Source organism: Selenihalanaerobacter shriftii (genome assembly GCF_900167185.1).
Lineage (GTDB): Bacteria > Bacillota > Halanaerobiia > Halobacteroidales > Acetohalobiaceae > Selenihalanaerobacter > Selenihalanaerobacter shriftii.
This window is the reverse complement of sequence record NZ_FUWM01000014.1, coordinates 1-84,671: the sequence shown is the minus strand read 5'-3', so window position 1 is coordinate 84,671 and position 84,671 is coordinate 1. Positions and strand designations below refer to the sequence as shown.

The following is an 84,671-nucleotide window of genomic DNA, read 5'->3' as shown; positions in this document are numbered from 1 at the left end:
ATATACTCCCAAATATTTAACTCCGTCCAGTCTAATAACGGATGAATTCTAACATGAGTACCTGGCGCAAAATCAGTCTTGTACTGATCCCAAAACTCCGGTGGCTGATCACCAATATCCCAATCATTATTCCTATCTCGTGGAGAGAAATACCTCTCTTTCGAACGAGTACCTTCTTCGTCAGCTCTTACTCCAACGATTACACCAGTATATGGCTCAGTATTCTTGTCTATCTCATACTCTCCTGTATTATGGTTCATTCTATATCTAGGCCAATTACCATTTAGAGTATTCTTCAATCCTGCTGTCTTCAACTTTTGACAACATTCTATTCTAGTCGTATTCCCATCAGGAAAAGTCTGCTTTTCTTTTAAAGCCGTAGTATTTTGACCATAAATCATATCTAACTTCCATTCCCTAGCCAATCTATCCCGATGCTCAATCATCTCCGGAATTTTATAATCAGTATCTATATGTACCAATGGAATCGGCACATGCCCAAAAAATGCTTTTCTTGCTAACCATAACATAACTGTACTATCTTTACCAATCGACCATAACATACTTAAATTTCCAAACTCACTATAAGCCTCTCTTAAAATATGAATTGCTCTATTCTCTAACTTATCTAAATGATCCATAACTCTAACTCTCCTCCTATAATAGATCAATACAAATCATAAATTCCAATTAAACCATAACTTATTTCTTATAGTAAACTCTTCCACACTACCATCTTGTGTCTTTAAAGTCCAGACTATTTCATTTCCTAAGTCTTTTGCTTTTAAAGTAGAGCCTCGTCCGCCAATTTCTACAGGTAAATAAACCTCTATTGCCTGCCTTGGGCATTCTTTCACACAGGCAGCACAATCCCAACAATCAGCTTTATCTCTAATCTCTGCTTTGTTATTTTTAGTCTTATATAATAAATTGCCAGGACAAATTCTCATACAACATGACTCATCTTTATTTCCACATCCATTACATAACTTTTTATCAATTCTGACTGTCATCTAAAACACCTAACCCGACATGTTCCCGTTCAATAATTTTTATTTTCTCTACCTGCTCATCATAACAAGAATTTACAAATTTAAACCAATTTTCATCATCCTTTTTTGGATAATCAATTCGTTGCTGATAAGATTTCCACCTAGTCTCTTTCCTATATAGTAAATGCTCTACTAAAACTTGAGCTACCAATGTTCTATCGATTACTTCATGCAATTTCATTAACTGATGTTTATTTCTTACTCTTCCATGTTTTAAATCCTCTTTTAATTTTTTAAGCAATTCTCTTGCTACTAATAACTTCTCTTCATAAATTTGATAATTAGTACTTAAACCACCAGCATACTCATCCATTATTTTTTGCAATCGTTCTTCCAATTTTTGAGGAGTAATTTCCCCTTTATTTTCTAAGAAATTAAAAGTTCGGTTAAACTCTTTCTCTATTAAAGCTTGATTTATCTCCTCAAATTTAATATCCTTAATGTCCTCCAAAGCATTAAGACCAGCTATCTTTCCTTCTACCATACAACCAGTAACATATTTCTTAGGAGCACCACCAGCCACATCCCCTGATGCATATAAACCCTCAATTGTTGTCTGACGGGTTACATCTACCCAATAACCCGACTGAGAATGCCCCCCCACTATATAAGGTTCAGTACCATATATTTCTACAGGCTCTGCATTGGGCTTTATTTCTTCCTCAGCCCATTTCAAGATAATATCTGGTGACATATTCAAAAAGGCTTCTTGCAAATGATGACTCTCTTCATCACTGAGATGAGTAATATCTAAATAACAAGGACCTCTCCCTTCCTGGTTCTCTTTCATAGTTGCATATAGTCTAAAAGGAGTAGTATTCTTTTCATAATTTTTTTGATATTCTACTCCCTGACTATTAATCTGCTTAGCATTAAAACTCAAAGCTAAAGTACCGGTAGGAGAAATTATATCTTTAGTACGCAAGGCAATAAATCTCATTTCAAAAGTAGTCATTTCTGCTCCAGCTCTAATCCCCATGGCATAACCAGCACCTGTATTAAAAGGAGAATACCACATCTTATGTCTAGCCCCTCCGGGGTTGTTGGGCTTATAGATCCCGGAAGCACCACCAGTAGCACAAATAACTGCCTTGGCTTGAATAAAATAAAATTTATTTTCTCTAACAGAGAATCCAAAAGCTCCTTTAATTCTATTATCCTCTACTAAGTAATTAGTGATATTAACTCTATTTAAAATATCTACACCACTCTTTTTCACTGCCTGAGCCATAATTGGTTTAATATGCTCTCCGTTAATCTTGACACTACGCCTTCCTTTAGGAACATAATTACCTACTTCGTCTTTCAAAAAGGGAACTCCCCATTCCTCAAGTTTTTTAGTTGCTTTATTTACTCCTTGTGCTATGGTATAAATCAAATCTTCTCTGACTAATCCCTCAGAGTCTTTCTTTATATACTCTACAAAACTCTCCGGCGTCACACCGGGATTCAGATATGCATTAATGGCACTAATTCCAGCCCCTAAACAACCGCTCCGTTCTATATGAGCCTTTTCGACAATTAATACATTTACATCTGGATTCTCTTCCTTTATTCTAACCCCAGCATAAGATCCAGCGGTACCACCGCCAATAATCAGAATATCAGTCTTTAATTTTATAATTTCAATATCATTTTTAATAACATTCATATTGACCACCTTATTAATTTTAACCATTTCATTAACTTTATTTCCTATGCAAAGCCTGAGCAAAGTCTTTCTTGAGATCACCTATATCTTCTATGCCTACACTAACTCTGATCAAATCATTATAAACACCTAATGCTTCTTTCTCTTCTTTAGTATTATTAGAATATATAGTTGAAGCAGGATGAATTACAAGTGATTTCACATCACCAAGATTAGATAGATTATAAAAATAATTTAAATTATTTATTATCTCAAATGCTCGCTTCTTGCTCCCAACTCGCAGCGTTAAAATTCCACCAAACCCGCCAAAGAATAAGTCTTTAGCTCTGTTATAATAATTATTATCCTTTAACCCAGGATAATTTACACTTTCAACTTCTGAATGCCCCAACAAAAACTTTGCTAATTCTAAAGCATTATGACAGTGTCGTTTCATTCGCAATGATAAAGTGGGAAGTCCTAGTTCATTTAAGAAAGAATTTAAAGGTGAAGCACAACCCCCTAAATTTCTGAATGTCTCTCCCCTAGCTTTAGCCACAAAAGCTAATTTTCCTTGTCGTCTGTAATCCGCAAAGCTATCAAATTTAGTCCAGTTAAAGTTTGCTCCATCAATTATTACTCCACCAATAGAATTAGCCATTCCATTAATATATTTAGAAAGAGAATGAATTACTATATTTGCTCCTAGTTCTAATGGTTTTATCAATACCGGTGTAGCTAAGGTATTATCAACTATTAAAGGAACCCCCCATTGTTTACATATTTTAGAGATACCCTCAATATCAGGTACATCTAGGCGAGGATTGCCGATTGTTTCTACAAATACAAATTTAGTCTTTTTATTAATTAGTCTAGCTATATCCTTCTTTTCAACCCCATCACTAAAACGCGGTTTAATCCCATATTTTTTATAACTCTTGAATAAATTATAACTTCCACCGAATAATGAACTACTAGTAACAAATTCATCACCAGCCTGTAAAATATTTAAAGTGGCTGTAGCAATAGCAGCCATACCCGATGAAGATAGTATGGCCGACTGACCTCCTTCTAAACTAGATATTTTTTCTTCTACACTCCGAATAGAAGGGTTATTAACCCGACTATATACGTAGCCAGGTGCTCTACCTTTAAATATTTTTTCTAGTTTTTCAGCTGTCTTATGTTCAAAAGAATTAGTCATATAAATTGGAGTATTAGTTGCTCCATACTCATCTTTAGTTTCTAAATTAATCAATTTAGTTTCGAATTCCATAAACTCTCTCTCCTCTACTCTGTTCACAATAGTACCACAGGCTCATTTAACTCTAATCTTAACCTTGATCTATATCTAATTTTTCTTAACTCTTAATAAATAATAGCCTTCTTCTACCTTCTCTTGTAATAAAATTTTATGCCCTTCAGAAGCTAAACTTTCAGGTACATTAGCTATCGGCTCCCCTTCATCGAGATAAATCTCTAAAATATCACCTTCATCTAAAGGGGAAATAGCCACCTTAGCCTTAACAAAATTCATTGGACATTTAACTCCCCTTAGATCAGCAACCTCTATCTTTGTATTCTTTTCTTTATCAATTTCTAATTTTGTTTCCTTTCTATCATCAAGTCCTTTAATCTCTTCTAAATCAAATTCTAATTTAGCGTTTAGTGAGTTGAATAATTTTTCTACTCTATTAATTAGCTTCTCAATTCCTTGTCTATAATCTAGCAAGCCTGTAATATCCCCTAGCTTATAATCCAATGCTGCATCAAGTAAGTCTGTTTTTTCTTTACTAACTAAACCTTTATCGATAAATTCAGACCTAAATAATGATAAAACTTCTCGATCTCTATCCGTATCTATTCCTCGTATAATTAATAAGGCTCTAGCTGCACTAACAATTGCCTTATATAAGCCTTCATCATCTTTATTTTCAACTGCTTCTTGATAATTATCTTTAGCAGTTTCAAGATCAAGCTCAATAATATCCATTACTCCAGCACCACATTCTCCAGGACCTCTACCGGCTAAAGTAAAATCTTCTTCTCTTCCCCAGTCTTTATAAATACCTGGATTTTCTTTATAAGCTGGAACTTCTGTATATTTCCTAGCTAATTCAACTATTTTATCTTTTCCTTCCTGACTTAAATATTCATTAAATCTATTTGGATTATAATCTTTATCTGCTGCTAAGCTATTTGCTAAGTTTACTAAAAAATCCGGAATTCTTTTAGCTGGAATATCTATTACTGATTTACCGTATCTACTTTGATCTTCTGCTATATTTCCTCCTAATAAAAGAGAATAATGAGGAACTAACTTATTACTAAATCTTTTAGCTCTACCTTCAAATCCTATCTTACCAATTAAGTGTTGTCCACATGAATTAGGACAACCACTAATATAGATTTGTGGAATTAAGCTTTGCAAGTCATTACTAAGTGAAAGTAAAGCATTACGAATTTCTGTTGCTAAATTAGGAGATAGACATAACCCCAATCTACAAGTTGAAGCTCCTTTACAAGCAATAGGCATTACTCCCATATTATCTATTAGAAATTCTGAATTAACATTACTTATATCTTTAATTAACTTCTCTACACTCTCCTCTTGAATACCTCTAATTAGGAGCCCTTGTCTATTAGTAGTCCTAATCGACAAGTCTTCATCTATTAATAATTCTAACAAAATCTCTAATTCTTCATAAGCAATATCACCTTCTGGTGGCCTTAATTCTAAAGAATAATACCCAGCTACCTTTTCCGGATAAAGATAATCTAGAGCTAATTCTTTATTGAAATTACTATCACAATTATTTCTCTGATTTCTTGCTTCCTGATAACAATTTATCTCTTCTATATCTAAACCTTCTTCTAATACTTCTCTAAAATAATCTTTATACTTAAGAATAAATTCTTCATCACCTAATCGCTTTCTTACAAAGCGCAATCTAGCTTTATGTTTATTACTTCGATCTCCATAATCATCAAAGAATCGTTTAATTGCTTCAGCTACATAAAAGATCTTATTTTCCTCTATAAATTCCTCTAACAAAAGTGCCACTTCAGCTTGATTTCCCATACCACCTGCAGCATATACTTTAAAGCCTTTCTTACCATTCTGCTTTTTAGCTATAAAACCTAAATCATTAACAGTAGCCAGTGCTTCATCTTCTTCAGTCACAGAAAAAGCAATCTTATATTTCCTAGGTAAATTAAATGAAGAACGAAATTTAATTAAGTACTCAGTTAAGGCTAAACTATGTGGAGTCGTATCAAAAGGTTCATCTGGATTTACCCCTGCTCGGGAAGAATTCATGATATTTCTAACCGTATTTCCTCCACCACCTCGAGGACTTAAGCCTACTTTTAAGAGTTCAAATAGCATTTCGGGAGTCTCTTCTATGTTTACTTGATGGATTTGAATGTCCTGTCTAGTGGTAAAATGCAAATAACTACTACCATACTTTTTACTTAATTCATTTAAAACTTCCAATTGCTCTTTTGTAATCACTCCTCCAGGAGCCCTAACTCGAACCATATATTTCTCTTTTCTTTTTTCTTGCCCCCGTTGGCCATAAACTCCCATGGGGACTCTATATCCTTTAAACCTTACTGGATCAATAGTTCCATTTAAAAAACGTTTTACTTTCTTTTGATATTCCTCAGTATCCTCCTTTATTGTTTGCGGAATTGTAAATACAGGTTGATTATTCATAAATAAAGTTCACTCCTCTCCATTCTTTATAAATCTAATCTTTATTTCACTCACATCTTGCTGCTTCTTAATCCTAAAAGCCTTTAACACAGGTACTGACTTCTGTAACGATAAGATAAAATAGATAGCTTCTTCATCATAAGCCAACTCCTTATCTTCATTAGATGGTCGAGATGGAGTAAAGGGATGAGAATGATAATTTCCTATCATTTCATAACCTAACTCTCTTACTTCTTTAACAACTTCAAATTGTTCTTTAGGATCCATAGAAAAATGCTCAGCCGAATCATCTAAATTAGTCATTGGAAATATTTCCTTAACTTCTAACTTGTCGTCATTAATTAAACCAACTACTAAACCACAACATTCCTTAGGAAACTCCTTTTGAGCATGGTTCACTAAGTTTTGATAAAGTTTAACTGGTAATTCGATTATCATAATTCACAAACTCCTTGCTCATAATCTATTAATTCTTTTATTTCTGGATTACTGCCACATATCTCACAATCGTCTCTCTTTTCCAAATCAATCTTTCTAAAATTCATTGCCAATGCATCATAAGTTAATAGCTGACTTGTTAACAATTCCCCTTCATCCAAAATATATTTAATCGCTTCCGTTGCCTGAAGAGTCCCCAATATTCCACCTAACACTCCAATAACTCCAGCTTCTTTACAGGAAGGTACAGAATTAGAACTAGGTGGTTCAGGAAAAAGACAACGATAACATGCTCCTTGACCAGGTACTACTGTCGTTGTCTGACCAGTAAATCTAATTATTCCCGCATGAGAGAATGCTTTATTCTCCATAACACAAACATCATTAATTAAGAATTTAGCTGGAAAGTTATCTGTTCCATCAATTATGAAATCATAATCTTTAATAACTTCTCGTATATTTGTAGAATTTAAATAATAAGGATAAGTTTTTACCTCAACATCAGGATTCATTTCATTTATCTTATCTCTAACCGACTCTACTTTTAAATTTCCCACATCACTAGTATAATGTAAAACCTGTCGTTGTAAATTTGATAATTCTACTTTATCAGCATCAACTATACCTATCTTTCCTATCCCAGCTGCTGCTAGAAATTGAGCCGCCGGTGTTCCTAAACCACCAGCACCAATAATCAACACTGAAGAATTCAGTAACTTATATTGTCCCTCTACTCCTACATCTTCTAAAATAATATGTCTAGAATATCTTTCAAGTTCTTCTTCACTAAAATTCACTTGTACCACCACCCATAAAGTATAAAAATTCTACTTTATCTCCACCTTTAACAATCTGATCTTTAAATTCTTCCCTGACTAAAATTTCACCATTTAATTCGACCGAAACCATCTCAGGCATATCAACATCTTCTTTCTTCAATAACTCTTCTATTGTTAATTCTTTATCTAACTCTAATTCTTCACCATTTAATACAATCTTCACTTTAACCCCTCCAAGAATTATTATTCAATGTATACCAAGTGGTTTACTAGGTTTTAAGTAAAAAAATATTTATTCATCTTTAAATAAAATCGTACTTAGATATCTCTCTCCTGTATCAGGGGCAATTGTAACAACTTTCTTCCCTGGACCTAACTCTTTAGCTACCTTAATAGCTGCAGCTGCAGCTGCCCCAGAAGAAATCCCCGCTAGAATTCCTTCTTTAATTGCCAATTCCCGTGCCACCTTCATAGCCTCTTCATTTTCTATCTGAATTACTTGGTCTAAGATATCAATATTCAATACTTCTGGAATAAACCCAGCTCCAATTCCCTGAATCATATGTGGTCCTGGTTCTCCACCACTGATTACAGAAGAATCAGTAGGTTCTACTGCAATAATTTTAATATCTTCAACTTTATCTTTTAAAACTTCACCAACTCCAGTAATCGTACCACCTGTTCCAACTCCTGCTACAAATGCATCTAATTCTCCATCCATAACTTCTAAAAATTCTTGAGCAGTAGTTTGTCTATGAATATCAGGATTATTTGGATTCTTAAATTGCTGAGGCATAAAGTAATCATTATTTTCCTGTGCCAATTCTTTAGCCTTGTCTATTGCTCCCGGCATCCCTTCATCTCCAGGAGTCAAAATTAATTCTGCTCCATACGCCTTAAGTAATTTTCTTCTTTCTAAACTCATTGAATCAGGCATAGTTAGTGTCACATCATATCCCTTAGCAGCTCCTATTAAAGCCAGACCTATTCCTGTATTTCCACTGGTTGGCTCTACAATAGTTCCACCTTCTTTTAATTCACCACTCTCTTCAGCTGTTTCTATCATGCTTAAAGCTATTCTATCTTTGACACTTCCTCCAGGATTAAATAATTCCAACTTCATATAAACATCTGCCATGTCATCATTAACTACTCGATTTAATTTCACAACCGGTGTTTTTCCTACTAACTTCGTTAGATTATTAACTCTTTTCATCACTTCTACCTCCTATAAATTTTAATACCTAGTAAACCAATAGGTTTATATAACTATATGTTGTTATGATTTTATCAAAGGCTATATCTACTGTCAAGAAATATTTCAGTTTTTAATATATTCACTTAAAATAAGGAAGTGCTCAAATATCTTTCACCATTATCAAAAGCCATTGTTACTACCTTTTGTTCTCTATCTAACTCCTCTGCTACTTTAATAGCGGCTGCAACTGCTGCTCCAGAAGAAATCCCAACTAGTATTCCTTCTTCAACCGCTAAACGCTGAACTGTTTCTATTATTTCCTCTTTTTCTACTGTAATTATTCTATCTAAAATATTCATATTCAAGACTTTCGGAACAAAATCTACTCCAATACCTTGAACTATATGAGGCTTAGATATCCCATCACTAAGTATTGGAGCTTCAGCAGGCTCTACTGCAATAATTTCAATATTATCAATGCTTTCTTTTAAAGCCTCGCCTATTCCAGTTATAGTTCCACCAGTTCCTACTCCTGCTACAAAAGCATCTATATTTTGATTCATAGCCTTTAAAATCTCAGTAGCCGTTATATCTTTATGTGCTTCAGAATTAACAGGGTCTTCAAATTGATTAGGCATAAAATAATTTGGGTTCTTTGCTATTAATTCTTTTGCTTTCTTGACAGCACCTGACATACCTCCACTTCCTGACGTAAGAATTAATTTAACACCATAAGCCTCTAATAATCTCTTACGTTCTATACTAACCGTATCAGGCATAGTTAAAATCACTTCATATCCTTTCGATATTCCCACTAAAGCCAGACTAATCCCGGTATTGCCACTTGTCGGCTCCACAATTGTTCCTCCAGGCTTCAACTCACCTCTTAATTCTGCAGATTCAATCATATATAAAGTAATCCTATCTTTAATACTTCCACTTGGATTAAATAGTTCTAATTTTATATAAACATCTGCAGCATTCGAGTCGACAATTTTATTTAATTTCATTATAGGTGTATCACCAATTAATTGTAATATATTATCAACTACTTTCATATTAATCACCCTTTTTAATAAGTTTACTTCTTTTTTTATTCTAATATCTAATTACCTTTAACTCTTATGTTATCTTAGCCTCATCAACAATAAACTATTCTTATACATGTAAATCAACATTTCATCAAATTTTTTCTTCCTTTTTTCAATTTGACTTACAAAATAATCTTAATCTCTATTTTGCTTTAAGAATTGAATATAATTTAAAGTATTCTTCATCTCTTCTTTATCAAAGTCACTCACTGCCTTTAAGATACTTTGAACTCTAAAGTCTCCTAACATTTCTCTCACTTCTGGGGCTAAAAATGACATCAATTCTTGTATACCCTTATGTTCTAATAAAAAATAATGAATAGACTTCCCTAATGCCTTAGATATACTTTCTAAAGAAGATACTGATGGTAAAGTATATTGATTTTCTATTTGACTAATTAAACCAGAAGATAAACCAGATTTTTCAGCTAGCTTAGTAACAGTCATTCCTCGATATTGTCTTACTTCTTTAATCCTTTGTCCTACTTTTAATTCCTCAACATTCTTAGTTAAAAAATAGTCAATATTAACCTTAAGAACATCAGTAAGCTTTTTAATCATTTTTAAATCTGATTGAATTTCATTATTCTCTAATTTAATAAGTTCCTCTTCATCAATATCAGTTAATTTAGCGAGTTTAGAAATTGAGAGATTACGTTTTTTCCTAAGTAACTTAAGTTTATTTCCAACCTTTAATTTTTCAGATTGATTATTAAATAAATGAATAATAGATATATTTAAGGCTTTAGAAATTTGTTTAATAGTAATTAAAGAAGGACTTTTAATATTACGCTCAATAGCACTTAAAAATGAATACGAAATTCCTATTTTTCTTGACGACTCCTTTAACGTTAATCCTCTTTTTTTACGAGTTTCTCTAATTTTTTCACCTAAAGTCATATATATCACCTCTCTTTTCATAAGCTAAACTGCACATTTTGATGATCATATATCAATAAATTGAAGATAGGGTATATAAACTTCTCAATACTTAATTCTATCTTGCATTTTAAAGTTCTTTTGTATTCTTATAGAATACATTTCAAAATTATATTATCCTAGATAACGAATAAATAATTAATAAGTATATTCATCACAAAGTAAATATTTGATTAATTTCTCTTAAATTATTAACTTATTCACGTAACTTTTTCTTAACATTAATATATTCCTGTTCAATCTCCTTCTTAGTAAATGAATACCTGTCATCATTATCCCATTTTTTAATTGCTTTTTCATAATAACTTACTGCTCGTTTATAGTTATTATTTTTAACATCATGTCGAGCTTTAAGTATCATATTATTCATTGTCGATTCTTGTGCTAATATACCTGATATAGTAATAAAAAATAATAATGCCAAACCATATATCTGTAAAACTTTTATTCTATCCTTTGTCTTTCCCCACATAACTAATTTAGGTTTAATTAAACCTAAAACTAAAAGTGTAAAGAAAGTAATTTTAAAAATATTAACCCATTTATACATAATATTCATCTCCTTTTAACATGAATTTTAATATCAAATCCTTACCAAAAATATCACTTGCAAAAACGGCACCAATAGTAATTGAAATTTATAATTTGCTATAACCTGTAATGATAAGAACTTAAAACTTTTATTTGAGATTATCTAAAATTTCATTTAGTTCTTCTTTATTAATTTCACCTTTAGCATATCTTCTTCTAGCTATATTAATCGCACTATCTTCCTGTCTGTGATTGTAATTATTATCATTGCTGTTGTTATTACTATTTTTTATTAAATAAGCAACACCTATAATAATAAGAACCCAAAATATAATCATCATAATACCACCTCCAAAACTATGCATACCATATCCACCCATTCCCCATCCTCGTCGAAACCAGCCCATCATACATCATTCCTCCTTTTCCTCATCATGATACCAAACTGCACATATTATTCCATTTACATTTAGTATGTTATCTGGTTCATTATCTTTAATAGTATAATTAATCATTCCATATTAACTGATATTTTATTCAACATCACTTGATCACTTGCTTCAAAAACTGATATTAAATTTACTCTTTATTATATTACAATCCAATACTCTTCAATTATATATATTTGTTATAATAATTTTAATATGTGTTGTAAATCATTATCCTATTATACTTATTAAAATTAAAGCATATTAGACCTATTTATTTCTCTTCTATTCCACTCAAATGGAAAGAAAGCAGGAGTTTCTTTGATATATTCTACATACTCTTCTCCAAACTCATTTAAAACCTCTTTTTCTTCTCTCTTGGCAAGTTTATAATATGAACGCATTAAGATTGGCCACATTACTAATGTAGAAATAGTAGGCCACTGAATCATCATCCCGATTGTTAATAAAAAGATTCCTAAATATTGTGGGTGCCGAATATATTTATAAATTCCGCTAGTTACTAATCCTCCCTTACTTCGATGTATTTGCCACCAACCAATACCAATAATAATCATTCCTATTCCAAAAAGAAGACTACCAATTTGACAAATGACTAATGCTTTATCTACTCCTAATCCAAAACTAGCAAGTAAGTGTCCATTTTCATGAGAATAAGGATTTAATACTGGTAGTTTATACCCTAACACTGAAGTCAAAAAATATATAGTTAAAGGGAATCCATACATTTCAGTAAAAAGTGCTACAAAAAATGCACTCACAACTCCCATTGACCGCCATTCTCGTTTCTTCTTGGGTTTAATAAAGCTAACAACAAATAATAATATCCAAACTATATTAACTATAACCATAATCCAAAGCCCATAACCATAATTCATCATATTACCTCCAATTAATATCATTGACGAATCAACTATAAAAATCAAGTTAAAATTAACATTGCATAAATCTCCTTTTCACAGACCATCTCCCTTTACATAAGCCACGCAAGTATATCTATTGCTTTTATTAACCCAATATATTCTAGATAAATCTGTTTAGTTTAATGGGAATTTTGTTTTTCTTCATCTTCACCTTTGTTTTCATTGTGATTATGGTGGCCTCTCATCATAAAGATGTGCATTAAAGGACATATCAAAAACAATAACCAAATATTATCAATATTTGAATCTTTAAAGAAAATCCATACAGCAGCAAACATTGCTAGACAACAAATTAACATCATTAATATATGACTATTATGGTTGCTATTTTTCTTTTTTGACATAATATATTCACCTTCTCAAATTATATTTTCTCTAATAGAGCCTTCTAATAAATCTTATAATATATTATAAGAGATAAAATTATCAGCACTAAAGCTGCCACATTACCTATTAACTTATTTCTACTATTAATTTTACTCTCATCGATAAAATGTATAGAAAAGTTTCCTATTTTAAAAATTAACTTTGACATTTAAATCCTCCTATTTTATATTATCATTTACTTTGACCTCCTCTTTATTAGAAGAAGATTCATCTTCACTACAACAGCTACTTTGAGATGAATCTTGCTCTTGATGACCTCCATGTCCACCACAACAACCACCTTTTTTCATCATTAAATAAAAAATACCAATAAAAATTATATATGAAGCTATATTACCTAAATCCACTTTCTTCACCCTTTCTTTATTAAATTTATTTATTCTGTCTGGGCATATTTCTTATTATTCTAAATATCAATTAATTATAGAAAAATATAAATTCTATAGTAAAAGAGTTAGCACCTTCATAAATTAGATACTAACTCTATATAATGAGGGAGTTATTTACTTAAACTGTTTATTCTTTAGTCTTTTTCATCATTTTTTCAGGATCAATCTTGTGCATATCTTCTCCTTGTTGCCCATTCATTTGTTGCATCATCTTCATACACTGCTTCATCATTTGATGCATATTCATCACATTGTTATCTCCTTCACTACCTTGGCCCATCATTCCCATACCATTTCCATTATGCATGCTCTGTTGTTGATCAGCTTCATGAGCAAAGACAGCACTACTACCTAATATCATTAACCCTAAGATCAATGTAACAATTAATACTTTAGATTTCATAAATTGATCACCTCCTTTCTCCAAAATTAAGTTAACTTAATCTACAATTAAACTTTGAAGAGCTACCTTATCATCCCAAGTAAACTTTCTAGTTGGTACATTCCTAACATTTTTAATTATTAATTGTATAGACTCGGTGGCATCTGTTATTAAACTATGACCTTTATCATCCATTTTTTTAAGCATTATGTATGCTTTTGGATGATGACTAGATTTACGGTCCCATCTCCATTCAATATTGTCCCTAATTACTTTTTGTTCTTCTTTACCATTATTAATCTTAATTACTAATTTACCTGAATTAATCTCATCTAATAAATTACCACTGTGAGTAGTTAACCATGCCTTAAATATTATTTTATCAGTAGACTTTTCTAAAAGTGGATTCGCTAATGCTACATCAAACATAACACCATTTGCTGCATTCTTCCTAATCATATCCTCAACTTCCAACTTCTTTGCATTTGCTACTTTAGGATATATGAAAATTGACATTACTAATCCTAAAACTAAAATGAATATTACATTTTTCTTTTTCATTTTACCATACCTCCGTTATTATATAATGTATTTAACGAAAAATAGATCATAGGAATGATTATGAATCCTTGATAAATTTAACTCATTATGTAACCTCCTTCCAAGCCTCATTGGGGGTAATAGGATGTGCTTTAATTACCATTTATTGGTTTGTAACTATATACTAAGTTAACCCCACTAATGAAATAGGGTAGAATACTGGTTAATTTTTATTTAAAAATTAACCAGTATTCTATATGAGGGGGCAAAGCTTTAAATTCAGCTATTACTTAAAGTTGCAAAGGAAATTTCATGGGGTTCATTTCCAACCTTAAAATCAGTTATTTTCTCAAAAGATTTAGCATCAAAAACTATTACTTCATTATCCATAACATCGGTTACATAAACAAAACTACCAGTTGAGTCTATAGCAATATGGTTTGCCCTTCCTTTAATAGTTAAAGTTTTAACTTCTTGATAATCTTTAGTGTTAACAATCGAAATAGTGTTGCCCCTATTAGCAGTCCAAATATATTTTCCGCCAGAAGAAGTAATAATTCCATGAGTTCCTCTCTCAATAAATTTAGTCAGTCTCGTTTTCCAATTCTTTGTATTAACTACTGAAATACTACCATCAATAACATTAGCAGTATAGAAGTAATTACCATTAGGCGAAGAAATAGCTTCGTTAGGACCACCTCCAACATCTACTTTAGTCAATAACTTCTGTTTATTTGTATCAATAACACTAATTAAATCCTTATCTACATTACTTACGTATGCATATTTACCATCAGAACTGAAATTAATATGTCCTGCTCCATTAGTTATAATCTTATTTACTATCTCATTAGTCTTCGTATCAATTACTAATACATTACCACTGCTTCCCTTACTTCCACCAGCTAAATAAAGATATTTATTATCTGGACTGATGTCTACTCCATGAACTGGGCTATCAACCACTAATTTCTTAATTAATTTTTCTTCTGGTAGTGAAAAAACATAAAGGTTCCCATCTTTATAATCACCTATATAAAGTTGCTGATGAAGAGAATCAACTGCAATACCATGAGAAACTTGCTTAGCCACTTTAATAGTATTTATAACCTTATGTCGATCAGTATCAATTACTGATACAGTTCCACTATATGCATTAGCAATATAAGCATAGGTTTTAGCCTGATTATTAGTTGCAACTAAATCTTTAGGTTTCAATTCTTTGGCCTCTACTATTTCAGGATATAAAACAACTGATAAAACTAAGCCTAAAGCTAAAATGATCAATGAACTTTTAATAATTCTATTCATTTACTGTACCTCCCTATGGTATATGTAATTTAATAAAAAAATATCGCATAAGTATGAAAAATATAGCGGATGAAGTTTAGATAATAATAATTTCTTGCCATCTACATACCAGGGTAGGGTATATTGATGGTAAAATTTTTGAATGCAACTCTTATAATATTTATCAATTAAAAATAAACATCTTAATTCTTATATGTTTACTTGGTTTTATTATAAATAAAAAATAGGAGTTTGTCAATAGTTAATTCAGTAATCAAATGAAAGACTAGAAAAAATCAATTCCTCTAAACCTAGTTATTAATATTCACTATTTCATCTCTTTAACTATATCAAAGGAGACCTTATGCGGTGATATTCCCAATAGCTCACGAGCTCATGCAAGGCAATATCACCAATTCTGTCATAAGGCTATATATATGATTTAACCATGTTATAATATTTTTTTCTATAGTTACTTGAATTATAAAATCTTTAATTTTTCCTGCATCTTTCACTAGGTGTAGCCTGTGAAAGATTCTTTTGTAATCCTAATAACTCTTCTGTTGTTATTTCTAGCAATTCAAATAGATTTTGATTTAATGAATAATAAATCCACTTGCCATCACGATCAGTATTTACTAACTCATTCTTTTTTAATATTCTCAAATGATGTGAAATTCTAGGCTGTGACATATCTAATTCTTCTTGTAGTTCACAAACACATAACTCACCATGAGATAAAAGTTTAATTATTTGTAATCTAATCTCATCAGCTAATACTTTTAAAAATTTTGCTAAACCTTGTTCATTCTTCATCTACCTTTTCATTCCTTCCTAATTTCAGCCATTATGATATTATAAAAAATAATAAACCGCTAGTAAATTCCATTTTTTTAATTTTTTAACTACTTGTCCTTATAATTTATCAACATATTGCTAAAGATATTATAGAAAGAGCTAAAATATTTTATATCTTATTATCTGCCATAATGATACAATTGAATTGCATAGAAAATTGAATGACTATAATTTAAATATAAGGTGGTTAAAATTTATGAAAAAGATAAGTAAATCATTATTATTTGAATGTATGATTACTTCAATCATCGTTGCGATAGGTATATTTATAGTCATGTCTTTAGTTGCTAAAGATTTGGGATTCGGCTTAACTTCTGGTATTCTCACATTTATAGTGTTTTCAATTATATTAGTAATGAAAGTTAATAACAACTTCCATTAGAACTACCTAAAAAGATAGTCTCATCTTTTATTACTAGTCCTGAAGCGATTAGTTTATCCCCATATATACACTCCTGCATCTTTCAAATTAGCTTGAAAAGTTGCTTAATTTGATTGGCTATTATCAATTTGATTGTTAGCTTGAGTAATATTTTTGGTAAATGAAGCTAATTTAGAAACAACTTCATATTCCTCACTCTTACTCTTACGCATAATTAATCCTATATTTTTAGAATAATACTCATAATTTTTAAATGATTTACCATTCTTATTAGTAGTAACTTTAACTTGAATTACATCATAAAATTTCCCCGCTGGCACTGTTAAGGTTTGATTAACTTCTACGATTTCTCGTTTGCGCCCTGCTGTATCCCAAGAAGTCCCTGCCTTAAGTGGTTTCTTTAAGATCACTTCTTCACCTTCAGGCTTATCCTTAATTTCAGAAATAAGATTACGATCATCATGAAATCCGCCCTTCTTTATTAACCGAACAACCTTATCTTTGTTCACTTCATAGACCGATGCTACAGTTGTCCCTCCATTATCATCATGAACCTGTACTAAATTATCATCTGTAAATTTCACTTCCCTAATAAAAGATGCAAATTCATTACCTTCACCATTAAATTTAAATGTCATTCCTTTATTTACTGGGAAATAACTACGTAAATCTTCTTCTGGTAAATTAGTCTGCTTAGGAGCTACATTTCTTCCACAACTAGTTAAAACTATTATAATTAATAAAGATATAATCACTAATGAATAACTCTTAACCTTATTTATCATTTTATCCTCCTTATAAGTCATTCTTTTAATTTCAACCAATTTTAGTATATGTTAAATTGTATTTAAAATTCTATAATAAAAAGAGAGGCAACATGTCCCCTCCTTAAAAATTAATTCATTTCAAATATAATCTTTTGCCCTCTATCTTTTATTTCTACAAAATCTACTGATAAATCATTAAACTCTTTCTTAAAATCAGTAGTAACATAATAATTATCTCTAAAGTGAATAGGAACTATTAATTCTGGATTAATTGTTTCTGCAAAATATTTAGCTGCTAAATAGTAATGTTCTTCTAATCTATGATCAACTGGAACAAAAGCTACATCAATATTTTTTCCTTTCAGTCTATCCAATTCCGCTTTGTAGTCTGCTTCCTCTTGTTTTTGTTCTTCTGGAGTGAATTTATTCCAGTGCCACCAATTAAGGTCTCCAGAGTGAAAAATATTAAGACCATCTACTTCTATATAAAAAGAAACACCTTGGTCTGTGGTACCATAAGTTTCAATATAAACATCTTCTAATTTTAGTTCCTGATATTTAGATAATTTATGATAATTATCTTCTTTTGCTACTTCTATATCATCACTTAAAATATAATTTATCTCTTGGTTATAATTCTCCCAATCAAAGACAATTGGATTATAATGATCAGAATGTTCATGGCTTACAAATACTAAAGTATTATCTTCTGTCTTTAAAATTTCAATTGGAATTACTCCATTATCTAAACTTCTCTCTTGATTATCTAATGTTTCATCATTATAATAATCAAAGATTAAAAAATGATTGGAAGTCTGTACTGCAACTCCACTATGATAAAGATGATAGATATTTACTTCTTTAACTTGAGTCATAATTATACCTCCTAGGCAAGTAACTATATAATTTGATTTCTATGAATTTAAATTAATATGACTAATCATAGCCTTTATATGAAAATAAGTAACGTCATCAGATAAAGCATTCTTTATTGGGCTTAATTTCTCCATTCCAACCTCTTCTATCTTATCTAAGATCAATTGCTGATGTTGCTTAGGTACGAGAGATTTTAAATCTACTTCTAAATCATCTTTAGCTGCTTTTATCATATGATTCTTTACAGTACTTAAAGCTAAACCTCTCAATTCAGCTATATCTTCTAATGCTTTTCCTTCCTTATACAAATTATAACTTATAACATGGCTTTTTAAATTACTATTATTCTTAACTTTAATACTTGAATTTTTTACTCTTCTTTTCGAATTAGTCTCTCCTATATGTTCTTTAATCTTATTTATAAATTTATAACCATACTTTTTTAATTTAGCAACTCCAACACCTTTAATCTTTGTCATTCCTTTTGCACTAGTAGGTAATTTATCGACCATATCTCTTAATGTACTATCATTAAAGATAACAAATGGTGGTACATTTTCTTCCTCTGCTATTACTTTTCTTAAATTACGTAATTCATCAAAAAGATCACTACTCTTAGAAATTTTCTTAGTCTCTTTTCTAATCTTACGTTGTACTTTTCCCTTCCCTTGTAATAAAATTGCTGCTTCCTCTGTAAGCTTAGTCACTGGGTATTTTCCTTCAGTTAAACTGATATACTTTTCAGCTACTAAGAATTTAATAAGATTTTTAATCTCTTTAATAGTATAATTATTCATTATTCCATAAGTAGATAATTCATCAAGCCCGGATTTTAAAATTCTTTTACTTTTAGAACCTCTTAATACTTTAGCTACAACTGAAATTCCATATCGTTCATCCATCTTATAGACACATGAAAAAACTTTTTGAGCATCAGTGGTTATATCTACAAATTCAATATTCTCATCACAATTACTACAATTACTACATTCATCAGATACATCTTTTTCACCAAAATACTCTAAGATATATTGCCGCAAGCATTTAGAAGTATGACAATAATCAATCATCTGTCGTAACTTCTTATATTCATGATTCTTTTTCTTAGGTGAAAGATTAGATTTTTCAATAAAAAACCTTGGTAATCTAGTATCACTAGGGGAGAATAATAAAACACATTCACTCGGTTCTCCATCTCTACCTGCTCTACCAGCCTCTTGATAATATGCTTCCAAATTCTTAGGCATATTATGATGGATAACATATCTAACATTTGATTTATCAATTCCCATCCCGAAGGCATTAGTAGCAACAACAATTTCAATTTTATCATATAAGAAATCATCTTGAGTCTTCTGTCTTACTTTATCACCTAATCCAGCATGATATTTACCAACTGCAAATCCTTTTTTCTGTAAAAAAGAATGAAGATTATCTACTTCTTTTCTGGTAGCCGCATAAATAATCCCTGCATCATCACTATTAGTAGTTAAAAATTCTTCTATAAAGTCACGTTTATCCTCACCTTTTACTAATTTAAAGGTTAAATTTGGTCGATCAAAGCTAGTTATAAATATACTATCTTTATCTATCCCTAAAATTTCACTAATATCCTCTCTAACCACTTCAGTAGCAGTCGCAGTAAAAGCTGTTACAGTTGGTTCATTTACTAAAACATCTATTAAATTAGGGATTTTACGATAAGCCGGCCTAAAATCATGCCCCCATTGAGAAATACAATGAGCCTCATCTACTACGACTAAAGAAACTTCAAGTGACTTCAACATATTAAGGAATTGCTTTGAGTTTAACCTTTCAGGAGCTATATAAAGTAAGTCATACTGACCAACTTTAGCCTTTTCTAACCTCTCCTCTATTTCTACTCGATCTAAAGAACTATTAATAAAAGTAGCACCAACTCCTAAGGCCTGCAAAGAATCAATCTGATCCTTCATTAGTGAAATCAAAGGTGAAATAACAATTGTCGTTCCTGATAAACAAATAGAAGGGATTTGAAAACAAATTGATTTTCCGCCGCCGGTGGGCATAATTCCCATAGTATGATTACCAGCTAATATATTCTCAATAATATCTGCCTGACCTTCTCTAAATGATTCATAACCGAAACATTCACTTAATATTTTCTTAGCATCTTTTAACATATAAAATACAACTCCTCAGTCCATTACATAGGAACTATTCTATTACCACTATTCTCTCTGTTAGTAATTTCCTACTATTTACTTATTATATTGTCACACCGAATAATCCTGCTTTAAATAGCATTATTCTTCTTTAAAATTAAATGATTACGCTTTAGCTAATAACTTTTTCCTTTATGATAATACTTTTCCAATTACCTTATTCTTTCTATGATAGAAAATTCATCTTCTTTTCTCCTATTTCACTTCTAAGTTTATTTTAAAAAATACCTAAAGGCTTAACTCCTAAATAAATAAAGTATAAAGATAATCCTACCAAAAATACTCCACATATTAATAATATTATCCGGTAAATATTATCTGATAACATTTCTTTACCTGATGCAATTCCGAATGAAACACCTGTATACCAAATAAAATCGGCACTAATATGTCCTAAATAAAATACTATTAAACCAATAATACCTTGCTCCCAAGCCATTGTTACATATCCTAAACCTATGGTTGCCCACCAAATAGTCCAATAAGGGTTTGAGATACTAGTTAATACCCCAATTGCCTCAGGTTGTAAAGATTTATTTGAACCAACAGCAGCGAGTTCTAATTTAACCTTGCTAAAACCAGCGTCCTTTATAATACCAATTCCCATCCATAATAAAAATAATCCGCCTACAATAGAAATAGTAATTTTTACACTAGAAAGAACTAAAAAACTGCCTAGCCCCATAATTAAACCTATGATTAATAATAATTCTAAAATACTATGTCCTAATATAATTCTTGGTCCTGCACTAGCTCCTTTATGATAACTTTCATTTACTGTAGCTGTTAATAAAGGTCCTGGCATCATAGCTCCTGAAAAACCGATAATTAATGCTGTGATAAAAAGTGTATCTAATTCCACTGTCTCTTCTCCCTTCTCTAAGATTACTCTTATTTAAAATATCTTATTAATCTAATACTATATGAAAGTCATAATCTCCTGTGTAAAATAAAAACTACACCTTAATTATCAAACTAAAGACTCATGTATAAAGCATATTCAAAAGGATATTATAATAACTGTAATAGGTCAGCAATGGTCGAGATAAAATTGATTTTAAATTAATACAAAGAGAGGAATTATATAGATGACTGAAAATCAAGGTGAACTCTCAGTTTGGCATTTAACATTGTTAGCCTTAGGAACAATAGTAGGTGGCTCTTTCTTTCTTGGTTCTGCTATTGCTATTAAGAGTGCTGGCCCAGGAATACTAATTTCATACTTAATAGGAGGCATACTAGTCTACATTATTTCTGTAGCTCTTTCTGAAATGACTGTTGCCTATCAAGTTCCTGGGTCCTTTAGAACATATGCTGAGCAAATGTATGGCCCTGGAGTTGGATTTGTTGTAGGCTGGGTCTACTGGACAGGAATAATTCTAGCTATGTCAAGCGAAGCAACAGCAGCTTCTGTATTTCTTCGTACCTGGATTCCGGGAGTTTCATTGTCAGTTATGGCGACTATAATAATTATTATAGTAACCTTACTTAATTTACTTGGCGCCAAACTATTAACTACCTTAGAAAGTGGTCTGGCTTTAATAAAAATTTCAGCAATAATAGGATTTATATTACTAGCATTAGGATTAATAATCGGCGTGTTTCCTGGTAAAGGACCTATTGGCATAGGAGTTTTAGAAACAGAACCATTATTCCCAGGTGGATTAACAGCTATTGCCGGCAGTATGTTAATCGTCATGTTTACTTATGCCGGATTTGAAATTATCGGCTTAGCAGCTTCCGAAGCTAATAATCCACATCAGACTATACCACGAGCAATTATCTTCACAGTATTAGGCTTGACGACATTATATATTATTGGTATAACAGTCTTACTACCTTTAGTACCAACAGTAAACCTTACAAATGAAGTCAGTCCTCTAGTAATCAGTTTAACTAGATCTGGACTTGATTGGGCAGCCGGTGTTATGAATATAGTTTTAGTTATAGCTATCCTTTCAACTATGTTGGCTGCTATGTTTGGATTAGGTCGTATGATGCATTCCCTAGCTAATGAAGGATATGCCCCAACCTGGTTAAAAGAAGAAAGAGAAGTTCCACAACGCGGTATACTTTTCTCTGGTTTTGGAATGCTAGCAGGAGTAGCCTTAGCTAATCTATTACCGAGTCAAATCTATATCTTTTTAGTAAGTTCGGGTGGGTTTGCACTTCTCTTTACTTATATTATTATTATGGCTACACATTATAAATTTCGAAAAGAAAAAGGGTGTCCTCCCAAAGGAAACTGTCAACTTCTTGGATTTCCCTATACATCATTATTTGGTTTAATTTCTCTTATAGCTATTTTAATTAGTATGCCTCTAATCCCCGGACAAGGTGCTGGACTTTTTGCTGGGCTATCACTAGTAGTATTTTACACACTAATTTACGGCATAATGTTTATCTAACCATTGGTCTTTTAAACTTAAATTCAAATGTATTTTCGCTTGCTATTACATCTTTTAATTCATCATACATAGAATAAGAACCTATTCCACTAATATTAACCCAACCTTTAGCTCTAGTTAAAGCAACAAATAATTGATTTCTTAAACCTACGTCTGCTTCATCCTTAGCAATTTGATCTAACCCAATTACATATACCATATATGCCTCGTTACCTTTAGCTCTAAAAATATTAGCAATAGTAACTGCTTCTGTATGCCAAAATTTATTAGAATCTTTTTGGGGCCATTTAGGATAAAATACATTTTCTCTTAAAGAAGTAGGAATATAAATATCAATTCCTTCTCTCTTTAAGAACTTAGCTGCTTTAACCTTAAGTCTGAAAGCTTCCTTAGCATCACCTAAAGCAACTACTAAAATATCACGACTAGGATTAAGACCATCTTGATTAATATTCTTTTTTATCTTATCTGCTAATGACTTCAACTCAACTTGACGAGAAGTATGTGTATTAAACTCTATGGTATTACCTGACCAGAGCTTAGGAACTCGATTAGGCGTACTCTCTAGAGGACGATGTAGTACTACCTTATGTCCAGACCTAAACTGCCCTTCTTTAATCTTATAGCCGATATCTTCCCAATCTTCTTTAGTTGTAAATCCACTTAACATACCTTCCTTTCTTAATAAGCCCATTCCAATTGCATGAGCAGTAACTAAGATTGGTCCCGGGGTTCGATAGCACTTATTCATAATTTCACTCTTTCTAATTCCACCTTTATGAAGACCACTCACCATTCGTTTAAACTTAGGATCATTACCAAATAATTCCGGTGCCGTAGGAATATTTAATGAATTTAAACTCTGCGCTTCATCATAAGCCCAGATTAAACGTCTTGATTCTTTATCATCAATTGGTTTTAATGATTTATAAGCCAGCCAGAAGAATGGTTGTTTATCTTCATATTTTAATTTTTCATCATCAACAATCAAGTCCTGAGCTTCATCAATTAATACGGCATCAAATAACGGATTAATATCATCAGTATTCTCTAAAAATATTTTAATAGCTTTAATCAACTTTTCACTTGGATCTCTATCTTTTAATTTCTTACTTCCTGCATTTAATGATCTTAAATTATGATGTTCACATATCTCTCTATAAAATCCAGCTTGCCCCTTAGAACCCCAAGCATGTAATACTTGTAATTTTTTATTTTCATCTGGATAATAACCTTTTTCTCCATTAGTAAAACGTTTCATCCATTTATCTAACTGATCAATAGTACCTTCATATAAGCTACGGGTAAAAAAGACCAATGCTATCTTCCAATCAGGATTTTTCAAATGCATATGTACTGCCTTTTGTGCTAGTAAAACACTTTTACCAGAGCCAGCTATTCCTCTTATTCTCTGCGGTCCAGGTGGTATACTCTTTCCAATCTCTTCTTGTTGTAAGTCTATTTCATGTAAGTCTCGTTTGATGATCGTTTTAACTCCACCGCGAGTTTGCTCATTTTGTTGTTCTTCTACTTTTTCTCGATAAATAGTTGTCCCTGTTAAAACTGAAAGTAAGACTTTCCATCTTTCATCATTAATCTTTCTTCCAGGTACAACTTCCTCAATTTCTTTTATTCTCTTTAATAATGTCTTCTTTCCTAATTGGTCACCAAAGATTATTGACTGCGTACCTTCATTAGCTAACCCTTTTTCTTCCCATTCCTTACTCGTTATGTTAGGTAAAGCTATACAAGCCCTGCCGTTTATCTTACGTCTAATTTCAGACTCCGTATCACAATAACCTAATAGCGCAAATAATTAATCTTCTGCTTCTTGATAAAATTCCTCTATAGAATCAACTTGATCAATAGTTAACTCACTAACCTCAATAACAACCAATCCTAACTCTTTATCAATAATTAAGATATCCGGTTCTTTACGATCTTCGCCTCTTTTTGAAAATAGCGGATATCGCCAATATCCCATACACTCATTCGGTCTAAATGAATCACATACAGCATTCCATATTTTTGCTTCTTCTTCTTCATCATCGGTTCCTAAAGGGTCTGTTATAATAAATTTTCGCTTATTATTAGATAAACTATTATCCTGTATTATATCATCTCTTTTAATCTTATTTACTTCATCATCATTTAAAGCTAAATTAGCAATAAACTTTTTGTTTTTTTCTTTTCTTAAATTAATATCGCTAATAGTTTGTTGTTTATTTTTTAATATCTTTAACTCTTTTTGTAGTTGGTCTAACTTTTGTTCATAAGCTTTTGAAAGTTTATCAATATTCTTTTCATTTAATTCATTCCTATCTGGTAATATAAACTCTTCGGGTTCAAAATCCCATTTACCATAAATCTGCATGAACCAAACTCCTAATCTAAATGCTAATGATAATACAGTCTTTGCATCCTCTAAGGTACCATAAGAATTATGTACAGCTTCATTTCCTTCTTGTCTTAGAGTATGAAATATTTCTAATATCTCTCCAGTTATTAATTCTTCTCTTTCTAATATCTTTAATCTATTGAACTGACTATCTTCGACAGGTTCTTCTAAGTTATCATAAGCAAAAATATAATCAACTATCTGTTCCCCAAACATTCTTAATTTAACCAATGTTGTATTTGGATCTCTATATAAATTTTGTTCTGCTAGCTCACCTAAATCACTTAAAGTTGGCCATTCATCTCTTAAAAATGAAAAGTTACTTCTTTGCATTTAATCACTCCTAATTATATCAGCAATAATCCTACTTATATAAAATATATTCATTAATTTAATATAATAACCTCTATTTTATAAAAAATTATTAGAATGCTACTTCTCCCTTCTCCTAAATTATTTCTACATTATTTTTTAAAAAACAAGACCAATTTTTATTTTGCCATCTCATTACATCCATAAAATTTTGTTACTATAAATTAAATAATATATATTTATTCAATTATTTAGTTGACAAAATTAGAATAATTATGATAAATTGTTATATATAAGATTAAAATTTTAATAAATCTCGTATATTTCCCGTAATATGGTCGGGAAGTTTCTACTAAATGGCCACAAACCATTTACCTACGGGAGAAACATTATCTGTAAAAAATACATTAGCGATCAATATTAACGCGATGTTTGTGTTTCTACCCGTATCTCTACACAAGCATCGCGTATTTTTATTTTAGAAGGGAGAATTATATATAAATGGATATTCAAGACATTTTAGCAGCAATTGGAGTTGTCATCAATGGCTTACCTCAGGGACTTTTAGCTTTATCTTTTGGTTTTGCTTCGGTTCCTACTGCAATGGCTTTTATCATTGGAGCTATTGGTTGTGGGGTGCTTGGGCTCGTAGCACCAATTTCCTTTCAAGCAGAAACTATTACTTTAGCAGGTACAATGGGGAATAATTTAAGAGAAAGACTTTCAATGATATTCTTTGGAGCTACTATTATGGCTTTCATTGGACTCTTTGGCATGTTAGAAAACATTATCAACTTTATTGGCCCAGTAATCACTCGTGGAATGATGGTAGGTGTAGGAATCATGTTAAGTCGAGTAGCAATTAATATGAGTAAAGATAACAAACCTGTAGGATTTAGTTCAATTTTAGCTGGTGTACTTATGTTTGTTTTCACTAAAGATCTAGTTTATACAATTGTTGTTTCAGTAGTAATCGGTAGTATAGTGTCCGCATTGTTTAAACAAGACAACCAAATAGTCACTGACACTAAAGAAGAATTTACTTTGCAAAAACCAATTTTAAATCCAATGGTCATTCGAGGTGCCTTAGCTATGGTCTGTTTAAATATAGGGGCTAATATTGCCTTTGGTAATATTACAGGCTCAATAGCAGATATGCCGGTCAATATAGACCACTTAGCTATAGTTAGTAGTTTAGCTGACATGGGTTCTTCTCTTTTTGGAGGAGCACCAGTAGAATCAATTATTTCTGCAACTGGAGCTGCACCCCATCCTATTTTTTCTGGAGTTATGATGATGAGTATAATGGCGATAATCTTATTTGCTGGACTTTTACCAAAGTTAGGAAAGTATATTCCTACTGAAGCTATTGCTGGTTTTCTTTTAGTATTAGGAATGATCGTTACTGTTCCTAATAATGTTCAAGCAGCAGTGGATGACCCATTAGTAGGAGGCGTCACCATGACTGTCACTGCAATTACAGATCCATTTTTAGGAATGATTTCAGGACTTATTGTTAAATTCCTGGCTATTTCGTTTGGCTTATAAGGGAGGAATAAATACATATGCAAACTTATACTTTAAATATTTGTGGATTGAAAAGAGAATTACCTATTGTTCCAGTTTCAGATGAATTATCTATTGCCAGTTTTGTTATTTTAGGAGACACAGAATTAGTCAGAACTGTTGGCCCTAAACTTGCACAAAAGCTCCCTGAATTTGATGTTCTTATTTCAGCAGAGGCTAAAGGAATTCCTTTAATTTATGAGGTTTCTCGCTTTTTTGATATGAATTATATAGTAGCTCGAAAAAGTATAAAGTCTTATATGCAAAATCCTGTTAAAGTTAAAGTCAATTCCATCACTACTGAAGAAGAACAGATTTTATGTTTAAATGGAAGAGATGCTAAAAAAGTAAACGGCAAGAAAGTGGCTATTATTGATGATGTCATTAGTAGTGGCGCTTCCATAGCAGCAATAGAAAAGTTAGTTAATAAAGCTGGAGGAAAAGTCGTTGCTAAAGCTGCAATTTTAGCAGAAGGTGAAGCGGTAAAAAGAGATGATATTATTTATTTAAAAGAATTACCTCTTTTCAATAATAATGAAAAAAGTAAATATAATATATTAAAATAATTAATCCTCTGATATAAAGTCAGGGGATTAATTATTTCACCTTAACTTAATTCATACCTTATTCCTATTGCATAGAAGCAAGCACCGGCTTTTTAATTTCCTGGTAAATAATAATTTTTAATAAAAGATTAAAGAAATAACGTTGATAAATTAATGGGAAAAATGTTAAAATAAATATGAAATCTAAATTATTAAAGGAGCTGATAGATTATGTCCTATTTAGACCAGCTTAAGAACCAACATTTACAGCTGAACCAATTAGTTATCTACCGCAAAGTCCTGCAAGATAAATTGATACAGAAGTTTGTTGCTTTAATATCAAAACTAAATGACCCTCAAGGTAATATAACAGAAATTCAAAATAACTATTATGAAATATGTTATGACTTAATTAATACAGCAGAAAGAATGAATTTTAAAGGTGATCTTTGGCAGAATCACCTTTTGCATTTAGTTGCGACAGATTTAAATCCTTTTACTTTAACTAGTGAAAAATTGGGAAACAAATTAGGAAAAAGTTTAAGAGAAGCTGCTACTCATGATCTAATAATATTAAAAGAGATACTTAATCTTAATTTAATTAAATTAGCTAAATTACTCGAAATTGAACCGATTAACTTTATAATAGATTATGAATCCTCTTCAATTAAAGAAGCTAATCCTCAAAATATTAAAAAATTAAAGAAAATCTTCTCTCAAACAGGAAATGAAAAAGAATTAGTTCAAGTTTTAGCAAAATATCATTACTCTTCTGGTGCTGGAGCATTAAATAATCATGTAGCCTTTTCTTGGGATAATCAAACAGGGTTAGTAGGAATTAAAGATCATGATCCAATAAGATTCGAAGACTTAATCGGTTATGAAAAGCAAAAAGAAGAATTAATTAAAAATACTGAAAGATTTATTAAAGGTAAAAGAGCAAATAATATCCTCTTATACGGTGATAGTGGTACTGGAAAATCATCCTCTGTAAAAGCATTATTAAATAAATATGCTCCGCAAAAGCTGCGTTTAGTGGAAATCACTAAAGAACAGATGGATCAATTACCAAAAATTTTAGATATTCTTAGACATCGCGGCATGTACTTTATTCTCTTTATGGATGATTTATCTTTTGAGGATTTTGAAACAGATTATAAATATTTGAAAGCAGTAATTGAAGGTGGAATTGAGGTTAAACCTAAGAATGTCTTATTCTATGCTACCTCTAATCGCCGTCACTTAATTAAGGAAAAATGGATTGATCGTGATCAAGAAAGCGGAGAAATTCATCTAAATGATGCTATTCAAGAGAAGCTTTCATTAGTAGAACGATTTGGGATTACTATTAGATATGAATCTCCTAATCAAAAGGATTATCTTCGAATTGTAAAGGAATTAGCTCAAAAACATCAAATTAATCTGTCAGATTCTGAATTAGAAAATAAGGCAAAACAATGGGCTATGCGACATAATGGACGTTCGGGTCGGACTGTTCAGCAATTTATTAATCATTATAGTTAGTTATTAGCCTTTACTAATCTATGCTATCGGGGAAGATAATCGTACTTAACGATATTCTTTTTTCATTGGTCTTCCCCTTGGATTCTAAATATAATCAATAATATCTACTTTCTTTAATCCAACAAATAATTAGCTAATGTCTTCTGAACTTCCAAAATACTATCTCCTTTCTTGCTAAATTGCTTTTCAAGCGGCATATTGGACCCAGCTATCCAGAGTTTCAATTCTGAATCAGCATCAAAAGTCCCAGCTGTTTCCACACTAAAGTGTCTAATGCTCTTATAAGGTATTGAATGGTACTCTACTTTATTTCCGGTCATACCTTGTTTATTAATAAGTAATAGACGCTTACTTGTAAAGACAAAGTAATCTCTTAATACTTTGTAACCTTTTTCAATCTTTTCTCCATCGATTAATATCTCTTTTAATTCCTTTTCTAAGTCTGCTATATCCATTTCTGACGCATTTCCCATTAGACCATCTAAGAAACCCATGAAATCTCCTCCTTTTTAATTATCCCATACTTCCTTTAACGTATTTCTAAATAGATTATTTAATTCTTGATAACTAACTGATCCTATATCTTCAACACCACTTACATACTCTTCATAGTATGTGATTTCTTCTTCAATGAAGTTATTAATAATACTAATCTTCGGTTCTATATCAAGTTCTTCGCCGACTCTCTTTCTCTTTAATAATTTCTTTATTTCCTTATATAACTCCATATCTGAAATTTGAGTTTCTAATAATTCTTCAAAATCCATTGGTGCTACTGTCTTATTAGCTTCTAGCCATTGACAAGCTAAGATAGGTCTTAAAACATAGAAATATTTCTTTATTTTAACTTTGTCTCTTTGTAAATAATCTTTATAATTCCCTCTAGCCATATTTAAATAATGATATATACTAGATTTAATTGAAAAATACTTATTATTTAACTCTCTTAACTTATCGATTGTTGAATATTCTTCAATATACACTATAGGTGAAGACAGCCACTCTATAAATGCTGGATTAGATTTTTTGAATAATGATAAAGCCTTTTTAAGATCCCAGCCACTTATATCTAATTTATTATTAATTGGGTATTCTAATACATCTCGCTTCTTATCAATTGATAGATACCACTCTACTGGACGAATATATATGAATCGAACATCATAATCACTATCTTTAGAAGGAAAGCCCCAGGCTCTACTACCGGATTCGACAGCGTAGAGAATTTTGACATGCTCTTGTTCTTCTATTTTCTTTAATTCAGATAAGATTTCTTCACGCATTGGTATCAACCTTTCATTATTTTCTTTTTTATTACTTTTAATTTCAAATATTTCATCCCAATTAACTTCAAATATATGTAGTAAGCCTTCTATTAATTCTAATATATCAGCTAACTCTTCTATATCTGGTTCCTCTTTAAATTCATTGAAATGAAAATCAACACTTATTAATATTAAATAATCCTTTTAAATAATTCTTGCCATTCTAACACAGTAATTATAAACTCTTCTGCTAAATCTTCAGCAGTTTTAGGTTTAATAACCTTTCTTTCAAAACCTTTATAAGCGTGAGTTCTTCCTTTAGCATCTGTCTCTGGAAAAGGAACCTTATTTAAAATTTTAGGATTTTCTTTTTTAACTTCTTTAATAGCTTGTTCTATCTGTTTTCTTCTTTCTCTAAATGGTTTTATATCATCATCTTTTTTATCTTGTTTACCATAATCAGGACAAAAACCAATAGAAAATTTATCACTCTGTCTTTTTACTAACCTTAAAATAAAGTAATCTTCACCAGCAAATGAAGTAGCAGCAAAAGCACAATACATTGGATTTCTTCCAGTTCTTCTCTTTCCTGGACTAAATTTAAAACTACTTAAACGCTCATCTTTACTTACTAAATTATAAGTTTTAATCAACATTTCTAATCTACCAAAAACCTTTTGACTGTTTTTCCAACCTATTAAGTATTTGATTATTCCATCCATTATAAACACCCTTTCTTAATACCTTATATTTGAAAAATTAAAATATATAGCAATTCAACATATGTACATAATTACTTCTTATATAAATATACCTTTTGTGTTAATATTTATTTTAGTCTCAGAATTGTATAACTTTATTATTTATTAATTTAATTATATAGTTTTATCTTTCAATAAAAACAATTTTTTCCTTTATATAAGAAAAAATACTCTCAGTATAGAGAGCATAATCAAAAACACCAAAGAAATCATACTGTTAGCTCATATTAATCTCTAAATTATTACTAACTAAAATCAAATCTATACTTATCCAACAAGCTTCTCCCATCAATCTTAACTTTCTTTAACCAATTAGCCCAACTGATCTCCCCTTTGCTTCCTGTAGGCCTTTCATCACCTAAGAGAATTAACATATTTTCTACTCTTGTTAAGGCTACATACAATATTCTAAGCTCTTCTGCTAATCTTTCTTCCTGATCATTCCTATTTAAAGAATCATAGTCAGGATCTTGATTCTGAGCAAGGTACTGTGGGTCCCATTCATCATATAGCTCTCTAGCTTTAAATGCAATCATCTTCTTTTCATCATTTTCCTCATCAAATATAATCTTAGGCTCAACACTATCTCTATTTAGCTGTTTATCAATACTTGGCACTATTACTACTGGATATTCTAACCCTTTCGATTTATGAATTGAGATTAAGGAGACAACTCCTTTTTCTTTTTTTAACTTTTCTGCTACTTCTGCTTCTTCTTCCTCCTGCTCAGTCTCTATCATCAATCCTAAATAATTACAAAACTCAATTGGTTGAATGAAATCTTTATCCATTATATTAATCGATAGATCCTTTAATTTTTCTAGATTAGCTAACTCTTGAAATAGCTTCTCTTCAGTATAATAATCTCTAATTCTAGTCTGGTTATAAATAAACTCTAATAAATTATCAACCGATAAAACTCTTATACGTTTCTTTAATTCATCTAAGAAACCATCAAACACACCTACATCAAAACGCTTATATGATTTATAAAAATCAATATATTTTAATTCAGCTTTAGAAGTTCCATTAGCGTGAAGTAAGTGATATAAAAGTTTGAAAGTATCTATAACAGGTTTCGAAGAATAAAATGCTTTACCACCGATTACTTCCACAGGTATCTCTGTCTCTTTTAATTTTTTGGCCTCTTCGTTCAACCTCCAATTGCTCCTAAATAAGACTGCTATATCATTATAACTAATCTCATCAACTTTATTTAAATATTTAATAACCTTCTTTAACCCAATCCCAAACTTAACTCGCAAAAATGATTCATAATCCCTACTATCTTCTTTACTCTTCTCTGAATTTAAGGCTTTATACTCATCTTTACTACTAACCTTCAATTCGTTATTTTTATCATCTTTAAATTTATGACTAAAGATTTCATTAATTGTTTCTAATAATTGCTCATCAGTTCTAAAATTATCAGCCAAATACTTCTGCTCATCGATAATATCACTAGTCTCGTTCATTTCTATAAATGTCTTTACATCGGCACCTCGAAAACGATAGATTGACTGCTTTTCATCCCCAACTAAGAAAATACCAATACCTCTTCCTTGCAGCTTCTCTACTAACCTATACTGGTGGCGATTAGTATCCTGAAACTCATCAATAAATAACGCATTATATTTATTAGCCAATTTATTTAAAGCATAATCACTTTCTTCCAAAATACGGACTGCATACTTAATCAGATCATTAGAAGTTAAAATATTATTATCTTTCTTATATTGCTTTACTTCCTCCATTAACTCATTATATATCTTAAAAAAGACCTTAGTAATAATTTCCCAATCCGTACCTTCTTTATTACTTAAATCAATCTCATCAATTATAGATTTATCTATCTCTAAACCTTTATTATCATTATCCCGATAATATTTGATAATAAATTCTTGTAATTTATAACTCTTTACTTCACTTAATTCATCCTTATCGGCATAACTAGTTATTAACTCCCTGGTCTTTTTATTCAAAAAATCACTTATCGATTTAATTTTAAAATTAGTTGGTTGATTAATAATTAAACCATATTTCCTAATTATCTCTTCACAGAACTTATGAATCGTAGATATATCCACCATTTCACATAGCTCAACCTGACGCCGCCAAAACTCCTTCGATTTTTTTAAAGTAGGATCTCCTTGATTGACTTCCCATCTTAACCACTCAAAATATAACCTATCTCTTAATCTATCTTTCATCTCAACTGCGGCTTTATTAGTAAAAGTAATGATAGAAAAATTATTTAATTCTAAATCTTCCTCATTAAGTATTGCTATTATCTTATCTACTAATACCTTTGTCTTTCCAGACCCAGCGCCAGCAACAACCGAAAGAGACAAATCAGTATTAATGATCTCTTCTTGTTGTGTGGTAGGCTCTAACTTCTTTAATTCTTCTTTAAAATCAGTGAGCTCCATCGGAATCCTCCTTAAATAAATGATCTTCTTTACAGATATCACTTATGAGACAATACTTACAAAATTCACTATTGTTAGCCTCTATTTCAGTTGCTGAGTTTCTTTCAATCTCATCCACAATTTCAGCAACCTTTTCTTTCCTCTCTTCTCGTTTCTCTTTTTTATATAAGTGTTGATCCCACCACTTAAGATTATACATAAGCTGTTTTATCAAATCTTGATCTTCATCTCTATCGGTTCTTAAAACTAAAAAATAAAGATAGTAATAATTAGCAAACTGCAACGGGTAAGAACGATTATCTATAGAAACAACCTTAAAATCAATCTTACTTCTAACCCTAACCCCATTATCTAATTCAATAAAATCTCCATTTGCTTTTTTAAAAGTAAAATTATTGAATCTATAAGATATTTCTCTAATTCCTTCTATTGAATTTAATAAGTGCTCTAAATATTGACTAAACTTCTTTAAGATATTTAACCTAATATCCTTCTCCTCAAAATTGGTCAAGAAGTTGAATTTATGGAATACATCATCTTTATACTTATCAACTATACCTTTGAACACAAAATAGACTTCATCATCATGGATTGAATAAGATTTATTATTAATTTCCGAATACTCAACTAACTTATTAACCGCTTTATTATAAAGAATAGCTTCCACATAAAATCTTAACTGAAATCTATTTTTGAAACTTAACAGTTCAGCCTCAGGATTAGCAAAAAGATGATAATACATCTTTGGACATAACTTATCAAAGATAGCTAATTCTAAAGTGGTATATTCATCTTTAGAAATACTTACTTCCTCTTCTTCCTCAGAAGCAATTTCAATTATAGACTCCTCAGACTCTTCTAACTTATCCTTATTATCTTCATCTAACTCATATTCTAAGTCATCTATCTCCTTACCAAACATTGAAGCTAAGTCTTCTAAGTATATAGAAGGCAATTTTTCATCAGAGCCTTCCCGCTTAACATAAGTCATATCTAACTGCTCATCGGTAAAATCTATTACATTCTTAAATAAATATTTCTCTAATTTAAAATGTTCTTTTATCCCTCGATGATTAACAGGGGTTATATTCAAATCATCCTTTAAGATTTTAATTATTTCCGGAGAAAAAGGAAACTTTTCATCATAATAACGAGGATACTTATCAGACTCTAAAGCAACAAAAAAAGTATGTTTATAGTGACGCATATTTTCTAAATTAACTATTGCCACTTCACCAATATCTGGCTCCTCACTATCTCGATCTCTTTGCCAATCTTTAATCATACCACGAATATGATCGGCAAATTGAATAGTAGAAACCCCATCAACTGTACTATCATAATCCATATCACTTATGATTTCAAAAATCTTCATAACCACTTCATCTTCTTCATAATTAGTTTCTCGAATTAAGTCTTGTAGATGTTCATCATAATTTACTAAATTCTCACGCATCAACCCTATATGTTCCTTAAAAGAAGCTGAATCCGAATCTAATTTATTAATCAAGCTCTGTATATATCCCAATACCTCTCTTAAAAAGCTTAAGGCATCGATTTCAACACTACGTAGTGGATGCCACCTATATAGCTCATCATCTCTAACCTGTCCATAGATTTCTAATAGATAATCTATTTGAGTAATCCATTTTTCTACCTCTTCATCTTCTAACCTTTCAAAAAAAACTTCTATCGCCTGAAAATCTTTAATATACTCACTACACTCTTTAGAAATCCAGTTAGAATTTAAGATCACTTTGAAGTCATCTATATTAAGTCCATCCTTAATAATATCATAAATTTTAAAAATAAATTGCCCAATTGGATAAGAAGCAATTGGCCGTTTGCTTAAATTAACCTCTATTCCTTTTAACTCCTTAAACAACTTATATTTGCTAGCAATTGGAAGGTCAATATCTTCATCATTTAAAAATTCCTTACGAGAAAAATACTTCTTATTCTGTAATTCTAATATATCATTATCCAATTCAAACTCCTTTACTATCTCTTCTATCTTCTCTTCTGGAAATTTAAATAAACCATACTCTTTAAAAAACCTGGCTAACTTACTTTCATATTTTTCCCTATCTCTAGCAATGATGACACAGATTCCACCTTGACTCTCTTCACCCTCAATATCTTCATTGCTTCTCTCTAATAAAGCTTCTGCATTATCAGAATTCTTCAGTAATTCACTAATCTGCTTAGCTACAAATTCAAATTCTTGCCCTCTACTAATAAAAGGAGATCTTATCCTTAAATTTTCTTGGTCAAAATTATACTCATAATCATCCTTTCTTCTATGATCAATATTTAAATAATTGCGTTTAAGATGTACAAGTGCTTTAACTCCTTGATATTTAGAATTATAATCAAGTGAATAATCTATGCTTTCTTCTCCTATATCATACTCTTCCTTAAGCTCCTCTATATTCTGAGCTAAGAACATAGAATCTGTAGATCTTGTATCATACTTACTGACAAAAATAAGATTCTTTATACTTCCCTCTTCTCGAGCTTCTATTACCTGCCCAACTAAATATCTCTGTAAATCATCAAAGAATAAAAATCCATCTAAAAATACTTTTTTAAAGCCTTGCTCATTAATAAATCGCCTAATCCCTAACTTAATTGCTTCTTGATATGTAATCTTATTACTTGCAAGCATCTTCTCATTTAATACAGTAGAAAATCTATTAAATAGTTGAAAAATACTTAATTCAATAACTGAATACTCATCTTTAATCTTTTGCAATATCTCTTTTTCAACCACTTCATGATTATGGAACAAAATAAAGTTAAATAAATCAAAAAGATCATTAACAATCGAAGTGAAAGTGTCTAACTTAGCAATATCCCCTTGATATTCCTCTACTATTATCTGTTCTAATATAAGCCTTTGCTCTACATTCTTTATTATATTCTCATCATTTTTTCTCACATATCTATCAATTATATCTTCCTTAAATTTTTGAAAGGAATAGAGTTCTAAATTATTTGAATCAGCAACTCCTTGCTCTCTCCGCAGTTCACGCAGATTAGCTGTAGCAGTTAAATAAAGAGCTCTATTACCACTAGCCTCTTCTGTTAAATCTTTTATTAATTCTTTTTCATTTATATCTTGAGCTCCATATAATTTCATAAAATTATCTGCCATTAGTTGCTCCCTCCTAGACTAAACTCTAATATATTTTCCTGCTGAGTAAAAATATTAGCTAAAGATTTTTTATATTCTTCTTCTAATTCTTTCTTCTCCTTATCAAGCTTTTTAAAATCCATAAACTTTAACTTTTTTTCATCTCTAGTTCCATAATAATAAATCTGCTCAAGATCTAATGCAACTCTTATTCCCTGCTGATATAGCTCATCTAAAACAGTAATCATTTTCTCTAAAAGTAATTGTTTTTCTTTCGAAGTTAGCTGTGCAATAAATTCACTTAATAATTCATAATCATTATTCTCTAAAAATACACTACTCCCAATTTTGTACATACGGGGCAAGTACTTATATTTAGAATTATTAAAATAAAAATCTTCAAAATTGGCAGGTCCAACAGTTAAATCTATTAGATACTCAGCATCTATATCAATACCTTCTTGTAATCTTATCAGGAGAGCTTGAGAAGATTTTCTTAAGCATTGTTTAAGTCTTTTAGATCTTTTATTTAAAAATAACTCTTCTCTTCTAATAAGTTCTTCATCAATTTCGATCTTTTCTCTAAGTCTATTATCGAAAAAGATTTCTATCCATTTTTTTTCTAACTTAATTGAATCTCTTCCTTTATTATTAATAAACTTATTCTTTATTTCTAGGATACTTTCTAAATCATCTTCGTCAATCTTAGTAGAAGAACTTAATATCTTTTCAACTTCTACTTTATCTTCATCATCAAAATCTTTTAAGCTATTACTCTCTTGGTTTAGCACCAAACCACCTTTAGTTAAATTAGAACTTCCTTCTATCAATCTATCATCATCAAAAATATATATTTTTGAATGCAAATCTAAATTAACATACACTTCCCAACCATTCTCAATAGCTGCTTCAAAATCAAAATCGCTGGAAGCTCTTTTAAAATCATCCAATCTTCCTCTAAAAATAATTATTTTTTCCTTAACTGAATCTGGTAAATGTTCTTCTACAAATTCATATCCATATTTGGTTATAAACGCACTAACAATTATTATCTTTTCTCTAGTTTTTATTAAATTTTCTCTTAAAATCTCTTGTATATTATTTATTCTTGGCATTACTCTTTCAATGCCTCCCTATTATTAATTTATTCAAATTGTTGAATTATTTCACTTATATCCTCATTCTCAACTCTACTTTCTAAATCACTATTAAAATCATTTACAAACTCATATAAGTTATTTATATAATCTTCTCTATTAAGATTTTCTTCATATAGTTTCTCATGTAAATACTCTACACCACCTAATAAATATGATTCAAATATTTCCATATTTCTTTCTAAAGCTTCTCCTTCATCACTTTCCCTAAAAGCACGATCCATCTTGTCTGCGACAGATAGACTATCCTCCCCACCTAAAAGCATTATTAGGCGATAGACAAAATTAATCTTAGTCTGTTCTCTCAATAATTGTTCAGTAAATATCTTTGTTGTCGTATTACCATTATCTCTTTCGGCTGTTCTCCCATATAAAAACCCTATAACAGGTGCTAATATAAACACATCAATATTTCTATTAAGAAGATTTGCTTCATCTAAGTCAACTAAATCTTTCACATAATTTGCATGTTTTCCACTAAATGAAAATGATTTTTCAAACATTGCTCTCCTCCTTAACAATAGTATGAGTTTCTGTTTTCTTATCTAATTCATATAATTTTTCTAATTTAGGACCTAAGACATCCTCGGCATACTTCCAATCTTTATGCATTATAAACATTATCACCTGCTCAGCCACTTCAGGAAGAACCTTAGAAACGTTTGCTACATGATGTTCATCTGCATTTGAAAAAGGAGCATCCATAACTAATGGATATGCTTCTGAATTTACATCATCTAACTCTTTTTCAAGCTTTTCTTTTGCCAAAGCAACTATTCCTGAAATAAATGCAAAACTAGTCACAGTTTCAAGACCTTTAGATTCATCGGCCATACTTTGTAAATCATCAGCTATATCAGGAGTTGTTAAGTCATATTCATACCGATCATCTATAATTATTTTTCGTTTCCCATGGTACATTTCAGAAAAGATTTCATTTACTTTCTTTTGAAGTCTTCTCTTAATATTTCTCTCCATACTTCCATAATGTGTAGATAAAATATTTATAAGGTATTCAGTATATTCAATACAATCTAATATAAATTTATTCTTCTCAGAAGCCGAAGCTAATTCAGCAATATCCTTGTTTAGCCTCTCTATTTCATTTTCTAAATTACCTTGTTTTTTGATTTTAGCTTCTTTATCCTCTATTCGCTTAACTAATTTTCTCTTTAATTCCCTTACTTCCCTTTCATATTTACCTACATCTGGCTTCCCATCAATCTCATTACTAATATTATCATTTCTAGATTCAAGACTAGAAATATCATTCTTATATTCTCTTATCCTTATATATTTCTCTTTAAAAGATTCAAAGAAATTATCAGCAGTATTCTGATAGTGTTTAGCATTATTCATAAATACACGTACCATTGTGCCAATAGATTGAGGAGGTAAATAATTCTTTTGCTTAATTAAATGATTATATGCTTCACTCTCTTCTGCTATCTTTGTCCCACAAATACATTCCCCTCGCTTAATAAGAAAATCAATAGATTTAGCATGCATCTCTGGAATTCCCTCATCTATTACTTCATGTCCTTCTAAAGTTTCAATAGCCTTATACAGTAATGGTTGCATAAAGAACATAGGTGCATTCTTTGAAAAATCTTTAACTAATCTTTTCATTTCTTTCACTTTCTTCTTTTTCTTAATATCTATTTCTCTTTCATTATTCTTCATTTCTTTTTTTAAGTCAGAAGTTGGTTTATATTCTTTTATGATTTCTTCCTTTTTTTCAATTTCACTATTATAATAATCAATAGTTTCATCATAATTATCATTTTCTTCTAAGATCTTTTCATATTCTTCTTGAACTTGATCAAGACTTCTTTTCTTTCTTTCCAACTTATCATCACCAGTAGTGTCTATGCTATTCTTCAATTTACCAATTACACTAGTCTTTTTGCCCCGACTTAAATGAGTAATTGCTGTATCTAAAACATTAAGACCTAATACACTCTTAACAGCATTAGCGATATCTTTTCTTCCATATCTATTATTCTTAGCTAAATTACCAATCCGTTCACCATCAAAGAAAAAATAATCTGCTAAATCTTCAGGTAATATCTTATTTATGGTATTCTTCTGCTCATTATCTTTAACAAAACGCCTCTGACCATTAGGTAATTTATGATGCACCACTAATTCTGCTTGTTTAGGGGTTACATTATTATTTGAACTACATGAATATTCTTGTTTTCTAACAATCTTATATTCAATATCATTATGAATAAGTTCTAATTCTCCTATTACAATTTCATTATCACCGGGTCTCATATCATTAGCTATTTCTAAGTTTAATAAAAAATTAGAGGTTTCAAAATTAGCCTTACCATATAATATCCAATTAAAGGCTTGAATCAACGTCGTCTTTCCACTGGTATTCTTTCCTAAGATAACTATTACATTCTTTTCATTACTATTTGAAAAGGAAATTTCTTGTTTTCCTTTATATTGTCTAAAATTCTTAAGACTTAAAGATTTTAATAACATTTACGTACTTCCTCCTCAATCATTTTTTTAATCTTATCAGACATTTGGCTTCTATTATATTTTTTAGTCTTTAGATTCTCTTTTTCAATCTTTAATATTTTCTTAATTAAATTTGTAGCCTTTTTCTTATCAATATCCATCTTCTTTATACACCCCCATGTAGTTTATCTAAATTATATACATCTTTAAATTTATTAATTAATCTAAAACCTTGACTAGGATTGATTGCTAAGTCCGCAAAATCTTCTATCCTTTTAATCTCCTTTTTTATCAAAGAGATATCAGATTTGATTTCAGACTTAGCCATATTTTTTACATGATTTAATGGTCGTGGCAATGTAATAAAATCATATATTTTAGCAAATTTTTTACCAGAGGCTAACCTCAGTACTCTACCTCGTCTTTGTATATATTCCTTAGGGTTAGTACTACTAGCTAAAATAAATGCTCTTTTAATTTTTGGTATATTAACTCCTTCATCTAAGCATCTTATAGCAATTAGTGCTTGTAAATTTTCTCCTTTAGAAAATTCTTTCTTTAAAATTCCTCTTTCACTTGAATTTTCTTCGGCAGTAAATTTAGCAATCTTCATATCCAAATCATTTCCTAATATACTTCCAACAGCCATAATCTGACGAAGCTCTTTCTCATTAGCCTTACCATCTACATAATCAATATCTGAAACCGTTGTTGCACCACAATAAACTAAAGTATGAGACTCACCTATATAATCAATCATTTCTTCCTTTAAAGCTGATAGTTTATTTTGAGCCCCAGCCACTAATCTCGCTCTCTTGATAGCTATTCTTTTTCCTTTATCATTTAAAACTTTCTTTCCGTTCTTATTTGTAGTAAAACATTTGGCCATCTGCTTTGATAAGCGTCTATATGCATCTAATTCATCCTTAGTTAAATGAACAACAATAGGATAATAATAATACTGAGTTAACTTTTCCTCTTTAATAGCCAATTCCAAAGGATAATTAATACACTCTTCACCAAAATAATCAAATAATTTTTGTGTTCCCTCTGGGTCACCATATCTCTCTATCGTAGCTGATAATGCAAGTCTATAAGGTATGTTAGTATTTAATTTCTTACTTAAATTAAAAGAACCAAAATTATGTGCTTCATCGACTACTACAACAACATTCCCTTTTAAACGATCTATTTGCTTTTGCACAAAATCACTTGCAAAAGTAGCATTAGTTGTTACTAGACAAAAATGTTTAATTACATCCAAACTAAAATCAATAACCACATCTTTTAATCTGTCTTTCCAATCCCTCTGACATGAAGCAGAATATCCTATAATCGGATCCATATTAAATAACTCAATATCTTCAACCCATTGTTCTACTAAATGTTGATAAGGGCAAACTATAATAACAGCCAAACTTCTCTTCTCAGCAAATAATTTAGCAATCGCTGCTAATCCCGTAAACGTTTTGCCGGTTCCAGTTGCCATATTAAAGTAACCTTTAAAGTCTTTATCTACCCAAGAATTTACGGCCTGCTTTTGATAATCATAAAGATCAATTTCCTTAGGAACTTTAGGGTAGTTATCTAAATCAAATTCTAAACTTTCTACCTGAGATTCTTTAAACTCCTTTTTATCTAATTCTTGATCATAATCTTCTTTCATATAAGTCTTTAATTTCTCTATACCCACTGAAGGAAAATCAAAAACAGTAATTTTATTGGTTTGATTATCCCATAAACGATTAAAATCATTTTCTTTTTCAGCAACTCTTTCTAAACTCTCTTTTCCCTTCCAGGAAGAAAAAACATCTATAGATTCAAAATTTTTAGTAAAAGCAGTTGACGACTCATTTAAAGAACCAGTAAATGCAATTTTATTTCCCTGATCATCATAGATCAGACCAATCTTTTCATGATATAGACCAATTTTGTTATCATCTTCATAAAAAGCTAGTTTAATATCTAATAATCCTTTAGCAATCAGATGAGCTAACATGTTTAATCTTTCTTCTTCAAAATAATTAGATGGCTTAGTAAAAGAATCTAGTATAGACCTTTCAAAAATTTCATCTCTATCTTCATATCCCTTATTAATTGCTTCTATATCTTTTTCTTGCAGTTTAGGTGAAGCAATTAATTGAATCTTTCCCCCATTCTTAATAAGTCCTGTAATACCTCGGGAAACTTCAATTAATGATGATGAAGAAAAGAAACCTACAGCTCTTTTATATAATTTTGCATTTTCTAATACAGGTATATAAAAATCATTAACTATATCATCATCAGAAGATCTATATTTTATTTTAAGATTAAGACCTTTAAATCCCATTATAATCCCTCAAATCTTCTAGGCTTTATTAATAGATTTATATTTATGTAAGTCTATTCCTTCTTTCTAAGGATAATAGTTGCTTAAATTGCACTTTATTACATGCCCACTTATAAAAAAATGCTTTTTAGAAAATGATTTGGTCTAATCTTTTCTTCAAAGCATAAACGTTATCTATCGTATTAAAATAACCTACACTAAACCGCACAAGCCCTTCAGGCAGAGTACCTAAAAATTCATGAGTCTTTGGAGCACAATGTAAGCCAGTTCTGACTGCTATATCAAATTTTTCATCTAAGATTTTTCCAAAATCATGTGGAGAATAACCAGATACTTTGACTGCAAGGACATTAAAGTGGTTATCTAAATTTTTTGGTAAGTAGAGAGTTAAATCTATAAATTCATCTAGAACTTCTATCAATTTTCTCATTAATTTCTTGTCATGATCAAATACTTCATCTACTTCTATCTTTTCTAGCCATTTTATAGCTGCATTTAATCCTGCTATAGCTTGAATATTCTGACTACCAGCCTGATACTTAATTGGCAATTCTGTCGGCATACTCTTCTTTTCTGAAGCATTACCGGTTCCTCCATGAATTAATGGTTCAAATCCTGCACTATCTTTATTTACTACAACACCTGCAATCCCAAATGGACCATATAGTGACTTATGCCCAGCCCAAATATAGTAATCAATATTATCTAAATCAAGATTTAATATCCCAGCTGCTTGGGCTCCATCTACCATCATTAATCCATCATATTTAGCTACTAATTCAGCTAATCTGGTGATTGGAGCTATAACTCCACAGACATTACTAACCTGAGAAACTGCTACTAACCTAGGAGATTCACTAACAAACATCTGCTCTAATTCATCCACCTTAAATTCAAAAGTACTATCATTAACAGGTATTTGTCTCAATTTAATATTATGCTTTTCTTCTAAGAAATATAAATTCCTCAATACTGCATTATGCTCAAAAGGGGAGTAGTAGACTACATCCCCTTCCTTCCAATCTATTCCCTTTAAAACTAAATTTATAGCTTCCGTAGCTGAAGAAGTAAAGATAATTTCTTGATTATCATTAATACCAAAAATATTAGCTACTTTATCTCTTGTTTCTCCTATTAAGTTATTAGCTTGATTAGCACTATCATAGGCTCCTCGTCCAGCATTAACTCCATGATTACGATAAAACTTATCCATAAATTCATAAACTTCTTCCGGCTTTGGATAAGTCGTTGCAGCATTATCAAAATAGATCATTTTATCCCTTCCTATTCAAACATCATTTTTAATAAATTAACTAATATCTGTTGTTTCTCTTGGTCAGAAACAGCATTACCTATATCTTCAAAACTACTTTTTACTTTATTCTCTAATATTTGGGCTAATCCTTCTAATTCAACTTCTTTAAAGTTCCTTTCATACTTTTGTCCATCTACATCAACTAAAGCAAATTCATAAGTACTTTCTTTTTCTATATCTGTAGTTATTTTATGTCCTTCAACTTCACCTTTAATCTCTTGAATACTATTTAAGAAATCATCTTCAATATTATCATCCCAATCTTTAATGTCAAATCCAGTTAAAGTTACAGCCAATTCTTTTAATAACTGTTCCTCATTCATTTCACTAATCTGTAATTTTCTCAAAATATTTAAGAAAGCATTAATTTCTCGACTATAAGTATAATTCTTAGTCTGTTCTTCTAAGGACTGATACCAAGAGCTTAGACTTGCTTTAAAGCCTTGATTACAATTCTCGGTAAACTCATCACATATTTCTATCTGTAATCTAGTTACTAATTGACTGTAGGCTTGGTTATGCTCTTTAACGAAATCATAAATTATTTCTTCTAGATCATCTATATTTTCTGAAGCTAGATTAGAACCTATTAGTTTCTTAGGCATAACTTCTAATAAAACTTTTTGAATTTCTGAAGTTCTGCGATTAATTATCTTACTTAATTTTAAAGAATCTTTAGAAATCATCTTAGTTTCTCGAGCATACTTCGGTAAAGCCTGATACCATTCTTTAATACTAATATATATTTTCTTTAATCTATTAACTTCTTTAGAATTGTCATCTTTTAGTCTATTACTGAACAACTTTTCTAAAAAAGTAATATACTCTTCTTTAGTTTCATCCCAAGCAATACGTTCTAAAGTAAAACGTGCTGGATACTTATTAATATCTTCAAATAGTTTAACATTTATCTCTCTTTCTTCATCATTATGTCTAATAGCAACATTCTTTAAATCATCATTAATCCTTCCTGCTGTCATCAAAAGAATCGGCATAACTCCTAATCTAAGCCCATAAGGAGGACGCCGCAATCTATCATAGATTTCTCCAATATTCTGCTTCTTATCAGATTGATATGACTTTTGTAATATCTTCATTATCTCTTTTAAATTAGAGTCAAGTTTATAATTAATAGCTTCTTGCTCTTTTAAAGGAGAAATCGTTAACTGTTTATTAGAATTAACTTTATCTGAATCAACCTCTTTATTAGATTCATTATTAGATAACTCTGAGTTGAATTTCATTACTCCTAAATCTTCATCAACTTTTTGTAATAAATTAGTCTTAATAAAAATAGTTCGATAGATCAAAAAGCTTGGTCCATAACCTGAAATACCTAACCGTTCTTTCAAATCATTGAACATTAGTGATTCCACTACTTCTTTTCGAGCCGCTCTCTGAGGAGCAGTAATCCTATTTTTAATAATTAATTCATTATTAATCTTTGGCGTCTTATTAAAGACTCGCAAACAAATATCTGAAACTTTTTCACAAAGTCTTCGTCTAGAATTGATATCAAAATCAATTTCATTATTGTAATAATAATGAGCATTATTATGCTGTGGTTCAATAAATTTATTTAGCCTATTATCTATTAATTGTTTAGTCTCTTCAATATAAAGATTTAACTCTTGTTCAGCTAAAGAATCTTTAGCTAAAAATTCTTTATCTTTTTTAAGCAATAATTGAGCATCAAAATCCCGTAATAAATCATCTATTCCTACAGGTTTTTTAGGAACTACAAATATTATCCGCCTAGTCTCTTCTGGACTAATATTATTTAATATCTCAACAGCTTCTTCAATCTCTTCTTTAGAATTTAATAAAAGGTAAGCAATTGCTCCATCTATATAACTCTTTTCTTCATATTTAACTAAATATTCTTCCCAATTATCTATCTGCTTAAGTTCTTCTAAATAAAGATACTCAGTAACAAAATATCTCCTTATTTTATATAGATCATTATACTTTTTAGGAATAACAGGAGAGGGTTTAAAATAATCATTTAATAGATACTTTCCTGAAAAGTTAGTACTTCTTTCTACTCTTTTTTCATTAATCTTTCTCCTAAAATCAATATCGCTACCTTCAAAAAATTTAAACTGTTCTAAGCTCTTACGATATAAGATAATCTTATCTTCAATTAATCCATTAATTAAATTCTCAAACTCATCATCATTTAAATAATCTAATGCAAAGCCTAACATTTCCTTAGAAGGAGAAAATTCAGTAAAATTATTAACTGCATAAATAACTCCTAAACTTTTAATGAAGTTTATCTTATCTTCTTCACCACTACTTACTTTCTGCAAAGCTCGTTGTGAATCAGCCCACGCTTGATGAACTTGGGTATAATCAAACTCTTGTTTCATTAATTCTTCAAAATAATCATAAATACTTGATAAATATACAAGTGGAAAATTATTAGAGTGAGACTTATTAAGAAACTCCCCTAGAGTATTCTGTTCATCAGTCGATAAATAAGTAAAGATAGTACGCTCATTTTGAGCAACTTTTTGAGATAACTTAGGTAATAATGCCGTAGTTAAAGGGTGCAAAGGATAGCAACCTTCTAATATATATTCTTCCTTTTCTTCTTGATTATAATTAGGATAAAGATTTAATTCTTCTAACTTTCTTTCATAAAAATCAAATTCTGGTTGATAGTTATCTTTAAAAGTTTCCCAAGGTTTCTCTTCTTTTAAGATTACATTCGACATTAGTTCAAAAATCTGACTTGAATATTGAGTAATATCTAATTCTTTAAATCTACCTTCAATCTTCTTCCATTCATCAACTTGGTCTTGAGATAGATTAGTAGTATACTGTACTAAGTTCTTATGAGAAATTAATAATAGATGTACTTCATTCTCATCGCTACGGGTAGTCATTTCAGCAAAATCTTGCAATACTTTCCCATCAAAGGCATCTATATTATCCTCAAGTAACTTATTAAACTCATCATATAATATATATATTCCTTGATAACCTTGTTTCCGAATCTCCCTACTAACCTCACTATAAATTTCATTTAAATCACAACCATAAAATGAATTAAAGTTACCACCAGAAGTTAAATCAGGATAATGCTCTACAAAAAAGTTATAGTTTTCTTGATCAAAAGCTTCTATCTGTTCTTTGAAATCAGTGATTGTCAATCCTAATTCATTTTGCAGTACTTTTTTAAATCTTTCATATGTAGATGAATATTCTACTTGCCATTGTTCTAATTTATTTATAACAGATTTAAAATGTGTTTCAGGAAAGATATCTTCCAAACCATTAGCTGCTAATGCTTCTTCTAAGCTTGATAACATATTCTGTTTAAAACTATCATTATTAGTTGTTGGTAAAACCAATAAATAAGGATCTTTTTCTGTAATCTCTTTTTCCATTCTATTAGCTAATTGACTATCGAACTTAGCTATATTACTAATTAAATTATTATAATTTTCTGGATTATCTTTATTAGATAATAAAGTTCCTAATACCATAGCAAATAAAGATTTCCCTGTACCATAAGCCCCCATAAGTAGATGGGCCCTACTAACAGAATCTTTTGGAAAAGACTCAAAGATTTCTCTAAATAGTTGAATATTCTTAGCCGTAGGAATATAAGAATCTATCTTCTGAAAATCATTAAGATCAAATTTGATATTTACAGAATATTTAAATCGTTTTGCTGTTTTAATGAATGATAAATTCTGTTTTGTCATAGCCTATCACTTTCCCTTTATTTTTTTATTCCATAATAATCTTCTAATACTTTATCTTGAGATAATTCTCGTAACTGGATAGAATTTAATCCAGCATGCTTGTCTAAATGCAAATATCCAATTTCTTGTAGTTTTTCTAAATATTCATATAATAAACTGATATTTAATTTAAATAGTCGTCCAATTGAGTTCTCTTGATTTAATACTTCTTCTACATTAACAGATTTAGTTCCAGCTTCTAAACTTAATAATAAAGAATAGAATAATATTCTAGGAGGTAAAGTATCAATACTTGGCCTATTCACTGCATACGTGTCTGTGTCAACTTTAGTAATTAATTTTAATTCACTAAAAGGTGACTGTAATGAATCCTCTGGAGAATTATTATCTTCTGGATCATATAGATACATTCTTTTAAAAGTATTAAAATCTTTTTCTAATGAACTTTTAGCTGGAGGTTCTTCTCCAGTTCTCCTAATGTAATTAATCAACTCTTCAACAAATAATTCTTTATCAAATTCTAAATAATTAAAGTGATTAAAGAACCAATACCAAGTTGTAGCAACCTCTTTATTTCTACATAAATTAAAATGTAATAGCCAAAAAGTAGATGGATCTTCGAAATATTCATCATAATTCAAAACTATCCCAGTTAATTCTTTTTTCTCTTGAATTTTTTGCCGATTAGAATCATAATCCTCTTCAGTCAAACCAGTGACCTGTAACCAATACCTCAGAGAAGAAATCATATTTTTACCTATCCCCAATTCATCCATTGCTGGAATCGTTTCTAAAAATATATGATTATTCTTTTCAATCGCTTTCAATCCTTTACGTAACCAACCGGTCCTAATATGAAAAGTTTCGTGTCGTGCAAAACTATAACTCATTTTCATCCCTCACTAATATATATTTACTGTCCCTTTATCTTCATCGTTTTAGTAATTAAACACCCACGATTAAAATGAGCGATACACTCCATACACCTAACACAATTTGTTTCATCAATTTGATAACCATCTTTTAAATCTATTGCATCATATGCACAAACATTAGCACAAGCAGAACAATTAACACAAAATTGATACTTCCTTAATTGACATTCTATACGTTGAAATAATAATGTAACATATTTATCTTGTAAAACTTGTACCTTAAGCTGCTTTTTTCCTAGATTACCCTGTAATTTAAAACGGGGCTCCTTAGTTTTATAATCTAATATATATACCTCACCTAACATTTCATCACCGAGTTCTTTATTAATAATACCAAATGGTTTAAAGAATTCATATAATCCTTCATTAATAGGACGTTTTAGATCATAATTCTTAGCATTATCTCCTAAACCACAAGGTTTAGCTTCTAATTTAATATTTCCTGTATTTACACCAGCACCACCTTGTCTAGCTTTCCACTTTCCTGTATCTACATATACCTCTGGATCAGGTTTACCTATCTTTTTTGAAAATTCAATTAAGAAATCACGCCACTCCCTAGAACGTTCTTCCATAAATATCTTACACAAGAATTCAGACCACTTAGAATTATTAGGACAACACCAACAACCTACCCGAGCAAAGCCTAAGCGATAAGCATAATTAAAGTCTATTCCTCTTGTTAAAAGATAAAGCCAAACATCCGCATCATGCCAATCAACAATTGGTGAAATCACTAATTGTTTAGAAATTTTCGGACTTTCTGTAATCTTATCATAATTACTTCGACTTATTGATTCTGAACGCCTTACCCCATAGAAAGTAAGAATTTTTTGCTGCCCAGCAATCTGTCTAAATAACTTACCGATTGGACCAGTCTTAAAAATAGTACAGCACCACCGCATCACTCGAGTTGGTGGTCCAAATTGATTAGATAATTCCATAAAGTCCTGATTTGAAGTGTCTACAGGAAGAAAAGGAGGACGTTTAGGTCGCTCCTTTAGCCGCTGTACATATTCATAGGTATAAGGAAACTCTAGTGTTGTGTCACCAAAAACATGTAAAACATCTTGAGTATTTAATGCTCTAGTTACAAGATCAGAAACTACTGTGGAGTCTTTTCCACCACTAAAGGATACTAGGCTTAACCTTTGCTTAAAAACTTTCTTTACTCTTTTAATAAAGTCAATAGCATTCTTATCTATGTAATTAAAATGATCTTTATTAACTTCAATAAATTTAGAAAAATCTATTTTTTTATTACTACCTTTAACTCTTTTTTGAATTTTAATAATCTTCTCATCTAAATTATCTACCTCATATAACTCACTTATTACTATATCACTAGACTCACCGTTAATAATATATCGATTACCAGCCCCGTTCCAAATATTTTCTTCTGTCAAATCTTCTTCTAAAAGAATACTGAGCATGATCCGTTCTTCCATAAATACTGGTCTAATATCTTTACTTATATAATGAACTTTAGTACCACATTCAGGACATGTATGTTCCTTTGAATCCTCTTCAAAATTCTGTAAATCATGCATTTTATAATCAGCATATTTAATAGCTATTTCTTTAATATACTGAGGGCATTTCTCACCATAGATTTTATTTTGAATTCGGTTAAAGATTTCTTCAATAGAATCCTTACTACGTTTGTTCTTGATAGCTTGATTGACAATTGATTTCAAATCAAGCAATTTAGAATAGTCTCTTGGATTACCTTGTTCTAAAACTTCTTCAACTCCTTCATCTTCTAAATCAAAATAAGGATTAAACTTAACTTTATTATTATTTTTATTTGCTGTATATAAGATTGGAACCTCACAATTCTTACACCAAAATATCTGCATATATATATCACCTAATTTTACTTATTCAATGTTGATATTAAATATCCTGCTAGATTAATAAGATATAATATTTAATATTATGAAAAACTACTAATAATTTGTTATTCATAGTAAGAGAATTTTATTTGCAAAAAATAACTTTTATATGTTTAATATTAACTTAAAAGTTAATATATATAATTGCTTTCTTAAAAATAGTATAAAGAATAAAATTAAAAATTAATATTAATGTTAGTATTTGATGATAAATTTTCAAACTCTACTCTAATCTTTCTTTTTATCTGTTTAAATCTTTCTGCTAAAAATTCTTTATAGAATATTTCATTAGCTACATATTCATCTGCTATCCTTTCATTTGGTAAACAATGTCTTTCTTTAGATAATCCAGATACTTTATCTAAATAATTATTAATAGCCATACTTGAAATACTTTTATTAGTACCCTTTAATATAGGAGTTAAATTTAATGGACTATTCAATATATGATCTTTTTTATCTCTTAACTTTGTTTCTGATTCTTTTACCTTATTTATTAAATCTGAACCTAATGGAATTATATGATGAAATTCTACATCTATATCATTCTTAGAAATCTTCCAAGCAGAAATTCGTTTGTTATTCTCTAAAAGATCATTAGGACATCTGCTTAATAAGTATTGACGAATTGTATTTTTGATAGCATTTGGAACATCATCATTATTAATTAAGGTGTTCTTATCTGAGTAATCAGTAAAGTTTAAAAACCTACCTCTATATTCTTCCATAAAATCTTCAAGTTTTTGAGTATTATCGTTAATGATAACTTCATACAATAATTCTATATCTTCTAAGCAACGTTTATTTTTATTATCCCTATATGTTCCGCTGAATAAAGAATACCAATACCAAATTTCTAATAAATTTAATTTCTCTTCCTCTTTATAAATGGAAACTCCATGGTCTAACATTACATAAGCAATAGGTAATAACATTAGTTTATAAGATAAATCATTTATACTTGTAATTCCACATCTAAACTGTAAAAACATCCCTGTATTAATTAATGCCTCTAAAACCTCAAAAGTATTATTATTAATCTGTTGAGCTTTCAAATCTAATATTTTATCCTTTTTAAAGAAATCTCCCTTAATATTCTCTACATTTGCATAATCCTCTAAATAAGAAACTACTGATAATAAATTCAAATACTGATCTTTAAACTTTTTATACATATCTTTGCTAGTATCAAAGTATACCAATGTAGGCGTCCAATTTTCTGGCAAACTCATCATATCATTTGTTTTGAAAGCTTCATAATTTGCTTTTTTTATCTCATTTTTCAATTTACTTCTAATTGCATTTCTAAGTGACTCTTTTTCATCATTATATATTCTATGACCATCTGTAGATTTATCTGCAGCCTTTGCTACTATTAAATCAAAAGTATCTAACGCAGTTCCTCCAGAATTTATATTCTCAAAAATAGGAATAGCTCTTCCTTTTTCTTCAGAAGGAACCTTAATAATATGTAAATCCTGTGCAAATCGCCCTTTTAAATAATCATATACATCTTTAGTCCAATCAATCACTTTTGGATATACTTCTGGATCAGTTCCATGTTTGTTAATAGCGATTTTTTGCAAGATCTTATAAATAACTGTATCTCTATAATTTATTTCTGTTTGATAAATCTTTTCACTATATGTCTCTGTTAGAAAGAATAAAGGAATTCTTTTTTCTTTAACGGCATTTCCTATTACTCTTTCCCTATACTCTTCTTTAGATAAATTATTCTCCAGTTTATAAAGTGGATTATACCATTTATCTTTACTTTTAGTTCTATTGACCTTTTCATATGTAAACATTTCCTCAATATCTTGAGGTTCAGTATATTTATACTTATATTCATCAAATTTAAGATCTTCAAAATTAAAAAATTCTTCTGCATCCTCATCTTCGATTTTAATAAACCATCGCCTTCTTATCTTTCCAAAGGTATTCGTATGTTCAGTTTTAAAATCATTTATATTCTCATTATTTTCGAAAATATCCGTAAATATTGATTTTAAAGTCGTTATTCTTTGTTGACCATCTAATAGAAATTCTACGTATCTTGGTTTAATTTCTTCATAATCAATAATCCCTTTTTTCTTTCCTAGTTCTTTAGATGGATATTCATCTTTAGGACCTTCTAAAAATAAAAAACTTCCAATCGGCAAACCTACAAAAAATGATGCTAATAAAGCTTTTTGATCACTCTTTCCCCATACAAATTCTCTTTGAAAATTAGGTAATAATAATTTCTTTTCATTAAGATTTTTAAATATATCTACTAATTCTATAGATACACTAGAATACCCCATATCAGTTTTCTCCTTCCTTTGCTATATAATGCAATCTTTAGAGTATTATCAGAAATAATATTTTAAAATTAATCCTTACTATACTATTACACTATAAAACCACTAATTTCCTGTTTCAATAATATAATTTTTGTTCCAAAATAAGTCATTAATTCTAATTAATCTATTATATAGTGTCTAAAGATACATAATATTATTTAATTATACACCCACGATTTTAATAAAATAACCAAATTATTAATCCAAAAGAAAAAACATACTTTATATATAAAGTATGTTTATCTGATTTCCTTTATCATTCTTTATTCTCATTTATTTACACCTGATCAAAAAAACAAGGCCTTCTTTCTAGCCAATAATCTCTTATATCATCTGTAAAACGCTCATTAATTGAATCTCCCTTACTACTTAATTTCCTTTTAGCTATTTCCTTTGCTAATCCAGCTTTTTTCATTAAATATTCGTGCATTTTAGGATAATAAATTCTTAACTGCCTTAGCTTACCAGGTGTATGAGAAATAGGTAAAGTACAAGCCCAACAGCCACTTCTTATGCTCCTATCTACTAGATGACCACATATAGATTCTGTATATCCATATTTAGTGTAGTTTTGCACTTCATTATCATAAACTTGAGGATATCTAATGTCATATTTTTCAATATAATCCCATACATCTTTAACCCTCCACCATCCTATTGGATGACATTTAACTAAACCATATCCTTTATGCTTATGTTTTAAAGAGTATTCTCTAATATTCATATACCTTCTGTCACTTTCAAATGCTGTTAATCCATCAAACATTAAATCCCAATTATTTTTCTTAATTACACTTTTAGTTGGTTTTTTCTTAAGATAGTAACAACAAACACTATTAGCTCGTTTACTTCTATCCGAGCCATCTAGTCCTGGAAAACCGTAATGATCAACTATATTCCAATAATTTGGATTTTTAATCTCTACTTCTCCATTATCTATATTAGCAGGCCTTGTTTCAATAATATTTAAATCCCATTTATCTTCTAATTCATCTTTTACTTTATAAATATCTGGATAATGAAGTAATGTGTTATTCCATAATACATCAAACTTTTTATCTAATTTATCGGCTACTCTTTTAACTAAATGTAAAACTGTTAGCGAGTCTTTTCCCCAACTACAAATCACTACTATTTTATTATATTCTAAGAATAAATTTCTTATTAAATTCAGTGCTTTTCTTTCTAATTTTAATATTTTCATCTTAACTCTCCTTATAAAGTATTATACTCTTCAAATCCATATAATTAATAAGTATAACTAAACAATTTATCAATGGTACACATCACTTTTTATACGTTATTTACGTAAATTATAAGTAAAAAATATCACCTCACTATATATAAATTTCAAAATATACGTATTGATCTAGTTGTTCTTCTATTTAATTTTACTATCTTATTATTTATTGTACATTATTTACGTAAAATAATCAAAAGCAGTTATGCCAATTAACCTTTTTTATACGTAAATAACTAACAAAAGCTCTAGCATAATCTATCTTACATGTAAATTGAATATTATTTTCCTTTATTTTTCTATATGAAAATAGTATAATATATTTGAAACATAAGGAGGAAGCTAAATGACTATTGGAGAGAAAATTAAATCAATAAGAAAAGAAAAAAAGCTAACTTTAAGAGAACTAGCTAGCAAAACTGATATTTCACCTTCTTTTATTAGTGATATTGAAAATAATCGTAGTAATCCATCATTAAATAGACTCAAAGATATTGCTAATGCTCTTAATACAAGTGTTAGTTATTTATTAGGAGAATGTGAAAAGCAATATGATGGAATCCCTCATAAAATTAGAGAGGCAATCTCAAATAACCCAAAACTTTTAGAGCTTTGCAAACATTTATTTTTAAGAAAGGATTTACAATTAATGATTAAACAAACTAAAGATCTCAATTCAGAAACTGTTCATCAAATTATAGACATTATTAAAGTAATTAAGAATAAAGAACATAAGTAATATCACATCGTCAAAATTCAACCCCCAGCTTCAATGACATCTAGAATCTACTCTTTTAACAGTTAATTATTAAACCTATCTGGAAATATGTTATTCCTATCAATTTACCCCTCCCCCAAAGCCTTATCTAACCTTATCCTGCCATTGTGAATAATGCCGAGTATATTTAGGCGTACATACACTCACATCTATATCATACTCTTCTAAGACCTTAAGCTGATTACCAAATCGGTCTCCATCAAAACTCGTAATTACAATTTTATAATTTTGTTCTAACTCTCGACATTTTTTATATAATTTATTCCGATTCTCCTCACTAATATCCTCATATAATTCTATATGGTCTGTTTCAAAATCATCAAAATACTCCTCGGCTAGCTTACATAATTCCTCATCCTTTAATACATAGATTCCTATCATTAATAAGGCATCTTCTAATATATTCTCTAAAGTAGGAATCCAGACAATTTTATTTTCTTCTTTTTCCTCAGAAAAAATATTCTCGGGCATTAACATCCAGGCAGGCCGACTATTTTCCGATAAAAATAAATAATGACTCGGGTTAATACCTCCCTGATTGGGGTGACTCCCACCTACTAATATCTGTGCTGTTAAAGTCGCCACTATGATCATCTCCTTATATCTAATCTAATTCATCATCACTTCTTAAGACTCTAATCCCTTCACTTTCTCTCTTTCAATTTAACCCTATCTTCCCGATCAATAAGCATAACTTATTACTTTAGCAAAAAACTTATTATTAAAGCGCTTAGTTTTTTCTTTTCAAACTTCCTCAAACTTCAATCACATTCCCACCAAATAACTCAGCAGTCTCCGGATCACAAGTCGTAAAGATCACCTGATTATTCTTAGCAAAATCATTAATTACTTTCACTGCTGCTTCCTTTCTAGCTGGATCCAGATCAACCAGACAGTCATCTAAAACCACAAATCCAGGCTCCTCATCATAAAGATATTCTAATAATGCAAATCGAAAAGCTAATGCAACTCCTGCATAAGTACCAGCTGAAAGCAATTCTAGAGGTAACCCTTTATCCTCCTCGCTCATTACTTTTATATCAAAGTTCTTATCAATGACTCCTACTTCATAATTATGATCCGTCAAAGTCTGTAGATAATCACTGAAAGATTCTTTTAGTGATCCAAATGGATCTTGGTCCATCTCTTCTTCCGCCTCTTTAAATGCTTCTTCCACTCGTAAGATAGCATTTGCCTCCTTCAACTGCTTTCCATAATCTTTTTGAGCTTCTTCATAACTAATCTGTAATTCTTCATAAGAACTATCAGGAAGCTCATCTTTTTTTTGATAATAATCAGTCGTTTTATTACTAATATTATCTTCAATCTTATCTTTTTCTTTACGTAACTGGGTTAAATGTCTCTGAAAATCCTCTGCTTTTTCAAATTTTTCTGGTAAAGGAGTTAATTGATCTAACTCCTTCTCTTTAGCTTGCTTTTCAGTCTTTAAATCTACCATTTTATCTAGGATTTCATCACTATTATTGTATTCTTCTTCCCACTCTTCTATCTTACTTTTTAAAGTAGATATTTCATTTCTAAGATCTAATCTATCTTCATCTTTAAGCTTCTTTAATTTAGTTTCTATATCTTCTCGTTGGTTAACATTTAATTTCGATTCACCTATCTCCTGTATTAGTGCATCCTGCCTAGACTGCAATTCTTGATAATCTCTTCCATCTAATAATTGTATTAAATTACTTTCTTCATTCTTAAGTTCGCTTTTCTTATCTCTCAACTCTTTTTCCTTAATTCTAGCATCCTCTAAATCATTTACTCCTAGACTTTGGAGTAATTCTTCTTTCTTATCCCCTGCTTCCTCTAACTCCACTTTCTTTTCTACAAAATCTACTTCCCCAGCTCTTATCTCCAACTCCAAACTATCCTCTACTTCTATCTTTAAATAAGCGTTTGCTTTAAACTCTGCTCCCGCTTCTATTTCTTCTTCATCATCTAAGCCAGTAGTAATTTTCACTTTAGAATTGGATTTATTTAAACTACCTATTAGAGTAGCTGATTCAATAGTAGTCTTGCTTTTTAAAATCGTATCACTTAAATCTTCAAGCTGTTTAAGCTGCTCCTCATTTATCTCCGGAAGCTTTTCTATTTCTTCTTTTAATTCTTTAATATTCTTTTTACAGGCATCTACCTTCTCTAAATCTTTTTCAAACTCTATTTTGCTTTTTATTTGATCTATAGTCTGTAAAGACTCTTCCATCTCATCTATTCTCTCATTTAGTTCCTTTAATTTTTCTTCTTGATTCTTTAATCGCTCTTCTTTTGTAGGCCATTCTTTAGCAATTTTCTTTAGGTCTTTCACTTTAGTAGTTATATTTTCTAACTTAGGTTCTATCTGACCTCTTTTCAAGATATCAGATTCTAATTCAGCCAATTTATTTATTTTTTCTGTTAACTCTTTCTTTTCTTCTTTCAAATCATTTAATTCAGAGCTTACCTCTTCAAACTCTTTCTCAATTCTTTTAGCATCTTCTTTCTTCTGTTTTAATTCTTCTTTTTTATAAAAACTATCAATAACCTTGCCAGTTCCTTGAATATATTTATTATGAATACCTCGATTATTCTGTGGTCTGGAATTTTTAACATCCCATTTAGCCAATAAATCTTTTTTCTTATCTGCAATTTTATCTCTTAACTTATCAGGAGAAACTCCATCTAATTTCATTACCGCTTTCCTGATTATTTCTCCCAATTGATTAGTAGTTTCATCATCGTCAATTATCTGCTCTATAGTATCTTTTAACGTCTGTTGTTTAGTAAAGATTAAATTCTCATAAGTTTTCTCTCCAAACTTAAATATATCATTTAATCTCGCTTTTACATTTTCCGGTTTAGTAATTTTAGCACCATCATCTGGTTCAAACTCTACATAATGATCATTACCCCATCTTTTATTTAATATATATAAATCCCTATCATATTCAATTTTTAACTTTCCATTTATGTAATCCCCACCAAAGTGTGGTAAGAAGTTATCTCTAAAATTTATATCTTCTGTCTTTCTTCTCCCTACTTTAGCATCTTTAAATAGAGTAGCTTGAATTGCATTAACCAAAGTGCTCTTTCCGGATTCATTAGGTCCTAATACCACATTCAAACCATCTACAAATGATAAGCTAGAATCTTTTAAACCAGCAAAAATCTCAGATTCAAAATTAATTATCTTCATTATTGAACCTCCTTAATCAATTCATAGGCAACTTGTAATGCTTCCTCATCGTCTTCTTTTATTACCAGCTTCTTTAAAAATTGATGTGGGAAAGAGTTTTGACTAAACTCCTCATCTATTACATTTGGAGTAATATTAATCTTTAATTCCGAATCATATCTTTTGAAATAAGCTAGATTTTTTTGCAACTCCTTATAAACCTCTTCTTTTCTATTAAACAAATCTTTATCAATTCTACCCTTTAATTTCAAGCGGACTAAACTAGTTTTAGTATATTTGTCTAAAATTTGTTCTTTAACATTCAAAAGGTCATCTTCATCAAAAATCTTATATTCCAATTCAGCAAATTTATAAGTACCCGGTTCAATAACTTGTGCTTTAACTTCACCTTTATCATCTAATTCTAATAAGAATGCATTACCTGCATGCCTGCAATCCATTCCATCAGCCTCTGGTGTCCCAGCGTTAAATATACTCTGTCCTGTAATAGACTTCTTATCGGTCTGTGGATAAGGTACATGGGTATGTCCCAATAGCCACAAATCTAAATTCAGCTCCTCTAATTCAGAACGGTTCATATTAAAGTACTTCTTTTCTAAATCAGGCGAATAACCTTCCAAAGCTCCGTGAGCTATTCCTATCTGCCATTTACTTTCCTTCTCACTATCTAAATTCTTGATCCAATCCAGATTATTAACTCCTGCTTCTGAGTGTTTAGAATCACAATAGGCAGGATAGACACTGAGATCCAGACCATAATCAGTTAAATCAAAAACCTTATTTTCATTAAGTAAAACCAAGTTGTCGGTTAATTCTTTTTCAAAAAACCTCCATAAATCTACCACTCCATCATCATAATCATGGTTTCCAGGCAAGAGTAAAAGCGCCGAACCACTAAACTTTTTCAAAATATTCAGTACTTGATTTTGATCTCTCTTAGCCACATTAACCTTATCAAATAAATCTCCAGCAATCACAAATAAATCAGCTTCCTCCTCATTAGCTAATGTAACTAAATTTTCTAATACTTCAAATCTAGCCTTAACTAATTGTGGACGTATATCATCAGGATAATTATTAAACCGCATACCGATATGTAAATCTCCAGTATGTAAAATCTTTACTGATTCCATCTATAAACCTCCTTTTAATTTGCTGCACATCCTAATATTACCATATTAGGTAAGACGATAATTGTCCCACCTCCAGAATTAATCAATTTTTATTTATAAACCTCTAACATACCTTTGATCAACTCCTGCAGCTCTTGACGCAAACTTTTAGGTCTTAATACTTCAATATTCTTACCCTGAGATAATAGCCATATCTTAAGCCCATATTCACTATAAACCTCGGCTTTAATTATACAACCATCGTCAGTCTCTTCTATTACTTCTGCTGTCGGTAGTCTATCTAAAATATGTTCTATATTTTTACTATAATACTTAAACTCTATCCTTGATAGCTCTCCATTAAACATAAATTGAACTCGTTTTCTAAATTCACCAGGCTTAAAACGTTCTAAATAAGGAATGCTAAAATTTTCATCTTCTACTGTATAACCATTAATTCTATCCACCCTAAATACTGTTGGATGATCATAATCTCGATCAGACATATAAGCAATTAAATAAAAATAAAAATCAGCTAAATATTCGCGAAGACTCCCTATATACCTTTGAATAGTTTTGCGACTCACATTAAATCTCTTCATTTCTTCTTTTGTTTTAATTACTTCCCCACGTTGTAATCGCTCAAAAATATGTAAAAGATTTAATGACTTAGAATAATCTATTTCACTCATGTTAATAATCACCTCATATTTATTCCTGCATATGAAATAATTGGATGTGAGATGTTGATAATCCTTTTAAAGGAAATAAAAAAGACTCCTGCAAGATACAGAAGTCATTCGTACTATTTATTAATATTTTTACTCTTCACCTTCACTTGCTTCCCAGAAAAAGCCATACCTATCTCTAAAACACCCGTCACTCCTTGGCTCAATAATTCTTGAGCATAATTTCGTTCTTCTATCTGCTTAAGAGCAGCATTGACCGCTGTCTCTAAATCCTCGTTTTGATGCTGATTTAACTTTTTAAACTCAATTACTATTCCTAATTTACTCTTATTCTCAGGAATAATCATCACATCATAACGACCATAACCGCTTTCTCGATTAGATTTTACTTTATATCTATCACGAAGGTTCAAAAGCAGTCCTAAAACAAAAGCATGGTATACCTTTTCTGGTTCATCCCCACCTACATCAAAACTACTCATACTATTTATAACAAATTCTTTAAAAACAACTGTAAAAGTTTCTATATCACCTGTGGTTAAACTTTTTAACATCAGCTTAAGATTTTGACTAGTAATCTTATCTTCAAACCAATTTAAGATTATCTCTTCATAGATGTATTTTACTTCCTTATTAGGAATATCTAAATCACAATAAAGCCTTGCTTCCTCCATATATTTATTTTTAGCTCGAAGATACCCACTTAATAAAAGAAAACTCCATAATGAACTCCCTTTTTTATCTATATCGCCAAAGACAATATTTTCATCAATCTTCTTTTTGACTGTCTTTCCCTGAATTAATAATTCTAAATCACCCTTTACCTCACTATCTCCTTCTATTACTAATTTTCTAATTAATTCATTACCACTAGTATTTATCCAATAAGGCTTAAGTTCTCCTTCTTTTCGAATGCAGGTCATTATTGACCAGGGATTATAGACTATATTTTCACCAAATGAATATCCGTTATACCATTCTTTAACTTCATTTGATTTATAATTTAAATTATAATAATCTAAAATATCTTTAACTTCTAATTCTAGAAGCCCAAAATATTTATCATACTCTTTATCTAAAAGAGTATTAACTACTAAATTGTTAAGTCCAGAAAAAATACTTTCTTTAGCTACACGTAAGATCCCAGTTAAAACCCCTTTAGCTAAATTAGGATTACTTTTTAATCCACCACTTAATAGACTACGCATGAAACCAACAACTTCCTCATAAAACCCATTCATATAACCGCTCTTTATTGCTTGATCATATTCATCAATTAAAATCATTACCTTTTGTTGATGATATTGACTAAGATGTTCTGATAAGTTCTTTAAACTAAATTGATAAGCATTTAGATTAGCACTTAAATCCATTATCTCTCTATACTCTTTCTCTTCATATTCCAATAAGAGACCAGCATCTAATAGATAACTATGTCTTTTATATTCTTTAGCTATTATCCGCTTAAGATTAGCAAAACAGTTTGACCAATTATTTGCTTTAACATCTTTAAAATCCAAATGAATAATTGGGTATTTATTCTGCTTTTCTAAATATCTCTGCTCAGCATCTTTAATTTTCAAACCTTGAAAAAGATCTATATTATCTCCGTCTTTGATCCTTTTTTCGAAAAAATAATGTAACATTGATAAATTAAGCGTCTTACCAAAACGCCGTGGTCGTGCTAAAAGGATTACTTCTGCTGATTCATCTATTATCTCTTTAATAAATAGACTTTTATCAACATAGTAATACCCTTCTTCTTTTATCTTTTTGAAATCGTCAATACCGATAGGAAGCTTCTTCATTTATCTTCCTCCTTACAACTATACTCGTTATATTATTATACCATAAAAAACCAAAAATTAAAAAATAATGAGCTATTAATTCTAAACTTCCTATTTAAAAAACTAAAAATCTACTGGCTTTACATTTAAATTGTAAAACCAGTAGATTATACATGAATTACTCATTAAAATGGTACATCAATATCCTCTTTTCCACCTTGGCTTTGATTATTATTAGCTTTTTGTCCTTGATTATTACCTCCACCATTACCTTGTCCATAATCTAAGAACTGTACATTATTTGCCACAACTTCCGTAACTTTTCGCTTCTGGCCTTCATCAGTCTCATAACTTCTAATCTGTAATCGTCCTTCCACAGCAACTTGTCTTCCTTTTTCTAAGTAATTAGCACAATTCTCCGCCTGTTTTCTCCAGACTACAATATTAACCCAATCGACTTCTCTTTTTCCTTGTTGATTAGTAAACGACCGTTCTACAGCTATACTAAAATTACAGACCGCTGTTCCATTAGGCGTATACCTAAGCTCCGGATCTTGTCCAAGTCTTCCAATCAAAATAACCTTATTCATTTCACATCTCTCCTTGTTTTTATTTTAGTTATTTGTCAACTATTTAAACCTCAACTAACCTTTCTCCTTTGTCAGCTTCAGTAAAGTAAAGGTATCCTTTCACTTCCTCTTGTCCAGTCATCTCCCGTACAACCTCTTGATAAATCTCAATCTGTTTTTGATACTTTTCAACCAACCGGTTCACATAACCCATATCATCAATTCGATTCGTCTTCCAATCTATGACTGCCCATTCTCCATCCTCATCTTTAAAAAGCAGGTCAATAGAACCGCTAATCGGTTTTCCTTCACGTTTATAGTAGAACTCAACTTCTGGTCTACATTCATTCTCTAATATTTCATTAAATTCTGGACACTCTTCTATTTCATTAATAACCTTCTCTACTTCTGTCCGTAAATCTGGATAATCCTTAGATTCAGGATAACAATTAAATAGATAATCTCTATCTAATTTATCTCCTGTAGATAATAATTCAATCATTTCATGAACTAAAGTACCTTTTAAAGTAGCTGCTCTTTCATTTAAAAATGAAGCTTCAATTAAATTTTCTTTGCTATTATTGACTTCATTCGCTACTGCTACTTCTTCTTTAGATAACTCACCTTGAAAATCCTCCTCTTTAGCCAAAGACGAAGGGAATATAATTTTAGGATCTAACTTAAATTTATCAGGATTTATCTCTGTAGTCAACTCTTTTTTAACTTCTTTAAACGCTTCTTCCTCTTCAATCTCAATTATCGTCCGGTCATTTTTAGTTAATTTAAGATCAATATTACCATACTCTCCAGTTACTTCTTCAATCTTTTCTTGCTCTTCACTCTCTAAAAATTCCACTAAATCTTCTACTTCATAACCTAAGCCTTGCATCAACCACTTAAGACTATGGTTTAAAGTAATTCCCCCACTCCTTTTGATTCTAATATCTCCTGATAAAAAGAGCATCTCCTCGGCTCTAGTAGTTGCTACATAAAAGACTCGCTTACCTTCCATCTCATCTTTAAGAATTAAATTATCCTTAATCATCCCATGGCTACTAGTTTTATTACGTTTTAATTCTTCATCATAATACTTGATTCCTATCTGTTCTTGCCCATTAATCTCATCACAAACAAAACTTCCTAATCTGGCATTACCAGCATTATTTAAGTCAGCTAAAAAGACTACTGGAAACTCCTTACCTTTCGAGGCATGTATCGTCATTAATCTAACATAATTACCTTCCTCAATCTCTAATTTACCATCTCCTTCCTTATCCTCCTCTTCCATTAAACTCTTTAATCTTTCTAAGAAAAGATATAGATTATTCCCATTCTGCTGGCTAAAGTCTGAAGCTCCTTCGATTAACTTTTTAAAGTTAGCTAAACGTTGTTCACCACTAGTCCCAGCTAAATAAGTAGTATAAGCACCACAATCAATCAAAATCGTATTTATTAATCGATCTATACTCATCTCTTCTTTTAACTGCTGCCACTTATTAAATTTATCCTCAACCTTAGGATAATTAACAAATACTCTCTTCAATAAAGGTTCATCTTCATCACTATCAAGAGTCATCAATTCAAATAACTGATCATCACTTAATGCAAATAACGGCGAACGAAACAGACCAAAAACATTTATATCATCTTCAGGATAAATTAATGCTTTTAATACTAAATAGATATCATAAATCTCTTGTCGCTGATAGAATCCTTTTCCTTGCACAGTCCGATAAGGAATATTAAATTTCTCTAAAGCTTCTTCATACTCCTTAAGCCTAGTTCTACTTCGCATTAAGATGGCAATATCACCATAATCGACTGAATCAAGACTATCTTCTTTAAATATCCTCTTATCAGACTCTTTTACTAACCACTCTATTTTATTAGCCATTAATTCTGCTTCGTATTCGGCACTACTATAATCATCATCTCTAAAGTATTGAGTAAGCAATAATTCAATATGTGAATCTGGATCTTCATCAACCTTCTCTTCATATTTATTATTACGCCCAAAGGTCAAGTCTTGGTACTTAACATCATAACCATTAGCCTCTTCTTTATTCTTAGGAAAGATATTATTAAATATATAATTGATAATATCAATAATCTCTTTATTAGAACGAAAATTCTTCTTTAACTTAATTAATTTCTCATCATCTACATTATTGCCTGTAATCTGTTGAGTAACTTCATTAAAGATTCTTACATCCGCTCGTCTAAAACCATAAATCGACTGTTTTGGATCACCAACGATAAATAGCTTACCTTCCTCTAATTTATTGAAATCTTTATCTTTGGTAACCAACGGTCTAACAATATCCCACTGTGTCTGATTAGTATCCTGAAATTCATCAACCATAATAAATTCAATCTTTCTTCTTAATCTTTCTACTAAATCATAATTATTTCGAAAAGCTAAAACTACTCTTTTCTCTAAATCTAAATAATCCAAATATCCTTCTCTCTCTTTTAAAGAATGATATCTTTTATCTAATCGTTTATATATCTTTAATAAAATTTCTAATATCTTTGCTGCTTCTTCATCACTAGCTATTAATGGTTTCCCCTTAACAGTTGGTACCTTATCAAAAATAATCTCTTTTAAACTCTCAAACCTTCTATAAGCAGCCTTCTTGACTGAGTTACCACCTTCCCAGTCAGCTGCTACCATAGCTCGTCCAATCTTTACTTCCTTATTTTGATCAAAGTTATATAAACAACTTAAGAATTTAAAATGAATATTTAATAATCTATCTTTATCTTGTGGGGCATCACTTTCTTGATATAACTCCAAAGAGCTAAGTAATTCTTGGTAATAATTTAATATGCTTTTAATTACTTTTACTCCTCGAGATATATTCTTAGGAGTATATTCTCCAAGTTCTTTTATTTCTTCTTTTAGTTCTTGATTATTCAAATATTCTTCTATTGCTTCTAAACTATCATTATATACTCCTTTATTAATTACATCATGAAGTTCCTTGGAGTCATTTTCAACTAAAAAGCTTTCTACCCCTTCTGTGTTATCTAACATTTCATTTAAGATATCAAATAATCTTCGTTTGCCGTATGAATAAGTTATTTCCTGTAGCTCTTTATGAAATTTAGAATCTTCCTCATTAATGATCTTCTCAAGTACTGAAGTAATAGCCTCTTCTTTTAATTCTCTCTCTTCTAAACCTTCTATTATGTTAAAGTCAGCTTTAATACCTAATTCAAATAAATTATTCCGAATAATATCACTACAAAACGAATGGATAGTCGAAACCTTAGCTTTTGCTAGATTATCTAATAATTTAAATACCCAATCCCGTTCTTTTTTATTATCTTTAGAGTCAGTTAAGTTATTAGCTAAGTAATCTGTTAATCTCTCTCTAATCCGTTCTTTCATCTCTGAGGCTGCTTTCTTTGTAAAAGTAATTGCTACTATCTTATCTAAGGCATCTTCTTTATACATTAATCCACCCTGATCTTGTGGAGTTAATAGTATCTCTAGATAACGTTCTGTCAAGACTCGAGTCTTACCACTTCCAGCTCCAGCGTTAATTGCTAAATTCTTATCTAAATTCTGTACCGCCTGGGCTTGGTCAGGAGTAAACTTCATTCCCCTAATCTCAATTGCTTCCTTGGTCATTAAGCTTCCTCCTTTCTACAGATGAATTTACATTGACAATAACTACAACCATTATCATCTTCGCCTATCTTAAAATTACCTGTTTTAATATTAGTGATATACTCTTTAATATTCTCTTTAGCTTCCTCTAAGCTATTATTAAATCTTTCCGTAGCTTTTTTACTACTCTTATACATTTCATTAGTGAGATTTAATTTCTTATAGCCAATCCCCTTACTAGGGTCTAAGATATAATAACCGCCATAAACAATATCTTCACTAAACTCTTCATTGGCAGCCATAATATAAAGCGGCATCTGAACCGGATTGCGTATGCTTCCTGTCTTATAATCAATGACTCCTAACCAATCTTCTTCATGATAATTAATGCGGTCAATCCGACCACTAAATTTATAATTATCGACTAACTCTAATTCATTAAAGTCCCATTCTACTTCTTTTACAGTAAACTCATTAGTTTTCTTATTCTTTATTCTACTATCTCTTTCAAAAGCTAAAATTTTCTCTAAACCTATCCCTAAGCTTTCATCTTTTAAATATCTTTCACCTTCAGTCTGCCAATAGAAACTCTCTTTAAATAATGGGTATTCAGCCAATACCTCTTGAGTAACTTCTAATAATAATTTAGCTGCTTCTTCTTGATTATCTTCCGTAACTTTCCCAGCACTAAACTTATTATAAAATTTCTCCATAATTTTATGTAGAAATCTACCTCTTTCAAAAGGCTGAATCTCTTCAGAGAACTCAAGACTTCTAATCTTGAATATCTTCTCAAATAAGAATTTAAATGGACAATTAGCATAACTACCTAACGAATCAGCCGAATAAACATAATCATCATTAAATTTTTCCTCTAACCAATTTAGATTCCTTTTGTCTTCTATCTGTCCATTATATGCTGAAAATTCATCTTGATTTCGATCTTTAAGTAACCTAAATTTAGTTAATAAATCTTCATTCCAGGAATAATCATCGATTAATTTATATTGCTCCCCTACTTTTAATCCCTTACCTAAATATTTTTGCAGCTCATCAATTGAATAAAGATTATCTTCTACCTTCATTTCTTCTAACTTAACTATTCTTCTTAATTCTTCAATACAAGAACTAGCTAAAGCCTTCTCTTCACTTGCTGATTTAGAGTAAGTAATGAATATTCCTTTCTTTGCTCCTAGAAGATGGTCAACAAAAAGGTATCTATCTAAAACCTGATCATCTGTTAATTCCATCCCTAACTCTTTAAAGTATTTATCTAATGGATTCTGACCTCTCGTTGGATAAAGATCATGGCTCATTCCAGCTAAAAAGATATAATCATAATCTCCACTTCTAAGCTCTATCTTACCAGTAATCTCTACTCCTTGACTTTTATCATAAGTATAAGTCCCTTCCTGAAAAGCTTGCCTTAAAATTTTAACCCATTCTTTTAAAGTTCTTTTCTCATCTGTTATATTATTTAATTTAGCAATTATATTCTGAAATTCATTCCAGGCAACTATGACTTCACTATCTTCCTTAAATTCTTCTAATTTATCAGCTAATTCAAATTTGTTAAGAATATTAATAAATTTATTAATAAAATCTTTAAAACTTACCTCTTTACTTAGACTCCATTTAAAAGTCTCTTTAATAAATTCTAGATTCGTTACTAGCTCATCATCTTCTAAACTTCTTATCTTATCTTCAATTAATTTAATTAAATGCCATCCAACAGCTTCAAATCTAACTTCTTTTAAAACTTGGTCTAGCTTACTTAATAATGATGGAGAATCTAAATTAATAAAATCTGCACTAATTAAAGCTAAAAACTCCTGACTATTAAAGTCACCAGTTAATATATCTAATACTGTTACTAATTCTTTAATTAATGAAACCGAGATCAATGGCATAGGTATTTTTCGTTTATAAGGTAAATTATATTGAGTAAAAATCCTATCTAAATGAGGTCGATAATTACCAGGAGTAGAGAAGGCAATCCCAATTCTAGATAAATTCTCTCCTTCTTTAGCTAAAGCTCTAATCTTTTTAGCTATAACTTCTAATTCTTGCACTGGATTAGGAAGATCAATTATTTTTAACTCTTTTTCAAGCTCATCTTGCCAAATATACTTTTCATCTTCAGCTAGGACTTCATTACTAAATATCTTTTTAATTAATTCATTATTCTTCTCCGTATAGTCTTCAATTACAAAACCAGCTTCTTTTAACTTTTCAAATAATGGATCTAAATCACTAAATAATTTCTTCTTATCAGGATTATAGTCTAATAATATAGTCATTTCTTCTACCCAATCTGCTAATATTAAAATCAACTCCAACTCAGCAGGTCTGAAGATATAAACTCTATCTAAGAATATATTCTTAACTTCTGGATAAAGATATACAAAATCAGCTTTCGTTAAGTTTTCTATTAGAAACTGATAACTCTGCCACTTTGTAATAAAGTTTAATTCATCTAGTCTATCTTTTAAAGAATAATAAATATCTTTTAATTCAACTAGAATTTCTTTATCTAATCTCCGTTCTTCTAAATTAACTAATTCGGCATCAATCTCATTAATAAACTCTAAAATATAATCTGTAGAACTTTCATCAAAATAATCATAATCCTCTTCTTGCAGTAACTGAAATAAAAGATACTTTAAGTCATCATTATTAATAATCTGACGCTTACCATCTACTTTATAATAAATGTCTTTAAATAATTGATCAATAGACAACATACTCTGTAATACCACTGCTTGACTATCCTCTGACTGCCATATCTTTTCCCGCATAGTAGCCTTCATTTCATAATAAGGAAGAATATATAATAAATTATCATTTTCTAAATAATAATTTAATCCTATATCGTTCACAGAGTTAATATCACTATAGATTAACCTTTTAGACAATTGAATCCCCCCTGTCAAATTTTAATAATATAAATATCACAATCTATTTAAATAATATCAGATTCACTGGGACAATATCTGTCTCTACAGTAGAATTTATTATTTACATTATTGAAATCAAACTGCTTATAATATCACTTCCACGTATAGTAATTAATTCCCTGTTGTTTTAAAGAAATCAATCTGCTATTCCCTTACCAAACTCTGCCCTGGATTAGTTATCTTAATGGAGCCTCCATAACCACAAGTTATTGTAGATGTTTCGAGTAATGTAGGTATATCATGAATAGTAACATCATCCTTACCACCTTGCCAAGAACCAGCCGGATTAGGAGTACAAGGCGGTGTTGGATCACTAGATCTTTTACATTTGCTACCGAATTTACTCATGTTAGTATCTTGAATAGTAGCCATAGGCTTACTTTGAATATAGACTTGATATTTATCTGCGACATTTAGAGTACTTGGACCTGTACCTAAGCTACACTTTAATTTTGCTCCATTGCAGACATATAATCTTTCTGAACCACTACCTCGTGCAATAGAAGAAGTATCTTCACCCTCTTGCTCTTGCTGTTCTTCTTTTTTCTTATCTTTCTTATTATCTTCTCCACTAGTTGTAAATGCTGTTGCTGCTTTGGAAGACTTTTGAGAGCCATTATTTTCTTCACTTTCTTCTTTCTCATCTGGGAATATTATCGTATCCTCGGGATATATCCAAAGGAAGTTATCTTTAATTCGCTCTTCCTCTTCTAGAAATTTGTTTTCTTCTATGGCAAGTATTTCAGATTTAGAAGCTTCTTTACCATTTTTACTAACTATCTTATCTCCATCTAAATAATAAGGGGCTTTATCTTCTACCCATAAGCCATAATCGCTTTCTTGGAAACCAGCAATGCATAGGGTCTTTGTTTCTTGTTTATCATTAAAATAATTGATATATATATTATCTCTATTATCCTTAGCATAATTATTCTTAGTTTTATCTTGATAACTTGTAATTTCTGAAAGCTGGTTTGGGATATAGACTTTTGAACCAACTTTTAACTTCTTAGCTTCTTCTTCAGTAAAATTACTACCATCCTCTTTTTCTAATTTCCTCCAACGACTTGCTTCTCCTAAATAACCCTCTACTATCTCTTCTAATGTATCTCCTTCCATTACCTTATAGACTAATCTTGACTTCTTATCTCTTAATACCTCTAAATTTTTCCCCTTGATATATGTATCATTTAATTTTAACTTGCCTCTTGCTTTATCTGTAAACCCCTCTAAGCTAAGTGAACTATTACTTAAAGCTTTATCATAATCATATCTCCTATTATTATTTAATCCAGGAAGGCTATAACCTTTATCTGGTAAGTCTATATTATAATCTAAGTCATCAAATTCTCTAATCATCAATACATTCCATGAGTTGTTACTGTTATTATGGCTATTACTTTTATCTTTATATTTAATTCTATATTTAATCTTTAAAGTATTTTTTTCTAAAATCTTAAAGAAATGTTCAAATGAAGTATAATAATAAATTACTTCCAAAAGTCTTTTATTATCTTGTTTAAAAGTTTCTACATATTCCTGATACTTAACTTGACCTCCTAAAATCAGATATTCATTCTCTAATCTTCTTTTTAAATTACTACCTATCTGCTCTCCATTAATTATTATCTTACTCCCTTTTATCACGTCTTTAGTATATTCTTCTTCCTTATAGTAATTTGTCATTCCTATACCTGTCCATAATTTAATATCATTTGTCTTATCTTCTTTCATATTAGATTTATTATCAATCCCAGTACTATCTTGCGAGTTATCAGCTTCTAAGTTAATACTACCTAATATTGAATTTCTAACTACTTTAAAGAAATTATGATTCTTATCATTAATATAATCCACTGGATTTCTTGATTGGATCTCTTTTTCAAAGATAATATAATTATAATCTAAGTTACTATCTATTGTATTTCCTACCCAATTATTCCTAATAAATTTCTTATTAAACAACTCATCTAATATTATCTTATATGATAAAGGATCGTTACTTAAGTCTAACCCAAACTTCTTTGCTTTTTGGTCTATTATATCTATACTCTTGACTGTAAGTATATTTGGAGACATATCTGCTGAACCATTAGTTATTACTATTATTGTCTCTTCTTTAAGTAATCTTTTAGCATACTCTTCTCCAAAATAGTTACTTAAGTCATCTAAATATCTATTAATTTTATTATTGTTATTAGGTACTATTACATTTTTGATATTTTTAGATTGCTTTTCTGAATTAAGCTTCCTATCTATTCGGGCAGTATCATAATATTTTAAATTCTCAGTTGATACTTTCGTAGGATCACCATTAAAGACTTCATCTAAAATCTCTTTAATCTTCTTATCTCCTTGTTGATTAAAATTATAATAGGCTGTAAACTCTATATCTTCTTCTTCCTTTATCTGTTCTTGATAAAAATGACCTATCTGCTCTACCACTCCTATATAGTTAGTGCTTCCATTTTTAATTTCAAATTTGGCTAAGTTTTGAGAGTTTTGCTTAACAAGTTTACTATAATCTATGGAAATATCCTTATTTGTTATCTTATTAGTAACTGCACTAAGATTATTTGAATTAAACAAAGTCGTATTATCTAATTGAACTGCTAAAGAATTTAAGCTATCCTCTGCTAAGAATGTCTTCATTCCCTCAAATACCCCTGGGGCATCTATTTTCTTCTCTACTATTATGTAATTTATATCCTGATTTGGATTATATCCTTTAGTCTCATAAGGAAATATAAAGTACATTCTACTAGCCCCAACATACTTTTTTAGATCTAATAGATTATCCTTTGTTACTTCTAATCCTAACGAAATTATCTTCTTCCATGATATATCTACATTATTATTTTTATCTTCGTCTTTAGTTTCATTTTCTTTCTGCTTAAGATATTCACCATAGGCTGCTTTCACTCCATTCGAAATAGATTGAGCCGAATGAACAATTAATAGTCCTAACATTCCATAGACTACCTTATCTAATATATTCTTGCATGTCATGCCTACTTTTAATAAGATTATTCCTAAGGATGATAACCAACCCATTACCTTAGCTGCAAACATATTACATCTAGCTTCAAAGATAATTCTATCTTTTATTTCATCTTTTAATCTTTTAGCTTTTATAGGATTTTCTTCTGTCAATTCACCCCAATTTATTCCTTTGTATTTTGGCTCATACATCACCGTTACAACTGCGGGAGCCCAAATAGCAAAATATTCACTAATGAGTTCTTTTCCTTTTTGAGAAGCTTTATCTTTTAGGCTGTCTAACTTCTTATCGTCTTGACCAATCTGTTCTTCTAATTTCTTACTTAAATCTTTTAACTCCTTATTATTTCCTAGCTTTCCAGCTTCCTTTACTTGCTTAGCTAACTGTCTTTCTAAAGTCATTCCTTTCTTTAATTCTACCAAATCTTTAGTAGTTGAGAATAACTTATAGGTATTTTTAACTTGTTTTCCTTTCTGATAAGTTTCTATCAAACTTTGTGAAGTTTGACTATTAGCTCCGTTATTATCTTTAATTTCTAATTCTTTTATAAATTCACCATCTAAAGAGTCTGGCATCTCCTTAGATAAATAATCAAACATTACAACTGGACTACCTGTTATAAGTTCTTTGTATTCCTTCTTCATATTATCTAACTCTCCAAATAATGATTGCATTGAATCATCCTTAGATGAAAAGAAGGTAACTATCACATCACTTGCAGATAAAAAAGCCTGTTTAGCTTCGCCTTCGGCTATCCATTCGGCGTTGTTTAGGGCGTTGGTGTAAGATGTTGCTAGCTTTTCAATTTGCTTTTCAGCTGTTTCAGGATATGGACATTCTGCCCAAAATTTCCCCTCTTTACGTTCCTGCCAATCTTCTCTTACATAAAATTCATTCTCATAATAATATACTATTTTTGACAATAGTTTCACCTCCTCCTATTATTTGATAATTTGATATTTATAATAAGTAATGATTAATGGGATTCCCTTTTTATCTTTTTCTATTGACTTAATTATATCTCCCTCTTCATTATATTTATTATTCACCCAAAGAAATATCCAAAATTCCCCATTATCCTTTCTTGCCCTTCTGAAATCCTCTATTTTATTTCCATTCTTATCATATTTATTTTTTCTAATTCTCTTTATAGTTCCATTACTATCTCTAGACACAAATTTTATCTCATTACCATTCTCATCATACTCCCATTCAAACCAAAACTTTGTTGTATTCTCATTTTTTGTTATTGATTTTGTTATCTTACCAAATTTATTAAAATGACTTACATCTATAATTTCTTCTCCTGTGTCCTTAATAGTCTTTATCTCTGTCTCTTTTATCATTCTTCCTTGCTCATCATACTCTCTTTTAAAGCTAGAAACTGTATGTATTTCAAAGATACCATCACTGTCATCTATTACTTTTGTTTTTTCTCCTTTTTTATTGTAATAAAACTTCTTAACTAGTCCGTTAAGTATATCTTCTGTGTACTTATACTTTAGTTTCCCATTATCATAATACTCATAGATCCCTTTTCCTAGCTTTGAACCTTTTCTAGCTGTTTTAATTATATAACCTTTCTTTCTTCCAGCTTGATTATAATTGTAAACCTTAAATATATTTATTTGATCTCCCATAAATAATTTTGTATCTGCTTTCTTAATCAGTCTTCCCTCGTCATCATACTCATACTTTTCGTAACCAGTTACTTCACCTTTTTCATTCTTATCTACTTCACTCAATAGTCTATCTTGGTTATCATACTTCTCTATTCTTGTTACGTGCTTTTTTCCGGAATCTACATCTTCTCTTATGACTTTAACGACTAAATATACCTTCTCTTGTTGCTCTTTTGATAATTTATAGTATGGCTCTTGTTCACTCTTATCCTGTTTATTATTAGTTTCTTTACTCTTAGCCTGTATCTTTTGGTTATCTTGCAGAGTTTGTTTAGCATTACTACGCTCTTCTGTGCATGCAGTTAATGTTAATATTAAAGTAAGTGCTAAAAGTAATATTAATACCTTGTTAATCTTCTTCAATCTCTCATCCCCCCTTTGTTTAGTGTCAGTGGTTAGTGTAAGTGTCAGCTCTTATTTATAATCTGTCATTTGTTATCTATTTTTAGTCTGTGTCTCGTCTGCGTCAGTCTGTGTCTAATAATTAACTTCCCTCCTTTCGTATATCATTTCAATCTTATAACTTACTGATGACTGCCACTGAAAACTGACAACTCATTATACCATACGATTCTCAAAAAATTCTCAAATAACCATGATTGTCCACCACTTTTCCAAAAGCAATTTCGGCTAAATTCTTATAGGCATCGTCAGTCTTCGAGATAATATAATTCTATTTGAGATAATCAACGGTATCTCTACAATCTTTTTCTTGATTAATTTAAATTTTTTAAAATAATCTCCTTTTAAAATCAAAAAAAGCCAGAGAAAAACTTCCCTGACTTAACTAATCGCTGCTATTCATCTGTAAATAAATCATCACTTAACTCCCCTATTCGCTTCTTTCTTTCTTCAGTTGCATCTTTATCTACTATAATTTTAATTACATCTCCTGCTTTAGCTTCCTGGGGTAAGACAGACTTTGGCACTTCAAAAACTTCTTTATCACCTTCTATAATAGCCCTTTCTCCTTCAAACCGATCTATAATTAACAATCATCTCACCCCCTTTTTAGTTATCAGTTGTTAGTGACAATGTCAGTAAATTTATACTAGATATTATTAGCTTAAAAAGGATCTGACACTAACAATTACTCCTCTTCAAGTCTTAATTCAGCTATAATTATTCCTACTAAAACTATACAAGCACCAATAATAAATTTAATAGTAAGCTGTTCTCCCCAAAAGACCCAGGAAAAAAGAGCTCCAAAAACTGATTCTAGACTTAACAAAATAGCCGCATGAGTAGAAAAAGTAAACTTTTGAGCCACATTCTGAGCTAAAAAAGCAAATATACTACTTAATAAGATCATATAACCTAATCCAATTAAACCATTATCAACTGATAAAACAGGCATCGGCTCCTTAAAAACAGCAATTACTATAGATAAAACTCCAGTAAAAGCCAGTTGAATAATCGTTAAATTAATAGGATCTACTTTCTTAACTAAGATACCTATAGCTACAATATGAGCTGCAAAAAAGAATGCACAGAACAAAGTCAATAAATCCCCTATATTAAAAGCAAGGATTCCTTCCTGAAATGAAATCAAACTTAATCCAATAGTTGCTAAAACAGCTCCAATTAAAGACTGCTTACTAATCATCTTTTTAGTTACAAACATATAAAGAAACGGAACAATCACTACATTAATACCGGTAATGAAACCTTGTTTAGCCGGTGTAGTATAAATTAATCCTACAGTCTGAGTAGCAAAGGCTAAAAATAAGAATAAGCCAATTAACAGTCCCTTAGATAAAACCTTTAACTCAATCTTTCTAACTCTCTTCCAAAATATAATACCTAAAATAAGTGCAGATATTGTAAATCTAATACCAAGAAAATAGAATGGTCCCATGGTATCCAATAAATTTTTAGTAACAACAAAACCTCCACCCCAGACCATTGCTACTAATAATAAGGCTAAATCAGCAAATAAGATTATCTTTGTATCTTTAGATTCTACTGCCTCTTGACTATTATACATTAAAATCACCCTTTATTTCCAGATATAAGAACAAAGTCAACACATATCTTCCACTTGTCATTCACTCCGCGTCCTGCTCCGTTCATTGTCAAAAAACAGTTTTCCACCCTCCATGGTTCCAAACTGTTTTTAAGAGTCGCTCCAGAAATATGTTGACTAGAATAAACTTATCCATAACCTACAATAAATATAATTTTCTATATGACCAGAATGAATTAAGGAGATGCAAATCATTCTGCACCTCCTCTTCTCTATCAAGTAAAATTAAGTTATCTCTTTACTACTTCCACAACTTCATTATTATTAACATAAACTCTAGGTATCCTCTTACTAACCATACAGACCACTTCATAATTAATAGTCTCTATTCTATCTGCAACTTCAGTTGCTGTAATCTCTTCTTCGCCGTTTTTGCCTATTAAAGTTACCTCATCACCGATCTCTACTGAATCAATCTCACTAACATCTATCATAAATTGATCCATGCATACTCGGCCTACTACTGGAACTCGTTTTCCATTGACTAAGACTTCATTATTAGATGAAAGCAATCTATTGTAACCATCTTCATACCCTAATGGCAAAGTAGCTATCTTACTCTCTGACTCTGTTGTATAGGTTCGTCCATAACTAATATCGGTTCCTTTAGGAACATCTTTTATATAAGCTATTCTTGCCTTTAATCTCATTCCAGGCTTTAAATCAACCCTTTGTTGTACTTGTTTAGAAGGCCAAAGGCCGTAAGTAATTATTCCTAAACGTACCATATCTAAATGAGTTTCGGGCAAATCTAAAAACGCTGCACTATTAGCAGAATGTTTAATAGGGATATCAATTCCCTCATCCTCTAAATCAGTTATTACTTTCGTAAACTTGGCAAACTGTTCATAAGTATAGTTTTTATCTTCTGCATCAGCTACTGCAAAATGAGTATAGATTCCTTCAACTACTATGTTAGATAATTTTTTTATTCTTTTTACGAAATCTACTGCTTCATCAGGCTCCAGACCAATGCGTCCCATTCCAGTGTCAACCTTAACATGGACTTTAACCTTTTTATTTAATTTAGCTGCTTCTTTATTTAAAGCAGACACATTCTCATAATTATAAACCGTTTGAATAAGATCATGCTTAACTACTTCTGCTGCTGATTCTTTAGGTGTCCAACCTAAAATTAAAAGCGGTACCTTCTTCAAACCAGCTTCTCGTAATTCAATAGCTTCATCCAAAATAGCAACTGCTAACCTATCAGTCCCGTGATGTAAAGCTGTCTTGGCAACCTGAACAGCACCATGTCCATAACCATCAGCTTTTACTACTACAGTTAATAAAGTATCATCTTCTAATTTGTTTTTAAATTCTGAAATATTATGTCCAATATTATCTAAATCTATTTCTGCCCAAACCGGTCTTAAATTCTTATAACTCTTCATAATACTACTCCTTTATCATGTCTTCTTCTATCTTTAGGCTCTGTTTTAATAGATTTACAGCAGTTTCAGGGTACTCCTTACCCATTACACCTAAAGAAGCCATAATATAATCCTCATCAATAGTAACACTAGCATTTAATGTAGGAAATAACTTCTTACGAGTCTTACTTCTTCTTATGCTTTTTAAAATTTCTTCATTCTTTGCTAATCTAGTTAAAGCACCACCAGTCCCAATCACCCATTTTATCCTAGTCAAATCTTTTCCAGAAGCAATCATCTGCCTACCGGAAGGACCATATATCTCTTTTAAGGTGCCAGCATGTCGCTTAACAGCAGTCTGAACAGCTTCTTTAGTAAGTTTAGCGATAAACTCTTTTTCTAATTCATCTTTAGGAATAGGTTTTCTATCCTCTAATATTTGATCAATAGAAGAACCTAATTCTTCACTTAATTTCTCTTTACCAATTCTATTCACTACATTATCTGCATTCACGAAAACTCCTAAATCTCCTTCAACCGTTCTTTTGGCAACGGGCTCAGGACTAGTTAGGATATCTCTTATTTCTTCAGATCCTTCAGTAACTGAATGCAAGTCAGTCGTAGCTCCTCCTACATCAAAGACTATTAAATCCCCAATCTCTTCTTTCAATAATTTAGCACCATTCATCACTGCTCCTGGAGTCGGCATAATCGGTCCAGTAACCCACTCATCTATCTTATCCATGCCCGGTGCATGAATAATATGCTTTTCAAAAGCATCTTGAATCATGGCTCGTGTAGGCTCTATATTAAATTGATCTATTTCTGGATAAACATTATCTACAACTAATAATTCAAAAGAAGTATCAGCAAAAATATCTTTTATTTCATCTCTAATTGCTATATTCCCAGCATAAAGAATAGGAATATTCCTATCTAGCTGTGCTAACATCTTTGCATTATGAATAATTGTTTCTTCTTCTCCGTAGTCTACCCCACCAGCCAATAGAATAATATTTGGCTCTTTATCTTTAATTCTCTTTAGATGACTATCTCTTAACTTGCCAGCAGTCACCATCTTGATTACTGCACCTGCACCTAAGGCAGCATCTTCTGCAGCTTTTACTGTCATGTCATAAACTAAACCATGAACTGTCATCTTCAAACCACCGGCAGCACTACTAGTGGCCAACATTTCTTTCCAATCCATACCTTCTATATCTAAATTATTCTCTAAATCATTAACAGCATTCTTAACCCCTATTGTCACATCACCATTTAATACTGTAGTTGGTGCTTGACCTTGACCTATAAATTTAGGGGTTGGTGTCCCAACCCCTGCAAAAGCATTAACTACAGTAGTTGTACTTCCTATTTCAGCTACTAATAAATCTACTGTAGACATCTTTAATTTACCCTCCATTTCTTACTCTTCTCTAGCTTGACGTTCTTCAACTAAGAAGCTAGCTACATCAATACCATGGGTGCCTTTACCATATCCAGCATCCATACCTGATTTCACAGCGATATCATTATTAATCTGAGTTCCACCAGCAATTAATGCAATATCATCTCTAATTCCTTTTTCTATACAAAGTTCATGTAATTTCTTCATATTAACTCTATGGATATCATTATGAGTAATAATAGTACTGATTAAAATAGCATCTGCATTAATTTCAATTGCAGCATCTACTACTTTAGTAATCGATACAGAGGTTCCTAAGTATTTACATTCAATACCAAACTTCTCAATTCCTCCATGTTTGATATCTATTATTTCTCTCATGCCAACTGAATGCTCATCTTCACCAACAGTAGCAGCTACTATTTTCATTGGTCTTTCTTTAATATCTTCACGAATTTCATCTTCAGATAAGATCTCTTCTTCTTCAGGAATATCTAAATCTTCAGGGTCAATACTAAAATCCACTTGTCCTTTAACTTCTAACAATGTTCCTTCTGATGGATGCATTGCTTGCTTATGAATAACCTCTGGATTCTTAAGCCCCATCTTCTTAGCAATCTCCATAGCAGCAACTTCTGCCACTCTTTCTTCTACTGGTAATAATAATGTTGTATTTACCCAGCCATCCCCATACCATTCAACTTCAGGCTTAATTAAATCCTTTTCTCTAGCTTTTTCTGACTTTTCTAAACGTTTATGAACATTATCATTTTCATCTAACTCATCAATATACACGATCCCATCTGGATCACATAATGTACACCCATCAATTAGGTCACATGGATCTTCAATATCTTCTGGTAAGTTATTATATCCGAAGTGCTCACAAACTGGAGCCATGTAATCTTCATCTCGTTTTATAATCGTTCCAGCTCCTACACCGCCTTCGATTTCACGCTTAATTCCGTCGGCATTTCGCTGTGGGTACTCTCCAGAATCAACAAAGAACCCTTCAGAAACAGCCTCAAAATATCCGCCTGCTTCTAAAATCTCTTCCATAAATAAGATTGCTCTTTCTTTTAATTCTCGAGCTTTATCTCCTACATAACCATCCATATTAATCTCTACTAAATCTTCTAATCCATCTAACCCGACTAAAGCCTGCTTAGCAGTATTAACAGCATGAATATTATTATAATGCCATGGTACATTTCGACCTTCATCTGGAGTAATTGTACTTTGAATATCAGCAGATGTTAATCTAGATAATACTAAGTTAAGCACATGAGTAACTGTTGCTTCTCGAGTAGAAGAATCTATATACTTAGTATTCTGCTGTGCTCTAAATTTAAACCCTTTAAATAATTCTCTTAAAGCCACTGCATAAGGTAAATCAATCTTTAATGCAGGTGCCGGTGGAGCAGTTGGTGGTACTGTAGAAAGAGCTATATTCTCTTTTGGCATTCCAACTTTCATTGAAAAGATAGAGTTAAGAGCATGCTGTACAAATAATTCCGGCATTACTTTCCAAGCTTCTCTAGCAGTTGCATTAGCATTATGTGCTCCATCAATCTGTAACATATCAGCACTGGCCATTAATTTTTTAGCTACAGCTGCATCTACAAATGATCTCTGCATATTTACATTTCTATATAAAACATTATACTGTGGATCCTGATGAGCTCCATTCACTCCTTCTTCAGCAAACATTAAAGCAATATCCGGTCCAGCAACTCCACTTACATATGAATGGAAATTAAGTGGACGTCCTACCTCATCTTCTATAATATCTAAAGCCTTACGTGTAGCTCTAACCTGTTTTCTACTAATCGGCACTCCTCCTACTCCTTCTGGAGTACCTTCAATTAAACCATCATAATGACTCTGGCCAGCAGTTCTAATTACCATTAAGTGATCTGCACCGTGCCAAGCTGCCATTCTCATCCTTCTAAGGTCATCTTCAAAACGTCCTGAAGCAATCTCAGCTGTAATAACTGGATCTGGCTGAGGATCGATATAACCAAAATTACGTGATGAAGGTAATGGGATACTATTATCTAAGCCTTCAGCTACTTGAGAATATTTAAAAGGACCAATCTCTTTTTCTCCCTCTTCTTGCTTTCTCCAAGTCCAGCCTTTTCTTCTAGGTCTATAATCCTCTAAGTCCTGTAATATCTCTTGAATATCTAATTTCTCTTTTGGATCTACACTCACGCTACTTCACCTCCAAATAATCCTGGTAATTCATCATCATATTTTCCATCAGCGATTGCTAGTCCAGCTTCTTTAATCTTTAAACCTTTAGCTTGAGCTAATTTAAGTATAACATGTCCTGCTCCTTTGCCTAATAAATCTTTTTCCATTATCTTATTTACTATCTCTTTTGCTTCTAAACTGCTAAAGCCCATTCTTAAAACTACCGCCCGTTCAATAGCAGGTGAAGTATACTCTTTGGATAAGTCTACTAAAGGATCAACTATTTCTGCTGCTAAATCCCAAAACTTTTCATATAATTCTTGGTCAGATAAGTCTGTTAATTTTTTACGTCTTTCTTGAAAGTCATCTTTTCTTTCTTCTACCATTGATTACACCTCCACATCTAAATCTTTTAGTGCATTGATTACGAAATTCTTATCAGTATTTGTCTCTTCAATTAAGAATTCAATATCTTCTTTAGTTACTGTAGTGATTTCATTTCTCTGGACAGCATTTTTAATGTAAGATCGTTTCAATTTAGCTAAATCTAAATCTTCTACTTGAATCTGTTCTGGGCCTTCAGGAATTACTACAGATTCCCCCGGCACTTCTTCTCTTGGATTTCCTCGTTTTATCTCAATACCGTTCTCACGAGCAAAAGTCAATTGAGCAGTTGGATGCTTACCTGCTCCAGTATATTCCGTCTCTTGTACCACTAAAATTTGATCTTCATCCATCTCTTGAGCAACTGAGAGAGCCGCAGCTAATGAAGTATTTCCAGCTGGTCCCCGTTCTAAGCCTTCTATTTGAGCTAAAGCTTCAGTTACATAGAATACTTCTCCTTGATTAACTGTTACATATCTATCTGCATATCTAATTGCTCGCGCAGCACTACGAGGTACATCTGACCTATCCGGCCAAGTAATAAACGGCATTCCAAAACCTGTATGTCCAGTCGTAAATGACTTATTATTAAAGTCAATATCACTGGCCATATGTAGACCTTTTAAATTCACACTTGCTGCTACAACCTCAGTCTCAGTAGCACCTGCTTTTTGTAAACCTCTAGCTGTGCCGGTTAAGTTTCCACCACCTGCATTAGTTACAATTACTGCATCCGGGTGTTTGCCTTCGCGTTCTTGTAATTCTTCAGCTATCTCATAACCTAGAGTTTCAACACCTGCAATCCCAAAAGGAGTATATAATGAAGCATTAAAGTAACTTGTTTCTTCTAGTACCTTTAAGAAAGTATAAAATAATTCCGGTCCAGTCGTTAACTGTAAAACTTCTGCTCCATATGCTTCACATTTACGTCCTTTTTCTATGATTTCAGGCTGTCCTACACCTTTACTATCATAAACCTCTTGAACAATAATTGGTTCTAAGCCACGCTTTACAGCTTGAGAAGCTACCGATGCTCCATAATTACCACTAGTAGCTGCTACTACTCCATCATATTCATGCTTCTTAGCATGATAAATAGAGACTGCTGCTCTTCTTGCTTTAAAACTACCTGATGGATTAGCCGCTTCATCTTTAAGAAAGATTCTAGCACCTTTGCCCTTAGGAGCTAACTGTCGAGCAACTTTAGTTAAATTCCTTAACTCATATAACGGTGTTTCTCCTACATCTGTCTCTTTTTGAATTTCACGAATTTCATCTAAATCATAACCTACTTCTTTCATCATTCTTTCATAATCGAATCCAATTCCGTCGTATTCGAATGTATTATAATCAATTCCTACTGCTTTTTTCATAATTTCATTATTTCTACCCATTACTGCTACGTAGCTCATATCCTTCATTATTCTTTGCCTCCCTTTAACATATCTTTCAATTCACGACCAATTGGTAATAATTCAGGTACTGGTTTACCAAAATCATGTTCATAGGAAGGGCTAATCTCCTCTAATGTTCCCGAAATCGTTCTTCCAATTAAAGTTTTAATAGACACTTCTTCACCTAACTTAGCATCTTCTGTTATAAATCCTCTTACCCTTAATTCTAAAGGGACCTCTTGTGTTTCTTCAGGAAGATTAGGGGCTCTTTCCCCTGCTTTAAGTACAATATTATGAATTTGAACCCATTCACCTTTTTTAGCTTTAGCCATTAAGCATCACCTACTTTCTATTAATTCTATCTCTCATATCGCCCATAATAGCCCGTGGTACTGGTAGATCTAACATAGTCTTAAGTCCGGGATTAGCATTGATTGTTTGAGGAATCATATTAATACACATTGCAATAGTTCCTATTCCACCTGGCACTTCTGGATTAATTGACATTTCTATATCCGGATTACCTTTAATTCTAATATAATCTCCTGTTTCAACCCCTTCTAATTGAGGTTCTACTTGCTGTGGATGAATCATATCTATCTTCTGTTCCCCGTCTACTTTACCGTGTCCTAACATCTTAACTCCTGCCACATCCCCAGCTTTTACTTCAGCATAAGGTGCTTTGCGATCTACATTAGAAACAATAGGATCTTGGCTTTGAGTAATCGGTTCATCTAATTTCCAACCTAATGCATCTGTAATCATTTGAATAGACTCCGTAAAACCAACATGTCCTGCTAAAGTACCATCTTTAGTTCTCTCTTCAAACTCATCTGTAGTAATACCAACACCTTGCTCTTCCATAACCGCTGGTCCGAATGGAGATAAGTTATTAACTCTTTCTGCTTCAATACTTTCTACACTTTCGCAAGCTCCAGTTAAAAGAACTACTAATAAATCCATAATCAAACCTGGATTAATTCCTGTACCTAATACTGAAACTCCGTTCTCTTTAGCAATTTTATCAATCTTTTCAGATAATTCAGGTTCCTGTGCTTGTGGATAAGCCATCTCTTCAGCCGTTGAAACTACATTTATTTTATTCTCAAGACATAACTTAATCTTATCAAAAGCCTTGCTAGTAAAGGAATCAGTTGCTAATAAAGCAACATCAGCACATTCTTTTGAAATTACATCTTCAATATCATCTTTAATTATAACTTCTGGTTTATCTCCTGCTTCCATATCAAGCACTTCATACATGCTCTTACCTACTTTTCTTTCATCTCTATCACAAACACCTACTATATCTACACCTTTTTTCTTAAGTAACATCTCAGCCATTCCGCTACCCATGGCCCCAAAGCCCCAGATAACTACTTTAATATTCTCCATACCGTTTCCCCTCCTATAGTTTATATAAGGCGAGATAATCTATTTATCATCCCGCCTTTACTTTTTGTAATCAAACCATTTATTTACTTGGTTAATAACTCTTTAGCATCATGATATTCTAAATCAAATGCTTCAGCTACTGCTTTATAAGTTACCTTACCTTCATAAACGTTTAATCCCTTAAGTAATGCTTTATCATCTAATAATGATTTCTTATATCCTTTATTAGCAATCTGTACTGCATAAGGTAAAGTTACATTAGTTAAAGCATAAGTAGAAGTTCTAGCTACAGCTCCTGGCATGTTAGCTACTGAGTAATGAACTACTCCATGCTTAGTAAATACCGGATCATCATGAGTAGTTGGATAAGTTGTTTCTACACAACCACCTTGATCAATAGCTACGTCAGCAATAACTGCTCCTTCTTTCATATCTTTAATCATATCTTCAGTTACTAAGTGAGGAGCTTTAGCGCCTGGAATTAAGACTCCACCAATTACTAAGTCTGCTTTAGTTACTTCATCATAGATATTATACTTA

67 protein-coding genes and 1 riboswitch are annotated in these 84,671 nt (G+C 30.8%); of the genes, 5 read left to right on the top strand and 62 right to left on the bottom strand.

Annotation, left to right across the window (positions count from 1 at the left end; all coding sequences use genetic code 11):
- From cysD to B5D41_RS08790, 24 genes are all read right to left on the bottom strand, one after another.
- On the bottom strand, positions 1-641 hold a 641-nt coding region (gene cysD, locus B5D41_RS08910; RefSeq protein WP_078809396.1), incomplete at its 3' end, for a sulfate adenylyltransferase subunit CysD.
- Positions 642-677: 36 nt separating this feature from the next.
- Positions 678-1,013 carry a 4Fe-4S binding protein gene (locus B5D41_RS08905; RefSeq protein ID WP_078810282.1) on the bottom strand — a complete coding sequence of 112 codons (336 nt, stop codon included), beginning with the start codon at positions 1,011-1,013 and terminating at the stop codon, positions 678-680.
- A complete protein-coding gene (locus B5D41_RS08900; protein ID WP_078810281.1) occupies positions 997-2,703 on the bottom strand; it encodes an adenylyl-sulfate reductase subunit alpha in 1,707 nt (568 codons plus the stop codon). Before B5D41_RS08900 ends, B5D41_RS08905 begins: the two co-directional genes overlap by 17 nt.
- Before the next feature lie 37 nt (positions 2,704-2,740).
- On the bottom strand, positions 2,741-3,958 hold the full coding sequence (locus B5D41_RS08895) for an O-acetylhomoserine aminocarboxypropyltransferase/cysteine synthase family protein (protein ID WP_078810280.1): 1,218 nt from the start codon (positions 3,956-3,958) through the stop codon (positions 2,741-2,743).
- Positions 3,959-4,033: 75 nt separating this feature from the next.
- Positions 4,034-6,400 (bottom strand): sulfurtransferase TusA family protein, encoded by a 2,367-nt coding sequence (locus tag B5D41_RS08890; protein ID WP_078810279.1) that lies wholly within the window; start codon positions 6,398-6,400, stop codon positions 4,034-4,036.
- Positions 6,401-6,409: 9 nt separating this feature from the next.
- Entirely contained in the window at positions 6,410-6,838 is a 429-nt protein-coding gene (locus tag B5D41_RS08885) for a M67 family metallopeptidase (protein ID WP_078810278.1), read from the bottom strand.
- The gene (locus B5D41_RS08880) at positions 6,835-7,635 is read right to left on the bottom strand and encodes a HesA/MoeB/ThiF family protein (RefSeq protein WP_078810277.1); all 801 of its coding nucleotides are present in this window, start codon (positions 7,633-7,635) and stop codon (positions 6,835-6,837) included. Before B5D41_RS08880 ends, B5D41_RS08885 begins: the two co-directional genes overlap by 4 nt.
- Positions 7,625-7,840 carry a sulfur carrier protein ThiS gene (thiS, locus tag B5D41_RS08875; protein ID WP_078810276.1) on the bottom strand — a complete coding sequence of 72 codons (216 nt, stop codon included), beginning with the start codon at positions 7,838-7,840 and terminating at the stop codon, positions 7,625-7,627. The genes B5D41_RS08880 and thiS overlap by 11 nt, the downstream gene beginning before the upstream one ends.
- A 69-nt stretch (positions 7,841-7,909) precedes the next feature.
- Positions 7,910-8,833 (bottom strand): cysteine synthase A, encoded by a 924-nt coding sequence (gene cysK, locus B5D41_RS08870; RefSeq protein ID WP_143555687.1) that lies wholly within the window; start codon positions 8,831-8,833, stop codon positions 7,910-7,912.
- 125 nt (positions 8,834-8,958) lie between these two features.
- Positions 8,959-9,873 (bottom strand): cysteine synthase A, encoded by a 915-nt coding sequence (gene cysK, locus B5D41_RS08865; RefSeq protein ID WP_078810274.1) that lies wholly within the window; start codon positions 9,871-9,873, stop codon positions 8,959-8,961.
- 168 nt (positions 9,874-10,041) lie between these two features.
- Positions 10,042-10,806, bottom strand: a complete 765-nt coding sequence (locus B5D41_RS08860) for a helix-turn-helix domain-containing protein (protein ID WP_159442926.1) — start codon at positions 10,804-10,806, stop codon at positions 10,042-10,044.
- A 235-nt stretch (positions 10,807-11,041) separates the two neighbouring features.
- Positions 11,042-11,395, bottom strand: a complete 354-nt coding sequence (locus tag B5D41_RS08855; protein WP_078810272.1) for a hypothetical protein — start codon at positions 11,393-11,395, stop codon at positions 11,042-11,044.
- A gap of 130 nt (positions 11,396-11,525) precedes the next feature.
- The gene (locus B5D41_RS08850) at positions 11,526-11,786 is read right to left on the bottom strand and encodes an SHOCT domain-containing protein (RefSeq protein WP_143555686.1); all 261 of its coding nucleotides are present in this window, start codon (positions 11,784-11,786) and stop codon (positions 11,526-11,528) included.
- Positions 11,787-12,058: 272 nt separating this feature from the next.
- The gene (locus B5D41_RS08845; protein WP_078810271.1) at positions 12,059-12,703 is read right to left on the bottom strand and encodes a methyltransferase family protein; all 645 of its coding nucleotides are present in this window, start codon (positions 12,701-12,703) and stop codon (positions 12,059-12,061) included.
- A gap of 164 nt (positions 12,704-12,867) precedes the next feature.
- Positions 12,868-13,092 (bottom strand): DUF2933 domain-containing protein, encoded by a 225-nt coding sequence (locus B5D41_RS08840; protein WP_078810270.1) that lies wholly within the window; start codon positions 13,090-13,092, stop codon positions 12,868-12,870.
- A 201-nt stretch (positions 13,093-13,293) separates the two neighbouring features.
- Complete coding sequence (locus B5D41_RS08835; RefSeq protein WP_078810269.1) at positions 13,294-13,482, bottom strand: hypothetical protein; 189 nt, start codon at positions 13,480-13,482, stop codon at positions 13,294-13,296.
- A gap of 169 nt (positions 13,483-13,651) precedes the next feature.
- On the bottom strand, positions 13,652-13,927 hold the full coding sequence (locus tag B5D41_RS08830; RefSeq protein WP_078810268.1) for a hypothetical protein: 276 nt from the start codon (positions 13,925-13,927) through the stop codon (positions 13,652-13,654).
- Positions 13,928-13,963: 36 nt separating this feature from the next.
- Positions 13,964-14,467, bottom strand: coding sequence for a hypothetical protein (locus tag B5D41_RS08825; protein WP_078810267.1), 504 nt, complete (start codon positions 14,465-14,467; stop codon positions 13,964-13,966).
- Positions 14,468-14,725: 258 nt separating this feature from the next.
- On the bottom strand, positions 14,726-15,757 hold the full coding sequence (locus B5D41_RS08820; RefSeq protein ID WP_078810266.1) for a YncE family protein: 1,032 nt from the start codon (positions 15,755-15,757) through the stop codon (positions 14,726-14,728).
- Positions 15,758-16,228: 471 nt separating this feature from the next.
- Positions 16,229-16,552, bottom strand: a complete 324-nt coding sequence (locus B5D41_RS08815) for an ArsR/SmtB family transcription factor (RefSeq protein WP_078810265.1) — start codon at positions 16,550-16,552, stop codon at positions 16,229-16,231.
- 528 nt (positions 16,553-17,080) lie between these two features.
- Positions 17,081-17,761, bottom strand: a complete 681-nt coding sequence (locus B5D41_RS08805; protein ID WP_078810263.1) for a TapB family protein — start codon at positions 17,759-17,761, stop codon at positions 17,081-17,083.
- 110 nt (positions 17,762-17,871) lie between these two features.
- The gene (locus B5D41_RS08800; RefSeq protein ID WP_078810262.1) at positions 17,872-18,618 is read right to left on the bottom strand and encodes an MBL fold metallo-hydrolase; all 747 of its coding nucleotides are present in this window, start codon (positions 18,616-18,618) and stop codon (positions 17,872-17,874) included.
- A 39-nt stretch (positions 18,619-18,657) separates the two neighbouring features.
- On the bottom strand, positions 18,658-20,781 hold the full coding sequence (gene recQ / locus B5D41_RS08795) for a DNA helicase RecQ (protein ID WP_078810261.1): 2,124 nt from the start codon (positions 20,779-20,781) through the stop codon (positions 18,658-18,660).
- A 259-nt stretch (positions 20,782-21,040) separates the two neighbouring features.
- On the bottom strand, positions 21,041-21,685 hold the full coding sequence (locus B5D41_RS08790; protein WP_078810260.1) for a LysE family transporter: 645 nt from the start codon (positions 21,683-21,685) through the stop codon (positions 21,041-21,043).
- Positions 21,686-21,911: 226 nt separating this feature from the next.
- Here B5D41_RS08790 and B5D41_RS08785 point away from each other — a divergent pair, with 226 nt between their 5' ends.
- Positions 21,912-23,231: an amino acid permease gene (locus B5D41_RS08785; RefSeq protein ID WP_078810259.1), complete on the top strand. Its 1,320-nt coding sequence runs from the start codon at positions 21,912-21,914 to the stop codon at positions 23,229-23,231.
- Here B5D41_RS08785 and B5D41_RS14260 read toward each other — a convergent pair.
- Together B5D41_RS14260 and B5D41_RS14255 are read right to left on the bottom strand one after the other, a co-directional pair.
- On the bottom strand, positions 23,224-24,582 hold the full coding sequence (locus B5D41_RS14260) for a DEAD/DEAH box helicase (protein WP_200806446.1): 1,359 nt from the start codon (positions 24,580-24,582) through the stop codon (positions 23,224-23,226). The two genes, B5D41_RS08785 and B5D41_RS14260, sit on opposite strands and share 8 nt — an antisense overlap.
- A gap of 465 nt (positions 24,583-25,047) precedes the next feature.
- On the bottom strand, positions 25,048-25,962 hold the full coding sequence (locus B5D41_RS14255) for a DUF4145 domain-containing protein (RefSeq protein WP_200806445.1): 915 nt from the start codon (positions 25,960-25,962) through the stop codon (positions 25,048-25,050).
- A gap of 275 nt (positions 25,963-26,237) precedes the next feature.
- A riboswitch (purine riboswitch) is annotated at positions 26,238-26,339 on the top strand.
- Positions 26,340-26,442: 103 nt separating this feature from the next.
- Here B5D41_RS14255 and B5D41_RS08775 point away from each other — a divergent pair.
- The 3 genes from B5D41_RS08775 to B5D41_RS08765 all read left to right on the top strand — a co-directional run bounded on the left by B5D41_RS08775 (position 26,443) and on the right by B5D41_RS08765 (position 29,576).
- Positions 26,443-27,489: a guanine permease gene (locus B5D41_RS08775; protein WP_078810258.1), complete on the top strand. Its 1,047-nt coding sequence runs from the start codon at positions 26,443-26,445 to the stop codon at positions 27,487-27,489.
- A 17-nt stretch (positions 27,490-27,506) separates the two neighbouring features.
- Positions 27,507-28,073, top strand: a complete 567-nt coding sequence (locus tag B5D41_RS08770) for a phosphoribosyltransferase family protein (protein ID WP_078810257.1) — start codon at positions 27,507-27,509, stop codon at positions 28,071-28,073.
- Positions 28,074-28,283: 210 nt separating this feature from the next.
- Positions 28,284-29,576: an ATP-binding protein gene (locus tag B5D41_RS08765; RefSeq protein ID WP_078810256.1), complete on the top strand. Its 1,293-nt coding sequence runs from the start codon at positions 28,284-28,286 to the stop codon at positions 29,574-29,576.
- 113 nt (positions 29,577-29,689) lie between these two features.
- On the opposite strand, the gene B5D41_RS08760 is transcribed toward B5D41_RS08765, so the two are convergent.
- From B5D41_RS08760 to B5D41_RS08690, 16 genes are all read right to left on the bottom strand, one after another.
- Positions 29,690-30,070 (bottom strand): PH domain-containing protein, encoded by a 381-nt coding sequence (locus B5D41_RS08760; protein WP_078810255.1) that lies wholly within the window; start codon positions 30,068-30,070, stop codon positions 29,690-29,692.
- 15 nt (positions 30,071-30,085) lie between these two features.
- Positions 30,086-30,859, bottom strand: coding sequence for a nucleotidyltransferase domain-containing protein (locus tag B5D41_RS08755; protein ID WP_078810254.1), 774 nt, complete (start codon positions 30,857-30,859; stop codon positions 30,086-30,088).
- 173 nt (positions 30,860-31,032) lie between these two features.
- Positions 31,033-31,563, bottom strand: a complete 531-nt coding sequence (locus B5D41_RS08750; protein ID WP_078810253.1) for a hypothetical protein — start codon at positions 31,561-31,563, stop codon at positions 31,033-31,035.
- Between the two features lie 284 nt (positions 31,564-31,847).
- Entirely contained in the window at positions 31,848-34,031 is a 2,184-nt protein-coding gene (locus B5D41_RS08745; protein WP_078810252.1) for a UvrD-helicase domain-containing protein, read from the bottom strand.
- The gene (locus B5D41_RS08740; RefSeq protein WP_078810251.1) at positions 34,018-37,188 is read right to left on the bottom strand and encodes a hypothetical protein; all 3,171 of its coding nucleotides are present in this window, start codon (positions 37,186-37,188) and stop codon (positions 34,018-34,020) included. The genes B5D41_RS08745 and B5D41_RS08740 overlap by 14 nt, the downstream gene beginning before the upstream one ends.
- Complete coding sequence (locus B5D41_RS08735; protein ID WP_078810250.1) at positions 37,188-38,282, bottom strand: phospholipase D family protein; 1,095 nt, start codon at positions 38,280-38,282, stop codon at positions 37,188-37,190. The genes B5D41_RS08740 and B5D41_RS08735 overlap by 1 nt, the downstream gene beginning before the upstream one ends.
- A gap of 29 nt (positions 38,283-38,311) precedes the next feature.
- Positions 38,312-38,827: a hypothetical protein gene (locus B5D41_RS08730; RefSeq protein ID WP_078810249.1), complete on the bottom strand. Its 516-nt coding sequence runs from the start codon at positions 38,825-38,827 to the stop codon at positions 38,312-38,314.
- Positions 38,820-40,820, bottom strand: coding sequence for an AAA family ATPase (locus B5D41_RS08725; RefSeq protein ID WP_078810248.1), 2,001 nt, complete (start codon positions 40,818-40,820; stop codon positions 38,820-38,822). The genes B5D41_RS08730 and B5D41_RS08725 overlap by 8 nt, the downstream gene beginning before the upstream one ends.
- Positions 40,811-40,960: a hypothetical protein gene (locus tag B5D41_RS14110; RefSeq protein WP_159442925.1), complete on the bottom strand. Its 150-nt coding sequence runs from the start codon at positions 40,958-40,960 to the stop codon at positions 40,811-40,813. Before B5D41_RS14110 ends, B5D41_RS08725 begins: the two co-directional genes overlap by 10 nt.
- Before the next feature lie 5 nt (positions 40,961-40,965).
- A complete protein-coding gene (locus tag B5D41_RS08720; RefSeq protein WP_078810247.1) occupies positions 40,966-43,131 on the bottom strand; it encodes a DEAD/DEAH box helicase family protein in 2,166 nt (721 codons plus the stop codon).
- Between the two features lie 127 nt (positions 43,132-43,258).
- On the bottom strand, positions 43,259-44,404 hold the full coding sequence (locus tag B5D41_RS08715) for an aminotransferase class V-fold PLP-dependent enzyme (RefSeq protein WP_078810246.1): 1,146 nt from the start codon (positions 44,402-44,404) through the stop codon (positions 43,259-43,261).
- A gap of 11 nt (positions 44,405-44,415) precedes the next feature.
- Positions 44,416-48,162 carry a hypothetical protein gene (locus B5D41_RS08710; RefSeq protein WP_078810245.1) on the bottom strand — a complete coding sequence of 1,249 codons (3,747 nt, stop codon included), beginning with the start codon at positions 48,160-48,162 and terminating at the stop codon, positions 44,416-44,418.
- Positions 48,163-48,179: 17 nt separating this feature from the next.
- Positions 48,180-49,052 carry a DUF4007 family protein gene (locus tag B5D41_RS08705; protein WP_159442924.1) on the bottom strand — a complete coding sequence of 291 codons (873 nt, stop codon included), beginning with the start codon at positions 49,050-49,052 and terminating at the stop codon, positions 48,180-48,182.
- A gap of 23 nt (positions 49,053-49,075) precedes the next feature.
- Positions 49,076-50,956 carry a phosphoadenosine phosphosulfate reductase domain-containing protein gene (locus tag B5D41_RS08700; RefSeq protein WP_078810243.1) on the bottom strand — a complete coding sequence of 627 codons (1,881 nt, stop codon included), beginning with the start codon at positions 50,954-50,956 and terminating at the stop codon, positions 49,076-49,078.
- Positions 50,957-51,168: 212 nt separating this feature from the next.
- Positions 51,169-53,298, bottom strand: a complete 2,130-nt coding sequence (locus B5D41_RS08695; protein ID WP_078810242.1) for a DUF262 domain-containing protein — start codon at positions 53,296-53,298, stop codon at positions 51,169-51,171.
- Between the two features lie 316 nt (positions 53,299-53,614).
- Positions 53,615-54,541 (bottom strand): phosphoadenosine phosphosulfate reductase family protein, encoded by a 927-nt coding sequence (locus tag B5D41_RS08690; RefSeq protein WP_078810241.1) that lies wholly within the window; start codon positions 54,539-54,541, stop codon positions 53,615-53,617.
- 382 nt (positions 54,542-54,923) lie between these two features.
- Here B5D41_RS08690 and B5D41_RS08685 point away from each other — a divergent pair, with 382 nt between their 5' ends.
- On the top strand, positions 54,924-55,316 hold the full coding sequence (locus tag B5D41_RS08685) for a helix-turn-helix domain-containing protein (RefSeq protein WP_078810240.1): 393 nt from the start codon (positions 54,924-54,926) through the stop codon (positions 55,314-55,316).
- A 123-nt stretch (positions 55,317-55,439) separates the two neighbouring features.
- Here the strand turns inward: B5D41_RS08685 and B5D41_RS08680 are convergent, their stop codons facing one another.
- The 20 genes from B5D41_RS08680 to B5D41_RS08585 all read right to left on the bottom strand — a co-directional run.
- On the bottom strand, positions 55,440-55,940 hold the full coding sequence (locus B5D41_RS08680; RefSeq protein WP_078810239.1) for a hypothetical protein: 501 nt from the start codon (positions 55,938-55,940) through the stop codon (positions 55,440-55,442).
- A gap of 169 nt (positions 55,941-56,109) precedes the next feature.
- Complete coding sequence (locus tag B5D41_RS08675) at positions 56,110-58,542, bottom strand: AAA family ATPase (RefSeq protein ID WP_078810238.1); 2,433 nt, start codon at positions 58,540-58,542, stop codon at positions 56,110-56,112.
- Positions 58,542-59,675, bottom strand: coding sequence for a metallophosphoesterase family protein (locus tag B5D41_RS08670; protein ID WP_078810237.1), 1,134 nt, complete (start codon positions 59,673-59,675; stop codon positions 58,542-58,544). The genes B5D41_RS08675 and B5D41_RS08670 overlap by 1 nt, the downstream gene beginning before the upstream one ends.
- Positions 59,676-59,764: 89 nt before the next feature.
- Positions 59,765-60,346 carry a WYL domain-containing protein gene (locus tag B5D41_RS08665; protein ID WP_078810236.1) on the bottom strand — a complete coding sequence of 194 codons (582 nt, stop codon included), beginning with the start codon at positions 60,344-60,346 and terminating at the stop codon, positions 59,765-59,767.
- A 113-nt stretch (positions 60,347-60,459) separates the two neighbouring features.
- Positions 60,460-62,151 (bottom strand): AAA family ATPase, encoded by a 1,692-nt coding sequence (locus B5D41_RS08660; protein ID WP_078810235.1) that lies wholly within the window; start codon positions 62,149-62,151, stop codon positions 60,460-60,462.
- A 164-nt stretch (positions 62,152-62,315) separates the two neighbouring features.
- Positions 62,316-62,720, bottom strand: a complete 405-nt coding sequence (locus tag B5D41_RS08655; protein WP_078810234.1) for a single-stranded DNA-binding protein — start codon at positions 62,718-62,720, stop codon at positions 62,316-62,318.
- A gap of 43 nt (positions 62,721-62,763) precedes the next feature.
- Complete coding sequence (locus B5D41_RS08650) at positions 62,764-66,336, bottom strand: UvrD-helicase domain-containing protein (protein ID WP_078810233.1); 3,573 nt, start codon at positions 66,334-66,336, stop codon at positions 62,764-62,766.
- On the bottom strand, positions 66,336-69,230 hold the full coding sequence (locus B5D41_RS08645) for a PD-(D/E)XK nuclease family protein (protein WP_078810232.1): 2,895 nt from the start codon (positions 69,228-69,230) through the stop codon (positions 66,336-66,338). Before B5D41_RS08645 ends, B5D41_RS08650 begins: the two co-directional genes overlap by 1 nt.
- A 186-nt stretch (positions 69,231-69,416) precedes the next feature.
- Positions 69,417-73,196: a DUF4280 domain-containing protein gene (locus B5D41_RS08640; RefSeq protein WP_078810231.1), complete on the bottom strand. Its 3,780-nt coding sequence runs from the start codon at positions 73,194-73,196 to the stop codon at positions 69,417-69,419.
- A gap of 18 nt (positions 73,197-73,214) precedes the next feature.
- Positions 73,215-74,318: an RHS repeat domain-containing protein gene (locus tag B5D41_RS08635; RefSeq protein WP_078810230.1), complete on the bottom strand. Its 1,104-nt coding sequence runs from the start codon at positions 74,316-74,318 to the stop codon at positions 73,215-73,217.
- 434 nt (positions 74,319-74,752) lie between these two features.
- Positions 74,753-74,950 carry a DUF3006 domain-containing protein gene (locus B5D41_RS08630; protein WP_078810229.1) on the bottom strand — a complete coding sequence of 66 codons (198 nt, stop codon included), beginning with the start codon at positions 74,948-74,950 and terminating at the stop codon, positions 74,753-74,755.
- 95 nt (positions 74,951-75,045) lie between these two features.
- A complete protein-coding gene (locus B5D41_RS08625) occupies positions 75,046-75,942 on the bottom strand; it encodes a DMT family transporter (RefSeq protein WP_078810228.1) in 897 nt (298 codons plus the stop codon).
- Between the two features lie 269 nt (positions 75,943-76,211).
- Positions 76,212-77,375, bottom strand: a complete 1,164-nt coding sequence (gene alr / locus B5D41_RS08620; protein ID WP_078810227.1) for an alanine racemase — start codon at positions 77,373-77,375, stop codon at positions 76,212-76,214.
- Between the two features lie 4 nt (positions 77,376-77,379).
- Positions 77,380-78,759: a GlmL-related ornithine degradation protein gene (locus B5D41_RS08615; protein WP_078810226.1), complete on the bottom strand. Its 1,380-nt coding sequence runs from the start codon at positions 78,757-78,759 to the stop codon at positions 77,380-77,382.
- A 21-nt stretch (positions 78,760-78,780) separates the two neighbouring features.
- Positions 78,781-80,976: a D-ornithine 4,5-aminomutase subunit OraE gene (gene oraE / locus B5D41_RS08610; RefSeq protein WP_078810225.1), complete on the bottom strand. Its 2,196-nt coding sequence runs from the start codon at positions 80,974-80,976 to the stop codon at positions 78,781-78,783.
- Complete coding sequence (locus B5D41_RS08605; RefSeq protein WP_078810224.1) at positions 80,973-81,344, bottom strand: ornithine aminomutase subunit alpha; 372 nt, start codon at positions 81,342-81,344, stop codon at positions 80,973-80,975. The genes oraE and B5D41_RS08605 overlap by 4 nt, the downstream gene beginning before the upstream one ends.
- Positions 81,345-81,347: 3 nt before the next feature.
- A complete protein-coding gene (ortB, locus tag B5D41_RS08600) occupies positions 81,348-82,763 on the bottom strand; it encodes a 2-amino-4-oxopentanoate thiolase subunit OrtB (RefSeq protein WP_078810223.1) in 1,416 nt (471 codons plus the stop codon).
- Complete coding sequence (gene ortA, locus B5D41_RS08595; RefSeq protein ID WP_078810222.1) at positions 82,763-83,068, bottom strand: 2-amino-4-oxopentanoate thiolase subunit OrtA; 306 nt, start codon at positions 83,066-83,068, stop codon at positions 82,763-82,765. The genes ortB and ortA overlap by 1 nt, the downstream gene beginning before the upstream one ends.
- Positions 83,069-83,078: 10 nt before the next feature.
- Entirely contained in the window at positions 83,079-84,131 is a 1,053-nt protein-coding gene (gene ord, locus B5D41_RS08590; RefSeq protein ID WP_078810221.1) for a 2,4-diaminopentanoate dehydrogenase, read from the bottom strand.
- A gap of 83 nt (positions 84,132-84,214) precedes the next feature.
- Positions 84,215-84,671 (bottom strand): alanine dehydrogenase (locus B5D41_RS08585; protein ID WP_407695262.1); only part of this gene is annotated, 457 nt, incomplete at its 5' end.

Bases quoted from the DNA above. Each gene is read 5' to 3' on its own strand.
- B5D41_RS08905 (WP_078810282.1), bottom strand. From the start codon at position 1,013: ATGACAGTCAGAATTGATAAAAAGTTATGTAATGGATGTGGAAATAAA.
- B5D41_RS08900 (WP_078810281.1), bottom strand. From the start codon at position 2,703: ATGAATGTTATTAAAAATGATATTGAAATTATAAAATTAAAGACTGAT.
- B5D41_RS08895 (WP_078810280.1), bottom strand. From the start codon at position 3,958: ATGGAATTCGAAACTAAATTGATTAATTTAGAAACTAAAGATGAGTAT.
- B5D41_RS08890 (WP_078810279.1), bottom strand. From the start codon at position 6,400: ATGAATAATCAACCTGTATTTACAATTCCGCAAACAATAAAGGAGGAT.
- B5D41_RS08885 (WP_078810278.1), bottom strand. From the start codon at position 6,838: ATGATAATCGAATTACCAGTTAAACTTTATCAAAACTTAGTGAACCAT.
- cysK (WP_143555687.1), bottom strand. From the start codon at position 8,833: ATGAAAAGAGTTAATAATCTAACGAAGTTAGTAGGAAAAACACCGGTT.
- cysK (WP_078810274.1), bottom strand. From the start codon at position 9,873: ATGAAAGTAGTTGATAATATATTACAATTAATTGGTGATACACCTATA.
- B5D41_RS08860 (WP_159442926.1), bottom strand. From the start codon at position 10,806: ATGACTTTAGGTGAAAAAATTAGAGAAACTCGTAAAAAAAGAGGATTA.
- B5D41_RS08855 (WP_078810272.1), bottom strand. From the start codon at position 11,395: ATGTATAAATGGGTTAATATTTTTAAAATTACTTTCTTTACACTTTTA.
- B5D41_RS08850 (WP_143555686.1), bottom strand. From the start codon at position 11,786: ATGATGGGCTGGTTTCGACGAGGATGGGGAATGGGTGGATATGGTATG.
- B5D41_RS08845 (WP_078810271.1), bottom strand. From the start codon at position 12,703: ATGAATTATGGTTATGGGCTTTGGATTATGGTTATAGTTAATATAGTT.
- B5D41_RS08840 (WP_078810270.1), bottom strand. From the start codon at position 13,092: ATGTCAAAAAAGAAAAATAGCAACCATAATAGTCATATATTAATGATG.
- B5D41_RS08830 (WP_078810268.1), bottom strand. From the start codon at position 13,927: ATGAAATCTAAAGTATTAATTGTTACATTGATCTTAGGGTTAATGATA.
- B5D41_RS08825 (WP_078810267.1), bottom strand. From the start codon at position 14,467: ATGAAAAAGAAAAATGTAATATTCATTTTAGTTTTAGGATTAGTAATG.
- B5D41_RS08820 (WP_078810266.1), bottom strand. From the start codon at position 15,757: ATGAATAGAATTATTAAAAGTTCATTGATCATTTTAGCTTTAGGCTTA.
- B5D41_RS08815 (WP_078810265.1), bottom strand. From the start codon at position 16,552: ATGAAGAATGAACAAGGTTTAGCAAAATTTTTAAAAGTATTAGCTGAT.
- B5D41_RS08805 (WP_078810263.1), bottom strand. From the start codon at position 17,761: ATGATAAATAAGGTTAAGAGTTATTCATTAGTGATTATATCTTTATTA.
- B5D41_RS08800 (WP_078810262.1), bottom strand. From the start codon at position 18,618: ATGACTCAAGTTAAAGAAGTAAATATCTATCATCTTTATCATAGTGGA.
- recQ (WP_078810261.1), bottom strand. From the start codon at position 20,781: ATGTTAAAAGATGCTAAGAAAATATTAAGTGAATGTTTCGGTTATGAA.
- B5D41_RS08785 (WP_078810259.1), top strand. From the start codon at position 21,912: ATGACTGAAAATCAAGGTGAACTCTCAGTTTGGCATTTAACATTGTTA.
- B5D41_RS14260 (WP_200806446.1), bottom strand. From the start codon at position 24,582: ATGCATTTGAAAAATCCTGATTGGAAGATAGCATTGGTCTTTTTTACC.
- B5D41_RS14255 (WP_200806445.1), bottom strand. From the start codon at position 25,962: ATGCAAAGAAGTAACTTTTCATTTTTAAGAGATGAATGGCCAACTTTA.
- B5D41_RS08775 (WP_078810258.1), top strand. From the start codon at position 26,443: ATGGATATTCAAGACATTTTAGCAGCAATTGGAGTTGTCATCAATGGC.
- B5D41_RS08770 (WP_078810257.1), top strand. From the start codon at position 27,507: ATGCAAACTTATACTTTAAATATTTGTGGATTGAAAAGAGAATTACCT.
- B5D41_RS08765 (WP_078810256.1), top strand. From the start codon at position 28,284: ATGTCCTATTTAGACCAGCTTAAGAACCAACATTTACAGCTGAACCAA.
- B5D41_RS08760 (WP_078810255.1), bottom strand. From the start codon at position 30,070: ATGGGTTTCTTAGATGGTCTAATGGGAAATGCGTCAGAAATGGATATA.
- B5D41_RS08755 (WP_078810254.1), bottom strand. From the start codon at position 30,859: ATGCGTGAAGAAATCTTATCTGAATTAAAGAAAATAGAAGAACAAGAG.
- B5D41_RS08750 (WP_078810253.1), bottom strand. From the start codon at position 31,563: ATGGATGGAATAATCAAATACTTAATAGGTTGGAAAAACAGTCAAAAG.
- B5D41_RS08745 (WP_078810252.1), bottom strand. From the start codon at position 34,031: ATGGAGCTCACTGATTTTAAAGAAGAATTAAAGAAGTTAGAGCCTACC.
- B5D41_RS08740 (WP_078810251.1), bottom strand. From the start codon at position 37,188: ATGGCAGATAATTTTATGAAATTATATGGAGCTCAAGATATAAATGAA.
- B5D41_RS08735 (WP_078810250.1), bottom strand. From the start codon at position 38,282: ATGCCAAGAATAAATAATATACAAGAGATTTTAAGAGAAAATTTAATA.
- B5D41_RS08730 (WP_078810249.1), bottom strand. From the start codon at position 38,827: ATGTTTGAAAAATCATTTTCATTTAGTGGAAAACATGCAAATTATGTG.
- B5D41_RS08725 (WP_078810248.1), bottom strand. From the start codon at position 40,820: ATGTTATTAAAATCTTTAAGTCTTAAGAATTTTAGACAATATAAAGGA.
- B5D41_RS14110 (WP_159442925.1), bottom strand. From the start codon at position 40,960: ATGGATATTGATAAGAAAAAGGCTACAAATTTAATTAAGAAAATATTA.
- B5D41_RS08720 (WP_078810247.1), bottom strand. From the start codon at position 43,131: ATGGGATTTAAAGGTCTTAATCTTAAAATAAAATATAGATCTTCTGAT.
- B5D41_RS08715 (WP_078810246.1), bottom strand. From the start codon at position 44,404: ATGATCTATTTTGATAATGCTGCAACGACTTATCCAAAGCCGGAAGAA.
- B5D41_RS08710 (WP_078810245.1), bottom strand. From the start codon at position 48,162: ATGACAAAACAGAATTTATCATTCATTAAAACAGCAAAACGATTTAAA.
- B5D41_RS08705 (WP_159442924.1), bottom strand. From the start codon at position 49,052: ATGAGTTATAGTTTTGCACGACACGAAACTTTTCATATTAGGACCGGT.
- B5D41_RS08700 (WP_078810243.1), bottom strand. From the start codon at position 50,956: ATGCAGATATTTTGGTGTAAGAATTGTGAGGTTCCAATCTTATATACA.
- B5D41_RS08695 (WP_078810242.1), bottom strand. From the start codon at position 53,298: ATGGGGTATTCTAGTGTATCTATAGAATTAGTAGATATATTTAAAAAT.
- B5D41_RS08690 (WP_078810241.1), bottom strand. From the start codon at position 54,541: ATGAAAATATTAAAATTAGAAAGAAAAGCACTGAATTTAATAAGAAAT.
- B5D41_RS08685 (WP_078810240.1), top strand. From the start codon at position 54,924: ATGACTATTGGAGAGAAAATTAAATCAATAAGAAAAGAAAAAAAGCTA.
- B5D41_RS08675 (WP_078810238.1), bottom strand. From the start codon at position 58,542: ATGAAGATAATTAATTTTGAATCTGAGATTTTTGCTGGTTTAAAAGAT.
- B5D41_RS08670 (WP_078810237.1), bottom strand. From the start codon at position 59,675: ATGGAATCAGTAAAGATTTTACATACTGGAGATTTACATATCGGTATG.
- B5D41_RS08665 (WP_078810236.1), bottom strand. From the start codon at position 60,346: ATGAGTGAAATAGATTATTCTAAGTCATTAAATCTTTTACATATTTTT.
- B5D41_RS08660 (WP_078810235.1), bottom strand. From the start codon at position 62,151: ATGAAGAAGCTTCCTATCGGTATTGACGATTTCAAAAAGATAAAAGAA.
- B5D41_RS08655 (WP_078810234.1), bottom strand. From the start codon at position 62,720: ATGAATAAGGTTATTTTGATTGGAAGACTTGGACAAGATCCGGAGCTT.
- B5D41_RS08650 (WP_078810233.1), bottom strand. From the start codon at position 66,336: ATGACCAAGGAAGCAATTGAGATTAGGGGAATGAAGTTTACTCCTGAC.
- B5D41_RS08625 (WP_078810228.1), bottom strand. From the start codon at position 75,942: ATGTATAATAGTCAAGAGGCAGTAGAATCTAAAGATACAAAGATAATC.
- alr (WP_078810227.1), bottom strand. From the start codon at position 77,375: ATGAAGAGTTATAAGAATTTAAGACCGGTTTGGGCAGAAATAGATTTA.
- B5D41_RS08615 (WP_078810226.1), bottom strand. From the start codon at position 78,759: ATGTCTACAGTAGATTTATTAGTAGCTGAAATAGGAAGTACAACTACT.
- B5D41_RS08605 (WP_078810224.1), bottom strand. From the start codon at position 81,344: ATGGTAGAAGAAAGAAAAGATGACTTTCAAGAAAGACGTAAAAAATTA.
- ortB (WP_078810223.1), bottom strand. From the start codon at position 82,763: ATGAAGGATATGAGCTACGTAGCAGTAATGGGTAGAAATAATGAAATT.
- ortA (WP_078810222.1), bottom strand. From the start codon at position 83,068: ATGGCTAAAGCTAAAAAAGGTGAATGGGTTCAAATTCATAATATTGTA.
- ord (WP_078810221.1), bottom strand. From the start codon at position 84,131: ATGGAGAATATTAAAGTAGTTATCTGGGGCTTTGGGGCCATGGGTAGC.